Source organism: Clostridium phoceensis, from assembly GCF_001244495.1.
Taxonomy (GTDB): domain Bacteria; phylum Bacillota; class Clostridia; order Oscillospirales; family Oscillospiraceae; genus Lawsonibacter; species Lawsonibacter asaccharolyticus.
This window is the reverse complement of record NZ_LN866274.1, coordinates 2,649,146-2,763,932: the sequence shown is the minus strand read 5'-3', so window position 1 is coordinate 2,763,932 and position 114,787 is coordinate 2,649,146. Positions and strand designations below refer to the sequence as shown.

Annotated in this window: 119 protein-coding genes, 1 tRNA gene and 1 pseudogene (2 of these 121 cut by a window edge); 100 read left to right on the top strand and 21 right to left on the bottom strand. The window is 58.3% G+C overall.

The window, feature by feature from the left end; genetic code table 11:
* Positions 1-200: the 3' portion of an NADH-dependent [FeFe] hydrogenase, group A6 gene (locus BN1969_RS14265; RefSeq protein ID WP_082203611.1), read on the top strand. It extends 1,579 nt beyond the left edge of the window; only the last 200 of its 1,779 coding nucleotides appear in the window; its start codon lies beyond the left edge, outside the window; it ends in the stop codon at positions 198-200.
* A gap of 119 nt (positions 201-319) precedes the next feature.
* On the opposite strand, the gene BN1969_RS14260 is transcribed toward BN1969_RS14265, so the two are convergent.
* Entirely contained in the window at positions 320-1,498 is a 1,179-nt protein-coding gene (locus tag BN1969_RS14260; protein ID WP_050624918.1) for a 2-methylaconitate cis-trans isomerase PrpF family protein, read from the bottom strand.
* 110 nt (positions 1,499-1,608) lie between these two features.
* Between BN1969_RS14260 and BN1969_RS14255 the strand changes: the two genes are divergently transcribed.
* Entirely contained in the window at positions 1,609-2,577 is a 969-nt protein-coding gene (locus BN1969_RS14255) for a LysR family transcriptional regulator (RefSeq protein WP_050624917.1), read from the top strand.
* Here the strand turns inward: BN1969_RS14255 and BN1969_RS14250 are convergent.
* From BN1969_RS14250 to BN1969_RS14225, 6 genes are read right to left on the bottom strand one after another with little or no spacing between them, the layout of a single operon-like run.
* Positions 2,572-3,927: an MmgE/PrpD family protein gene (locus BN1969_RS14250; protein ID WP_050624916.1), complete on the bottom strand. Its 1,356-nt coding sequence runs from the start codon at positions 3,925-3,927 to the stop codon at positions 2,572-2,574. The two genes, BN1969_RS14255 and BN1969_RS14250, sit on opposite strands and share 6 nt — an antisense overlap.
* A gap of 56 nt (positions 3,928-3,983) precedes the next feature.
* Entirely contained in the window at positions 3,984-5,543 is a 1,560-nt protein-coding gene (gene citF / locus BN1969_RS14245; protein WP_050624915.1) for a citrate lyase subunit alpha, read from the bottom strand.
* Complete coding sequence (locus tag BN1969_RS14240) at positions 5,537-6,439, bottom strand: HpcH/HpaI aldolase/citrate lyase family protein (protein ID WP_077138773.1); 903 nt, start codon at positions 6,437-6,439, stop codon at positions 5,537-5,539. Before BN1969_RS14240 ends, citF begins: the two co-directional genes overlap by 7 nt.
* Positions 6,426-6,734 carry a citrate lyase acyl carrier protein gene (gene citD, locus BN1969_RS14235; protein WP_050624914.1) on the bottom strand — a complete coding sequence of 103 codons (309 nt, stop codon included), beginning with the start codon at positions 6,732-6,734 and terminating at the stop codon, positions 6,426-6,428. Before citD ends, BN1969_RS14240 begins: the two co-directional genes overlap by 14 nt.
* A 13-nt stretch (positions 6,735-6,747) precedes the next feature.
* Positions 6,748-7,266, bottom strand: coding sequence for a LeuD/DmdB family oxidoreductase small subunit (locus BN1969_RS14230; RefSeq protein ID WP_050624913.1), 519 nt, complete (start codon positions 7,264-7,266; stop codon positions 6,748-6,750).
* Between the two features lie 13 nt (positions 7,267-7,279).
* Positions 7,280-8,560, bottom strand: a complete 1,281-nt coding sequence (locus tag BN1969_RS14225; protein ID WP_050624912.1) for a 3-isopropylmalate dehydratase large subunit — start codon at positions 8,558-8,560, stop codon at positions 7,280-7,282.
* 361 nt (positions 8,561-8,921) lie between these two features.
* Between BN1969_RS14225 and BN1969_RS14220 the strand changes: the two genes are divergently transcribed.
* Both BN1969_RS14220 and citC read left to right on the top strand, forming a co-directional pair.
* Positions 8,922-9,755, top strand: coding sequence for an amidohydrolase family protein (locus tag BN1969_RS14220; RefSeq protein ID WP_050624911.1), 834 nt, complete (start codon positions 8,922-8,924; stop codon positions 9,753-9,755).
* Between the two features lie 32 nt (positions 9,756-9,787).
* Positions 9,788-10,816 carry a [citrate (pro-3S)-lyase] ligase gene (citC, locus tag BN1969_RS14215; protein WP_050624910.1) on the top strand — a complete coding sequence of 343 codons (1,029 nt, stop codon included), beginning with the start codon at positions 9,788-9,790 and terminating at the stop codon, positions 10,814-10,816.
* A gap of 80 nt (positions 10,817-10,896) precedes the next feature.
* On the opposite strand, the gene BN1969_RS14210 is transcribed toward citC, so the two are convergent.
* The 6 genes from BN1969_RS14210 to BN1969_RS14185 all read right to left on the bottom strand — a co-directional run bounded on the left by BN1969_RS14210 (position 10,897) and on the right by BN1969_RS14185 (position 16,721).
* Positions 10,897-11,703 (bottom strand): alpha/beta fold hydrolase, encoded by an 807-nt coding sequence (locus BN1969_RS14210; RefSeq protein WP_050624909.1) that lies wholly within the window; start codon positions 11,701-11,703, stop codon positions 10,897-10,899.
* Between the two features lie 22 nt (positions 11,704-11,725).
* On the bottom strand, positions 11,726-12,313 hold the full coding sequence (locus BN1969_RS14205) for a nitroreductase family protein (RefSeq protein ID WP_050624908.1): 588 nt from the start codon (positions 12,311-12,313) through the stop codon (positions 11,726-11,728).
* A gap of 72 nt (positions 12,314-12,385) precedes the next feature.
* On the bottom strand, positions 12,386-13,000 hold the full coding sequence (locus BN1969_RS14200) for a fumarate hydratase C-terminal domain-containing protein (protein WP_050624907.1): 615 nt from the start codon (positions 12,998-13,000) through the stop codon (positions 12,386-12,388).
* Positions 12,993-13,892, bottom strand: coding sequence for a fumarate hydratase (locus BN1969_RS14195; protein WP_050624906.1), 900 nt, complete (start codon positions 13,890-13,892; stop codon positions 12,993-12,995). Before BN1969_RS14195 ends, BN1969_RS14200 begins: the two co-directional genes overlap by 8 nt.
* A 40-nt stretch (positions 13,893-13,932) precedes the next feature.
* Complete coding sequence (locus tag BN1969_RS14190; RefSeq protein WP_050624905.1) at positions 13,933-14,988, bottom strand: AbrB family protein; 1,056 nt, start codon at positions 14,986-14,988, stop codon at positions 13,933-13,935.
* Positions 14,989-15,125: 137 nt separating this feature from the next.
* Positions 15,126-16,721: a PucR family transcriptional regulator gene (locus BN1969_RS14185; protein WP_050624904.1), complete on the bottom strand. Its 1,596-nt coding sequence runs from the start codon at positions 16,719-16,721 to the stop codon at positions 15,126-15,128.
* A 334-nt stretch (positions 16,722-17,055) separates the two neighbouring features.
* Here BN1969_RS14185 and BN1969_RS14180 point away from each other — a divergent pair, with 334 nt between their 5' ends.
* From BN1969_RS14180 to BN1969_RS17290, 15 genes are all read left to right on the top strand, one after another.
* Positions 17,056-18,489, top strand: a complete 1,434-nt coding sequence (locus BN1969_RS14180; RefSeq protein ID WP_050624903.1) for a 3-oxoacyl-[acyl-carrier-protein] synthase III C-terminal domain-containing protein — start codon at positions 17,056-17,058, stop codon at positions 18,487-18,489.
* A gap of 1 nt (position 18,490) precedes the next feature.
* Entirely contained in the window at positions 18,491-19,687 is a 1,197-nt protein-coding gene (locus BN1969_RS14175) for an acetyl-CoA acetyltransferase (RefSeq protein WP_050624902.1), read from the top strand.
* Between the two features lie 32 nt (positions 19,688-19,719).
* Positions 19,720-20,904, top strand: a complete 1,185-nt coding sequence (locus BN1969_RS14170) for a CaiB/BaiF CoA transferase family protein (RefSeq protein ID WP_050624901.1) — start codon at positions 19,720-19,722, stop codon at positions 20,902-20,904.
* A 28-nt stretch (positions 20,905-20,932) separates the two neighbouring features.
* Positions 20,933-21,928, top strand: coding sequence for a hydroxyacid dehydrogenase (locus BN1969_RS14165; RefSeq protein WP_050624900.1), 996 nt, complete (start codon positions 20,933-20,935; stop codon positions 21,926-21,928).
* Positions 21,929-21,940: 12 nt separating this feature from the next.
* A complete protein-coding gene (locus BN1969_RS14160; protein WP_050624899.1) occupies positions 21,941-23,140 on the top strand; it encodes an aminotransferase-like domain-containing protein in 1,200 nt (399 codons plus the stop codon).
* Between the two features lie 16 nt (positions 23,141-23,156).
* Complete coding sequence (nhaC, locus tag BN1969_RS14155; RefSeq protein ID WP_050624898.1) at positions 23,157-24,617, top strand: Na+/H+ antiporter NhaC; 1,461 nt, start codon at positions 23,157-23,159, stop codon at positions 24,615-24,617.
* A gap of 144 nt (positions 24,618-24,761) precedes the next feature.
* On the top strand, positions 24,762-25,154 hold the full coding sequence (locus BN1969_RS14150; RefSeq protein WP_050624897.1) for a hypothetical protein: 393 nt from the start codon (positions 24,762-24,764) through the stop codon (positions 25,152-25,154).
* A 17-nt stretch (positions 25,155-25,171) separates the two neighbouring features.
* Positions 25,172-25,990 carry an alpha/beta fold hydrolase gene (locus BN1969_RS14145; RefSeq protein ID WP_050624896.1) on the top strand — a complete coding sequence of 273 codons (819 nt, stop codon included), beginning with the start codon at positions 25,172-25,174 and terminating at the stop codon, positions 25,988-25,990.
* A gap of 24 nt (positions 25,991-26,014) precedes the next feature.
* Positions 26,015-27,058, top strand: a complete 1,044-nt coding sequence (locus tag BN1969_RS14140) for a TAXI family TRAP transporter solute-binding subunit (RefSeq protein ID WP_077138772.1) — start codon at positions 26,015-26,017, stop codon at positions 27,056-27,058.
* Between the two features lie 95 nt (positions 27,059-27,153).
* Positions 27,154-29,067 carry a TRAP transporter permease gene (locus BN1969_RS14135; RefSeq protein ID WP_050624894.1) on the top strand — a complete coding sequence of 638 codons (1,914 nt, stop codon included), beginning with the start codon at positions 27,154-27,156 and terminating at the stop codon, positions 29,065-29,067.
* A gap of 175 nt (positions 29,068-29,242) precedes the next feature.
* Positions 29,243-30,445, top strand: coding sequence for a CaiB/BaiF CoA transferase family protein (locus BN1969_RS14130; protein ID WP_050624893.1), 1,203 nt, complete (start codon positions 29,243-29,245; stop codon positions 30,443-30,445).
* Between the two features lies 1 nt (position 30,446).
* Complete coding sequence (locus tag BN1969_RS14125; RefSeq protein WP_242850348.1) at positions 30,447-31,127, top strand: DUF1847 domain-containing protein; 681 nt, start codon at positions 30,447-30,449, stop codon at positions 31,125-31,127.
* A complete protein-coding gene (locus tag BN1969_RS14120; protein WP_050624892.1) occupies positions 31,124-31,948 on the top strand; it encodes an amidohydrolase family protein in 825 nt (274 codons plus the stop codon). Before BN1969_RS14125 ends, BN1969_RS14120 begins: the two co-directional genes overlap by 4 nt.
* Complete coding sequence (locus BN1969_RS19110; RefSeq protein WP_242850347.1) at positions 31,936-32,496, top strand: MBL fold metallo-hydrolase; 561 nt, start codon at positions 31,936-31,938, stop codon at positions 32,494-32,496. The genes BN1969_RS14120 and BN1969_RS19110 overlap by 13 nt, the downstream gene beginning before the upstream one ends.
* A gap of 699 nt (positions 32,497-33,195) precedes the next feature.
* The gene (locus tag BN1969_RS17290) at positions 33,196-33,381 is read left to right on the top strand and encodes a site-specific integrase (RefSeq protein WP_077138771.1); all 186 of its coding nucleotides are present in this window, start codon (positions 33,196-33,198) and stop codon (positions 33,379-33,381) included.
* A 6-nt stretch (positions 33,382-33,387) separates the two neighbouring features.
* Here BN1969_RS17290 and BN1969_RS14105 read toward each other — a convergent pair.
* A pseudogene (locus BN1969_RS14105) lies at positions 33,388-34,529 on the bottom strand (IS256 family transposase).
* Between the two features lie 219 nt (positions 34,530-34,748).
* Positions 34,749-34,825, bottom strand: a tRNA-Pro gene (locus tag BN1969_RS14100).
* A 114-nt stretch (positions 34,826-34,939) separates the two neighbouring features.
* Here BN1969_RS14100 and BN1969_RS14095 point away from each other — a divergent pair.
* The 11 genes from BN1969_RS14095 (at position 34,940) to abc-f (ending at position 45,476) form a co-directional block, all read left to right on the top strand.
* The gene (locus BN1969_RS14095; RefSeq protein ID WP_050624890.1) at positions 34,940-35,950 is read left to right on the top strand and encodes a M23 family metallopeptidase; all 1,011 of its coding nucleotides are present in this window, start codon (positions 34,940-34,942) and stop codon (positions 35,948-35,950) included.
* On the top strand, positions 35,951-36,571 hold the full coding sequence (locus BN1969_RS14090; RefSeq protein ID WP_077138770.1) for a site-2 protease family protein: 621 nt from the start codon (positions 35,951-35,953) through the stop codon (positions 36,569-36,571).
* Positions 36,572-36,591: 20 nt separating this feature from the next.
* A complete protein-coding gene (locus BN1969_RS14085) occupies positions 36,592-38,436 on the top strand; it encodes a TIGR03960 family B12-binding radical SAM protein (RefSeq protein WP_050624889.1) in 1,845 nt (614 codons plus the stop codon).
* Positions 38,429-39,094, top strand: a complete 666-nt coding sequence (locus tag BN1969_RS14080) for a TIGR03936 family radical SAM-associated protein (RefSeq protein WP_050624888.1) — start codon at positions 38,429-38,431, stop codon at positions 39,092-39,094. Before BN1969_RS14085 ends, BN1969_RS14080 begins: the two co-directional genes overlap by 8 nt.
* Positions 39,095-39,227: 133 nt before the next feature.
* Complete coding sequence (gene yajC / locus BN1969_RS14075; protein ID WP_050624887.1) at positions 39,228-39,500, top strand: preprotein translocase subunit YajC; 273 nt, start codon at positions 39,228-39,230, stop codon at positions 39,498-39,500.
* 115 nt (positions 39,501-39,615) lie between these two features.
* On the top strand, positions 39,616-40,035 hold the full coding sequence (locus tag BN1969_RS14070) for a TIGR04086 family membrane protein (protein WP_050624886.1): 420 nt from the start codon (positions 39,616-39,618) through the stop codon (positions 40,033-40,035).
* Between the two features lie 94 nt (positions 40,036-40,129).
* On the top strand, positions 40,130-40,276 hold the full coding sequence (gene scfA, locus BN1969_RS17285) for a six-cysteine ranthipeptide SCIFF (RefSeq protein ID WP_077138769.1): 147 nt from the start codon (positions 40,130-40,132) through the stop codon (positions 40,274-40,276).
* 97 nt (positions 40,277-40,373) lie between these two features.
* Positions 40,374-41,795: a thioether cross-link-forming SCIFF peptide maturase gene (gene scfB / locus BN1969_RS14065; RefSeq protein WP_050624885.1), complete on the top strand. Its 1,422-nt coding sequence runs from the start codon at positions 40,374-40,376 to the stop codon at positions 41,793-41,795.
* 288 nt (positions 41,796-42,083) lie between these two features.
* On the top strand, positions 42,084-42,707 hold the full coding sequence (locus tag BN1969_RS14060) for a hypothetical protein (protein ID WP_050624884.1): 624 nt from the start codon (positions 42,084-42,086) through the stop codon (positions 42,705-42,707).
* Positions 42,708-42,749: 42 nt separating this feature from the next.
* Positions 42,750-43,631 (top strand): site-specific tyrosine recombinase XerD, encoded by an 882-nt coding sequence (gene xerD, locus BN1969_RS14055; protein ID WP_050624883.1) that lies wholly within the window; start codon positions 42,750-42,752, stop codon positions 43,629-43,631.
* Between the two features lie 324 nt (positions 43,632-43,955).
* Positions 43,956-45,476: a ribosomal protection-like ABC-F family protein gene (abc-f, locus tag BN1969_RS14050; protein ID WP_050624882.1), complete on the top strand. Its 1,521-nt coding sequence runs from the start codon at positions 43,956-43,958 to the stop codon at positions 45,474-45,476.
* 377 nt (positions 45,477-45,853) lie between these two features.
* On the opposite strand, the gene BN1969_RS14040 is transcribed toward abc-f, so the two are convergent.
* Together BN1969_RS14040 and BN1969_RS14035 are read right to left on the bottom strand one after the other, a co-directional pair.
* On the bottom strand, positions 45,854-46,741 hold the full coding sequence (locus tag BN1969_RS14040) for a hypothetical protein (RefSeq protein ID WP_050624880.1): 888 nt from the start codon (positions 46,739-46,741) through the stop codon (positions 45,854-45,856).
* On the bottom strand, positions 46,734-47,237 hold the full coding sequence (locus BN1969_RS14035) for an RNA polymerase sigma factor (RefSeq protein WP_077138844.1): 504 nt from the start codon (positions 47,235-47,237) through the stop codon (positions 46,734-46,736). Before BN1969_RS14035 ends, BN1969_RS14040 begins: the two co-directional genes overlap by 8 nt.
* 263 nt (positions 47,238-47,500) lie before the next feature.
* Between BN1969_RS14035 and ruvC the strand changes: the two genes are divergently transcribed.
* The 42 genes from ruvC (at position 47,501) to ispF (ending at position 83,007) form a co-directional block, all read left to right on the top strand.
* On the top strand, positions 47,501-48,022 hold the full coding sequence (ruvC, locus tag BN1969_RS14030; RefSeq protein ID WP_050624878.1) for a crossover junction endodeoxyribonuclease RuvC: 522 nt from the start codon (positions 47,501-47,503) through the stop codon (positions 48,020-48,022).
* 60 nt (positions 48,023-48,082) lie between these two features.
* The gene (locus tag BN1969_RS14025) at positions 48,083-48,535 is read left to right on the top strand and encodes a hypothetical protein (RefSeq protein ID WP_077138843.1); all 453 of its coding nucleotides are present in this window, start codon (positions 48,083-48,085) and stop codon (positions 48,533-48,535) included.
* A 74-nt stretch (positions 48,536-48,609) separates the two neighbouring features.
* A complete protein-coding gene (ruvA, locus tag BN1969_RS14020) occupies positions 48,610-49,218 on the top strand; it encodes a Holliday junction branch migration protein RuvA (RefSeq protein WP_050624876.1) in 609 nt (202 codons plus the stop codon).
* A 24-nt stretch (positions 49,219-49,242) separates the two neighbouring features.
* Positions 49,243-49,602, top strand: a complete 360-nt coding sequence (locus BN1969_RS14015) for a DUF6054 family protein (RefSeq protein WP_050624875.1) — start codon at positions 49,243-49,245, stop codon at positions 49,600-49,602.
* A 176-nt stretch (positions 49,603-49,778) separates the two neighbouring features.
* Positions 49,779-50,150: a DUF6054 family protein gene (locus BN1969_RS14010; RefSeq protein ID WP_050624874.1), complete on the top strand. Its 372-nt coding sequence runs from the start codon at positions 49,779-49,781 to the stop codon at positions 50,148-50,150.
* Positions 50,151-50,172: 22 nt separating this feature from the next.
* Positions 50,173-50,529 carry a DUF6054 family protein gene (locus BN1969_RS14005; protein ID WP_050624873.1) on the top strand — a complete coding sequence of 119 codons (357 nt, stop codon included), beginning with the start codon at positions 50,173-50,175 and terminating at the stop codon, positions 50,527-50,529.
* Between the two features lie 207 nt (positions 50,530-50,736).
* Positions 50,737-51,810, top strand: coding sequence for a Holliday junction branch migration DNA helicase RuvB (gene ruvB / locus BN1969_RS14000; protein WP_050624872.1), 1,074 nt, complete (start codon positions 50,737-50,739; stop codon positions 51,808-51,810).
* A gap of 20 nt (positions 51,811-51,830) precedes the next feature.
* Positions 51,831-52,208, top strand: coding sequence for an SdpI family protein (locus tag BN1969_RS13995; protein WP_050624871.1), 378 nt, complete (start codon positions 51,831-51,833; stop codon positions 52,206-52,208).
* A 6-nt stretch (positions 52,209-52,214) separates the two neighbouring features.
* Positions 52,215-53,852: a phosphoglucosamine mutase gene (locus BN1969_RS13985; RefSeq protein ID WP_082203607.1), complete on the top strand. Its 1,638-nt coding sequence runs from the start codon at positions 52,215-52,217 to the stop codon at positions 53,850-53,852.
* Positions 53,853-53,984: 132 nt separating this feature from the next.
* Positions 53,985-54,605, top strand: a complete 621-nt coding sequence (locus BN1969_RS13980) for a sigma-70 family RNA polymerase sigma factor (RefSeq protein ID WP_050624870.1) — start codon at positions 53,985-53,987, stop codon at positions 54,603-54,605.
* A gap of 57 nt (positions 54,606-54,662) precedes the next feature.
* Positions 54,663-54,944: a zinc-ribbon domain containing protein gene (locus BN1969_RS13975; RefSeq protein WP_008980609.1), complete on the top strand. Its 282-nt coding sequence runs from the start codon at positions 54,663-54,665 to the stop codon at positions 54,942-54,944.
* 234 nt (positions 54,945-55,178) lie between these two features.
* On the top strand, positions 55,179-55,382 hold the full coding sequence (locus BN1969_RS13970) for a DUF1858 domain-containing protein (RefSeq protein WP_050624869.1): 204 nt from the start codon (positions 55,179-55,181) through the stop codon (positions 55,380-55,382).
* A gap of 72 nt (positions 55,383-55,454) precedes the next feature.
* Positions 55,455-56,051 carry a flavodoxin family protein gene (locus tag BN1969_RS13965; protein ID WP_050624868.1) on the top strand — a complete coding sequence of 199 codons (597 nt, stop codon included), beginning with the start codon at positions 55,455-55,457 and terminating at the stop codon, positions 56,049-56,051.
* A 2-nt stretch (positions 56,052-56,053) separates the two neighbouring features.
* A complete protein-coding gene (locus tag BN1969_RS13960; protein WP_050624867.1) occupies positions 56,054-56,770 on the top strand; it encodes a class I SAM-dependent methyltransferase in 717 nt (238 codons plus the stop codon).
* The gene (locus BN1969_RS13955; RefSeq protein WP_050624866.1) at positions 56,755-57,555 is read left to right on the top strand and encodes a Nif3-like dinuclear metal center hexameric protein; all 801 of its coding nucleotides are present in this window, start codon (positions 56,755-56,757) and stop codon (positions 57,553-57,555) included. Before BN1969_RS13960 ends, BN1969_RS13955 begins: the two co-directional genes overlap by 16 nt.
* Positions 57,556-57,705: 150 nt before the next feature.
* Positions 57,706-58,047, top strand: a complete 342-nt coding sequence (gene rplS, locus BN1969_RS13950; protein WP_050624865.1) for a 50S ribosomal protein L19 — start codon at positions 57,706-57,708, stop codon at positions 58,045-58,047.
* 103 nt (positions 58,048-58,150) lie between these two features.
* Positions 58,151-59,035 carry a ribosome biogenesis GTPase YlqF gene (ylqF, locus tag BN1969_RS13945; RefSeq protein ID WP_050624864.1) on the top strand — a complete coding sequence of 295 codons (885 nt, stop codon included), beginning with the start codon at positions 58,151-58,153 and terminating at the stop codon, positions 59,033-59,035.
* A 26-nt stretch (positions 59,036-59,061) separates the two neighbouring features.
* The gene (locus BN1969_RS13940) at positions 59,062-59,667 is read left to right on the top strand and encodes a ribonuclease HII (protein WP_050625490.1); all 606 of its coding nucleotides are present in this window, start codon (positions 59,062-59,064) and stop codon (positions 59,665-59,667) included.
* On the top strand, positions 59,664-60,032 hold the full coding sequence (locus BN1969_RS13935) for a YraN family protein (RefSeq protein WP_050624863.1): 369 nt from the start codon (positions 59,664-59,666) through the stop codon (positions 60,030-60,032). The genes BN1969_RS13940 and BN1969_RS13935 overlap by 4 nt, the downstream gene beginning before the upstream one ends.
* A 202-nt stretch (positions 60,033-60,234) precedes the next feature.
* Positions 60,235-61,719 carry a threonine synthase gene (gene thrC / locus BN1969_RS13930; RefSeq protein ID WP_050624862.1) on the top strand — a complete coding sequence of 495 codons (1,485 nt, stop codon included), beginning with the start codon at positions 60,235-60,237 and terminating at the stop codon, positions 61,717-61,719.
* A 3-nt stretch (positions 61,720-61,722) separates the two neighbouring features.
* A complete protein-coding gene (locus BN1969_RS13925) occupies positions 61,723-62,409 on the top strand; it encodes a metallophosphoesterase (protein ID WP_050624861.1) in 687 nt (228 codons plus the stop codon).
* A gap of 121 nt (positions 62,410-62,530) precedes the next feature.
* On the top strand, positions 62,531-63,961 hold the full coding sequence (tig, locus tag BN1969_RS13920; protein ID WP_050624860.1) for a trigger factor: 1,431 nt from the start codon (positions 62,531-62,533) through the stop codon (positions 63,959-63,961).
* A gap of 88 nt (positions 63,962-64,049) precedes the next feature.
* Entirely contained in the window at positions 64,050-64,631 is a 582-nt protein-coding gene (clpP, locus tag BN1969_RS13915) for an ATP-dependent Clp endopeptidase proteolytic subunit ClpP (RefSeq protein WP_050624859.1), read from the top strand.
* A gap of 75 nt (positions 64,632-64,706) precedes the next feature.
* On the top strand, positions 64,707-66,023 hold the full coding sequence (gene clpX / locus BN1969_RS13910; RefSeq protein ID WP_050624858.1) for an ATP-dependent Clp protease ATP-binding subunit ClpX: 1,317 nt from the start codon (positions 64,707-64,709) through the stop codon (positions 66,021-66,023).
* A gap of 99 nt (positions 66,024-66,122) precedes the next feature.
* Positions 66,123-68,537, top strand: coding sequence for an endopeptidase La (lon, locus tag BN1969_RS13905; RefSeq protein WP_082203606.1), 2,415 nt, complete (start codon positions 66,123-66,125; stop codon positions 68,535-68,537).
* Positions 68,538-68,551: 14 nt separating this feature from the next.
* Entirely contained in the window at positions 68,552-69,139 is a 588-nt protein-coding gene (gene yihA / locus BN1969_RS13900; protein WP_050624857.1) for a ribosome biogenesis GTP-binding protein YihA/YsxC, read from the top strand.
* An 89-nt stretch (positions 69,140-69,228) separates the two neighbouring features.
* Positions 69,229-70,041, top strand: a complete 813-nt coding sequence (locus BN1969_RS13895) for an alpha/beta fold hydrolase (protein ID WP_050624856.1) — start codon at positions 69,229-69,231, stop codon at positions 70,039-70,041.
* Positions 70,042-70,288: 247 nt separating this feature from the next.
* The gene (locus BN1969_RS13890) at positions 70,289-70,975 is read left to right on the top strand and encodes a site-2 protease family protein (RefSeq protein ID WP_082203605.1); all 687 of its coding nucleotides are present in this window, start codon (positions 70,289-70,291) and stop codon (positions 70,973-70,975) included.
* A 20-nt stretch (positions 70,976-70,995) separates the two neighbouring features.
* Entirely contained in the window at positions 70,996-71,802 is an 807-nt protein-coding gene (locus BN1969_RS13885) for a segregation and condensation protein A (RefSeq protein WP_050624855.1), read from the top strand.
* An 18-nt stretch (positions 71,803-71,820) separates the two neighbouring features.
* Entirely contained in the window at positions 71,821-72,456 is a 636-nt protein-coding gene (scpB, locus tag BN1969_RS13880) for an SMC-Scp complex subunit ScpB (protein ID WP_050624854.1), read from the top strand.
* On the top strand, positions 72,453-73,061 hold the full coding sequence (locus tag BN1969_RS13875) for a DUF2953 domain-containing protein (RefSeq protein WP_050624853.1): 609 nt from the start codon (positions 72,453-72,455) through the stop codon (positions 73,059-73,061). Before scpB ends, BN1969_RS13875 begins: the two co-directional genes overlap by 4 nt.
* Before the next feature lie 2 nt (positions 73,062-73,063).
* The gene (gene ytfJ, locus BN1969_RS13870; RefSeq protein ID WP_050624852.1) at positions 73,064-73,489 is read left to right on the top strand and encodes a GerW family sporulation protein; all 426 of its coding nucleotides are present in this window, start codon (positions 73,064-73,066) and stop codon (positions 73,487-73,489) included.
* 98 nt (positions 73,490-73,587) lie between these two features.
* Positions 73,588-74,688: a D-alanyl-D-alanine carboxypeptidase family protein gene (locus BN1969_RS13865; protein WP_082203604.1), complete on the top strand. Its 1,101-nt coding sequence runs from the start codon at positions 73,588-73,590 to the stop codon at positions 74,686-74,688.
* Between the two features lie 22 nt (positions 74,689-74,710).
* Positions 74,711-75,424 carry a pseudouridine synthase gene (locus tag BN1969_RS13860; RefSeq protein WP_050624851.1) on the top strand — a complete coding sequence of 238 codons (714 nt, stop codon included), beginning with the start codon at positions 74,711-74,713 and terminating at the stop codon, positions 75,422-75,424.
* Between the two features lie 149 nt (positions 75,425-75,573).
* Positions 75,574-76,437 (top strand): MurR/RpiR family transcriptional regulator, encoded by an 864-nt coding sequence (locus BN1969_RS13855; protein WP_050624850.1) that lies wholly within the window; start codon positions 75,574-75,576, stop codon positions 76,435-76,437.
* 3 nt (positions 76,438-76,440) lie between these two features.
* Positions 76,441-77,754: a BaiN/RdsA family NAD(P)/FAD-dependent oxidoreductase gene (locus BN1969_RS13850; protein WP_050624849.1), complete on the top strand. Its 1,314-nt coding sequence runs from the start codon at positions 76,441-76,443 to the stop codon at positions 77,752-77,754.
* 3 nt (positions 77,755-77,757) lie between these two features.
* The gene (gene cmk, locus BN1969_RS13845) at positions 77,758-78,435 is read left to right on the top strand and encodes a (d)CMP kinase (RefSeq protein WP_050624848.1); all 678 of its coding nucleotides are present in this window, start codon (positions 77,758-77,760) and stop codon (positions 78,433-78,435) included.
* Positions 78,432-79,031 (top strand): lysophospholipid acyltransferase family protein, encoded by a 600-nt coding sequence (locus tag BN1969_RS13840; RefSeq protein ID WP_050624847.1) that lies wholly within the window; start codon positions 78,432-78,434, stop codon positions 79,029-79,031. The genes cmk and BN1969_RS13840 overlap by 4 nt, the downstream gene beginning before the upstream one ends.
* Positions 79,028-80,974: a bifunctional 4-hydroxy-3-methylbut-2-enyl diphosphate reductase/30S ribosomal protein S1 gene (locus BN1969_RS13835; protein WP_050624846.1), complete on the top strand. Its 1,947-nt coding sequence runs from the start codon at positions 79,028-79,030 to the stop codon at positions 80,972-80,974. The genes BN1969_RS13840 and BN1969_RS13835 overlap by 4 nt, the downstream gene beginning before the upstream one ends.
* Positions 80,975-81,248: 274 nt before the next feature.
* Complete coding sequence (locus BN1969_RS13830) at positions 81,249-81,725, top strand: CarD family transcriptional regulator (RefSeq protein WP_050624845.1); 477 nt, start codon at positions 81,249-81,251, stop codon at positions 81,723-81,725.
* Positions 81,726-81,795: 70 nt separating this feature from the next.
* Positions 81,796-82,527, top strand: a complete 732-nt coding sequence (gene ispD, locus BN1969_RS18690; RefSeq protein ID WP_050625488.1) for a 2-C-methyl-D-erythritol 4-phosphate cytidylyltransferase — start codon at positions 81,796-81,798, stop codon at positions 82,525-82,527.
* Positions 82,528-82,530: 3 nt separating this feature from the next.
* Entirely contained in the window at positions 82,531-83,007 is a 477-nt protein-coding gene (gene ispF, locus BN1969_RS18685; RefSeq protein WP_050624844.1) for a 2-C-methyl-D-erythritol 2,4-cyclodiphosphate synthase, read from the top strand.
* A 73-nt stretch (positions 83,008-83,080) separates the two neighbouring features.
* Here the strand turns inward: ispF and BN1969_RS13815 are convergent, their stop codons facing one another.
* Positions 83,081-84,259, bottom strand: coding sequence for a Gfo/Idh/MocA family protein (locus tag BN1969_RS13815; RefSeq protein ID WP_082203603.1), 1,179 nt, complete (start codon positions 84,257-84,259; stop codon positions 83,081-83,083).
* 253 nt (positions 84,260-84,512) lie between these two features.
* Between BN1969_RS13815 and BN1969_RS13810 the strand changes: the two genes are divergently transcribed.
* From BN1969_RS13810 to BN1969_RS13680, 27 genes are all read left to right on the top strand, one after another.
* Positions 84,513-84,767, top strand: a complete 255-nt coding sequence (locus BN1969_RS13810) for a putative Se/S carrier protein (protein ID WP_050624842.1) — start codon at positions 84,513-84,515, stop codon at positions 84,765-84,767.
* Positions 84,764-85,894: an aminotransferase class V-fold PLP-dependent enzyme gene (locus BN1969_RS13805; protein ID WP_050624841.1), complete on the top strand. Its 1,131-nt coding sequence runs from the start codon at positions 84,764-84,766 to the stop codon at positions 85,892-85,894. Before BN1969_RS13810 ends, BN1969_RS13805 begins: the two co-directional genes overlap by 4 nt.
* A 261-nt stretch (positions 85,895-86,155) precedes the next feature.
* Positions 86,156-87,028, top strand: coding sequence for a diadenylate cyclase CdaA (cdaA, locus tag BN1969_RS13800; protein ID WP_050624840.1), 873 nt, complete (start codon positions 86,156-86,158; stop codon positions 87,026-87,028).
* The gene (locus tag BN1969_RS13795) at positions 87,025-88,254 is read left to right on the top strand and encodes a CdaR family protein (protein WP_050624839.1); all 1,230 of its coding nucleotides are present in this window, start codon (positions 87,025-87,027) and stop codon (positions 88,252-88,254) included. The genes cdaA and BN1969_RS13795 overlap by 4 nt, the downstream gene beginning before the upstream one ends.
* A gap of 42 nt (positions 88,255-88,296) precedes the next feature.
* A complete protein-coding gene (locus BN1969_RS13790) occupies positions 88,297-88,722 on the top strand; it encodes a SoxR reducing system RseC family protein (RefSeq protein ID WP_050624838.1) in 426 nt (141 codons plus the stop codon).
* A gap of 10 nt (positions 88,723-88,732) precedes the next feature.
* Positions 88,733-89,605 (top strand): DUF5685 family protein, encoded by an 873-nt coding sequence (locus BN1969_RS13785; RefSeq protein WP_050624837.1) that lies wholly within the window; start codon positions 88,733-88,735, stop codon positions 89,603-89,605.
* On the top strand, positions 89,602-90,222 hold the full coding sequence (locus BN1969_RS13780; RefSeq protein WP_050624836.1) for a J domain-containing protein: 621 nt from the start codon (positions 89,602-89,604) through the stop codon (positions 90,220-90,222). The genes BN1969_RS13785 and BN1969_RS13780 overlap by 4 nt, the downstream gene beginning before the upstream one ends.
* A 1-nt stretch (position 90,223) precedes the next feature.
* Entirely contained in the window at positions 90,224-90,748 is a 525-nt protein-coding gene (locus BN1969_RS13775; protein ID WP_050624835.1) for a hypothetical protein, read from the top strand.
* Between the two features lie 28 nt (positions 90,749-90,776).
* Positions 90,777-91,655 carry a YicC/YloC family endoribonuclease gene (locus BN1969_RS13770; RefSeq protein ID WP_050624834.1) on the top strand — a complete coding sequence of 293 codons (879 nt, stop codon included), beginning with the start codon at positions 90,777-90,779 and terminating at the stop codon, positions 91,653-91,655.
* Positions 91,656-91,668: 13 nt separating this feature from the next.
* Entirely contained in the window at positions 91,669-91,935 is a 267-nt protein-coding gene (gene remA, locus BN1969_RS13765) for an extracellular matrix/biofilm regulator RemA (protein ID WP_050624833.1), read from the top strand.
* On the top strand, positions 91,932-92,549 hold the full coding sequence (gmk, locus tag BN1969_RS13760) for a guanylate kinase (protein ID WP_050624832.1): 618 nt from the start codon (positions 91,932-91,934) through the stop codon (positions 92,547-92,549). The genes remA and gmk overlap by 4 nt, the downstream gene beginning before the upstream one ends.
* Positions 92,546-92,740 carry a DNA-directed RNA polymerase subunit omega gene (gene rpoZ, locus BN1969_RS13755; protein ID WP_050624831.1) on the top strand — a complete coding sequence of 65 codons (195 nt, stop codon included), beginning with the start codon at positions 92,546-92,548 and terminating at the stop codon, positions 92,738-92,740. The genes gmk and rpoZ overlap by 4 nt, the downstream gene beginning before the upstream one ends.
* Positions 92,741-92,784: 44 nt before the next feature.
* The gene (gene priA, locus BN1969_RS13750; protein ID WP_242850346.1) at positions 92,785-95,283 is read left to right on the top strand and encodes a replication restart helicase PriA; all 2,499 of its coding nucleotides are present in this window, start codon (positions 92,785-92,787) and stop codon (positions 95,281-95,283) included.
* Between the two features lie 22 nt (positions 95,284-95,305).
* On the top strand, positions 95,306-95,797 hold the full coding sequence (gene def / locus BN1969_RS13745; RefSeq protein ID WP_050624830.1) for a peptide deformylase: 492 nt from the start codon (positions 95,306-95,308) through the stop codon (positions 95,795-95,797).
* The gene (fmt, locus tag BN1969_RS13740; RefSeq protein WP_050624829.1) at positions 95,794-96,723 is read left to right on the top strand and encodes a methionyl-tRNA formyltransferase; all 930 of its coding nucleotides are present in this window, start codon (positions 95,794-95,796) and stop codon (positions 96,721-96,723) included. The genes def and fmt overlap by 4 nt, the downstream gene beginning before the upstream one ends.
* A gap of 30 nt (positions 96,724-96,753) precedes the next feature.
* Positions 96,754-98,094 carry a 16S rRNA (cytosine(967)-C(5))-methyltransferase RsmB gene (gene rsmB / locus BN1969_RS13735; RefSeq protein WP_050624828.1) on the top strand — a complete coding sequence of 447 codons (1,341 nt, stop codon included), beginning with the start codon at positions 96,754-96,756 and terminating at the stop codon, positions 98,092-98,094.
* Positions 98,091-99,152, top strand: coding sequence for a dual-specificity RNA methyltransferase RlmN (gene rlmN, locus BN1969_RS13730; RefSeq protein WP_050624827.1), 1,062 nt, complete (start codon positions 98,091-98,093; stop codon positions 99,150-99,152). The genes rsmB and rlmN overlap by 4 nt, the downstream gene beginning before the upstream one ends.
* Positions 99,149-99,871, top strand: a complete 723-nt coding sequence (locus BN1969_RS13725) for a Stp1/IreP family PP2C-type Ser/Thr phosphatase (RefSeq protein WP_050624826.1) — start codon at positions 99,149-99,151, stop codon at positions 99,869-99,871. The genes rlmN and BN1969_RS13725 overlap by 4 nt, the downstream gene beginning before the upstream one ends.
* 24 nt (positions 99,872-99,895) lie before the next feature.
* Positions 99,896-101,911 (top strand): Stk1 family PASTA domain-containing Ser/Thr kinase, encoded by a 2,016-nt coding sequence (pknB, locus tag BN1969_RS13720; RefSeq protein ID WP_050624825.1) that lies wholly within the window; start codon positions 99,896-99,898, stop codon positions 101,909-101,911.
* Between the two features lies 1 nt (position 101,912).
* Positions 101,913-102,791 (top strand): ribosome small subunit-dependent GTPase A, encoded by an 879-nt coding sequence (gene rsgA, locus BN1969_RS13715; protein WP_050624824.1) that lies wholly within the window; start codon positions 101,913-101,915, stop codon positions 102,789-102,791.
* Between the two features lie 310 nt (positions 102,792-103,101).
* Entirely contained in the window at positions 103,102-104,622 is a 1,521-nt protein-coding gene (locus BN1969_RS13710; protein WP_050624823.1) for a DUF3794 and LysM peptidoglycan-binding domain-containing protein, read from the top strand.
* 158 nt (positions 104,623-104,780) lie between these two features.
* Positions 104,781-106,259, top strand: coding sequence for a stage IV sporulation protein A (spoIVA, locus tag BN1969_RS13705; RefSeq protein WP_050624822.1), 1,479 nt, complete (start codon positions 104,781-104,783; stop codon positions 106,257-106,259).
* Between the two features lie 195 nt (positions 106,260-106,454).
* The gene (locus BN1969_RS13700) at positions 106,455-107,177 is read left to right on the top strand and encodes an N-acetylmuramoyl-L-alanine amidase (protein WP_050624821.1); all 723 of its coding nucleotides are present in this window, start codon (positions 106,455-106,457) and stop codon (positions 107,175-107,177) included.
* Positions 107,178-107,186: 9 nt separating this feature from the next.
* Positions 107,187-108,557 carry a DNA repair protein RadA gene (gene radA / locus BN1969_RS13695; RefSeq protein WP_050624820.1) on the top strand — a complete coding sequence of 457 codons (1,371 nt, stop codon included), beginning with the start codon at positions 107,187-107,189 and terminating at the stop codon, positions 108,555-108,557.
* 497 nt (positions 108,558-109,054) lie between these two features.
* Entirely contained in the window at positions 109,055-110,077 is a 1,023-nt protein-coding gene (locus BN1969_RS13690; protein WP_050624819.1) for a tyrosine recombinase XerC, read from the top strand.
* Entirely contained in the window at positions 110,074-110,472 is a 399-nt protein-coding gene (locus BN1969_RS13685; protein WP_050624818.1) for an MmcQ/YjbR family DNA-binding protein, read from the top strand. The genes BN1969_RS13690 and BN1969_RS13685 overlap by 4 nt, the downstream gene beginning before the upstream one ends.
* Positions 110,473-110,475: 3 nt before the next feature.
* A complete protein-coding gene (locus BN1969_RS13680) occupies positions 110,476-110,841 on the top strand; it encodes an SdpI family protein (protein ID WP_050624817.1) in 366 nt (121 codons plus the stop codon).
* A gap of 39 nt (positions 110,842-110,880) precedes the next feature.
* On the opposite strand, the gene BN1969_RS13675 is transcribed toward BN1969_RS13680, so the two are convergent.
* Positions 110,881-111,384 carry an amidase domain-containing protein gene (locus BN1969_RS13675; RefSeq protein WP_147577112.1) on the bottom strand — a complete coding sequence of 168 codons (504 nt, stop codon included), beginning with the start codon at positions 111,382-111,384 and terminating at the stop codon, positions 110,881-110,883.
* Between the two features lie 172 nt (positions 111,385-111,556).
* Positions 111,557-112,522 (bottom strand): class II fructose-1,6-bisphosphate aldolase, encoded by a 966-nt coding sequence (fba, locus tag BN1969_RS13670; protein WP_050624815.1) that lies wholly within the window; start codon positions 112,520-112,522, stop codon positions 111,557-111,559.
* 154 nt (positions 112,523-112,676) lie between these two features.
* On the opposite strand from fba, the gene BN1969_RS13665 reads away from it, so the two are divergent.
* A complete protein-coding gene (locus BN1969_RS13665) occupies positions 112,677-113,918 on the top strand; it encodes a 6-phosphofructokinase (RefSeq protein ID WP_050624814.1) in 1,242 nt (413 codons plus the stop codon).
* A 64-nt stretch (positions 113,919-113,982) separates the two neighbouring features.
* On the opposite strand, the gene BN1969_RS13660 is transcribed toward BN1969_RS13665, so the two are convergent.
* Positions 113,983-114,787 carry the 3' portion of an alpha/beta hydrolase gene (locus BN1969_RS13660; protein WP_050624813.1) on the bottom strand. The gene runs 131 nt beyond the window's last position, so 805 of the gene's 936 nt are visible here — the last part of the coding sequence; its start codon lies beyond the right edge, outside the window; it ends in the stop codon at positions 113,983-113,985.

Genomic DNA, 114,787 nt, shown 5'->3' with positions numbered 1-114,787 from the left:
CGGAGGTACGAAACTTTTGGAACCTGAAAGCATTGCGGGCCAAAGCACTGTACGATGAGGATGAGGCGACGGTGCTGAGGAAGAGCCATGAAAATCCATTGGTTCAGCGCGTGTATGAGGAATTTCTGGGACAGCCGGGTAGTGAAAAAGCCCACCATATTCTGCATACCAGTTACGTGGAACGGGATTATGAATATTAATCCTGCCCGGGCAGTTCAGAAGCGCAGCCGAAAGTCTTGAAACAGCGGACCAGGCGGCAGCCGGTACTATACCGGCCGCCGCCTTTTGATACTGGATAGAAGTGCAATAACACGGCCCATCAGACCCGGACGTACACATAGCCTTCCATAATGCGGCGAGCAGTGCGGTCTAAATTGCCGCTGAGAACGGTATGGGTGCCGTCTTCATTTTCCTTCAGGTCAGCGTAGGCGTCCATGATGCCCCACGGGTGGCCGATGCGAATGTGGGGTGCGCGGTTGGAGGGGATCTTGCCGTTGCCGCAAATGATTTCGTTGACAATGGTACCGGGAGTATTGGCAGCGGTAACGGTGCAGATGGCGCCGGTTCCCATGTAAGCGTCGATCATCTTCATGTTGACGGAGAAAAGGCGTCCCACAATGTCGATATCTTCTGCATGGATTTCCGTTCCATTGCCTGCAGTATAGTTGACGGGCTTGGTGGCAAAAGCGATCTTAGGCAAGGTTTGACTGTTCTTTTTAGCATCTTCCAAATCCTTGGCGAAGCCGAGGATAATCGCGCCGGTTCCCCGAATGATTTCCAACTTGCGGCAGATCTCCTGACAGTCAGGCAGAGCATTGAATTGGGCAGGGGTTTCTGTGCCGGTCACGCCAAAGTCCTTAGGGTGAACAAAGATGACAGGGTTGGCGGCGTCCACAAAGCTGTACTCATATTCCTTGCCGTCAATTTCAATGGTGTCCTTTACGTTCCCGGTGGGCAGCAGTTTGCCGGAGGCGGCACCCTGGGGGCCGACAAACTTCAGGGTCACTTTCGCGCCGGTTCCGGGTACGCCGTCAATGGCAAAATCGCCCTCCGTCATGGCGCGCCCGTCTTTGACAGGAACTTGGGCAATAATTTCCTTTTGCGTATTCGTGTTAAAAATGTGTACCTCCGTGATAGGCTCCACAGCCTCTACCAGGCCTTCGTCGATAGCAAAGGGACCTACGGCAGAGGAAATGTTGCCGCAGTTCATGGTCTTGCCCACGATGGGAGCGGCGATATCCACCTGGCCAAAGTCATAGTCTACATCAATGCCGGGGCGGGAACTTTTCTTGATGATGGCGACCTTGCTGGTGGAGGTATTGGCGCCGCCCATGCCGTCAATCTGGCGGCGGTCAGGAGAACCAAAGGCGCTCAGAATTACCTTATCGCGCTGCTCCACATCCTGAGGAAGGTCTTTGTCATGGAAAAACACGGCCTTGGACGTGCCGCCTCGCATATAGACGCAGGGAATTTTCACATTGGGTTTGTATTCAGACATGGTTGTGTTCCTCCTTATGGTTTACTGAGTAAAACAGGGATGACAATATTATGCGCACTGTGCTACAATAAAGAATAACGCTATCACGGCCGGAAAAAGGAGTGAGAATTGTGCTGCAAAATTACGAATATTTTCTTATGTTGGCGGAAACCAAAAACATATCTAAGGCGGCGGAAAAACTATATGTTTCCCACCAGTGCCTCAGTCGGTATTTGAAAAATCTGGAAGACGAGTGCGGGCTGATGCTCTTTCAGCGAAAGCCCACACTTGAACTGACCTACGCAGGAACCGTCCTGGCAGACTCTATGCGGGAGATTCAGCGGATTGAGCAGGATACCCGTCGTAAATTAACAGATCTGAAAGACGGTTCCACCGGAGAGGTTCGGCTTGGTGTGACAGAGGGGAGGCTGAGAATTTTCCTGCCCGGGCTGATCAAAGCCTATCAGGAGATGTTTCCCGGCGTTATGTTGCGGGCAGTCAGCGCGCCGACCAAGGAGCTACTGGAGCTGCTGGTAGACAATAAGCTGGATTTGGTACTCGGAAGCCCCACCGACCGCGTGATTCACAATCTTGAGTATCTTACCATCATGGAAGAAGATCTCTATTTGGTCGTGTCGGATTCGCTGCTCCAGCAATATTTTCCAGATTCCTATCCGGAATGCAAAGAGAAGTTTTTCAAAGGCGCAGATATTCGCCTTTTTCAAAACGTTCCATTTTGTGCCGCTACCAAGGGATATAATTCCCGCAGTATCATAGATGAGTTCTTGCAGACGACCAATACCACCATCCGTATCATCTATGAAGCAAACCAACCCGACCTGCTCCACCTTATGACGGCCCACGACTATGCGGCGTCGTTTTCTTTGTCCATGTACCTGCCTCATATTCATTCCCTGAATCAGTCCTTGGCTGAAGGACATAAACTCAATGTATTTCCCATAAAGGGGCTGAGCAGAAAGAATCCGATTTTTTTGATCTATCGGAAAGGAACCTATCTGCCCAACTATACCAAGGCACTGATCGGCCTGATCCAACGGCAATGCACCGCTTACCAGGAACCGCTGGACCAGCTTTTATAGTAAGAGCTGTGTCAAAGCGGCTATATCGTCCTGCTGATCCAGGCAGCGGAACTGCTGGACCAGAGACTTGGAGCGGTCGGCGGAAAGCATGGCAGCGGCGTTTGCCAGGAATTTGGCCTCCAGTTCGGCCCAGCCCACAGGATTATTGGGAGATCCCTTCAGATCGTAAAGTTCCTTTTCGTAGGTACGGCCGTCGTTCAGGATGATTTCCACTTTGGCCCCGCGCTGTTGGGGGAATTTTGCCTGCACCGAGGGGTCTACTGCACAGGTGACCCGTTCTGCAAGGGCAAGGTAATCGGGATTCGTGTAGCTGGGGGCGGTTAAGTGGCCAACACCAAAACAATGGTCCATCAGTGCCACTGCACTTCCATAAGCAAGGCTGAATTTGGCTTGGCCAGAATTCTGAGGCGCCTTGATGATACCGGTCAGATCGTAAGCCACCTGATGGGTTCCAATCCAGATATGCTCCACTTGCTCCGGGGTGATTTGGTGCTCCTGCGCCAAATCCAGCACGGCCTCAATACCCGGCTGAGCATGGCGACAGGAGGGGTACATTTTGTTATAAGTATTTGCGATGGAGTAAACAACACCCAAGTCTCGAATCACATCGTCCGCATCAACCTGCTCAGATTGCGTGTGGAACAGGCCATCCTTTCCTTCCAATGCACTCAGGCAGCCCTCCATATTCTGGGCAGCCAGGAAGGCGGCCATGATACCGCTGTATGCTGCGTTGCCTACTTGTACACATTTGGAGCGCTGGCCTGAGCAGGTTGCCTCCATGGTTCCACTGGCCAGCATACCGGCCTGTCCCAGGCCGTTGGCGAGCTGTTTTTCATTCAAGCCCATGAGCTTTCCGGCTACTGCCATCGCGCCGAAGACATCACAGTTACTGGAGGGATGGAAACCTTTGTTGATCTGCTTTGGATTCATATGGGATGCGATGCGGTATACCACCTCATACCCCAGCACAACAGCGACCAGGATCTCCCGGCCGGAGCGCTTAAATTCCTGGCCGAGGACAAGGGCAGTCGGAACAACCACCGCGCCGGCATGGCAACCGGCATTCTTATGCCCGTCATCCAGCTCCACTGCGTGGGCGAAGGTAGCGTTGATCATGGCTGCGTGGGCAGGGGAGTAGATGGCGTTTCCACCCAGAACCGAACAATGGCCCGTGCCCAAGGCTGCGATTGCCTGGCGGAAGGACTGGGCATATTCCCAGTTGCAGCAGCCCGCGATGGCAGCGCCTACGGTATCCATAATGCGCTCTTTGGCTTGTACAATCACGTCTTGAGGCAAATCCTCATAGTTGGTATGGGCAATAAAAGAAGCAAAATGTTCCGTCAAATACATATTTTGTCCCTCTTTTAATTGCGAGACTCCCTTGGGAGTCTCGCAGTATGTTATCATTAGCGCTTTATCTGGCGGATGACATCAATTACCGTGCCATCCCGGTACTCTACTATGCAGGTGATTCGGTCGGTTGTCTCAATCGCCTTCGGCTCGCCGGTCATGGAAGTGGAAAGTTCGTGAAGCTGTTGAATGGAGACGAGTTTGAGATTGGTTTTTTCCAGATCCTCTTTCAGCTCCTGATAGTTTCTGTGCTTGGGATTCAGCGCTATGCCGGCCTCGGTCACAACTGCCGCAACAGTTTCGCCGGGGGTGCAGAGGGTAAAGACCCGCTTGACGATGGAGGGGGTACGACCACGGATAATGGGCAGTGTAACAATGGAGATCGCTGCGCCGCCGGCTACATCAGGGCCGCCGCCCAGGCCACCCATCATTTCTCCGGAAGAGCCAGTGAGGATATTGACATTGAAGTCGGTGTCCACTTCCAGTGCACCCAGTACGCCGAAGTCCTCCCGATTTAAAAATCCGCCCTTACTGTATGCGTTGGCGTAGTCCGCATTGTCGATTTCTACCACGTCTTGGCGGTCATAGATGGCTCTTGCAGCCACCGCGTCAAAGGACTGGCTGCATTCGACTACGCGGACAAGTCCCTCATCATACATATCGATGATGGCCGCGGGAATTCCGCCCAGGGCAAAGCTGGCCTTAACGCCTCGCTCACGCATGCGGTCAGCCAGGTATTTGGTAGTAGCGATAGAAATGGCACCTGCCCCTGTCTGGAAAGAGAAGCCGTCCTTAAAACGGCGAGAGGCGGCAATCAGATCCACGGTCCGCTCTGCAATGAGCAGATCCCGAGGATTTTTGGTCAGCCGGGCAGCGCCGGCACCGATTTTTACTGGATCGCCGATGGAATCAACCTGCACCACATAGTCAACATACTGCTGAGAAATGCTGACCGGGCAGCAGGGATACTCCACTAAGTTGTCGGTAATAACGATCGTACAAGCTGCGCTTTGCGCGTCAATAAAGGCGTACCCCAGAGAGCCGCAGGCATTGGGGCCGATTTGCCCGGTACAGTTGCCATAGTCGTCGGCGGCAGAGGCTCCGATAAAAGCAACATCGATTTGCAGCTCTCCGGCCTCAATGGCTCTGGGCCTTGCACCATGGGTGCGAAGGATCACCGGGTTTTCCATCTCGCCGGCCAGAACAGCATCGCCCAGCTGTCCACGGATTCCGCTGGCCTCAATGCGATCAATGGTACCGTCTTTTACAAAATCTGCAATAGAGGGATTTTTAATGTTGACCACGGCGCTGGGCGCAAAGCGAAGACCTTTGATTCCCAGTTCGCGAATTGCAGTTAAGACCTGACCAATGACCTGGTCACCCTCCCGGAAGCAGTGGTGGAAGGAGATGGTCATCCCGTCCGTTAATCCGGATGCGGTGATAGCTTCCTTTAGACTTCCTAAAAGCTTTGTAGAGCCGGGAATACGGTGACCGGCTGTGCGGTGGGTGATGACCGTGCCTTCCTTCGCGGGGGTGCTGTATGGGCCGGTATAAGGCTTGACCACATAATCCCCGATTTTTTCCGGCAGCTCACGCCCCAGACTGTTGATTAACATGATGTGACACCCCCTGTCTTAATACCGGCGGCTTTGGCCTTTGCCAGCACAGCGCGTGCGCGCAGTTCCATGGGTTTATCCACCATGCCGCCGTCCAAAACACAGACGCCGGTATGATTTCTGGCTGCCTCTTCCAGTGCCTCCAGAACTCTTTGTGCATTGCGGATTTCTTTGGCTGTGGGAGTGAAGCAAGCGTTTACAGTGTCGATTTGCCGGGGATGCACACAGGTTTTTCCGTCAAAGCCGAGGGTTCGTGTCATCTCAAGATCGCGCTTGAGTCCTTCTTCATCGTTAAGGTCGGAAAAGACTGCATCTTGTGCGGAGATTCCCGCAGCGCGGCAGGCCATCAGCACGGCATTGCGGGCATAGAAAATTTCCCAGCCCGGTTTGGTGCGCTGGGCGTTCATGCTGGCGGTAAAGTCTTCGGCGCCCAGAGCCATTGCGACGACCCGAGGGCTTGCAGAGGCGATTTCCTGCGCATTCATGACACCCAGATAGGATTCGATGTTGCACCAGATTTTAATGCTCCCTTCGGGCAGACCGGCCTTTTTCTCGATGGCGGTAACTTTCTCATCCACTCGTTTTACTTCGCTGGCATATTCCACTTTTGGAATACGGATGGCATCAGGCTGAGCCCGCACAGCAGCTTCCAGGTCCTCGTCCAACTCCTTGGAATATAATCCGTTCACACGGATCAGGATATACTTTCCTTTGGGGCGCTGTTCCTTCACCGCGTGGTATACCAGCAATCTGGCGGCATCTTTCTCTCCCACGGAGACAGAATCTTCAAGGTCATAGACCAGGCAGTCTTCGTTATAAAATCCGGCCTGAATCATTTTAACAGGGCTGGTTCCTCCAACATACATGGAGGTCCGCATTAACTCATTGTCCGACATTGGGATCCTCCTTTCCCCAGTTAAACGGGCTGTCTGTCGCCCGGCAGACAGCACATTCCATTCTGGCACGGATGGCAAAGTCCAGAGCGCCCTTGTCATTGATCTCTACTATGGCGTCTATAATTGCAAATTCCTCCAGGACGGACCGGACAGTAGCCTCAATGGCATCTCCAAACAGCGCCTTTACGTCGCTTTTCAGGTCGATTTGAATTCCCTGACCGGGGTTTGGCCGGAGCATAATCTGTACATCGCTGGATTCCAGAGTCCCGGCGACGGCCGGTTTTTTCAGTTCCATATCCTTGCCCTCCTTACGGCTGAGTATGGGCCTTCATATATTGGAAAAGGCCTCCGGCCTGCATGATGTCATGTTCCAGATCGCTGACCGCATCGCCGTGGAAGTTCTCCCCGGTAGCGGTATCTACGATTTCACCGGTGGATAAATCCACTTCCAGGGTGTCACCGTTTTTGATTTTGCCCTCTTCAATGGCCTGGGCAATTCCCTTGACAAAGAGTACCGGGTAACCGTTGTTGATTGCATTGCGGTAATAGATGCGGGAACAGGTTTCTGCCAGCACACAGGGGACACCGGCATATTGCAGGCAGTAAACTGCGTGCTCACGGCTGGAGCCGCACCCAAAGTTTTTTCCAGCTACCACAAAGTCTCCGGGCTTTACTTCCTTGGCGAAGTGTTCCATACCGGGATAATATTCAAAGGCATACTGCGGCATCTGCTTGGGATCAGTCTCTGCAAGGTATTTGTTGTGGTAGATAAGGTCGGTGTCTACATCATTTCCAAAGACCCAGGCCCGTCCAATCTGCTTGCTCATTTGCTGCACCTCCTTAGTTCAAATAGTCTCTGGGATCGGTGATCTGTCCGTTGACTGCGGTTGCCATGGCGGACATGGGGGAGAGCAGATAAGTGTGGCTGCCTTTTCCCACTTTGCCGATGAAGTTTCGGTTGTTTGTTGCCACGCCTACATCTCCGGAAGGTAGCGCGCCGTAGTGCTCTGCGGTACAAAGTGCACAGGTTGGGTTCGTGAAGACGATGCCGGCTTTTAAGAAGTCAAATACCAGCCCCTCATGAATACACTGCATTTGTACTTCGGTGGTGCTGGGGGTGATGATAACGCGGGTATCGAGATTTACTTTCCCACCCATGGCCATCAGCACATCATGGGCGGCCTTGATATCTTCATAGCGGCCGTTGGAACAGGAACCAATATGCACCTGATCTACATGGACACCGGCAACTTCCCGTACCGGCTTTACATTGTCAGGGGCATCAGGGCAGGAGGCCATAGGCTCCAGCGTGCTGACATCGTATTCCAACACCTTGCAATATTCCGCATTTTTGTCAGCGGAGAGCATCTTTACTCGCTCCAGGACTTCTTCGCCTGCGCGCTCCACCAGCCAATCCAGCACGGCACCATTTGGCATAATCAGGGGGACTTTGCCGCTCATTTCTGTAATCATGGAGCAAAGGGTGATACGTTCGGCCAGCGAGGCCTTTTCAATTGTTTCGCCGACAAATTCCACGGCCAGGTAATCCATGCCGCCGGCCCCCAAGTCGCCTACGATTTTTGTGAGCAGGTCCCGCATACACACCCCCTTGGGGAAGGAGCCTTTTACAATGATTTTCATGGTTTCGGGTACCCGGAACCAGCTAATACCCTTGATGTATGCCGCTGCCACATCAGAGTTACCGACACCGGTGGCAAACGCACCCACTGCCCCCAGTAGATTCATGTGGCTGTCGGTGCCTAAGATCACATTGCCGGGCTTGACCAGACCGGCCTCCAGCATGACATGCTGGCCGATGCCGTGATTGATATCAAACAGGTAAGAAATGCCCTGACGCTTTGCAAACTCCCGGATGATCTTTTGGTTGTTCGATACTTTTTCAGAGTGAGAGGGGGCCTGAAGGTCAAACGTAAAGGCGACCTTATCCGGGTCCCATACCTTGGCATCCCGGCCCATTTCCTGTTCAAATTGCAGCACACAATTTGCTCCGCCGAAATCACGGGCTGAGGCCAGATCTACCTTGCACCAGACCCGGTCACCCACCTGAACACTCCGCCCGGCGGCCCGTTCCATGATTTTCATAATACAAGTTTTACCCAACGAGATACACTCCTTTCAAATGGAGAGAGGTCGATAGCTTCTACTCACAAGGACTATGATATACTGCAAGAATGAGGTGCCCATTGGGTAGAGACCGTCGCACTGTCCCGCTTTCTTCATCTTAATGTTACACGGCACTTGTGCCACAGAAAAGCACATTTTTTTTGTTGCGCTGCATATTTAAGTTGCATATGTCCTTTGCGTTTTTCTTCAAATATTGGTTGGATAATTTCCTATTTAATTGGATTTGCAAGGATGTTTCTTTGTGGTACCGTAAATATGGAATTTTGTAGTTGTGCTACAGCTGTGCTTGCAAAATGCGGTGAAAAAATCTTTATAAAAACCAAGGAGGAGATATGCAATGAGCACCCCGACGAATCAGCTGTCCTTTACCATGCCCCCAAATGCCTGTAACGCGCATCTACACATTATTGACCCTGCTTTTCCCAATGATGGACATGCAGCGGCCCAGATAGGGACAGTTGACGCCTATCGCCAGTTGGCTCGGGATCTGAACCTGCCCCGCGCTGTGTTTGTACAGGCTAAGCCCTTTGCATTGGATAATACCTGCCTATTGGATGCGATTGCTCGTTTCGGCAAGGAAAATGCCCGCGGTATTGCGGTTGTGGATCATACGGTGACCAATCGGGAACTGGAGATTCTCCATGAAGGGGGAGTAAGAGGCCTTCGGTTCAGTGTGTGGAACCCAAACAATGCGGTTATCACAATGGAGGACTGCCTGCCTTTGAGCCAGCGTATCAAAGAGTTCGGCTGGAATATCCAGCTGCATATGAGCGCCGCTCAGATTGCGTCTTACGCAGATTTAATTTCAAGTCTGGAGTGTAAGGTAGTGATTGATCATATGGGGCGGCTGGATCCCAGGCTGGGGACGTCTGATCCCGCTTACCAGGTGATTTGCCGGATGATTGACCGCGGCAATACATGGATCAAATTATCCGGTCCTTATTTGAATACCTGTCAGGGGGAACCCTGGGACGATGCCACCAGAACTGCCCAGGTCATTGTGCAGTTTGCCCCCCAGCGTGTGGTGTGGGGCAGTGATTTTCCCCATGTGACGGAGAAGAAAAAGCCTGAGGAGCTTACGCTTGTGGAGATGATTCCACTTTGGCTACCAACAGAGCAGGCCAGAAAGCTGGTCATGAGTGAAAATCCCCAGAAGCTGTATGGTTTTTAAAAAATTCTATTTGCGGCAAGGAGGCGCTTATAATGATAGAGGGATATCGAATTGCACCGATACCGCTGCACTTTCCCGAGGAACGAGAGCAGTTGAGGGCATTTCTTGCGCGCCACCAGCTGCGTTATGAATCTGACATTCAAAGCGCGTTTGGCATTTATAATGAAGAGGATGTGTTGGTAGGGTGCGGGTGTGCAGCCGGATATTTGATGAAATGCTTTGCTGTGGAGCCCGATTTGCGGGGGCAGAATGCGCTTGGACTTCTGGTTTCCTATTTGATGCAGGAGCGCTTTTCTGCAGGATATTATGATCTGTTCGTCATTACCCGTGCACATAACGAAGAACTGTTTTCCCAGTGTTCCTTATTTCCAGTGGTTCGTACCGGTGAATTGGTTCTGCTGGAAAACCGAAAGGATGGGCCAGAGAGATTTGCCTCTGAGTTTTGGAAAGACGGAGATGAGGAAAAACAGGTTGGCGCGATCGTTATGAACTGCAATCCCTTTACGATGGGGCATCTTGCGCTGGTAGAGTATGCGGTCCAGCATTGTGATGTGCTGCACCTGTTTGTTGTGGAAGAGGACCGCTCGGAGTTTCCCACCCGGGTCCGGTTGAAGCTGGTACAGGAGGGAACCAAACACCTGGATAATGTCAGGGTTCATCTCAGCGGGCCATATATGATTTCAGCCGCTACGTTTCCTACTTACTTTTTAAAGAAGGGGGAAGATGCCGCCGCGCTGCAAACAGAATTAGATATTGCCCTTTTTACCCAGCGTATTGCGCCGGAATTAAACATCAAGCGCCGTTTTGCAGGAGCGGAACCACTGGATGCAACCACTGCACGTTATAACCGCGCCATGAGGGAGCTTCTTCCCACGCATGGGATAGAGTTTTGTGAAATCCCGAGGGTGGAGCAAGACGGCACAGTGATCAGTGCCTCGCGAGTGCGGAAGCTGCTCAAGGAGAAGGGCGTATGCGATGAGGTAATTGCTATGGTAGCGCCGCCCACCACAGCTTATCTGAAAAGAGAATTCCTTGGCGGGAATAAGGCGACACTGACTTAAATACAAAAATATGCAAGAATGCGGTGAGAATGAAACCTCACCGCATTCTTGCATATTGGAGAAAAGAAGAAATGGTTGAATTATAGAAGCACGCCGGAAGACCAGTGTCGCAAGATGATTTCAGAGAGAAGTTCTGGGTGAGAGCGTGCAATGTAGGGGGTGCCCACCGGGGCTGGAATGGCCTCTACCACGCCGTTGGCAATATACGCTTTGGCCGTTTCCACCAGAGCCTCAGGATTGCGAAAGCAACCATAAGAGAGGGTAAGTGTGGGGACGGACAGCCGGGGAAGCATTTCTATGAGAGGGGTATCTTCAAACAAAGCCCAATGCAATGTCTCACCCAGAATTCCAGATGAGTGTAAACAGCGGCACCTGGCATCACAGATATCTGCATTCTCCCCATATTTAAAGCACCGTGACCAGAGCTCTAAAAGATGGCTTCCATCTTCTTTGGGCGTAACTACAGAGTATTCCGGTAGATTTCGTTTCTGAGCATATTGAACGGGATCGGGGGCGTAAAGAGGGTGGGCTAGAATCAAACCGGCAATATGTTCAGGGTGATTAACACCCAGGTGAACGATCATATTGGCAGTGGCTAGATTTCCATAGAGGATAGCTTTTTGAATCCCCAGCTGCTCCATAAAAGAGAGAACGGTATTTGCGTGATCGGATAAGGTATAGTACCGTGGAGGCGCATCTGAGCTTCCAAATCCAAGCAGATCCGGCGCATAGACATAAAATCCAGATTGGGCCAGCTTCTCACCCACAAGCTCAAATTCATCACTGGAACTTCCGGACATATGCAGAAAAATGATCACATTGGAGCCGGTCCCGGAAAAGCGATAATGCATCTGGCCTTCAGGAATATCCGTGTATGCACGTTTCAAACTGATACCCCCCGTATCACATTTACTCAGAAATAATGGTCACCCGTCCATCCTTACGAGGCGCCGTTGCGGGCTTTGGGCCGGCAGGGTGTCCAAGTACGATGCTGCCGCAGATTTCCTCGTCTTGTCCGATTCCGTACGGCTGCAGGAAATTGCGGAGGACAGGATTTTCACTCAGCCAATGTAACTGGTTGACCCAACAGGCGCCCAAACCAAGCGCGGAAGCGGCAACCTGCATGTTTTGCAGTGCACTGGCACTGTCTGCCATACCGTTAGGCCAGCCCAAAGGAGCACCTGCAATGATCACCACAGGCGCATGGAAGGAAAAATCGTAGCTATCCGGACGATTATGTGCATTGCGGATCGCGATATTCTGATATAGCCCCTCCTGAGGGGTCATCTTCAGAAATTCGCCTCGAACCAGAGCGGTGAGCTGATCTAAAAGGTCGCGTCGAGCAAGTGCGGTCAGATGGACCACCTGATGATTTCCTCCATTGGCTGCATAAAGTCCGCATTGAATGATTTGATTTAAATCGTCGGGCGATACCGGCTCGTCAGTGTATTTCCGAATACTGCGGCGGCTCAAAATAGCATCGATGATCTGATTCATGGGAATATCTCCTTTCGCTAGATGAAAGCGGGGGAGATGTACAAGGTACTGTTCCCCTAAAACATGAAGATGTTACTCCTTGATGCCAAGCGTTTGGTAAATAGCGGGGCGATTTTTTTGGGCATTATCGATACATTGCGCATAAACACTGTTCCCATTGGCATCCATTGCAACGAACAACGGACCAAATTCGTTCAGTTCAAACTTGAGGCGCTGGTTATCCACGGGCATAAGTTCTGGCCAATAGTCATCGACCAACTTGGCCGCGGGGGTATAAACAGCAGAGCATCCTCCCACAATGGCCAGGTATACACAGCCATATTGCTTCATGGCATCCAGAGTGGCCTGGTCCATACCGCCTTTTCCAATCACGGCGCGAATGCCGGTGGCAGCGATAAAGGGAGGCGTCTGCTGGTTGAATTTTGAACTGGTCGTAGCACCCAGAGCGCGCATATCATATCTGCCGTCCTCAGTTCGGCGCCAAATTGTACCGGTGTTATAAATCACACCGCCATTTAAATTCATAGGAATTTCCTGGCCTTGCTCCATCCAATCAAGGATCAGCGTGTAGTGATCGGCGTAGAGCATGGAATAGGCCTCGCCGGAGAGGTAGACCACATCGTCTAATTCCAGACTGCGAATCTCCTCTTCCGAGAGGGGGGTATGCATGTGGACCGTCTTAGACATGGGAATCCTCCTTTCGCATTTGCTTCACCGTGCCGTCTTTGTAGATACGGCAGACCGCTTTGCGTCCAGGCCAGCAGTTGATGTTGACTGCCACCGGCATCCACGGGCGGTGAGTGCCGGAATACTCTATGTTGACAGCCAACGCGGTAGTATCGCCGCCCATTCCCATGGGGCCAATCTGGCTCATATTCAGTGCGGCACGCAGCTCTTCCTCTAATTGTGCAATATCTGCCTCAGGATGGCGCTGATCGATGGGACGTGCAGTGGCTTCTGTAGCCAAACGGGCAACTTCTTCCAGAGGACCACCGATTCCCACGCCTACAATTAAAGGAGGACAGGGATTGGAACCAGCCCGTAGGACAGAATCCACCACAAATTTTTTCACGCCTTCAATTCCTACATGGGGCGGAAAGATCTGCAGTGTGGACCAGGTGCCACAGCCTGCACCCTTGGGCATGGCTTTGATTTCCATATAATCAATGCTGTTGTCCAGCTCCACATGGATCAGAGGAACATTAGCGGCAGTATTATCGCCGCGATCTTTCCGAGTCAGAGGATGTACGACCATGGGCCGCATAGGGAATTCCTTTTTGGTCAGGTCCCTCAAGGCACCGTCAAACTCAGCGCGGATATCTCCAGTAAAGGGAAAGCTGAGGGAGGTTTTAACAAAGAAGGTTGGAACCCCCGTATCCTGACAAATGACGATGCGATTTTCCTTGGCCTTCTTTGCGTTCTCAATCAGGATGTCGAGATACTGCTGTCCACGGGGATTGGTTTCTTCTGCTCGTGCTTTGACCAGCGCATTCAAAACATCAGGCTGCACTTCGGTCAGTGCTCTGATCCAAACTTCTTTGATTGCAGAGCGCAAAACTTCCGGCTGGATGGACTCCATGTTTGCGATAACCTCCAAAATGTAAATTTTCACCTTAAAGCTAAGATAGACTTACCAAAAATTTAATTACAAACGGCATAACACTGAACAATCCAATATAGCGTACAAGCTGTAGGACTCCCACTCTTGGAGCGTCGCCGCCCAAATCTGTAGCGATGAGCGCCATATCCGATACGCCGGCGGGAATGGAACCAAACAAGCTGGTAGAAAGATCCAGCCGGCAAACTTTGTGCAGGAGGAAAGCACAGAAATAATTACAGATGGTTGTACAAATTAAAACGAGGATAACAGGTTTGATCAGTGTTCCCATATTCAGTACATCTTCAATGGTAACATTGATGCCCACCAAGATACCAGTCAGGCACTGGGCGCCCAATTTCAGATACCTAGGCAGATAGGCAGTGCCGCGGGTGATATTCTGTCCGGCTACGGCGAATACGGCGAAGGTAAGAGCGCCGCTGGGAATGCCGCTGAACTTTCCGACAATGCCAAACACTTCAGCCAGACACAGGGTGATCAACATGTTCTTCGTGGTGCGAAGTTCCGGGGGCTTGGTTTCCAGCTTTCGCGCCATTGCACGTTGACGCTCCAGTTCTTCTTTGTCGTGGCTAAAGTATTCACACAGACGAAAAGCGGCTTGGGGAAGAATGATGATAGCAAAGAGCGTTCGGATGGTGTGAACGACCGTCGTCTGAGTGGAGTTGGCACCTAAGTCAGAGCTGACGACAGCAATATCACTGAGACCGGCAGGCATAGCGGAGACCAAAGCAGTAGCCAGGTCCAGCTGTGTCACTTTGAAAAGCATGAGTCCCACCAGGATGGAATAAAGCACCATGGTGAAAAACATCAGAATACCCGCGGCCAATGTCCGCCGCAATTCAGCCAGGTCATTCCGGGTGACACGCTGGCCAATAAATGCACCGGCAACGGCTTGAAGCACGGTTTTCATAAAGCCTGGGAAGGTTCCGACGCCGGTAATGATATTTAACGCGGCACTGAAGATAATAGCGCCGATCAGTGCGCCTGCGGGAATCCGCAATTTATAAAAGAGATAAGACCCTGCGGCGGCCACAAGAATCGTTAAAAGTAAATTCATAGCACCTCAGACCATTTTGAAATCAGGTTTGTTGTTTATAACATTATCATAACTTGCGTAATTTTTCATCCAATGTGCACATTAAAAAAAACGGCACTTTTCCTGCTTTTATAGGAAAGTGCCGTAAAAATCATATTTTAAGAAGTAGAACTACTGTTCACCTTATATAAAAGATAGGCAATATATAGTGTGAGACGGTCCCGCGTATTGAAATAGCTGTAACCCGTCAGCTGCTCGATCTTCTGAAGGCGATAGCGAAGTGTACTGATGTGGAGGTGGAGCTGATTGGCAATTTGCTCCATTTTTTCGTTGGCAAAACTGGATTCCAGGGTTCGCATCAAGTCCGTACCGCTGTATTTATCATGATCCAAAATCGGATTGATGATCCGGGTATAGAAAATGTTGGATTCCACGCTGTCCCGGCCATAGGAAATCAATCCTAAATCATAGTAATTGCTATAAAGATAAACGTGCCCATTTATATCAAGATTGCGCCCGAATTGCACGGCCTTTTTCGCCTGTGCGTAGCAGTCTGACATTTTGGACAGATTGCAAACGGGAGCGCTGCACCCAAGATCGAAATGTTCATGCTCTGCATTAGCCAAAGAGGATTGACATTCCGTCAAGGCAGAAAGAATACGTTCATCATTCATTTCACAATCATACGAGATGAGCACGATATATTCACTTCCGCGCTTAAAAGAAATCACGGAGGGGAAATGATTGGCAAAAACACGCTGAATACTGTCTACGGTATAAAACCAGCTTCTTATTTGTGCTTCCACAGGTCTGGATAAGAGGAGCAGAAGAAAGAATTTACGGGGGAGAAAATTGAGAAGCTCAAGCCGCTCTGCCGCAATTCTGTGATCTGCTTTATCGGAGAACAGGATATCGTCCAGTGTAGCTGAGACAAGTCCCCGTCGGGCCTGACGCTCGAGATTCTGCTCCAAAAACTTGATACTGATTCCGCTGACAATAGCTTGAGCCAACGGGATCACGACGTCCAGAGATTGCTCAAAGACAACAATGCACAGTGCGGCAGACATTTCGTTGTTGACCATGCACGGGAAAATGAAAATGTTGTTTTCCTGAAAATAAGAATCCCGCTGCTTATCGGGCTGAACAAAAAATGCTTTAATGGCGCGATAAACGGAGTCGGTATCAAAATCTGTAGAGAGAGAGGAGGTCTCGGCGAATTTCTTCCCGGTGGGGTCAAAGCAGCAGCAATAGCAGTCCAGATGCTGACACAGTATATCAAGTAAATCTTGGATGGAACGATTATGCATAATGGCGCGAATCAGAGACTGATTTACCGTATTGATCTGACGCAGAGTGTGGCGCTGATTTCCGGTAATCAGAGAAAGCGTTTCACTTAAAATTTCACGGAAGTAGGCATGGGGAGAAATAGACAATAAAACAACGTGGTATTGCTCTGCGATAGCAATGGTAGAAGGATCGATTTCGTTTACAAATCTGCCCAGCTTGATGCCGATGGCAGAAATACCAGCCTGACATAGTCCGCGGATAAAACAGTTTGTTTCTTCCAAAGAGTTGTGGTAATTGGAAAGCGTTGTCAGAACAAAAATTTTATCACCTAAATTGGAAAAGTTAATGGAGGAGGCCTCTGCGACCGTCACATATTGAACTTCGTTTGTATATCCACTGCCACAAATAACAGTTGAATATTCTTTCATAATTGGCAACTGTAAAAGCATATCCATTGTGATACTCATGAGGTACTTCTCCTTTCTGAACGAATGCGATAGAAGTCTTAAAGATGACTTCAATCACAAGATGACATTATATGACAAAGTTTTTATCATTATAACATATATTTCTGTTAAGATACAATATAAATTCAGAAAGCAGAAGGGGCTTAGAGGCCTTGGGGAGGAGGAGAAATTATTCAGTTGTAGAAAAATAGGAAAGTGCAAGAGAAATTTCAAAAGAGTGTAGGATGACGGATAAGAGAAAATGAGCTATTTTAGTATTGTAAAGCGATAATACAAGTGACTGATTTGTATGAATTGACAAAAATGTCATGGAACATAGAAAGGAGAACCGAAGGTGAAAAAGGGTATTAAGTCTGTGGGAGCGTATCTTCCCTACAACTATCTTACCAGAATGGCGCTTGGAAAGGCCTGGGGAGGAAAAGGAGGCAAGGGCGAAAAGAGTATTGCCGATGTGGATGAAGATAGCATCACCATGGCAGTAGAGGCGGCTATGGGCTGCTTCCGGTTTATCAGCCGTGAGGATATTCATGCACTTTATTTTGCAACTACGACCGGTCCTTATGCGGAAAAGGCTCAAAGCACATTGGTAAGTGTAGCCTGTGATTTATCTGACGATACCTTTACCTCTGACTTTACCGCTACCACCCGTGCTGGTACCAACGCTCTAAAGAGTGCTCTGGATGGTGCGGTAGCCAACGAGGGGCAGAACTACCTGGTGACAGCGGCCGATACGAGAAACGGCTATCCCAAGTCCGCTCAGGAGAGTGGCTTTGGAGACGGCGCTGCAGCTGTGGTAGTAGGTACCGGAGATGATTTGATTGCAGAAGTCAATCATTTCACCAGTGTCAGTGAGGAGATTAACGATTACTGGCGTAATGAAGGCGAGAAATATACCCGTCACGCAGAAGGCCGTTTCTGTGATACTGCTGGCTACCTGCAGGAAATGAACCTTGTACTCCGGAAGTTCCAGCAGGAGACTGGGACCAAAGCCTCGGAGTATGACAAGGTTGTCCTGGTAGCCCAGAATGCTAAGCTGCAAAACAAGATTGCTTCCAAGTTCGGAATTGAGCCTGAGAAGATGGTGGACACGCTGCTGCTGAATGCGGGAGATACTGGTGTTGCACAAGCTCTGCTGGGTCTGGTCCATGCTCTGGAGTATGCCAGTGCGGGTGAGAAAATCCTGGTAGTGGACTATGGCAATGGAGCCAGCGCATTTTCTCTGACGGTAACAGAGAATATTTCCAAGCTGGCCGGCAAAGCACAGATTCAGCGCTATCTGGAGACCAGAGCGGAGCTGGATTCCTATGCTAGATTCTTGTCCTGGAGGGAGATTGCCGGTGCTGAGCCCGGCGGCGCCTTTAAGCTGCCCGCTTCTACCTCTCAGACCTGGCGTGAGCAGAATATCAATCTGCGGCTGCATGGCAGCAAGTGTAAGAAGTGCGGTGCGACTCTCTATCCCATTGCTCGGGTGTGTGATGCCTGCGGAAGTCTGGATGAGTATGAGGAGGTTCGCCTCTCCGATCACATCAGCAAGCTATATACCTATTCCATTGACAAGTACGCCGGCCGCAGCGACGCTCCACTGATTGTCCAGGCTGTGGCAGAAGACCCCAACGGCTGCCACGTCTATACCATCATGACCAATGTGAAGCCAGGGGACGTACAGGTTGGAATGGATCTGGAATATACATTTCGAAAGATGCACGAACTGGGCAACTTCCCCAACTACTTCTGGAAGCTGCGCCCGCTGAGAAGGGAGAGTCTATAATATGTATTTTAAAGATGGATTTCGTGATGAGGTAGCCATTATTGGCATGGGATGTTCCAAGTTCGGCGAACGTTGGGACACCGGTCTGGAGGACCTGATCATTGAGGCAGCCTTTGAGGCTTTTGCCGATGCTGGTATCGGCCCTAAGGATGTGCAGGTGGCCTATTTTGCCAATACTGCCGCACCCAATAACTGCTCCGGTACCCCGGTAGCCGACGCTTTGAAGATGCACGGTATTCCCATTACCCGAAATGAAAACTGGTGTACCGCTGGCCATATCGCCCTGATCAATGCAGTCCTGGCTGTTAAGAGCGGCATGTGCGACATCGCCATGGCCATTGGCGCGGAAAAGCTGAAAGATAAGGGCGCAGGCGGCCTGGGTGTTGGCCGTGGATTGAATCCCGTGCGTGAGACTCGCCGCGATGCTCCCGGCTCCTTCGCACTGATTGCTGAGGCCTACTTTAAGAAATACGGTCTGACTTATGAGCAGGGCAAGACTATGTTGGCCAAGATTGACGTGAAGAACCACTTTAATGGTTCGCTCAGTCCCAAGGCTCACTTCCACAATGTGATCACCATGGAACAGGTGATGAATGCGCCTCTGATTGCTTCCCCGCTGGGCCTGTACGACTGCTGCGGCACCAGCGATGGTGCTGCATGTGCTATTGTGACTCGAGCCGATCTGGCCAAAAAGTTCCGGGATGATCCCATCTATGTAAAGGGCTTTGGCTGCTCCACGGATATGATCACGCCTCACTACCGTTGCCGTGATTTTGACTGGACAAGCTTTGAGGCACTGCGAAATTGTGCCAAGATGGCCTACGATATGGCCGGAATTAAGAATCCCCGTCAGGAACTGGACCTAGCAGAGGTCCATGACTGCTTCTCTATCACAGAAATGTGTATCTATGAAGATTTTGGTTTCTGCGAGCGGGGTACCGCTTACCAGAATGTTATGGACGGCTTCTTTGAGCGGGATGGCGGCCTGCCTGTCAATGTGGACGGCGGCTTGAAGTGCTTTGGGCACCCGGTAGGTGCCAGCGGCATCCGCATGACTTATGAGATTTATAAGCAGCTGCAGTACAAAGTCGATAATCCCGCCCGTCAGCTCAAGGATGTACATCGTGGCTTGTCCCAGACCTTCGGTGGCCCGCCTCAGATTGCGGCCTGTATGATTCTGGGCAATGAAAAAGGATAAAAATTGACCGCAGGAAAGGAGAAGTATCGATAATGGCAGGAGTACTGGAAGGTATCCGCGTATTAGACATGGGCCGCGTGTTGGCTGGGCCCTCTGCCGCTGCGCTGTTTGGTGATATGGGGGCAGAGGTGATCAAGCTGGAGCAGCCTGGGCGCGGCGACGACAGCCGTGGCTTTGCCCCCATGAAAAATGGCGTCAGCTGCTACTATAAAAATTTTAACCGCAGCAAAAAAGGAATCACTTTGGATCTGAAAAAGGGTAAAGAAACATTTTTGGAACTTGTGAAACAGGTGGATGTTCTCATTGAAAATTTCCGCCCTGGTACGATGGAAAAGCTGGGACTTGGTTATGAAGAACTGAAGAAGGTAAATCCTGGCCTGATCTATGGCTGTATCTCCGGCTTTGGTTCCACCGGCCCGTATAAGAACCGTGCGGGATATGATACTATGTCTCAGGCGTGGAGCGGCGTTATGAGTATCACTGGCTGGCCCGAAGACGATCCTGTGCGGTGCGGTGCCTCCTTTGGCGATGTGATAGGCGGTCTGCACCTGGTAATCGGTATCCTGGCGGCTCTTCGGCACCGGGAGCGCACCGGACATGGCCAGATGATTGATGTATCTCTGACGGATGGTTGTGTCGTTGCGGCTGCCAGTATGTTCGAGGTTTATCTGGCCACCGGTAAGGTGCCTACCAAAAACGGCAACCGTTACACTTCTTCCGCTCCTGGCGGAGGTTACCACACCAAAGATGGTTACTGTGTAATCAACGGCAGTGCCCCTAAGTTCTGGGGAATGCTGGTAGAGATTATTGGCCATCCTGAGCTGCTCCATGATCCCCGCTTTGAGACAAACGCACTTCGCGTCAAAAATCGTGAGGAGCTGGATCCCATTGTGGAGGCATGGACTTTGGAGCACACCACGCAGGAGGTTATTGACATTCTTCTTCCCAAGGGATTTGCCTGTGCACCGATTTTGAAGCTGGACCAGGTGGTGGCCAACGAGCAGATCGGCGGCGCGCGGAATATGTTCCCCGAAGTTGACGACCCTGAGGTTGGACCTACCCGCTTTGTAAACTCAGCCATTAAGATGCAGGAGGGAGGACCTGAGATCCGCTGCCCGGCTCCCACTCTGGGACAGCACAACGAGGAGGTTTATGAAAAGATTCTGGGGTATTCTCAGGAGAAAATTGCTCAGATGAAGGCAGAGGGCATTATTTAAATCGTGAGAAAGAGGTGCGTTGATCCATATGTCTGGAACAGTAAAGTTCAGAGTCTTGGTAACCAACAAGATCAGTCAGTGCGGCATTGATTATATGCAGGAGCACGGATTTGAACTTGTGTGGTCCAGGTCCAATTTGGTGCAGGATGTCAAAGAACTGATTGGAAGTTGCGATGGTATCATCGCACGCATGACCCCAGTCAAAAAAGAACTGATTGAGGCGGCTCCAAATCTTAAGATTATTGGCATGCATGGTGTCGGTTTGGATGGGATTGATGTAGAACTGGCAACCCAAAAGGGAATTGCAGTGACCTATGCTCCGGGAGCCAATGGGGTATCTGTGGCGGAGCATGCGATGTCCATGATTCTAAATCTTTCTAAAAAAAGTATGCAGGCAGATCATGCTTTGCGCATTGATAATCGGTTTCAGGATCGTGACCGCTTCGTTGGCCATGACGTCAACGGTAAGGTACTGGGTATTGTTGGTTTGGGACGCATTGGACGTCAGTTAGCGAAAATGGCGTCCTGCGGATTTGATATGCAGGTGATCGCTTACGATCCCTATGTTTCGGCCGAGGTCATGGGTCAGGTGGGCAACGGCGTGAAAAAAATGGAAAGTGTGGAAAAGCTGATGAGTCAGGCGGACTTTGTCTCCTTCCATACCCAGATGACGCCTGAAATGGTCGGATTTGTCAACTATGAGCGTCTGAAATGTATGAAGCCGACGGCTTATTTGATTAATGAAATGAGAGGCGCACTGGTGAACGAGGCTGACCTATACCGTGCACTGGAAGAGGGAGTGATTGCCGGTGCCGCGCTGGATGTTTTTGGAACCGAGCCCACACCGCCTGATTATCCTCTGCTGAAAGCTCCCAACTTGATTGCAACGCCGCACATTGGTGCGTCGACGTATGAAAGCATGGATCGTACCATCATGTCACTGGCAATGGATTTTGATCGTTTTGTCAACGGTGATGAGCTGTGCTATTTGGCAAACCCGGGTTATCAGAATAACAAACGTTAAAAGGAGCTCAATATGTTTGATAGTGAATTGCTGTTTTCCGGTGCGTTTAAAAATCTGAAAGGGAACATCATTCGGGAATTGTATAAGTATACGACTCAGCCGGGTTTTATCTCCTTTGCAGGAGGCAATCCCTCTCCACAGACATTTCCCAATGAGATTTTGGCTGACCTTTCTGCGGAAGTGCTGCGTAATAACGGGGTATCTTGTCTTCAGTATGGCGTGAGCAATGGTCAGATGCCGTTGCGTCAGTATGTGGCTGAGACTATGACAGCAGAGCAGGTTCCTACTGCAGTTGAAAATGTTGTCATCACCAGCGGTTCTCAGCAGACATTGGATTTGCTGGCAAAGGCAGTGATTAATCCGGGAGACCGGATTCTGGTAGAGAGCCCTACCTATGTGGCAGCACTGAAAATTTTCAGTATTTACGGGGCTGAGGTAGTTGCGGTTGAGTCCGATGACGAAGGCATTATTCCCCAGGCACTAAAGGAAGAGCTGGAAAAAGGGCCTGTCAAGCTTATTTACCTGATCCCAAACTTCCAGAATCCTACAGGTATCACGCTATCCCTTGAACGCCGCAAGGAAATTATGGACATTGTGCAACATTATAATGTCATCGTAATTGAGGACGATCCCTATGGAAAGTTGCGTTACAGTGGAGAAGCGGTTCCCCATTTGAAGACTATGGATCCTCAGGGTCAAGTTGTTTATATGGGGTCTTTTTCCAAAATCATTGCGCCTGGTCTGCGCGTGGCTTATGCGGTGTGTGACGAGAAAATCGCGCAGAAGTTGGTGTTGGGCAAGCAGAACAACGATATGCACACGCCTAGCCTGACCCAGTTGATTGTGTATGAGTACTGCAAACGCGGCTATCTGGAACCCCATATTCAGGAGTGCTGTAAGCTTTACACCCAAAAACGCGATACCATGCTGAATATGCTGGATAAATATTTCCCAAAAGAGATGCACTGGATTAAGCCTGATGGTGGACTGTTCCTCTGGTCCAAGCTACCCGAGGGATATTCGGCCATGAAGCTGCTGGATTATGCACTGCCTGCCAAGGTGGCGTATGTGCCGGGTGATAGCTTCTTTGCGGATGAATCCGGCATCAACACAATGCGTCTGAATTTCTCAACTGCGACAGAAGAGGATATGGAAAAGGGTCTTAAACTACTCGGCGAACAGATTGAGAATTATTTAAGAGATAGCAAGTAAGAAGGGAGAAAGAAACATGTCAGAGAAGGGGAATACAACAAGAGAGATTAAAAAACCGAGCTTTGGCTTTGCCTTAATTACAGTTCTGCTTCTGGTATTTCTGATCATTATGGGTACCAAGGGTATCGAAGTAATTGGACTGCACGGATTAAACGTTGACCTGCGGCTGATGTTCTTTATTGCATGGCTTCCTGCAATTGGCGTAAGTTGGTATCTGGGACACAGCTACAAGGATATTGAGAAATCGATCGTTGATACCATCCGTGCGGGAATTCAACCTGCTGTAATCCTGCTGGTAGTCGGTGGTATGACTTCTGCCTGGATTGTCTCGGGCACTGTCCCCACTCTGATTTACTACGGTCTGAAAATCGTAAATCCCCATGCGTTTCTTCCCATTGTTCTGGTGATCAGCTCTGTTACATCTCTGTTTACCGGAACCTCCTGGGGCACTATTGGTACAGTCGGTCTGGCCATGGTTGGCATTGGTATGGGTATGGACATGAATATCGGATTGGTCATTGGTGCAGTGGTCAGTGGTGCCTATTTCGGTGATAAGATGTCTCCCATTTCTGATACCACAGTTATGACCTCTGCTCTGGCTGGTATCCCTGTGATGAAGCATATTCGACACATGCTTTGGACGGTTGTCCCTGGCTATGCTTTAACATTTGTTCTGTTTTTGATTCTTGGAATCCAGAATGCCAATGCGACCATTGACTATACAACCATCAATGAGACTATGGCGACGATGGAGGGAAGCTTCAAGCTTGGGATTGTTCCCATCCTGCCCATGCTGCTCCTGTTCTATCTGCTGGCGACCGGAAAGCCCTCCATTCCTTCCATTCTGACGGCTGGCCTGTTTGGTGTGCTCGTGGCAATCTTCTACCAGGGTGCCGGTGCAGGCGAAGCGCTGAACATTATGTATAGCGGCTATGTCAGCGAGAGCGGCAATGACTTTGTGGATACAATCCTGAGCCGCGGCGGCTTTACCAGCATGCGTGACTTTACAAATGTTATGCTGGGTTCGTTCGGATTTGCTGGGATTTTGAAGGGTGCTGGCATTCTTGATGCGGTTATTCAGCCCATTTGTGCGAAAGTGAAGACTACCTTTGGCGCGACAGTGGCATGCTTGGTTGTTGAGGCATGTGCACTGGCAACCGGATCTACCCAGAGCTTTGCCAATGTTATGACTGGTACACTGGTTTCCCCCATTTACAAGCACCTGCGCCTGAAGCCCGAGAATATGTCTCGTGCAATGGAAGACTTTGGTACACAGGGCGCCATTCTGATTCCCTGGGGCGTCAATGCGCTTTATGTGGCAGGTATGTATGGTGTGGCTCCTATGGTCTTTATTCCTTTCTGCTTCCTGAATATCCTGGTTCCCGTTATTTCGCTGATCTACAGCTTGACTGGGTTCTCCATGACAAAGTACAAGGAAGACGAGGAAATTCCCGAGGATGCCTACCCCATGGCATAAATCACAAACAGGCAGGGGAACAGATCTGTTCCCCTGCCTATTGAAGGTATTTTCATACGGGCAGAATCACTACATCAGCGCTTGCAGATTGTATGGCGCGGATTGCGTTATTGTTATTAGTAGAATAAAGCGGAGGAATCGAATATGACAGATTTGGAACGCCTTGAGAAGTTTAAACATCTTAAGGAAATGATTAATGGCCCCGAAGCAGAGAAATTTAAAAATTATTGGGACGGACGCTTTTTTACCGGAGATATGACCTTTATCTTCGATAAAACTCCATACAATATGTATTTCTACAAGGGGACCATGATTGACGTTCAGATTGGACAGCCTGCAAACGGATACTATGTAGGAATCAAGGGAACACAGGCCCAGTGGGATGAGTTCTTTGACCACCGCAATTTCCAGTTGTCCATATCCGTAAAGCATTGTGAGCATCCCTTTGAACAGCTGGGCAGTGCACTGGCGAACAGACAGAACAACACCATTGTTGCACAGGTCATGCGTCTGACCGCCAAGGCAATCTGCGACTGAGAAAGGAGTGATATAATATGGCAATTACTGGTGGATATATTACCGTAAATGGGATCAAGACATATTACGAGACCAATAATGGTCCACATAACCCAAAGGGGACCATTGTGGCACTGCACACAGCGGGCAGAGATTGCCGGCAGTACCATGGCATGATGGACCTGTGGGAGGACCAATACAATGTAGTTGCATTTGATATGCCTGCCCATGGTAAGTCTTGGCCCCTGCCTGGCAATGTAGGCATCACAGACTATAAGGAATATGGAAAGTTTGTCTGGGACTTTATTCAGACGATGAACATTACCGATCCCATTGTGATTGGCTGTTCTGTGGCCGGCAACATGGTCTACTATATTGCCGAGCACTACCCGGTGAAGGCAATGGTATCCATGCAGGGCTCTACCTATATCAAGGCTATGGGCAGCTCCTACGGCGCAACGGTGGATCTGCTGGATAATCCTTATGTGAGTTGCCAGCATTCACACTGGGATTTCTCCGAGAGTTTGATTGGCAGTAAGTGTCCGCCCGAAGCCCACGAATTTATTATGTGGGGGGTGTGCCAGGAGTGTGGGCGCACCAAGAAGGCTGACTTGTCCATCTACAATAATTATGACGTCACGGACGATCTGAATAAGATCACATGTCCTTGTCTCCTCATTCGCGGCGAAGAGGACTGGAATGTACCTGAGCATTATTACCATACCGCTATGGAGGGATTGGTAAACGCGAAAAAAGTTCAGTTTGTACCGGTTCCCGGGCATGGCCACTTTATCGCGGTGGAAGCGCCTGAAGTGATTTGCAAATTAATCGATGAATTTTTGATGGATTGTCAATGATTCAACAAATGAGGGGGTAGTTTTATGAAAATGCTACGCAGATTTTTAGCATTGGCCGTAAGTATGGCTCTGGCCGCTAGTTTAGTAGCCTGCGGTTCCGGCAGCGGGACCGAATCCGGTGGTAGCACAGCTGGCAGCACACCCTCTTCTGGAGAAAAACGTGCGCTTTGTATGGGGACAGGGTCCTCCAGCGGTGCCTGGTACATTATTGGCGGCGGCATTTCCAACGCAGTGAACCTGAATTCCAGCCAGTTTACGATTACAAATGAAGCTTCTTCCGGTGGTGGTGAGAACCTGCGTAACCTCCAGGAGGGTAACGTGGATATCGTAATGCTCAATTGCGATATGGGTTACTTCTACTATACCTCGACTGACTCCTATGAGGGGGCTGGCAGTGATACTCTGCGCAGCATGATTGCCATGCCTTCTTCTCCCATGCACATTGTAGTGAAAGCCGGTTCCGGCATTGACAGCCTGGATGATCTGAAGGGCAAGAGCATTGCCGTCGGTACTGCGGGTAGCGGCTATGAATCGTTTGCCAGCAAAGTGATTGCCTGTGCCGGCATGTCTTATGATGATATGAAGGTGCAGATGATCAATCCATCCCAGATGCCTGAAGCCATGCAGAACGGCCAGATTGATGCCTTCTTCTATCCGGTTCAGGCACCTGGCAGCGCCATTACTGAGTTGGCTCTGAGCACAGATATTGAGCTGATGAACTTAAGCGAAGAGTTTATTGATAAGTTTATGAGCGAGTATGTAGGCTATATTGAGTATACAATTCCTGCCGGTACTTATAATGGCCAGGATGCGGATATTTCCACTTTGGCGACTGGCCAGTTCATTGCCACGGATCGGGACAACTTTACTGAAGACGAAATGTATGCCCTGATGTGTGACATTTTTGACAACCGTGAGGAGTGGGTGGTGTCTCACAACACTTGTGCCGAGATTACCGAGACCAACATCGGCAGTCTGATTGTTCCTCTGCATGTGGGTGCAGTGAAGTTTTATACCGAGCGAGGCGTGGAAATTCCAGAAGAACTGATTCCTGCTGAGGCACAGTAAGCGGTGCCTCAGAGCAATTAGTGATTCTTGATTATGATACAGAGGGAGCTTATGTAAGCTCCTTCTGTATCTATCACAAAGAAAGGAGATTTTGCATGCCGTCGGGATGTATCATTGACTCTGCTGCATATAAACGTATTGCTACGATTATAGCAATCATAATGGCTGTATTCCAAATCATTGTGGCTGGGTATGGTTTTATCGTGACCAATATGAGGTGCGCGATCCATCTTACCTTTGCCATTACACTGGTAGGAATGTATAAGCCTGTTCGCTTTAAAAGTAATATTCTAACGGATACATATAATATTGCATTTACTTTATTATCAATCGTATGCGGCATTTTCCTAACCTATGAGACGAGAGCTGATTATGCTTTGACCTATACGCTAAATGGTCCGAGCCAAATGGATGTGATTGTCGGTACCATTCTTATTGTTATGATTCTGCTGTGCGCGAGACGGACAACGGGCAATGCGCTTCCGATTATATGTGCCATTTTTATACTCTATGCAATTTTTGGCCATCATCTTCCTGGATTGCTTACGCACAAGGAGTACACCTGGCGCAGTATCGTTGACGTTGTGATTTTTACAAGCGAAGGCTTGTTTGGACAGCCGCTCAGCACGTCGTCTTCTTATGTGGCTTCCTTTGTGATTTTTGGCGCTTTTCTGTCTGCAACGGGTGCCGGGCAGTGGTTTATCGATATGGCATATTCCCTGACGGGGAAATTTAGAAGCGGACCAGCAATGACAGCTGTGGTATCCTCTGCGGCTATGGGAACCATTTCCGGTACGGGCGTGGCGAATGTAGTAACGACAGGCGCCTTTACAATTCCCCTGATGAAGTCCTGTGGCTACTCATCCAAGCTGGCTGGTGCGGTGGAGGCTACGGCCTCAACCGGCGGACAGATCATGCCGCCTGTTATGGGAGCCGGTGCATTTATCCTCGCGGAAATGATTGGCATTTCCTATGCTGAAGTTTCTGTGGCAGCTATTATGCCGGCGCTGATTTACTTTTTGGCCGTTGCGTTCCAGGTAGATTTTGAAGCGGGCAAATTGGGCATGAAAGGCCTGCCTGAAGACAAGCTTTTGCCCAGGATGAAAACCTTGAAAGAGGGATGGCTCTTCCTGATCCCAATCGCAGTTCTGATTTGGGCTTTGTGTATCATGGGCTATTCGGCCAACTATTCCTCTTTATATGCCATTGCAGTTATCTTACTGATTGGATTCCTCTTTCTTCCCAAAGGAAAAAAATTAAATGTTCAAAAGGTATTTGAGGCGCTGGAAGGAAGTGCCAAGGACATGCTGCCTGTTGCTATGGCTTGTTCTGTGGCCGGACTTATGATTGGCGTACTGACCAAGACTGGCCTGGGCTTGAAGTTCACCTCCATCTTGCTGAGCGTTTCCGGCGGGGCTAAGCTGCCTACCATGGTTCTGACGATGGTATGCTGCATTATTCTCGGCATGGGCTTGCCCACGACTGCGGCGTTCATCATCACCTCGACTCTGTGTGCACCTGCACTGATCCAGCTTGGTATTACTCCAATGGGTGCATATATGTTTGCCTTCTACTTTGCCTGCCTGTCTGCTATCACACCTCCTGTGGCGCTGGCCGCTTTCGCTGCGGCCGGACTTTCTGGTGCTAAGCCAATGGAAACCGGATTCTGTGCAACGCGGCTTGGTTTGGCCGGATTTTTGATTCCGTATTTCTTCTGCTTTACTCCGGCCATGCTTATGCAGGGAAGTCCCTTTGAAATTATTCGTGTCTGCGTGACCTCTGTAATCGGAATTTACTTCCTGTCTGGCGGCCTGGAAGGCTTTATGTATCGGAATTTGAATGTTATTGAGCGTATTATTCTCATCGTGGCGGCCTTGCTTTTGGTTGAAGGCGGTGGCTTGACCGACTTGATCGGTATCATCATAGGTGGTTTCATTGTTTTTATTCAACTGCGGTATATGAAAAAAGGCGACAAGGAACAAGCGAAAACCGAGGCGAAGAACCTATAAGTAAACTAGCATATTGCCGTTTGAGTTGAAAAATAATCACTCAAACGGCAATATGCTGATGCGTACGTTATTTCAGGCAGAGCATTTGTACGGAGCTACAACCATAAAGCGGCCTGAACGTAAAGCATGGTATTCAGTGGATATCATTACAATATGAGAAAAGGAAGTAGATTCTATGGAACGCAAAAAAGGTTCTGCTCTGGCGGGATTAAAGGTGTTAGATTTAGGGCGAGTCATCGCCGGTCCTTTGGCCGCTTCTATGTTGGCAGATATGGGAGCTGATGTCATCAAGGTGGAAACACCCAAAACCGGTGATCTTGCCCGGAACATGCTGCCGAAAAAGGACGGAATCAGTACATACTTTGTGGTGTTCAACCGAGGCCAAAAAGGTGTTACATTAAATCTAAAAAGCGAAGAGGGGAGAGAAATCCTTCTAAACATGGTACGGGATGCAGACGTGCTGATCGAAAATTTCCGGCCAGGCGTTATGAAACGACTGGGGCTTTCTTACGAGGATGTGTCAGCGGTGAATCCCGGAATTATTTATGCCTCTGTGTCCGGATATGGACAGGAGGGAGAATATTCCGGGCGAGCCTGCTTTGACCCTGTGGCACAGGCCATGAGTGGTTTGATGAGTGTTACAGGATCTGTTGACGGGGAATGTGTTCGCTGTGGAGCCTCGATTGCCGATGTGCTGGCAGCACAGAATACGGTGATTTGTATTCTGGCAGCGTTGGAATATAGAAGAGTTTCCGGCAAAGGGCAGAGAATTGACATTGCATTGCTGGATTCGTGCATTACGGCGCTGTCGAGCATCAACCAGATCTATTTTACCAACAATAAAATTCCCAAAAATTTGGGCAATTTCTTTGAGGCCAGCGCCCCAGGAAATACGTACCCCACTAAGAGCGGGGAAATGGTCATGATCAGTGCGGGACAAGCCAATGCATGGCCCAAATTTGCACATATTTTGGGCCATGACGAATGGGTGGAATGGCCTGAATTTAAAAATGTGGAGGACCGAGTTCGTAACCGTAAGCTGTTGGATCCTCTCATTGCGCAGGAGACTGTCCGATTTGACAAGGAGGAACTACTGAATCAGCTGGCGCAGGCCAAGATTGCTGCGGCGCCGGTACAGAATGTGGCGCAGGTGGCCAATGACCCATATTTCCGGGATGAGCGGGAGATGTATACCGAAGTGGAACATCCTCAGCTAGGCGCAGTACGAATCACCAATGCTGCTCTGAAAATGTCTGAAACGAATCCTTATGTGCGCGGATGCGCTCCCCTGTTGGGAGAGCACAACAAGGAAATCTACAGTGCTATGGGATATACACCGGAGCAGCTGCGTGAGTGGGAAGAAAAAGGCGTGATTTAAATTGGAACTGGAAAAGAAGTTATTTCTGCCTTCTTGTGCAGACTGCGGTATGAAGGGGTGTAGGGGGCAAGAAAATCATTATCCCCCTTTTTGCCCTACCAAGGGCGTTTCAGAGTCCCTAAAAGGTGAGACAGTGAGCTGCCTTCAGGGAGAAGACCAGCGTGTGGCTATGGCCTCTGCACTGGTGGAATATGAGGGCTATGGAGCCTGGTGCAGAATCGAAGATACGATTGCATTTGCCCGGCGGATGGATGTAACGCGGATTGGTGTGGCCACTTGTTTGGGGTTGTTGCAAGAGGCGAAGCTTCTCACCCAGGTGCTCCGGGCCAGGGGCTTTGAAGTATATACGGTTTCCTGTAAGGTTGGAGCAGTGAAAAAGACGGAACTGGGCCTGCCGGAGTGCTGTGATATCTGTGGGATGAACATTTGCAATCCGGTTTTGCAGGCCAAGCTGCTGAATCAGCACCAGACTCAGCTGAACATTGTATTTGGTCTGTGCGTGGGACATGACAGCCTTTTTTATAAGTATTCTGACGCGATTTGCACTACTTTAGTGGCCAAAGATCGTGTGACAGGACACAATCCCGTGGTTCCTCTCTATCAGCTGCAATCTTACTACAAGCGTTTGATGGAGGAACCTGTTCCGGTTCGCCGAGTTTCTCAAAAGGAGGAATCGGTTTGATCGACGCGCATGTTCATTGTTTTCCTGGCAATCTGGCACCCCGTGCACTGTCGAAAACAAATATGTACGGGACATATGAAACAGATGGAACAATTGAAGGGCAACTTCGTCTGGCGAAACGATATGCCATCGAAAAAATCATGGTTTTGAACATCGCCAACAAACCTGAACAGCAGGAGCATGTTAATCAATATGCCATATCGATCAACGGGCTGGAAGATAAGGTGGTTTCCCTGGGGTCAGTTCATCCCTTTGCACCCAATGCGGTGGAGACCGTAGAGTGGTTGTATGAGCAGGGAATCAGAGGAATAAAATTTCAGCCGATTCGGCAGAAATTTTATATGGATGATCCGATTTGCCGCCCAATTTTTCGCAAGATTGGAGAGCTTGGAATGCTGACGGTCATTCATGGTGGACGGTCCATCCGCACCGAGCATTTCCATGTCCTTCCTAAAGCGATTGGCCGTTGCATCGATGAATTTCAAGGTGCACCTGTGATTTGCTCTCACATGGCAGGAATGTTTTGCGCCGAGGACGAAATCAAAGAACTTGCCGCTATGCCTGTTTATACTGATACGGCACTGTGTGCCCGGCATCTGGATCAAAAAAAGTTTGATTGGGTGGCAGAGCAGTTTGGCGCAGATCGTATTTTATTTGGTACAGATATGCCCTGGGCGAATATGGAAAAAGAAATGTCCTATATTCAGAAATCGTTCTTCGGGGCAGGAGACCAGGAAAAAATTTTTCGTGGGAACGCGCTTGCCTTGTTCGAGCGCTGTGGGATGATACCGCATCTGTCCATATCAAATTGTTTGGACTGAGAGGAGTCTTTATAAAAATTACATGGTTAGGACATTCGTGTTTTAAGATTGAATCCAAAGGATACCAGATCATCCTAGATCCCTATCAGGATGGCAGCGTACCTGGTTATCGTCCAATTGCTGAGCAGGCCGATCAGGTGTTGTGTAGCCATGAGCACCGGGACCATAACGGCAAGGAGGCAGTTACTCTGCGCCAGGGTATGAATTCCCCGTTTACAGTAAGAACCATCGACACATGGCATGACGATCAGCAGGGAACCCTGCGTGGAAGCAATCTGATTCATATTTTGGATGACGGCCAGTTTACCGTTGCTCATTTGGGAGATTTAGGCTGCGAATTGATGCAGTCACAGATCGAGGAACTAGAAGGCCTTGATGCACTATTGATTCCCGTCGGTGGATACTATACGATTGATGCCGTCCAGGCCCGGGCTGTTGTAGAAAAGCTGCGGCCGAATATAACGGTTCCAATGCACTATCCGGCGAGAACTTTGGCTATGATGTGCTGGAGACAGTCGATGCCTTTGTTACAGTGGAGAATCCTGTAGTGCGCTACGGCAGATCTTGGATGAACTTGGATAAGAATTCCAGTTCTTATATTGCGCTTCTCGAGCCGCAAAATAAGCCGGTGTAGTTTGAAATTCCGGAAGTAAATGGAAAGAAACACATGCCGGGGCGTAAAGCAAAGCCGCCGTTGGAAGCCGTCTGGATTCCAATTTCAATATATAGTATATAGATTTCCCAATCTTTTCTTAGCGGGAAATCAGAACCCACGGCATAGAAAACCAACAGGAAAGGTGCTCCTTGTGAAAAGGGGCACCCTTCCTGTGATAAAGCCAGAAAACCGTCTGTAGTATTTGGCAGTCGCCTGTGAAATCAAAATTGTAAAATTTGCTTCTTACAACATAAAGCAAGAAAAATTCGCTATTTTTATACGAAAACAGCTGATTTTTAGCCTGAGTAGCGGAACTTGTAGCCGATGCCCTATGAATCCGAAGGACTCTGTGAAATTTTCTCTGCTTTTTGTGGTTGCTTTTTAGCGTTTCATATCCAATCCGCTCTTTCTCAGAACTCTTTGAACATAGTGTTTCCATGGTGATCAGAGGCGGTGTGTGGTAGGTTCTGTGGTCAGAAACGCTCCCCATTCTTTGGCAGACCATTTCTATGTGTTTTGCGACGCCATGGGTTGACACCTGTCGCCCAGCACCGCGTACTACAACTTCAAGCGCATCGCCAATGATATCGGTGTGCCTGACACACGGCTTCATGACCTGAGCCACAGCTACGCAGTGGCTTTCTTGGAGGCTGGGGACGATATCAAGACCGTCCAGAGCAACCTGGGACATCACACAGCATCCTTTACCCTGGATGTCTACGGCCATGTGGGTAGTGTCAAGAGTTTTTCGCAAATTGGTTTGCAGCCTTTGGGATGAATGAAGTCAGCCAGCAATGGAGGTGTCCTCAAGGGTCGCCTCCAGGTGCTTCATGTTCATGTACTTCTTATTGCCCCACTGGGTGCCGGCCACATGGCGCAGCCTGGCACAGACCAGCATGAGAGCAGAATGGCCGTCCGGGAAACTGCCTACCACACGAGTGCGGCGGCGGATCTCACGGTTCAGCCTCTCAATAACATTGTTGGTACGGATGCGAGTCCAGTGCTCGCTGGGAAAGTCACAATAGGTAAGCGTTTCCTCAATACCATCTTCCAACTTCTTGGCAGCCTCTTTCAGCTTCATGGAGTGCAGTTCCTCCTCTACCGCCTTAGCCTTTTCTCGGGCAGCTTTCTTGCTCTCTTGTGCGTGGATCGCCTTGAGCATCTTAGCAACCAGCTTCACCTTTGAGTGAGGCGTGACAGAGAATACATTTCGGTAAAAGTGTACAGTACACCGCTGGTATTTTGCTTCAGAAAACACTTCGCCTACAGCCTCCAGCATACCAAGATACTTGTCGCCAACAATGAGTTTCACTCTATCCAGACCACGGCCACTTAGCTATTGGAAGAAACTGACCCAGCTGGACTTGTCTTCTTTCATCCCCTCAGCGGCGCCCAGAACCTCACGGTATCCGTCCTCATTGACTACAATCACCACCAGAATGGCCACATTTTCAAACTCTCCGCCCCAGTTGCGGCACAGGTAGATCCCATCCACATAGACGTACGGATACCGCTCACCTTGCAAAGGACGGTTCCGACAATCCTCGATATGGACATACGCTTTCTTTTTCAATTCACTGATGGTAGAGGGAGAGACTTTGCTACCCCACAGGGCCTCAGTAATGTTTTCTATGTGGCGGCCAGATACATTTCAATAAGAGCCTCTTCCACACTACTCTCCCGCCGGCGGTATCGCTCAATGATGGCGGTCTCAAAGGAGATCTCCTTGAGCTTGGGTACTTTGAGGGTGACATCCCCGGAAGTGGTGGTGAGGTTGCGGTTATAGTGACCGCTACGGTAGCCCCGGCGCTGCTCGTTACGCTCGTACCGGGCAGCCTGGGTCAGCTTCTCCGCCTCAGCCTCCAGCAGCTCATTAAGGGTTTCCTCTACACTGCCGCGTACCAACTCCTTGAGCTGACCCTTGATAACTTCTTCGTTTAGCTGTACAACTTCTCAGACATGGTTTGCTGTCTCCTTTCAGAATGGTGTGTCGCGACTTCATTCTACCAGAGGTATGCAAACCATGTCTCTTTTTGTTTTTGCGAAACTTATTCTACCTGACCCGAAAAGGGAAACAAAAAGGGAAAATGAAGGCTGAAAACAACAAAGGAGCCTTGAAACCCAACAGTTTCAAGGCTCCTGAGGTGGTCGGAGTGCCGGGATTCGAACCCGGGGCCTCTTGGACCCGAACCAAGCGCGATACCAAACTTCGCCACACCCCGATGCAGTTAGCTTATCTATTATATTTTCTTTTCTAAGATCTGTCAAGAGGAATATAGCATCTTTTCTCGGAATAGATTGGGGGTATCCATCAAACAGGACAGGGAGGGGCATCTATGTACAGCCAGTCCACACAGGCAGCGCGTCGGAGGAGACCGGCCGCGCAGGGGAGGCGCACAGGGAAACAGGAGGAGAGTGGCAGGAGGGAGCGTGTCCGGCTGGTCCAGCTGCTGGCGTGTCTGGCACTGTTCCTCACCGTGTTCATCGGAAAGGGAGTCTTTCCCCAGCGGCTGGACCAGCTGGGGGAGGATATCCTGGCGCTGATCGGCTCCAACACTGATTTCCGGGCGGCGTTTTCCGACCTGGGTGAGTCACTGGCGGAGCAGGACTCCGTGCTGGGAGACATCGGGGAGTTCTGCATCCAGGTGTTCGGGTCCGGGCAGGACTCCGGCGGAGAGGCATCTCCCGCCCTGGCTGGTGGGGTGGAGGAGGAGAGCCGCTTCCTTAACAGCCGGCCGGACATGGCGGAGCTCACCGCCCACTATCTGCGGCTGGACCGGGTGCCCGACAGCTGGCTGCCGGGGGAGCAGGCGGAGGGAGAGGCAGCCCAGCAGACACCGCAGGCCCAGACGGCAGCGCCTGCGGTGGGAACGGTGCTGCTGAAAGCCAATTATAACGGCCCGGAGCTGCCAGCCAACTATACTATGGACCAGATATCCCTGGGGGACCTGAAGACCGTGACCCCGGTGTTCGGCCCCCTCTGGTCCACCTACGGCTACCGGGACCACCCCATTGACGGAGAATACAGATTTCACAACGGAGTGGATATCGGCGCCTATCAGGGGGACCCCATTCTGGCATTCGCCGCAGGCACGGTGGAGTATGTGGGGGAGAACGACGACCACGGACTGTATTTCCAAATCGACCACGGCAACGGCATCAAATCATTTTACGCACATTGCAGCAGGATCTGTGTGACCACGGGACAGACCGTGTCCGCGGGGGAGAAGGTGGCAGAGGTGGGGTCCACAGGGAACTCCACTGGTCCCCACCTGCACCTGGAGCTGAAATACGCGGGGACCCATCTGGACCCGGCATACTATATCGACTACAAGCAGGCCGTCTGAGTGGGGCGGGGGAGGATCACGGTCACGCCCGGATTCCTGTTCCTGATGGCCTGGTGCAACTATGCGGACCAGCAGGGGCTCCTGCTCCCGGCCCTGGCAGGGTGCGCGCTCCACGAGCTTGGCCACCTGGCGGCCATCTGGGGGCTGGGCGGATCGGTGCGGCGCCTGCGGCTGACGGCTGTGGGGGCGGAGATCCAGCTGGAGCGGCCCATGTCCTATCCGGGGGAGCTGGCAGCGGCGCTGGCGGGCCCGGCGGCCAACCTGGCGGCGGCCTGGCTGTGCTGCCGGGCAGAGGGCGGGGCCCTCTTCGCCGGGCTGAATCTGGCGCTGGGCTGCTTCAATCTGCTTCCAGTGGGCAGGCTGGACGGGGGACGGGCGCTGCACTGTCTGCTGTCCATGTCCATCGGGCCGGCTGCGGAGGAGGCGGAGGCGGTCCTGGACCGGGTCCTCATCGCCTTTTTGCTGGCGCTGGGCGTGCTCCTGATCGGCTGGGGAGGCAGTTTTACCCTCCTCCTGGTGGCACTCTGGCTGCTGGCAAAAGAAAAAGAGGGGAAAAAGGGAAGAAATAGGTCTTGTCAAGGGCTTCAGAAACGGGTAAAATGGTTCCTGCACTCGAAATGAGAGTTACCTGGAGGGACGTCATGAACCGGACACTGGAGCGTATTCTGCCAAAAGTACAAAAGCCCGCCCGTTACACTGGCGGAGAATATAATGCGGTGGTGAAGGATCGGGCCCAGGTGGACACCCGGTATGCCCTCTGCTTTCCAGACACCTATGAGATCGGTATGTCCAACCTGGGGATGCGTATCCTGTATGGGGCCATGAACCAGGTTGAGGGCCTGTGGTGCGAGCGGGCTTTTGCTCCCTGGGGAGACATGGAGGAGGAGATGCGCCGGGAGGGCATCCAGCTGTACGGCCTGGAGAGCGGCGATCCTCTGTGCGACTTTGACATTATCGGATTCTCGCTGGGCTACGAGATGGCCTACACCAATGTGCTGAACATGCTGGATCTGGCGGGCCTGCCTCTGCGCTCGGAGGAGCGGCGGGACCTGGCCCCGCTGGTGGTGGCGGGGGGGACCTGCGCCTATAACCCGGAACCCCTGGCCCCCTTTGTGGACTTCTTCGTGCTGGGGGAGGGGGAGGAGGTCACCCTGGAGTACATCGCCCTCTACCGCCGGGCCCGGGACGAGGACTGGACCAAGGAGGAGCTGCTCCGGGAGGCGGCCCGCATCCCGGGCATCTATGTGCCCTCCTTCTACGAGCCGGTCTACCGCCCCGACGGAACACTGGAGGAGATGCGCATCCGGGAGGGCTCCGGCGCGCCGGAGCTGGTGCGCAAGCGGGTGGTGGAGGACATGAACAAGTCCTATTTCCCGGTGAAGACCATCATCCCCTCTACAGAGATCGTCCACGACCGGGTGATGCTGGAACTGTTCCGGGGCTGTATCCGGGGCTGCCGGTTCTGTCAGGCCGGATACGTGTACCGCCCGGTGCGCAGCCGGGACCCCAAACAGCTCGCAGAGTATGGAAAGGCGGCCTGTGAGGACTCCGGCTATCAGGAGATGACCCTGTCTTCTTTGTCCTCCACCGACTATCCCTGCCTGCTGGAGCTGTGCGATGACCTGCTGGACTACTGCGCCCCCCGGGACATCGGGCTCTCACTGCCCTCCCTGCGGGCGGACACCTTCTCCATGAATCTGATGGAGCGGCTCCAGCGGGTGAGGAAGGGAGGCCTCACCTTCGCGCCGGAGGCGGGGACCCAGCGGCTGCGGGACGCCATCAACAAGAACCTGCGGGAGGAGGACCTGCTCCAATCCTGCCGCACCGCTTTCGCCGGCGGGTGGAGCGGCGTGAAGCTCTACTTCATGCTGGGCCTGCCCACCGAGACTGATGAGGATGTACTGGGGATCGCGGATCTGGCCCGCAAGGTCTATTTCGCCTGGCGGGAGTACACTCCCAACCCCAAGCGGGGGGTGCGGATCACGGTGTCCACCTCCTGGTTCGTGCCCAAGCCCCACACGGCCTTCCAGTGGGAGGCCCAGATCCCCGTGGAGGAGTACCAGCGGCGGGTGGGCCTGCTGCGGGACGCCCTGAAGCGGGACAAGTCCATCACCTACAACTGGCACGACCCCCAGACCAGTTATCTGGAGGCTATCTTCTCCCGGGGGGACCGCCGCCTGGCCGACGTGTTGGAGTGGGCCTGGCAGCATGGGGCCAAGTTCGACTCCTGGAGCGAGTATTTCGACTACCAGCGGTGGATGGATGCCCTGGAGGCATGCGGGCTGGATGGGGACTTCTACGCCCACCGGGAGCGGCCGCGCAGCGAGGTGTTTCCCTGGTGCCGCATCGACCCCATGGTGACCCCCGCTTTCCTGTGGCATGAGCGGGAGCTGTGCTACCAGTCCCAGACAACCCCGGACTGCCGCACCCGTTGTTCCGGCTGCGGGGCCAACCGTCTGCTGAAAGGAGGGGTGTGCAATGGCTGACCGCCTGCTCTTCTCCAAGACTGGGAGAGCCAAGTACATCTCCCATCTGGACCTGATGCGCACCTTCCAGCGGGCCTTTTTCCGCTCCGGCATCCAGATCAGGCACACGGAGGGCTTCAATCCCCACCCCTTCGTCTCCATCGCGCTGCCCCTGTCAGTGGGCTACTCCAGCCAGTGCGAGATCCTGGAGTTCGGGCTGGTGGGGGGCGCATCCTATGAGGAGGTGCCGGCGCGGCTCACTGCCGCCATGCCGGAGGGCATCGTGATCCATAGCTGCTATCCGGCCCAGCGGCCGGTGAAGGAGCTGTCTCGGGTCAACTACATCATCAATATGGAGTACGAGGAGGGGCGGCCTTTGGAGGCAGAGACCGCCCTGAGCCGCCTGCTGGGGCAGGAGAGCCTGGTGGTGCGGAAGAAGTCGAAGAAGGCCAAGGCCGGCTTCACCGAGGTGGACCTGATCCCTCTGATCTACAGCTGGAACCTGGAGGTGCAGCGGGACACCATGACCCTGGATGCGGTGCTGGCGGCCCAGAACCCGGGACTGAATCCAGAACTGATCCGGGCGGCTTTTTGCGAGACTTACCCAGATCTCCAGCCGGATTTCGTCACCTTCCACCGCCGCGCGGTGCTGGACGGGGAGGGAAAGGAGTTCCGCTGACCGGCGTGTAAAACCAGGTTTGAGAAAATTTGCAAAAAAGGCTTGTCAACCGAAGGGGAAACAGGTATAATGACAAAGACGCCTTTTGGCAGCACTACCGAATTTTTGGAGGGAATCTACCTTGGATAGTGGGATGTACAGCATTGTTTTGTTAGTCCTGATGTTTGCGCTGCTCTACTTCTTTATGATCCGCCCGGAGAACAAGCGGAAGAAGCAGGCGCAGGCCATGCGGGACTCTCTGACCGTTGGGGACGAGATCACCACCATCGGCGGCATCATCGGCACCATCTGTGCTGTGAAGGAGAACACCATCGTTATCGAGACCGGTGCCGACCGTGTGCGGATCGAATTCACCAAGTGGGCCGTGTCCACCAAGGGGGCCCAGACTTCCGAGACCACGAAGTAAAGGACTCCGTGCCGTGCTTCCGGGCTGCTGTGCCCTGGGGCAGAAATGACAGGCATGACAAGCACCCTTCCCGCATAAGATTCCATACCTGGAACTTGCGGGGAGGGTGTTTTTTGTGAAAACGAAAGGAAAGCGGGAAGAGGCGGAGAGCCCCTGGCTGGGGACCATGTGCGGGATGCTGAAGGGGGGCGCACTGGCGTTTCTGACGGCGGTGGCCATCCTGTTCCTGTGTGCGCTGGCGGTGTCCAACCGCTGGCTGGGGCAGGGGATGATGGACAGCGCAGTGATGGCGGCCTGTGCCCTGGGGGCTCTCGCCGGCGGCCTGCTGGCCGTCCGTCAGGGCCGGGGCAGGAGCCTGCTGATGGGCTTCGGGGCAGGTCTGATCCTGTTCCTGCTGCTGCTCACTGCCGGTTTCCTGTTCTATGAGTCAGCGGATCTGCGCAACGGCGGGCTGGGACTGCTGCTCTCCTGCGGCTGCGGCGGTGCCCTGGCGGGCGTACTGGGGGGAAAACCAAAGAAAAAACGCAGAAGATGATTGAAATCCCGGCCTGTGTATGGTATAATCCTACCATACATATTGGCGGGGCCATGCTCCGCCCTATGACAGCATATTAGGGAGGAAGATTCCGATGAAGCACATCCAGACTCTGAACGGAGCCACTTTGAAGAACAGCGCAGCCCACGGCGGCTGCGGCGAGTGCCAGACCTCTTGCCAGTCCGCCTGCAAGACTTCCTGCACGGTCGCCAATCAGAAGTGCGAGAACGACAACAAGTAAGGACAACATCCTGACCGGAAAGGGGCGGGCGTCAGCCTGCCCTTTTTTCGCGGCTGAAATCGGCCGCCAATCTTTGCAAATTCGGAGGAATATCATTATGGTACACACATTTTCCGCGCTGGGCCGGAACTTGGCGGTGGATGTGAACAGCGGGGCGGTCCATGTGCTGGACAGGCTGTGCTGTGACCTGCTTTCTCTGGTGGAGGGCCCCATGGGAGATGCCTGTCCCCAGGATCTGAAGGACCGCCTCTCTCAGTACGACGCCAGGGAACTGGACGAGGCCTGGACGGAGCTGCTGGAGCTCCAGCGGGCGGGGCTGCTCTTCTCAGATGACGACTACATCGACCCGGCTGCCGCCATGGCCCTGCCCAAGGCGGCGGTGGTGAAGGCACTGTGTCTGCATGTCTCCCACGACTGCAACCTGCGCTGCCGCTACTGCTTTGCCTCTACTGGCGACTTCGGTACCGGACACCGCATGACCATGGACTTTGATACCGCCAAGCGGGCCATCGACTGGGTGGTGGAGAAGTCGGGCAAGCGGCGGAACATTGAGGTGGACTTTTTCGGCGGGGAACCGCTGATGGCGCTGGACACCGTCAAGCGGACGGTAGAGTACGCCCGCTCCCTGGAGGAAAAGCACGACAAGTGTTTCCGCTTTACGATCACAACCAACGGTGTCCTGCTGGACCAGGACACCATCGACTACATCAACCGGGAGATGTCTAACGTGGTGCTCTCCCTGGACGGCCGGCGGGAGGTCAACGACCACATGCGCCCCACTGTCAACGGGAAGGGGAGCTATGACGTGATCGTCCCCAAGTTCCAGCAGCTGGTCTCTCAGCGGGGGACCAAGGACTACTATGTGCGGGGCACCTTCACCCGGGAGAACCTGGACTTTGCCGACGACGTGGAGCACCTGGCTTCCCTGGGCTTCCGCCATGTTTCGGTGGAACCGGCCAGCGGACCGCTGGACGACCCCTTCGCCATCAAGGAGGGAGACCTGCCCGCAGTGGAGGCGGAATACGAGAAGCTGGCCCGGCAGCTGCAGGGAAGGAAGGACGTGAACTTCTTCCACTTCAATGTGGATCTGGCTCAGGGGCCCTGCGTCATCAAGCGGCTGCGGGGCTGCGGGGCGGGCTGTGAGTATGTGGCCATCACTCCTGATGGGGACATCTATCCCTGTCACCAGTTTGTGGGCAGGGAGGAGTACCGGATGGGCAATGTCCGCTCCGGGGACTTCGATATGGACATCTCCGGGAAGTTTGCGGAGCTGAACATCTACACCCGGGAGGACTGCCGGAACTGTTGGGCCCGCTTCTATTGCAGCGGCGGCTGCTCCGCCTCCAACCTGCTTGTCAACGGCGACATAAAAAAGCCCAATGCGGTAGCCTGCGAAATGGAGCGTAAGCGGCTGGAGTGCGCCATCGCCCTGCGTGCCATTGCGGCCGGGATGGGAGAGACGAAGAATACAGAATGTAATAATACGGACTGTAGTCTGTGCGGCTCCTGCGCAGAATAGCAGGAAACACAACATCTGCGGGGTCTGACGGTACAAAATCACTATATTTAGAAAGAAGGCGGGCCAGCAGACGCTGGCCCGCCTTCTTTGGTCAACAAAGTTTACATAATCATGTTGACATAAAGTATTGACGGAAATGACGAATTTTCACAAATCCTTCAAAACCCCTTGCGGAAACGGGCGCCGAGCGGTATATTAAGGATAAATTCAGATTCGGTAGGGGGATCCAAGGGTTCCCCGCTTCTATTTTTTTATCCCGCCTCATAGGCTGACACTGAGGTGAGCGCCATGGGGAGACAGGGAAAGATCATGCTGGATGTGCCGTCTGGGACGTTGGCCGCGATGGCGGTGCTGGGTATGGCGTTCCTGCTGGGGGGCGGCGCGGGCTGCCTGCTGGGCGGCATGGTGAATGGTGCGGGCGGCAGCGCCCTGTCCGACTATCTCCAGACCTATCTGACGCTGGCCCAGGACGGGACTGAGGGAGCCCCGGGCTTTTGGGCGGTGCTGTGGGAGCAGATGCGTTTTCCCCTGGCGGCCCTGCTGATGGGATTCACGGCGTTGGGGGTGATCGGACTGCCAGTGCTGTTTGCCGTGCGGGGCTTTTTATTTTCTTTTTCCGTGGCCTGCTTCTGCCGCTTGTTCGGCGGGGCGGGGCTGATCCCGGCGCTGTTCTTGTTCGGGCTGCCGGCGCTGCTGTGGGCGCCAGCCCTCTTCGTGCTGGGGGCCCGGGGGATGCTGGGGGCCTACGGCCTTCTGCGGCGGGTGACGGGGGACAGCCGCTATCCCCTCAGCTATGACACCGCCTATGGGGTCCGCTGCGCGCTATGCGGCGGGGCAGTCATGCTGTGTGTGATCTTGGAGCTGAGCATCGTTCCGGTGCTGGTGGGGGCTTCGGCCCGCTTTGTGCTGTGACTTGCGGGAGGGCCCGCAATCTGGAATCAGGGAGTTTTGTGTGTGTCGAATCTGTTGGAGGACTATGAGAGCTATCTGACAACTGAAAAGAAGGCCTCGGCCAACACGGTGAGCTCCTATCTGCGGGACGTGCATCAGTTTGCCCAGGAGATGGAGGAACGGGACGTCCCGCTCGACGAGGTGCTGCCCCGGGACGTGGAGGACTATATCCGGGGCCTGACCCGGCGGGGCAAATCCGCTGCCACGGTGACCCGGTCCGTGGCATCCATCAAGTCCTTCTACAACTGCCTGCTGTCAAGGGGACTGGTGGAGAGCAACCCAGCCCGAAACGTGACTGCGGCGAAGGTGGAGCGCAAGCTGCCCCAGATCCTCACCAGCCGGGAGGTGGAGCTCTTTCTGGAGCAGCCAGACTGCAGTGACCTGAAGGGGTACCGGGACCGGGCCATGCTGGAGCTGCTCTACGCCACGGGTATCCGGGTGTCGGAGCTGATCGAGCTGGACGTGGACGACCTGAACCTCTACGCCGGGGTGCTTCACTGTGCCAGCAAGGGGAAGGAGCGGGTCATCCCCCTTTACCCCGCCGCCATCCGGGCGCTGGAGGAGTATCTGCGCAACGTCCGCCCGCAGCTCATCAACGAGCCGGACGAGACGGCGCTGTTCGTCAACATGAGCGGGGACCGGATGAGCCGCCAGGGCTTCTGGAAGCTGATCAAATACTACCAGGAGAAGGCCGGCATCCAGAAGGACATCACGCCCCACACCCTGCGCCACTCCTTCGCCGCCCACCTGCTGGAGAACGGGGCGGACCTGCGCTCCATCCAGGAGATGATGGGGCACGCGGACATCTCCTCCACTCAGATCTACTCCCGGATGCTGAACCACAAGCTGAAGGACGTCTATCAGAAGGCCCACCCCAGAGCATGAGCCAGGCCGGATGCAGTTCGTCCTGGTTTTTGCTTGACAGGGCGGCTCCGCTGTGCTACACTGCATGGGAATCTAGAAGAAATGGAGGCGGGAAAATGCGCAATGCCGCTTGCTGAACCGCATGATGGAAGAGAGAGGGGCCTGAAAAGCCCCGGTTCTGTCATGCCTGAGCAAGAGGGTGTTGTCTTCCCGCTCCGGCTGTTCGTATGGAGCTGCCCCAGGGGGGCGGCTGTGGATCGTCTGCCAAAGCCGTGAGAAGGTGCGCCTTCTTGCGGCTTTTTTCATATGCCCCGCCGGCGGCGGGGCGGAAAGGGAGGCAGAACAGTGTCTTTGATCCAAATCGAACATTTGTATTTTACCTATGACGGCGGCAGCGAGCCGGTCTTTGAGGACCTGGACCTACAGCTGGACACAGACTGGAAGCTGGGGCTGGTGGGCCGAAATGGCAGGGGGAAGACCACCCTGCTGCGCCTTCTGGAGGGCGGGCTGGAGCACCGGGGGCAGATCCGCACGGGCCTGGCCTGCCGCCGGTTCCCCTGCGCCGTCCGGGAGACGGAGGTCCCGGTGTCCCAGGTGCTGCGGGATATCTCACCGGAGGCGGAGGAGTGGCAGCTGGTCCGGGAGCTGTCCCTGCTGGGGCTGGATGAGGAGGTGCTGGAGCGCACCTTCTCCACCCTGAGCGGAGGGGAGCAGACCCGGGTGCTCCTGTCCGCCCTGTTTCTGGACGAGGGGAGCTGGCCCATGCTGGACGAGCCCACCGACCACCTGGACGAGGAGGGGCGGGAGCTGCTTGCCCAATATCTCAGCCACAGCCGCCGGGGCTTCCTGCTTGTCTCCCACGACCGGGCGTTTCTGGACCGGTGCGTGGACCATGTGCTGGCCCTGAACCGGACGGGGCCGGAGCTGGTGAAGGGAAATTTCTCCGTGTGGTACCAGGAGAAGCAGGACCGGGACCGGCGGGAGCAGGCCCAGAACCAGCAGCTGAAGGGGGAGATCCGTCGACTGGAGCAGGCGGCCCGCCGGACCTCTGCCTGGTCCGACCAGGTGGAAAAGACCAAATACGCCAGCAAAAATTCCGGACTGCGCCCCGACCGGGGCTATGTGGGCCACAAGTCGGCCAAGATGATGAAGAGGGCCAAGAGCCTGGAGAGCCGGCAGGAGTCTGCCATCCGGGAGAAGGCGGCTCTGCTCCACGACGTGGAGCGGGCCGAGCCCCTGAAGCTGGCCCCCCGGGCGTTCCACAGTGCCCGCCTGCTGGAGCTGGACCGCATCTCCATCGACTACGGAGACGGGCCTGTGTGCGGCGAGGTCAGCTTCTCCCTGAGCCAGGGGGAGCGGCTGTGCCTGGAGGGGAGGAATGGGAGCGGCAAGACCAGCCTGCTCCGGCTGATCCTGGGGGAGGAAGTGCCCCACACGGGGACCGTGCGGCGGGCCGCTGGCCTGGAGATCTCCTATGTCTCCCAAAAGGTGGACCATCTGCAGGGAGCCCTTCGGGACTTCCCAGCGGAGGAGGGGATAGACGCCACCCAGTTTATGACCATCCTGCGCAAACTGGACTTCCCCAGGGCGGCCTTTGAGGGAGAAATGGGTGCGTACAGCGCGGGCCAGAAGAAGAAGGTCCTGCTGGCGGCCAGCCTGTGCCGCAGCGCCCACCTGTATGTCTGGGATGAGCCGCTGAATTTTGTGGACCTGTTCTCCCGTATCCAGATGGAGGAGCTGCTGCTGGAGTACCGGCCCACCCTGCTGTTCGTGGAGCACGACGAGGCGTTCCGGGAGCGGGTGGCCACCCGGCGGGTGTCCCTGCCTGAGCGCGGGCTGGAAAAAACAGACAAAGATATGAAATAAGATTTGCAGTTTTTCCATCTCCTGCACGTATAGAGGCAGGAGAAGACTTGGCAGCCACGGGAGAGGGGGGAGTCAGGGCAAAAGGCAGGAATGAGTGTGGAAAGACTGTTGCCTCAGATGCTGATGTCCATAGCCGCCATCCTGGTTGGGATCCTGCTGGTCCTCATGGGGCTGCTGCGCATAGGGAGGTCGATCAAGTTCCACCATCACCATCGGATTTTCCTCCAGCGTTGTCGTGACCATCGACAGAGGCCAGCTGGAGGAATTCTTCCGCCGATCCGGCTGGGCCCGGTGGCCGATATCTGCATAACAGAGGGGCTCCCCGGCAGTGCCGGGGAGCCCTGACGATGTGGGAAAGTGGGCGGTCCAGAGCGCAGTTAGCGGGAGGCCCGGGGGCAGGCGGTGCCGGTGCCTGACTCCGCAGAGGCTGGAGCGGCCGCCTGGACATAGACGGCGTCGTCCCTGGGGTCCAGCACGGCCAGTGCAGACAGGGCCTCATCGTCGGCCCTGGTGAGGGACAGGACCAGACGGTTGTTCTCCTCGTCCAGGGCGCAGGAGGACAGCACCGCCTTCACTGAGGGCTGGGCACAGATCTGCTCCTGGAGCTTGGTGAGGGAGGCGAGGGAGTAGCGGGCCCTGGCAAAGGACACCCCGCCCCCGGCCCAGTCCCGGACCTGACTGCGCAGGGCCTGTGTGTCGCAGCCCTGGACCAGCAGGACCACCACATCTCCCGCGCTGTCCAGATAGCCGCCGCCGTACCAGTCCGGGTAGGTGCCGTTGCCGTATTCCCGTTGGATCTCCCGAGTCAGGCGCTCCAGGAGCAGGGCGCCCTCTCCTGCGTCGGCATCGGAAGAGGTCTCTCCCTCCGCACTGGGCAGCTGCTGGGCAGGGAAGCCGCCGTCCTGGGCGGAGGCGGGAAGCCGGCTGAGGTCGTACGGCTCCCCCTCCTCTGCGGGGAGGGTGTCCGGTCCAAGTCCGCTCTCGCTGATGATGAGGCCGGGGCGGGGGGCTGCCTCCTGGGTACTGGCGTCCTGTCCCTGCCCCGCCGCTTCCTCCACCGTCACATAGCTGTGGAGGGGCGGAAAGAGGAGGGCGTGTCCCAGCGGCAGGGCGGCCGCCAGAAGGAGGCAGGCGGCCAGCACCCAGTACCGGCACCGGTGGACGGGGCGGCGGACAGGCCGGGAGAGCCCCTCCTCCAGCGCGGCCCGGGCCGCCGGGCTGGGGATGAGCTGTTCCTTCATCTGAGAAAAGATGGGGTCATTCATGAAAATAGTCTCCTTTCAGCAGCTCCCGCAGGTGCTCCCGCCCCCGGGACAGGCGCATCCGCACCGCGCCTGGGCGGAGGGAGAGGAGCCGCGCGATCTCCTGGGTGGACAGTTCTTCAAAGTAGAACAGGTAGAGGGGGACCCTCAGCCCGTCTGGCAGAGAGGAGAGGGCGGACCAGAGCCCGGTCTGTTCCGGGGTCTGGAACTGCACCGGCGCATCCGCACGCTCCGAGAGGGGGACCACACGCCTCCGCCAGGGGGAGGCGGTCACCCGGCGGCTGAAATTGAGAGTAGTGCGCAGGAGCCAGGCCCTGCGGTGCTCCTCCTCCCGGAAATGTTTGCCGCACTGGAAATAGGCCAGAAATACCTCCTGAAACACGTCGTCCGCATCCGCCCGGCTGCCGGTCCGAGCCAGTGCGAAGCCGTACACCATTTTTTCGTACCGCTCCAGGATGGAGGTGAATCCCTCCTCCGGGCTCAGCGGTTGCTCTGCCATATCACGACCTCCCTTCGCATAATACTCCATTTTGCAGGGGGAAATGTCACGGTGGAAGCAGACTTTTTTCTCCAGAGCCCCCATCCCATTTTCCGTTGTACCATACACCCGCCGGGAAAGCAAGGGAGTGCCTCTTCCCATGCCTCCCGACAGCCGCCCAGTGTGCCGCGGTATCGAAAGAGAGAGGGAAAGTGAAAACAGTCTTTCCATTTGGAGAAAAACATGATACACTTACTTCGTATGTATGGAAGCGGGAGGGGCCCATGATCGTTTTAGGCATCGACCCGGGCGTGGCCACCATCGGATTCGGGGTGGTGCGTGCGGAGCGTCAGAAAAACACGCTGGTCCAATACGGCGTCATCACCACCCCGCCGGGCATCCCCCTGTCCAGCCGCCTGCTCCAGATCTCTGACGACATGGAAGAGCTCATTCGCACCTTCCACCCGGACGAGATGGCGGTGGAGGAGCTGTTCTTCACCAAAAACATCACCACCGGCATCGCGGTGGCCCACGGCCGGGGGGTCATCCTCCTCTCGGCGGAGCGGCTGGGGGTCCCCGTCTTTGAGTACACCCCCATGCAGGTGAAGCAGGCTGTGGCGGGCTACGGCGGGGCGGACAAGCGGCAGGTCATGCTGATGACCCAGCGCCTGCTGAACATGAAGCAGGTTCCCCGGCCCGACGACGCCGCCGATGCCCTGGCCCTGGCCATCTGCCACGGCCGTGCCGCCACCAGCCTCCTGAACACCGAACGGGTCTTTGACCCCATGAAATACGACACACGATGAAAGAACAGCGGATCAGGAGATAGGACCAGGGGGACTTGACTCCCGGAAAGGATGGGACCCATGCCTGTCATCGTAAAGCAGCACGCCCCAGACCTGCCCTACAGCCTCCACGACGCCTATATTCTGGAGGTGCGGCTGGAGGGGGATACCCTGCGGCTGGTCACCCAGTACGGCTATGTGGAGACAACAGAGCCCTTCGACCAGGTGCAGGGGGATGTGGAGATCGCTGGGGTAGACTGGGACAGCTCCCACGCCTATGTAATGGAGTACCGCGGCGTCCTCTGCGGAAACCGAGGGCCCTTTACCGGCCGGAAAATGGCGGTGGAGGATTTTTTGAAGACATACCCTCAGGGGACGCTGGACATTATGGACGAGACCTACGGGTACCGCCAGGTGAAGCTGGACGGCTTTCTCAACCTGACCGGCCGCTGCCTGGAGTTTCGGCTGGAGCTCTATTATAGCGGAGAATTCCGATACCTGCTCAAGGAGCCGGCGCCTGGAGCGGCTGTCTGAACTGTGTCCGGCGGAGCTGGATACCGCATCCATATCTCATAACTCCTATCTGATCTAATGTGAGGTCCTATCTTATGTTTTATTATCTCAGTGGAACCGTGACCCATATCGAGCCCTATCTGGCTGTCATCGACTGCGGCGGAGTGGGCTATGCCTGCCGCACCACCAGCTATACCCTGTCCGCCCTGAAGAAGGGGGATAAGGGAAAACTCTTTACACATCTCAACGTGCGGGAGGATGCCATGGAGCTCTACGGCTTCGCCACCCAGGAGGAGCTGAACCTGTTCCAGCAGCTCATTTCTGTCTCCGGCGTGGGCCCCAAGGCCGCCCTGTCCATCCTGTCGGCCAGCACCCCGGCCAACCTTGCTCTGTCTATCATTACCGGGGATGAGAAGGCCCTCACCTGCGCCCAGGGCATCGGCAAGAAGATCGCCCAGCGGGTCATCTTGGAGCTGAAAGATAAGCTGGCCAAGGGCCAGACCATCAACGGGGCGGGGGAGACCTATGGAGGCACCGGGGTCACCGTCATCCCGGAGAACAAGCTGTCTGAGGCCTCCGCCGCCTTGGCGGTGCTGGGTTACTCCCAGGGGGAGATCAACCTGGCGCTCAAGGGGATCGACTTGGACGCCCTTACCCTGGAAGAGGTCATTAAGCAGGCGCTGAAGAAGATGATGAAGGGGTAAAGTTCCGACTGGAGGTGCAGGGAAATGGCCAAGTTTGAATGTGTGTTTCCAAGCGGCTATTCCTTTAACGATATCCTGCAGTATTTCCATACCCATCTCACCAAAAACCACGGGGAATGCACGGGGAGCAGCGACTATTCCTCTGAACGTGCCCGGGTTGCCGTCCGGGTGTATGAGCGATACAGTCTGATGGGGGACAACTATCTAAGCCTGACGCTCACCCTGGTCAATGACGGCGGGGATACCTTCGCATCCGCTATCTCCGCCGCCGGGCGTGGGGGCGGTCTGGGGATCTCCATTCACTGGGGTGAGGACAAATTTTTGGAGATTTTTTCCGACGGCGCAAACATGTTCCAGGGGATGAGGGTCCTGGAGAAAGGCTGAAGGGTGCCGGGACGCGGCGGCCAAATATGAAAAACACTTCTGCGGCGATTTTAGACAGGTTTTGACCCTGATCGACCGGGCAGTGATGGACGGCGGCTCCTCTGCCGCGCTGGAGACCGCAGTGGCATGAGCTGCGGCGAGGCCCGCCCCGTGGGCGGCCGGGACAGGAGGGGACGATGAAGAAGCTGGAGCGGAACATACCGGGGGTCTACGACTTTGATGAGGTGCTGGACTATCTGCACCGGGGGATCATGGACATGCGGACCAATGTGGTGTGGAACCTGATCCAAATGCAGGATACGGTGACCCTGGCGGGCCAGTGGGACGGCCGGCGGGATGGCGTCCGCTGCGCCTTCCGGGTGTATGAGAAATATATTTATACTCATTCAAGAGGTTACCGCCTTACCCTGACCATGATGCTGGCGGGCCGGAACGGCAGGCTGTTTTTGTCCGTTGTCCCAGGCGCGTCCCACCAGTATGCTGATATAGCCGGAGTGGATGAGACGATGGACTGGATCAGGACACTGGCGGACCAGCTCACCGGCTGAGTCCGCCGAAGGAGGGGACACGATGGCAACGCTGGAGCGTGAGTTTTCCGCCCGCTGGGGCGTGGACGAGGTCTTCCGTTATTTCCGGGACGGGATCCTGGCGGGGAGCCAGTCTGTTACCGACGGGGGAGGGAGTGTCTATGAGACAGAGGGGGCGCGCTTTATTGTCCGGGTGTTTGAGCGGTTCAGCCTGACAGACCGGGATCTGGTCTCGCTGAGCCTGCTGCTGGCCGACCTGGGGGACGGCAGGATCCGGCTCACAGGGATCACCGCCGGCTGCGGCAGGCTGGAGAAGCTATGGACCTATGGCGAGGAGGCCTTTTTGAAGAAGCTGACGAAGCTGGCAGACGGGTTCGATGCCGCCCACCCACAACAGTAGGGGAGAGGGCGCCCTCTGCTGGCGGCCGCTGGCACCTTGCTAGAGGTCATCAGCGCCGAGCCGCCTAAGATCTTTTTCGACGGCTTCGGCATGGAGCTCCCGGAGGGGACCTATCGGGAATATCCCAAATGCGACCTGCTGTACGACCTGCCCTGACCGGTGGGGCGCGTGCGGCCGGGATCGGACCAATGAACAGGAAGTGGACCTATGGCCATTGATTTTTCCAACACAGAATTTGAAGCGGAGGGGCTGGAGGAGCCCCTGGTGACCACCTCCCTCACCCGGGAGGACGAGGGAGAGTACTCCCTGCGGCCCAAGACCCTGCGGGAGTACATCGGCCAGGAGAAGGCCAAGGGCAACCTGGAGGTGTTCATTCAGGCGGCCAAGATGCGCCATGAGCCCCTGGACCATGTGCTGCTCCACGGCCCCCCTGGACTGGGCAAGACTACCCTCAGCGGCATCATCGCCAATGAGATGGGGGTGAACGTGCGCATCACCTCCGGCCCAGCCATCGAGAAGGCGGGGGACCTGGCCGCCCTGCTTACCAACCTGAACGAGAACGACATCCTCTTTGTAGACGAGATCCACCGCCTGAACCGGGCGGTGGAGGAGGTGCTCTACCCTGCCATGGAGGACTACGCCATCGACATCATCATCGGCAAGGGGCCCTCAGCTAACTCCATCCGCCTGGACCTGCCCAGGTTCACCCTCATCGGGGCCACTACCCGGGCCGGACAGCTGTCCGCCCCCCTGCGGGACCGATTCGGTGTGACGCTGCGGCTGGAGCTTTACAGTCCGGAGGAGCTGGCCCTGATCGTCACCCGTTCCGCCGGCATCCTGGAGGTGCCCATCGAGCCGGAGGGAGCCATGGAGATCGCACGCCGCTCCCGGGGGACGCCCCGCATCGCCAACCGGATGCTCCGCCGGGTGCGGGACTTCGCCCAGGTGCGGGCTGGGGGCGTCATCACCCGGAACGTGGCAGACCAGGCCCTTACCGCCCTGGAGATCGATCCCCTGGGGCTGGACTCCATCGACCACCGGATGCTTCGGAGCATCATCGAAAATTACCGGGGCGGCCCGGTGGGGCTGGAGACCCTGGCGGCCACCATCAACGAGGAGGCGGTCACCCTGGAGGACGTGTATGAGCCCTACCTGATGCAGCTGGGCTTCCTCACCAGGACCCCCCGGGGCCGCTGCGTCACTCCCAAGGCCTATCAGCACCTGGGGCTGCCGATGCCCGGGGGCGCGGGCGGCGGCGGACTGGACCAGCTGAGCTTCTAAATCGGAAAGGGGAGAGGACCATGGGCTTTTGGCTTTTCTGCACCGCCTCGTCCCTGCTGATCCCGCTGGTGATGCTGTTTTTTGGCCGGCGTTTTTTGACAAAGCCGCCCAAGAGCATCAACTCCCTCTACGGTTACCGCACCGCACGATCCATGAAAAATCAGCAGACCTGGGACTTTGCCCACCGGGTGTGCGGGAAGCTCTGGTCTCGGGCGGGGGCTGTCATGCTTCCTCTGAGCCTGCTGGCTATGCTGCCTGCCCTGGGGCGGGGCACAGAGGAGACCGGGATGTGGTGTATTCCGGTGACAGGGGTGCAGCTGGCAGTGCTTGTGGGCAGCATGTTCCCTGTGGAGCGGGCATTGAAGGAAAACTTTGATCAATTCGGAAGAAAGAGGTAATCATATATGGGTAAACTATTCGGAACTGACGGCATCCGGGGCGTGGTCAACGCCGGTCTGGACGCGGACCTGGCCTATAAGGTGGGCCTGGCGGCGGCGGAGGTGCTGGCCAAGGGCAAGCAGCCGGGGGAGAAGCCCCTGGTCACCATCGGCAAGGATACCCGCATCTCCGGCGACCTGCTGAAGGGCTCCCTCATCGCGGGGCTGTGCACCGCGGGGGCCGACGTGCTGGACCTGGGCACCCTGCCCACCCCCGGCGTGGCCTGGGTGACGGTGGACGAGGGGGCGGATGCGGGCATCGTCATCTCCGCCAGTCACAACCCCTTCGAGCACAATGGCATCAAGATCTTCAACGGCCAGGGCTTCAAGCTGTCCGACGAGCTGGAGGAGAAGATCGAGGAGATCGTCCTCTTCGGCCACAACGACGTGCCCCGAAAGACCCACGGGGAGATCGGCAAAGTGAGTTATGTGGCCCCCAAGGCGTCAGAGGACTACATCGACCACCTGGANGACCTGGGCACCCTGCCCACCCCCGGCGTGGCCTGGGTGACGGTGGACGAGGGGGCGGATGCGGGCATCGTCATCTCCGCCAGTCACAACCCCTTCGAGCACAATGGCATCAAGATCTTCAACGGCCAGGGCTTCAAGCTGTCCGACGAGCTGGAGGAGAAGATCGAGGAGATCGTCCTCTTCGGCCACACCGACGTGCCCCGAAAGACCCACGGGGAGATCGGCAAAGTGAGTTATGTGGCCCCCAAGGCGTCAGAGGACTACATCGACCACCTGGAGTCCACCATCGACTCCCCCCTGGGCGGCCTGCGCATCCTGGTGGACTGTGCCAATGGTGCCGCCTCCGCCACCGCCGCCCGCCTGTTCGACCGCTTCTCCAAGCTGCGCACCGACGTCATCAACGCCGACCCGGACGGGGTCAACATCAACGAAAAGTGCGGTTCCACCCACATGGACGCCTTGGCCGCCATGGTAAGGGCTGGGGGCTATGACATCGGTATCGCCTTTGACGGCGACGCAGACCGCTGCCTGGCAGTGGATGAGCGGGGGGAGCTGATCGACGGCGACCAGATCATGGCGGCATGCGGTCTGGACATGAAGCGGAAGGGGAAGCTGCCAGGAAACGCGGTGGTGGCCACCGTCATGTCCAATCTGGGGCTGCATCTGTTCGCCAAAGAGCACGGGATGGACCTGGAGTGCACCTCCGTGGGCGACCGCAACGTGCTGGAGCGTATGCTGGAGAAGGGCTATGCCATTGGAGGAGAGCAGTCGGGACACATGATCTTCCTAGAGCACGCCACCACCGGAGACGGGCAGCTCACCGCCCTCCAGGTGCTCGCTCTGCTGAAGGAGAGCGGGAAACGGGCCTCTGAGGTGTTCGGGATCTGCCAGCGGTATCCCCAGGTGCTCATCAACATCCCGGTCGCCGACAACGACAGGAAAAAGGCCGTTATGGCCAGCCAGGCCCTGGCCGATGCCGTGGCTGCGGAGGAGGAGAAGCTGGCCGGCGAGGGCCGGGTGCTGGTGCGCCCCTCGGGCACTGAGGCCCTGATGCGGGTCATGGTGGAGGCCAGAGATCAGGATACGGCCCAGGCGGCGGCGCAGCGGCTGGCGGACCAGATCGCCGCCCTGTGACAGAAAACTGGAAGGTGTGGAAGTTCGTGACAAGGGGCAGTTTTCCTGCTCTGTGAGACTTTCACAAATCGATTCAAAATTTTTCTTGACAAATCCGTCGGTTTTGTTTATTATGTATAGGAGCCATAGTATATGGATTTGGTGCAGTCCCAAACACAGTCTTACTCGGATGAATCGCTCTGCCGTCTGGCCGCCTCCGGCGACCCGCTGGCAGAGACCGAGCTGGTCGGCCGCTATACACGTCTGGTGCGAGTGTGTGCCCGCCCGCTTTTTCTGGCAGGCGGCGACAGCGAGGATCTGATCCAGGAGGGGATGCTAGGACTGCTGGCCGCCATCCGCGGCTTCCAGAGCGGCAAGGAGACCTCCTTCCGCACCTATGCGGAGATTTGTGTCCGCAGCAGGCTCTATGCCGCCGTCCGGGCGGCGCAGCGGGATAAACACTTTCCCCTGAACCATAGCGTCTCATTCGAAACCCCTCTTTTTGACGGAACCAGCGCACACCTGTTCTCCAGCGAAGAGAGCCCGGAAGATGTTGTCATCGGCAGGGAAGAACTGAGAGAGCGCCTAGACGCTCTGAAGGGACAATTATCCGGTTTCGAGGCAGAAATCCTATCCTACTATCTGGGCGGTCTCTCCTGCGCCGAGATCGCCAGCCAGGTCGGGCGCTCCACTAAGTCAGTGGACAACGCCGTTCAGCGGATCAGGCGAAAGGTGGCGCAGCAACTTTCTTCCGGCGATCTCAGCAAGAGCTGATCGCAAATATTACACCACCCATGAAAAATGGGGAACGAGTCAAAGAGAGGGAAAACCATGTACGAAGACAAGATCCTGGTATGCAAAGAGTGCGGCAATGAGTTCACCTTTACCGCCGGTGAGCAGGAGTTCTACGCGGAGCGCGGCTTCCAGAACGAGCCCCAGCGCTGCAAGGCCTGCCGTGACGCCCGCAAGAACGCGGCCCGTGGCCCCCGTGAGTACTTCACTGCCACCTGCGCTGCCTGCGGCGGCGAGGCTCGGGTCCCCTTTGAGCCCAAGTCCGACCGTCCTGTTTACTGCAGCGAGTGCTTCGCCAAGATGCGCGAGCAGCAGGGCTGATTTCATCCAGGAAAAAAGGGCGCCCACCGGGCGCCCTTTTTCTCTTTTCCACCCTTTCTCAGATGTTGAGGAGCGGGAAGGAGGTCCCGGGGCTGAGAAGATAGGGGGGCCGTCCTCTTTCTCAGGGAAAGAGACCACATCTGGAGAAAGCAGAAAACATAAAATTCTCCATTGCAAAAATCCTGTCGATAGGATATACTATTCTTATTCCAAAGAAAACGGAGGAATTCTGCTATGACCATCACCAAGGACACCATCATCGGTGATATCCTCAACATTGCGCCTCAGACCGCCCCCCTCTTCATGGGGATCGGCATGCACTGCCTGGGCTGCCCTGCCTCCCGCGGGGAGACCGTGGAGCAGGCCTGCATGGTCCACGGGGTGGACGTGGATGATCTGCTCCAGCAGGTCAACGCCATGATCGCCGCCGAAAACTGAGCTGCTGAAAAAGCGGGGCGGAGCAATCCGCCCCGCTTTTTTATTCATTAAACAACAGGGGAGGAAACAGCGTTGAAATATACGGTTTTGATGGGGAGCCCCCGGAAGAACGGCAATACCGCCGCTCTGCTGCGGGCATTTATGGAGGAGAACCGGGACATGGGGATCGAGCAGGATATGATCTGGCTCTATGACCGGACCATTTTGCCCTGCCTGTCCTGCAAGCAGTGCCAGAGCACGCCCTGGGGGACCTTTGGCTGCCCCCAGGAGGACGACATGCAGGCCATCTTTGATTCCGTCCAGACCAGTGAAGTACTTATCCTTGCAAGCCCTATCTATTCCTGGTACTGCACTCCGCCTATGAAGGCGGTGATGGACCGGCTGATCTATGCACCCAACAAGTATTATGGGCCGGAGGGCCGTCAGCCCGCCCTTTGGAAGCTGAAGCAGGTGGCTGCTATCGCCAGCTGCGGCTATCACCCCGACCGGGGCGCGGACCTGTGGGACGAGGGGCTGAAGCGCTGGTGCAAGCACGGGGAGATGGACTATCTCGGCATGCTGTGCCGCCGGGACTTCGGGCCCCAGGAGCCCTTTATGAATGAAGAGCGGGATGAGGCAGCCCGGGACTTTGCCCACGCCCTTTACCTGACGGTCAGCCTGTCCCTGTGACTATGGAGAAGCGGGCGGAGCTGAGCCCCCGGCTCCAGGGGGTGGCGGAGATGATCCCGGAGGGGGCCCGGCTGGCTGATGTGGGGACGGATCACGCCTATCTCCCGGCATGGCTGCTCCAGAACGGACGCATCCCCAGCGCCATCGCCTCAGATGTGCGGGAGGGGCCCCTCTCCAGGGCCCGGGCCACCGCCCGGGCCTGCGGCTGCTTTGAGCGGATGTCCTTCCGCCTGTGCGACGGCCTCGCTGGGATCGCTCCGGAGGAGGTGGACACTCTGGTCATCGCCGGGATGGGTGGGGAGACTATCACTAATATCTTGGAAGCGGCGCCATGGGTAAAGGAAAAAGACTTTCCAATTATTCTCCAGCCCATGAGCACCCAGGCGGAGCTGCGGGGTTGGCTGTGGCGCAATGGATTTCTATGCCTACGGGAGAAAACGGTTTTGGAAGGGGAAACCCTTTACAGTATAATTTTGGCGAGACAGGGAGGCGCGGTCCCCATGACGCCCGCCGAGGAGTGGGCGGGGCGCCAGTACCCGGGGATGGAGGACCCGCTCCGGGGCCTGCTGCTGGACCACTTGCTGGGGCGGGTGAGGCGCGCCCTGGATGGGATGGCCCGCTCCCGGGCGCCGGCGGAGGCGCGCCGCAGGGAGCTGGAGCAGGTCCTGGAGGGCCTGATGGAGATGCGGAAGGAGTGGGATGCATGGCAGCAACGATAATAGACGTCTACCGGGCTCTGGACCAGTGGGCCCCCTTCGACACCCAGATGGACTTTGACAATGCGGGCTTCCTGGTGGGCCGGGGAGAGCGGGAGGTCCGGAGGGGCCTGGTGTCTCTGGACATCACGGAGGCGGTGGCGGCGGAGGCCGGCCGCTGGGGGGCGGAGCTGATCGTCTCCCACCACCCGGTGATCTTTCATCCGGTAAAGGCCCTTACCGACCAGACCAGCACCGGGCGGACCCTGCTCCTGCTGGCGGAACAGGGTATCGGGGCGGTGTGCGCCCACACCAATCTGGACGCCGCCCAGGGGGGCGTCAATGACTGTCTGGCCCGGGCCCTGGAGCTGGACGGTGTGGAACTGCTCTGCCGGGACGGGACTGACGGACAGGGGCGGCCCTACGGCATCGGCCGGGTTGGGACGGCCCCTCAGGCCGGCTGTTCCGCCGCTGAATTTGCCGCCTTTATCAAGGAAAAGCTCTCCGCCTGCAGCATCCGTTTCGTGGAGACGGGCCGGCCGGTGCGCCGGGTGGCGGTGGGGGGCGGCGCCTGCGCCTCCATGCTCTCCGACGCCCTGGCGGCGGGGTGTGACACTTTCGTCACTGCCGACGTGAAGTACGACCAATACCTGGAAGCAAAGGCCCTGGGCATCAATCTGATGGACGCGGGCCATTTTGCCACAGAGGATGTAGTGTGCCCAGCGCTGGTGCAGTTCCTCTCCCGGCACTTCCCGAAGGTGGAGGTCCGGCGGACGGAGAGCCACCGGGAGGCTTATGATTCGGTGTGAGAAAGGCGAAAAACAGGGAAATTCTACTTGCATTTTGAAAAATACTGTGGTATAATCCTTTGGTCTGATAACGGGCGGTCCTCTGCGGCGCCCCAGCGACAGCGGGGCAGACGGCCGGCAAGAACGCCTATATAAACAGGAGGAATCATTATGGATCTCATGCAGGCTTTTACTCAGAAGCACCTGAAGGCTGAGCCCCCCGTCGTAGAGGTGGGCGACACCGTGCGGGTGCACATCAAGGTCAAGGAAGGCAACCGCGAGCGTATCCAGGTCTTTGAGGGCACCGTCATCGCCAAGAAGCACGGCGGTCTGGAGGAGACCTTCACCGTCCGCCGCGTGTCCTACGGCGTCGGTGTGGAGAAGGTGTTCCCCGTCCACGCTCCCTCCATTGAGAAGATCGAGACCGTCCGCCACGGTAAGGTCCGCCGCGCCAAGCTGTACTACCTGCGCGACCGCGTGGGCAAGTCCGCCAAGATCAAGGAAGCCCTGTAATCCAACATAAAAAGGGAGCGGTACTGGTACCGCTCCCTTTTTATACCATGGCGGCGGGGAGAGCGGAGCACGCCCTCCGCCGTAGGGAAGGAGAAGACGAGAGTTGAATATTCAGTGGTATCCGGGACATATGACCAAGACCCGACGGCAGATCGAGGCGGACCTGAAGCATGTGGACATCGTGGCGGAGATCATCGACGCCCGCATCCCCATCTCCAGCCGGAACCCGGACATCGATGCCATCTGCGCCGATAAGCCCCGGCTGATCGTGCTGAACCGGGCAGATCAGGCCGACCCGGCCCAGAACCGGGCCTGGGGCGAGTATTTCCGGAAAAAAGGATATGCGGTGCTGGAGACTGATGCCAAGACCGGCCGGGGTGTAAACCAGTTCTCCTCTGTGACCCAGGAAGTGCTGAAGGAGCAGATCTCAAAATGGAGGGAGAAGGGCCAGGTAGGCCGTCCGGTGCGGGCCATGGTGGTGGGAGTCCCCAACGTGGGAAAGTCCACCTTTATCAATAAGGTGGCCCGGAAGAAGTCGGCTAAGGCGGGGGACCGCCCCGGCGTTACCCGGGGCAAGCAGTGGGTCAACGTGGACAGTGCCCTGGATCTGCTGGACACACCGGGCATCCTATGGCCGAAATTTGAGGACCCGCACACTGGCATGGTACTTGCCTTTACAGGCGCTGTCAAAGACGAAATCATGGATGTGGAGACCCTGGGCTGTCATCTGATGGCCTATCTTGGGGAGCACTATCCCCAGGTCCTGACCCAGAGTTACAAGCTGCCGGAAGTTCCTGCCCGCCAGGAGGAGGAAAACGACATCGCCTACGGCTACCGGCTGCTGGAGGCCGGCGCGGCAAAGCGGGGGATGCGCATCTCCGGCGGCGAGTTGGACACGGAGCGGATGGCTCGGGTCCTGCTGGATGAATACAGGGCCGGGAAGCTGGGACGCTTTACACTAGAGACACCAGAAGGAACGTCTATATGAGCAGCCTGGAGAAAAGGAAGGAAGGCATGGGACCGGGAGAGTATGAACAGAAAGCAGTGGAGGCCGGCTTTGTCCGGGTCTGCGGCTGTGACGAGGCGGGGGCCGGACCTCTGGCCGGACCGGTGTACGCCGCGGCGGTGATCCTGGCCCAGGGCGCGGACATCCCCGGCCTGAATGACTCCAAGAAGCTGACAGAAAAAAAACGGGAGGCGCTCTTTCCACTCATCCAACAGAGTGCGCTGGCCTGGTCGGTAGCCCGGGTGGAGGCTGAGGAGATCGACCGGACCGATATCCTCAGCGCGCGGATCAGGGCCATGCAGCTGGCCATAGAAGGGCTCTCCCTCCGCCCGGATTTTGCCCTGATCGACGGAAACCGGGACCACGGGCGCTCTGCCGCCATTACCGTTCCCCACTGGTGCGTGGTGAAAGGGGACAGCATCTCGCCCTCCATCGCCGCCGCCTCCATTCTGGCCAAGGTGAGCCGGGACCGCTTCATGCTGGAGATGGCGGAGCGCTATCCACAATACGGGTTCGAGCGGCACAAGGGGTACGGGACCCGACTGCACTATGAGATGCTGCGCCGGTACGGCCCCAGTCCCATCCACCGCCGCACCTTTTTAAAAGACCTGTGAGCGGGGGAGAGAGCAGGCTGCTGGGCCGGTGGGGAGAGGCTCTGGCGGCGGAGGAGCTGCGCCGGCGCGGGTGCCGCCTGGTGGAGGCCGGCTGGCGCTGCCGGTTTGGCGAGGTGGACCTGATCGCGGAGGAGGGGCCTTTCCTCTGCTTTGTGGAGGTCAAGCTGCGGAAGGACGGACGGGTGGCCCAGGCGCGGGAGTTCGTGGACCGGAGGAAGCAGGAGAAGCTGCGGACCACGGCCCAGCTCTATCTGGCGGAGCATCCCACGCAGCTCCAGCCCAGGTTCGACGTGGTGGAGATCTACGCGCCCCAGGGGCTGGCGACCCGGGCCCCGGAGATCTATGTCATCCCTGACGCTTTTTGACGTCCCCCTGCCCCGATCCGGAAAATGGGCGGGGCCCGGGGGGAGAAAATCGGGGAGAAGGGGAGACTGCCCCTCTTTTTTGCGACAAACGCTTGACCGGAGAGAAAAGAACTGGCATAATAAAGCATTAGATTGAATAGCGGGGCGAGGCGGCCCTGTGGTCTTGATGATCGAGATTTGACTGGATAAAGGACTGAGAGAAATGCAGTACATCAGCACACGAGATAAGAACACCACATATCTGGCATCTCAGGCCATCGCCCAAGGGCTGGCCCCGGACGGCGGCCTGATGACCCCGGCGTATCTGCCCAAGCTGCCGGGCAAGTCCCTGTCTGACCTGAAGGAGATGTCCTATCAGCAGCGGGCGGTCTATATCATGAAGCTGTTTCTGGACGAGTTCTCCGTCAAGGAGCTGACGGAGTTCGCTGCGGCGGCCTACGGGCCGGAAAAATTCGACACTCCCGCCGTGGCCCCGGTCCGCGCCCTGGATGACGGAACCTTCTGCTTGGAGCTGTGGCACGGCCCCACCTGTGCTTTCAAGGACATGGCCCTTCAGATGCTGCCCCATCTGCTCACAGCCTCTCTGGTGAAGACGGAGGAGGAGAAGACGGTGTGCATCCTGGTGGCTACCTCCGGGGACACTGGGAAGGGGGCGCTGGAGGGCTTCCGGGATGTGGACCGCACCCGCATCCTGGTCTTCTACCCCAAGGACGGTGTCTCCGCCATCCAGGAGCTTCAGATGGTCACCCAGGAGGGGAAGAATGTGGGCGTCTGCTCGGTCTTCGGCAACTTTGACGATGCCCAGACCGGAGTCAAGAAGCTCTTTTCCGACGAGGCGCTCCGCCAGGAGCTGGCCCGCCGGGGGTACTTCCTCTCCTCCGCCAACTCCATCAACTGGGGCCGGGTGCTGCCCCAGATCGTTTATTATATCTCCGCCTACTGCGACCTGCTGCGGGACGAGAAGATCCAGCCAGACCAGGCGGTGAACGTCTGCGTCCCCACAGGAAACTTCGGCAACATCCTGGCCGCCTACTACGCCAGGGAGATGGGGGTCCCAATCGACAGGCTGATCTGCGCCTCCAACAGCAACAATGTGCTCACTGACTTCATCCGCACCGGCCGCTATGACCGCAACCGCGCCTTCCACAACACCATCTCTCCCTCCATGGACATCCTGATCTCCAGCAACCTGGAGCGGCTCCTGCTGGCGCTGACCCAGGATGACGAGCAGGTGAAGGACTACATGGCCCAGCTGTCCGCCACCGGGACCTATCAGGTCAGCGACCGGGTGAGGGAGAAGCTGCAGAAGCGGTTCGCTGGCTATTTCTGCGACGACGCGGAGACCAAGGCCGTGATCGGCCGCATCTATCAGAAGTACGACTACCTCATCGACCCCCACACCGCCGTGGCCTTCGACGCCCTGGAGCAGTACCGGAGCGAGACGGGGGACCAGACCCCCTGCATCGTGGTCTCCACCGCCAGTCCCTTCAAGTTCTGCGACAGCGTCCTCAGCGCCCTGGGCGAGGAGGAGAAGCAGAACGGGCTGGAGCTGCTGGACGAGCTGAGCGAAAAGACCGGGATGCCCGCCCCCAAGCCGCTGGCATCCCTCCGGGACAAGGAGATCCGCTTCACACAGACCGTGGAAAAGGACCACATGGTGGACGCGGTGCTGGGGATGCTGGAGTAAGCGATGGCCCTGTACGCCATTGGAGATACCCACCTGTCCCTCAGCTCCGACAAGCCCATGGATGTCTTCGGCGGCGGATGGACGGGATATGTGGAGAAGCTGCGGGAGGGACTGTCCGTGCTGGAGCCCGGGGACACCGTGGTGCTCTGCGGGGATCTGTCCTGGGGCATGAGCCTGGAGGAGGCGAGGCGGGACTTTGCTTTCCTCAGTTCCTTCCCAGGGCGGAAGCTGCTTTTGAAGGGGAACCATGACTACTGGTGGACCACCGCAGCCAAAATGGACCGCTTTTTCCAGGAAAATGGGTTTTCTTCCTTTCAACTGCTCCACAACAACAGCCATCTCTATGGAGACATCGCCCTGTGCGGCACCCGGGGCTGGTTCTACGAGGAGGAACGAGGCGGGCACAGTGCCAAGATCTTCAACCGGGAGCTGATCCGGCTGGAGGTATCACTGAAGGCGGCGGGGGAGCGGGAGAAATACTGCTTCCTGCACTATCCGCCCCTGTATCAGGGGTACCGGTGCCAGGAGATCCTGGATCTGCTCCATCGGTACGGCGTGACCCGCTGCTTTTACGGGCACCTCCACGGGGGGAGCCACCGCCTGGCAGCGGTGGGAGAGCAGGACGGCATCCAGTTCCGGCTGGTCTCCGCGGATTATCTGCGGTTTCAACCAGAAAAAATCTGCGATTGAGCGGAAAAATCAAAAATATCTCTGGTCAAACAGAGCCACATCTGTTAGAATATCCAGGCGAAAGTAAAAAGGCGGGCTGTTCCCAACAGGGGACCAGGCGCCTACAGGAGGAAAAGGAAACATGAAGGTCACCAACGTGGAAAAGAAAGAAAAGAGCACCGTGGAGCTGACCATCCAGGTGGAAGCTCAGGAGTTTGAAGACGCCGTTCAGAAGGCTTATCTGAAGAACCGCGCCCATATCAGCGTGCCCGGCTTCCGGAAGGGCAAGGCCCCCCGCAAGATCATTGAGGGGATGTACGGCTCCGGCGTGTTTTATGAGGATGCCATCAATATCGTCTACCCCGGCGCCTATGAGGAAGCTGTGAAGGAGCAGGGCCTGGACGATGTGGGTTACCCCCAGACAGAGGTAGTGGAGGTCGGCAAGGAGGGCTTTACTTTCAAGGCCCTGGTCTCCGTCCGTCCCGAGGTGAAGCTGGGCCAGTACAAGGGCCTCACCGCCCCCAAGGCTGAGCCGGCCGTCACTGATGAAGACATTGAGAACGAGCTCAAGCCCTACATCACCCGCGCCACCCGCCTGGTCAGCGTGGACCGGGAAGCCCAGAACGGGGACACCGCCGTCATCGACTTTGAGGGCTTTGACAACGGCGTGGCCTTCGAAGGCGGTAAGGGAGAAAATTACAGCCTGGAGCTGGGCTCTGGTTCCTTTGTCCCCGGCTTCGAGGAGCAGATCGTGGGATTGAAAGCCGGCGACGAGAAGGAGCTGAACATCACCTTCCCCGAGGACTATGTGCCTGACCTGGCCGGAAAGGCCGTGATCTTCAAGGTAAAGGTCAAGGAGGTCAAGGAGCACCAGGCCCCCGTGGTGGACGACGAGTTCGCCAAGGACGTGTCCGAGTTCGAGACGCTGGAAGAATTCAAGAAGAGCCTGGGCGACAAGCTGCTGGACAGCAAAACCAAGTCCGCCCAGCAGGAGTATGAGAACGCTGTTATCGAGCAGCTGGTGGGCAATATGGAGGCTGACATCCCCGATGCCATGGTGGAGGTCCAGCTGGACAAGCTGATGGAGGACTTCTCCATGCGCCTGTCCAACCAGGGCATGAAGATGGAGGACTACCTGGCGATGATGGGCGCCACCCCCGAGTCCATGCGCGCCTCTGCCCGCCCCACCGCTCAGCGTCAGGTGGAGGTGGACCTGGCTCTCACCGCTGTGGCCGACGCCGAGAGCATCACCATCTCCGACGAGGAGCTGGAGGAAGAGCTGAAGAAGATCGCCGGGGAGTACAAGCTGGAGCTGGATGAGGTGAAGAGAGCCATCCCCGTGGAGGATATGAAGCGGGATCTGCGCCTGAGAAAGGCCTCTGAGCTGGTGATGGCCGAGGCCAAGGTGGGGGAGGCCCCCAAGAAGGAAGAGGCCGAGGAGAAGCCCAAGAAGACTACCCGCAAGAAGAAGGCTGAGAGCGCCGAGGGCGAGGAGGCCGCCGCCGAGGAGAAGCCCAAGAAGACCACCCGCAAGAAGAAGGCCGAGGAGGCTGAGGAGCCCAAGGCGGAGTAATTTCCAAGGTTTTTGTGTCCGGAGGTATGCGCTCCGGGCGGGCGGGCATACTATTGGTATCACTGCCCAAGTCAAAGGAGATCATTCTATGAGTTTAGTTCCTTATGTAGTCGAGCAGACCAACCGGGGGGAGCGTTCCTACGACATCTTCTCCCGACTGCTCAATGACCGGATCATCATGCTCTCCGAGGAGGTCAACGACACCACCGCCTCTCTGGTGGTGGCCCAGCTGCTGTATCTGGAGGCCCAGGACCCGGACAAGGAGATCCAGTTCTACATCAACAGCCCCGGCGGATCGGTGACAGCCGGTATGGCCATCTATGACACCATGCAGTATATCAAGTGCGACGTGTCCACCATCTGCATCGGACTGGCCGCCTCCATGGGGGCGTTCCTGCTGTCCTCCGGGACCAAGGGCAAGCGGCTGGCCCTGCCCAACGCCGAGATCATGATCCACCAGCCTTCTGCTGGGACCCAGGGGCAGATCACCGACATGGCGATCCACCTGAAGCGGCTGGAAGTGGTCAAGAAGCGGATGAACCGCATCCTGTCGGAGAACACCGGCAAGGCCATCGAGGTGGTCACCGCCGACTGTGAGCGGGACAACTTCATGACCGCCCAGGAGGCCGTGGAGTACGGCCTGATCGACAAGGTCATCGAACACCGTTAAAGGAAACAGGGGAGTGGGAACAGGCTTCTGTTCCCACTCCGATTCCTATCTGAACGCACAACAATGAGGTGCATTATGGCAAGAAACGACGAAAAAAAGTCCATCCGCTGCTCCTTCTGCGGCAAGCATCAGGACCAGGTCCGGCGGCTGATCGCCGGCCCGGGCGCCTATATCTGCAACGAGTGTGTCCAGCTGTGCATGGGCATCCTCAGCGACGATGTGGACCTGCCAGAGGAGGGCTACGCTGGAGAGATCCCTGACGAGATCCCTACGCCCCGGGAGATCCATCAGGTCCTGGACCAGTATATCATCGGCCAGGATCAGGCCAAGGTGGCCCTGTCAGTGGCGGTGTACAACCACTACAAGCGCATCTATTTTGGAGGCGCGGAGGATGTGGAGCTCCAGAAGAGCAACATCCTGCTCATGGGCCCCACCGGCTGCGGCAAGACCCTGTTTGCCCAAACCCTGGCCCGAATCCTGAAGGTGCCCTTCGCCATTGCCGACGCCACCACTCTGACCGAGGCGGGCTATGTGGGCGACGACGTGGAGAACATCCTGCTTCGTCTGGTGCAGGCCGCCGACTACGACGTGGAGCTGGCGGAGCGGGGCATCATCTATATCGACGAGATGGATAAGATCGCCCGGAAGAGCGAGAACACCTCCATTACCCGGGACGTTTCCGGTGAGGGCGTGCAGCAGGCCCTGCTGAAGATCCTGGAGGGCACGGTGGCCAATGTTCCGCCCCAGGGCGGACGGAAGCACCCCCACCAGGAGTTCATCCAGGTGGACACCAAGAACATCCTGTTCATCTGCGGCGGCGCCTTCGACGGCATCGACAAGATCATCGAGAACCGCCTGGATAAGCGCAGCATGGGCTTCGGCGCCCAGCTTCAGAGCAAGAAGGAGCGCAATGTGGGCGAATTCCTGAAGGAGATCCAGCCCCAGGACCTGCTGAAATTCGGCATCATCCCGGAGCTGGTGGGCCGCCTGCCCGTCATCACTACCCTCCAGTCACTGGACCGGGAGCAGATGATTCAGATCCTCACTGAGCCCAAAAACGCCTTGGTGAAGCAGTATCAGAAGTTGCTGGACTATGACGAGGTGGTGCTGGAGTTCAGCCGGGAGGCCCTGGAGGCGGTGGCCGACCGGGCGGTGGCCCGTGGCATCGGAGCCCGGGGCCTGCGGGCTGTGCTGGAGGAGGTCATGACCAAGATCATGTACAGCGTCCCCTCTGACCCCACCATCGTCAAGGTGACAATCACGGCTTCCTGCGTGACGGACGGGGCCGACCCGGAGATCGTCCGGGACCCGGAGCGCCGCCAGCGCCCCCGTCTAGGCAAGGCGTCCCTGCGGGCCGAGCGCGGCGGTGCGGTGGGCACCAACGCCGGCTGAATCCCATTTGAATGACCATTGCTGCAATGTCCCGCGGAAGCCTATCCTGTGCGGGCCTCCCGGGACTTGCTTTTTATTCCCAGAGAGGAAGTGACGAACATGGACCATGATCCTGTTGCCAGAATCCAGACTCTCCCGGCCATCGCGCTGCGGGGGCTGACTGTGTTTCCCAATGTACTGATCCACTTCGACGTGGGCCGCGCGGCCTCCATCAAGGCGATGGAGGCCGCCATGGCTGCCGGAGAGCCGGTGTTCCTGGTGGGCCAGAAGGACATGACGGTGGAGCGCCCCGAACGGGATGACCTGTACACAGTGGGCACCCTGTCCAACGTGCGACAGATCCTCCGCATGCCCGGGGACAACGTGCGTGTGATGGTGGAGGGCATCTCCCGGGCCCGCCTGAGGGACGTGACCCAGAGGGAGCCCTATTTGATGGCGGAGATAGAAGCCATCCCGGAGGAGAAGGCGGGCAGGGCCTCGGCCAAGACCGAGGCCCTGATGCGCAGCACCTATGAGATGTTCCAAAATTACACGGAGCTCGCCCCCAAGATCTCCCCGGACCTGCTCATCAATGTGCTGGCCAGCGACGACCCAGGCTATATCGCGGACTATATCGCCCAGAACATCGCCATGCGCAACAGTGACAAGCAGGCCATCCTGGAGGAGCTCCGGCCGGTGCGCCGCCTGGAGCGTATGTACCGCCTGCTGTGCCGGGAGGTGGAGGTGCTCTCCCTTGACATGGAGATCCAGAGCCGGGCCCGGGAGCAGATGTCGGAGAACCAGCGGGACTACTATCTCCGGGAGCAGATGAAGGCCATCCAGGCCGAGCTGGGTGAGAGCGAGAACGGGGACAGCGAGACGGCGGACTATCGGAAAAAGATTGCTGAGGCCCAGCTGCCGGAGCCGGTGCGGGAGAAGCTGGAGAAGGAACTCAACCGCCTGTCCAAGCAGCCCTTCGGCTCCTCAGAGGCCACCGTGATCCGCAACTATCTGGATGTATGCCTGGAGCTGCCCTGGGGCAAAAAGACCCGGGAACGGGTCAGCGTGGAGGCTGCCCGCAAGGTGCTGGACAAGGACCACTATGGGCTGGAGAAGGTGAAGGAGCGCATCCTGGAGTTCCTGGCTGTCAAGCAGCTGGCCCCTGAGCTGAAGGGGCAGGTGATCTGCCTGGTGGGCCCGCCCGGTGTGGGAAAGACCTCCATTGCCATGTCCATGGCCCGGGCCATGAATCGTAAGCTGGCCCGCATCTCTCTGGGCGGCATCAGCGACGAGGCGGAGATCCGGGGCCACCGCAAGACCTATGTGGGGGCCATGCCGGGCCGTATCATCAACGCCATCAGCCAGTCTGGGAGCAGCAACCCCCTGCTCCTGCTGGACGAGATCGACAAGCTGGGCTATGACCACCGGGGTGACCCGGCCTCGGCCCTGCTGGAGGTGCTGGACGGAGAGCAGAACGCCTCCTTCCGGGACCACTTCCTGGAGGTGCCCTTCGACCTGTCCGATGTGCTGTTCGTGACCACTGCCAATACCACGGAGACCATCCCACGGCCCCTGCTGGACCGGATGGAGGTCATCGAGCTGAACAGCTATACCGACGAGGAGAAACTTCAGATCGCTAAGCGCCACCTACTGCCCAAGGAGCTCAAGCGCCACGGGCTGGCCCGGACCCAGCTGAAGGTGTCTGATGGCGCCATCCGGGAGATGGTGGCCTCTTACACCCGGGAGTCGGGGGTGCGGGTGCTGGAGCGCAAGATGGCCACCCTGTGCCGGAAGGCCGCCATGAAGCTGGTGGAGGGAGCATGCAAGTCTGTTTCCATTACAGAGCGGGACCTGGAGGAATATTTGGGAGCGCCCCGCTTCCACCCGGAGCGGGAGGCACTCGCCCAGCGGGTGGGCGTAGTTAATGGCCTGGCCTGGACCTCTGTGGGCGGTGAGCTGCTGGAGGTGGAGGTCAACGTGGTCCCCGGCAGCGGCAAGGTGGAGCTCACCGGCAACCTGGGCGACGTGATGAAGGAGTCGGCCCACGCAGCCCTCAGCTTTATCCGCAGCCGGGCCTCTCAGCTGGGCATTGACGGAGATTTCTACAAGAACAGGGACATCCATGTCCACTTCCCCGAAGGGGCGGTCCCAAAGGACGGCCCTTCCGCGGGCATCGCCATCACCACGGCCATGGTGTCCGCTTTGACAGATACACCGGTAAAGCCGGGACTGGCCATGACCGGCGAAGTAACGCTGAGAGGCCGGGTGCTGGCCATCGGCGGACTGCGGGAAAAAACTATGGCGGCCCTGCGCAACGGCATCAAGACCGTGATCGTTCCGGCGGAGAATGAGAAGGACCTGGAGGAGATCGACCAGACGGTCCGCGCCGCCCTCCATTTTATCCTTGTGGAGCAGGTGGACCAGGTGCTGGCTGCAGCGCTGTCTCTGTCCGGCACCGCCTGTGAGCGGGACACCGAGCAGGGGGGACCCTTCCCTGCAGGAAAGGGCAGGACGTCCATCGGCCTGAAGCAGTAAGAGGGGGAGAGACCATGGCCATCAACTTCCAACAGGCGGAGTTCATCCGCTCCGCCACCGCCCCCAAGGATTTTCCCAGAGACGGGCTCCCCCAGGTGGCTTTTGCCGGACGCTCCAATGTGGGGAAGTCCTCGGTTATTAACCGGCTGCTGGGGCGCAAAAACTTTGCCCGGGTGGGGGCGGCCCCGGGCAAGACCGTCCATATCAACTACTTTCTGATCGATAAGACCTTTTATCTGGTGGATCTGCCCGGCTATGGCTACGCCAAGGTCTCCAAGGCAGAGCGGGACCGGTGGGGCCGCCTGATGGAGGACTACTTCGCGGACCGGGAGCTGATGACCTTCGGCGCCATGATCGTGGACGCCCGTCACAAGCCCACCGCCGATGACTGCACCATGGCCCAGTGGTACCGGGACGCCGGCTGCCCTTTTGTGGTTGTGGCCAACAAGCTGGATAAGCTGAAAAAAAGAGAGATCGAGTCCAATCTTCTGACAATTCGAGAGACGCTGGAGTTGGATGAGTCTGTAAAGTTAATTCCCTTTTCTGCTGAGAAGGGCGAAGGAAAACAGGAGCTTCTGGATTTGATCCTATCGAAATTGTGAGGAAGCACGGCCCCTCTGCGCCCATGCGGGCACGGAGGGGCCGTGTGCGTGTTCCCGCTGCGGCGGGGAGAAAAGGGAGGGAAACGGAGATGTTGGAGCGGAGCTATCAGACGAGACAGGGGACCATCCGATACTGGGTGAGCGCGCCCGGCCCTCGCGGGACCGCGCTGGTCTTTCTGCCGGGCCTGACGGCGGATCATCGGCTGTTCCAGATGCAGTTCTCCTTTTTTGCATCCCGCCGGCCCCTGCTGGTGTGGGACGCACCGGGCCACGGGGCCTCCCGCCCATTTGCCCTGGATTTCTCCCTGATGGAACAGGCAGAGTGGCTCCACGGGATCTTGGTTCGGGAGAGGATGGGAGGGCCTGTATTGATCGGTCAGTCCATGGGAGGGTATCTGGCGCAGTGCTTTATGGAGCGATTCCCCGGACAGGCCCGGGGATTTATCTCCATTGATTCCGCCCCGCTTCAACGGAGGTATGTCACGGCGGCAGAGCTCTGGGCACTGCGGCGCTGCGAGCTGCTCTACCGCTGTTACCCCTGGAGCATACTGCGGAAAGCCGGAGCCAGAGGGTGCGCGGAGACAGCCCAGGGGCAGACGCTGATGAAGGAGATGATGGACTGTTACAGCAAAAGGGAATTCAGCGCCCTGGCGGGGCACGGGTTTCGGGCTCTGGCGGAGGCGATGGCGGCTGATCTGCCGTACAAAGTGGACTGTCCCGCCCTTCTGCTGTGCGGGGAACGGGACCGGGCGGGACTGACGAGACGGTATAACCGCCGCTGGTCGGAAGAGACCGGCATCCCCCTGGTGTGGCTCCAGAGCGCGGGGCACAACTCCAACACGGACGTGCCGGATCAGGTCAACTCCATCATCCAGGGCTTCCTCAGGGAACATGGACTTTGAAACGTGTCGGCGGGGACCTGGCCCGGTGGGGAGGCAGAGGCCGCCCTTCTACGGCAGATCCCAGTCATCCTCAAAAGGAAAAATCTTACCCTCCGGCTTTCTGTAAATTTCCGAAGTTCTCTCTACGCAGCATTTTTTGAAAAAGAGCTGCCTGATTCGCCGTCTTGTATTTTCTTTGAGAATCTGGTATGATAAACAAGTATTTATTTGTCCATGGGTGCCCCATGGACAGGGAAGGGAGGCCGCCATGGGGTCGCTGAATGGTTTTCTGGAGCATATGGACTGGTTTCAACTGTTTCTGCTGCTGATCGGTGCGGTGGCCTGCCTGTTCTGCATCACCTTCCACGAGCTGGCCCACGGGTTCGCGGCCTACCAGCTGGGGGACCCCACCGCCAAGGTGAACGGCCGTCTGACGCTGAACCCGATCTCTCATATCGACTGGATCGGCCTGATGCTGCTGCTCACTGTGCGGGTGGGCTGGGCCAAGCCGGTGCCAGTGGATATGCGGAACTTCCGCCACCCAAAGCGGGACATGGCCATCACCGCCCTGGCCGGCCCTGCGGCCAACTTCCTTCTGGCCACGGCTGCCCTGGGGGTGGCCTCCCTGATCTATCACTTCGCGCCTCAGGGGACGGTGGCGGCCTATGCCATCTATTTCTTCCTGTATATGGCGGTGCTCAGTGTAGGGCTGGGGATCTTTAACCTGGTCCCTATCCCACCGCTGGACGGTTCCAAGATCCTGTTCGCCCTGCTGCCCGACCGGATCTACTACCAATACCTGCGCTATGAGCGGTTTTTTATCCTGGCTGTGGTGCTGCTGGCCTGGATGGGGGTGTTCAGCGTGCCCCTGAGCTTCTGCATGGAGGGCATCGTCCGCGGCCTGTGCGCGGTGACCGCCTTCCCGTTCCAGCTGGCGCAGTACTATTTCTTCTGAGAGGCATTGGGGGGAACGCTTTGGACAGTCCGATCTACCACCTGGAAGGGGTGGTCAAGGCCAAAACAGAGGACATGGAGGACTTTGTCGGCCCCCTGGACCTGATCCTTCACCTGCTGAGCAAAAACAAGATGGAGATCAAGGACATTCAGATCTCTCTGATTCTGGACCAGTATCTGGCCTGGATGGCCGCCCGCAAGGAGATGGACCTGGAGGTAGCCAGCGAGTTTGTCACCATGGCCTCCCAGCTGGTCTATATCAAGACGAGGATGCTCCTCTCCATCCACGACGAGGAGGCCCTGAGCGAGATGGAGCAGCTCATTGCCAGCCTGGAGGAGCACCAGCGCAATGAGAACTATCTGAAAATCAAGGAGATCACCCCCCTGCTGGACCGGCGGTACAGCTATGGGAGAGACTTCATCACCAAAGTGCCGGAGACCATTCAGCCGGACAGGACCTACCGCTATGTCCACGACAGGGAGGACCTGAAAAAGGCTATTCTGTCTGTCTTGTCCAGGGCGGACCACCAGCTGCCGCCCCCAGTGGCGGCTTTTCAAGGCATCGTGGGGCGGGAGCCATACCCTGTGTCGGAAAAGGCAGGGGAGATCATCCGCCGGCTGCTCCGGACCGGGGTCACCCGGTTCCGCGCCCTGTTCCAGGGTAACCGCAGCCGCTCCGAGGTGGTGGCCACCTTCCTGGCGGTGCTGGAGCTGTGCAAGGCCCACCGCCTGCGGCTGGCCGGGACGGAGGAGGACTGTACCATCACCTCCACCCAGGGGGAGCAGGGGGACCATTTAGAGGTCACAGCGGATTCCTTTGAATTTTAACAGGATGGGAGAAGAGGCATGGAACTGAAGGAGCTGGAGGCCGCGCTGGAGGGGGTCCTGTTCGCCGCCGGGGAGCCGGTGGGGGTGGAGCGCCTGTGTCTGGGGCTGGAGGTGGATCGGGCCACCATAGACGCAGTGGCCCAGCGGCTGATGGACCGGTACAGCTATGAGCGGCGGGGTATCCGCCTGGTGCGGCTGGATACCAGCTACCAGCTGTGCTCTGCTCCGGAATTCGCTCCCTATATCCGCAAGACTTTGGAGAATCGGAAGCCGGCGCGGCTGTCCCAGCCTGCGCTGGAGGTGCTGGCGGTGATCGCCTACTACCAGCCGGTGACCCGGGCCTATGTGGACCAGATCCGGGGGGTGGACAGCGCCTATACGGTGGGACTGCTGCTGGAGCGGGAGCTCATTGAGGAGTGCGGTCGGCTGGCCGTTCCCGGGCGGCCCATCCTGTACCGCACAACGAAAAATTTCCTGCGCTCCTTTGGGCTGTCCAGCCTGGAAGAGCTGCCTGAGCTGCCGGATGCCTCCCAGGAGAGCGGACAGCTGACCCTGGAGCTGGAGGCGGCGGTAGCCCGTTTGAGGGCGGAGGAGAGTGGGCAGACTGTCCAAGAGGACGGGGCAGCTCACCCGGCCCAGGAGGAGACGGAATGAGGGGGTGGATCGTTCTGGCGGCGGTCCTGCTGCTGTTGTTCCTGCTGGGGCAGCTGCGGCTGGGCGCGGTGGGGGAGTATGGTCCCGGAGGCGCCGGAGCCTGGTTCCGGGCGGGGCCTGTCCGCATCCGCCTCTACCCAAGGAGGCGCTCAGGGCCTTCGAAAAAGGAGAAGGCGCCCAAGCCCGGGAAGGAGCACCCTGCGGGGGAGGCATGCGGCGGCGGACTTTTGGAGCTGATGAAGGAGCTGCTGCCCCTGGCCTTGGAGGCGGCGGGCTGTTTCCGCCGCAGGCTGCGGGTGGATCAGCTGGAGCTGAAGCTCACCATCGGCGCGGCGGACCCAGGAGACGCAGCTATCCGATATGGACAGGCCAACGCCCTGCTGGGAAGCATCTGGCAGCCCCTGACAGAGGCGTTCCATGTGGAGGAGGGCCGGGCTCGGGTGGAGGTGGACTTCACCGCGGCGGCCCCGGTGCTGACGGGGCAGGTGTCCCTGTCCCTGAAGCTGTATCAGCTCCTGTGGCTGGGGCTGCACTTCGGCCTGCGGGCCCTGAGTACCTATGTGAACCATCGAAATCGGCATAAACAGCAGAGAGAGGCGGTTTGAATATGGAAAAACAGCATCCCATCAATGAAATGATGAGCACTACAATGGAGAAGATCCGCAGCATGATGGACGCCAACACCATCATTGGCGACCCCATCCAGACCGGGGAGGTCACCCTGATCCCGGTCTCCAGGCTGTCCTTTGGATTTGCCAGCGGCGGGAGCGACTTTGTGACCAAAAATCAGAAACCCGGGGCTGAGAACACCTTTGGCGGGGGCAGCGGCGCCAGCGCGAAGATGGAGCCGGTGGCCTTCCTCATCATCAAGGGGGACAGCGTCAAGCTGCTCCCGGTCGATCCACCTCCCGCCACCACGGTGGACCGGGTCATCGAGGTGGTGCCTGAGGTGGTGGAAAAGGTCACCGATTTCCTGGAAAAGCAGAAAAAAGCAGACGAGCCCCCGGAGGGAACGGACCACTTTGTGGTGTGACCGCACTGATCTGACAGAATTTGCCGGATCCGGCAGGGAGAGAAAACCGGCGGCCCGGAAAATACTAAGGTCACTTTGTTTGATGGAAGGTGACCATATTGAAACGACTGCTGGCGGCAGCGCTGGCCGCTGGATCTCTGCTCTGCCAGGTGCCCACTGCCCAGGCGGTGGGCACCTCCGCGTCCTCTGCCATCCTGATGGAGGCAGAGAGCGGCCGGGTGCTCTATGAACAAAACGCCCACGAGGAACGGCTCATCGCCAGTATCACCAAGCTGATGACCGCCCTGGTGGCGCTGGAGTCCGGCCACGACCTGGAGGAGACCGTCACAGTGGGGGAGGCCTGCACCCGGGCAGAGGGTTCCTCCCTCTATCTGCGCCCAGGGGAGGAGATCTCGCTGAAGGGGCTGCTCTACGGGGTGATGCTGCGCTCCGGGAACGACGCAGCGCTGGCAGTGGCGGAGCACTGCGGGGGCAGCGTGGAGGAGTTCGTTGGACGGATGAATGAAAAGGCGGCCCAGTTGGGGATGATGAACAGCCATTTCGCCAACCCCAACGGGTTGAACGCGGAGGGGCATTACTCCTCTGCCTACGACATGGCCCTGCTGGCCCGGGCCTGCCTGGAGAACGAGGCACTGGCGGAGATCGCCGCCACCAAGAGCGCCACTGTGGACGGCCGGGTGCTGACTAACCACAACAAGCTGCTGTGGCAGTACGAGGGCTGCATCGGCCTGAAAACGGGCTATACAGAAAAGGCGGGGCGGACCCTGGTGTCCGCGGCCCGGCGGGGCGGGATGACGCTGATCGCGGTGACCCTCAACGACCCGGATGACTGGCGGGACCATACCGCCCTGCTGGACTACGGATTTTCCACCTATGCCGCGGTGACGCTGACAGAGGAGGGAAAGGCCGTGGCACGGCGGCCCGTGTCCGGCAGCCTGGTCCCCTTTGTGGAGATCCAGGCGGCAGAGACGGTGCGGATCCCGGTGTGTGAAGAGGACAAAATCGACTGGGAACTCCAGTGGGACCAGGAGGCGCTGGAGGCTCCTCTCCGGGCCGGCGGCAGTGCGGGCCGGATGATCTGCCGGGTGAACGGCGAGGAGGCGGCCTGCGTGCCTCTGGTGTTCGCCCAGGATGTGGAACGTACGCTCCAGCCTCCTGGTGGAATCTGGACTCGGCTTATGGAGCTTTGGAACAGATAAAGAAAGAGAGGGGGGAGTCAGCATGGAGGAGCGCCTGCAAAAGCTGCTGTCAGCCTGCGGGCTGGCCTCCCGCCGAACGGTGGAGCAGTGGATCGAGGCGGGGCGGGTCACCGTCAATGGGACGAAGGCACGGCTGGGGGACAAGGCGGACCTGGACCGGGACCGCATCGAGGTGGATGGCCGGCCGGTCCGGCCCGGCGGAGACCGGCTGTATCTGATGCTGAACAAGCCTCGAGGGTATGTGACCACCCTGTCTGACGAGAAGGGGAGAAAGACGGTGGCGGAGCTGGTCTCCGGATGCGGACGGAGAGTGTGGCCGGTGGGGCGGCTGGACTTGGACTCCGAGGGGCTGCTCCTGCTGACCGACGACGGGGAACTGACCCAGAAGCTGCTCCACCCCAGTCATCAGGTGGAAAAAGAATATCTGGTGTGGGTCACTGGGGACGTGAGCCGGGGGCTGCCGGTGCTGTCCGGCCCCATGGATCTGGACGGCGTGCCGCTGTCCCCGGCCAAGGTGCGGCGGGGGAGGACCAGCGGAGGAGTGACCCAGCTATCCATCACCATCTGTCAGGGGAAAAACCGGCAGGTCCGGCGCATGTGCGGTCAGGCGGGTCTGAAGGTGCTGCGCCTGAAACGGGTCCGGGAGGGAGGGCTCTGCCTGGACCGGACCCTGGGGCCCGGAAAGTGGCGGAGACTGGAGCAGAGCGAGGTGGCCGCCCTGCTGCAAAAGCCCTGATTTTTTGCCCCGTACCGGATAGAACATAAATTTTTTGCAAGATAAAGTTTTTATCCTGCAAAAATGGCTTGCTTTTTTCCGGGAAACAAGGTATCATAAGGAGCTGAAACAGCTGGTTTCCTCAAAGAGAAAAGCAGGAGTTGACCGAGATGAATCGAGACATTTTGACTGTGATCCAGGAAAATATGAGCACCTTCTCCAAAGGGCAGAAGCGGATCGCCAACTATATCCTGGAATCTTATGACAAGGCGGCCTTTATGACCGCCAGCCGCCTGGGCAAGACCGTCAGCGTCAGCGAGTCCACCGTGGTCCGTTTTGCGGCGGAGCTGGGCTATGATGGCTATCCCAGCATGCAGCGTTCCCTGCAAAAAATGATCCGGAACCGCCTGACCTCCGTCCAGCGCATCGAGGTTTCCAATGACCGGATCGGAGATCAGGATCTGCTCTCCAGCGTCCTCCAGTCGGACATCGAAAAGATCCGCCTCACCCTGGAGGAGGTGGATCGCCAGAGCTTTGACCGCGCGGTGGACGCCATCGTCTCCGCACGGAAGATCTACATCATGGGTGTGCGGTCCTCCGCCTCCCTGGCCACCTTCCTCAGCTTCTATTTCAATCTGATTTTCGACAATGTGATCTCTGTGGCGGCCAACACCGCCAGCGAGGTCTTTGAGACCATGCTCCGGGTGGGGGCGGAGGACGTGGTCATCGGCGTGAGCTTTCCGCGGTACTCCAGCCGCACCGTCCAGGCCATGAACTTCGCCCGGGACCGGGGCGCCACCACCATTGCCATCACGGACAGCGAGGCCTCGCCCCTGGCCCCCATCTCCAACTACACACTGAAGGCCCGCAGCGATATGGCCTCCTTCGTGGACTCCCTGGTGGCCCCACTCAGCCTGGTCAACGCCCTGCTGGTGGCGGTGAGCCGGAAGAAAAATGACGACCTGGCCCATACCTTCCAGACCCTGGAGGACATCTGGGATGAGTACGGGGTCTATGAGAAGGTGCAGGACTGAACGATGGCCGATGAACTGATCGTGGTCGGCGGCGGGGCCGCCGGCATGATGGCCGCCATTTCCGCTGCGGAGACGGGAGCGGCCGTCCGGCTGCTGGAGCGCAACCCCAAGGTAGGGCGCAAGCTGTACATCACCGGCAAGGGCCGGTGCAACGTGACCAACCACTGTCCGCCGGAGGAGGTGCTGGCCAGCACGCCCCGGAACGGCCGGTTCCTCTACGGGGCCGTGACCCGTACGCCGCCGGCGTGGGTGGAGGACTTTTTCACCGGCCTGGGGGTCCCGCTGAAGGTAGAGCGGGGCAACCGGGTCTTTCCGGTGTCGGACCGGGCGGCGGATGTCATCGACGCCCTGTTTTTTCGTATGAAAAAGCTGAATATCCCGGTGACGCAGGCCCGGGCCTCCCAGATCTGTCTGGAGGAGGGACGGGTGTCCGGGGTGGAGACCGATTGCGGCTTCTTTCCCTGCCGGGCTGCGGTCCTGGCCACTGGCGGCTGCTCCTATCCGGCCACCGGCTCTACCGGCGACGGATATGAGATGGCCCGGGCCTTGGGCCATACTGTGGTCTCGCCCGTTCCATCCCTGGTCCCCTTGGAGGCAGAGGAGGACTTCTGCGGAAAAATGCAGGGCCTGGCGCTGAAAAATGTGTCCCTCCGGGTCAAGAACCAGAAGGGGAAGGTGGTCTATCAGGAGCAAGGGGAGCTGCTGTTCACCCATTTTGGCCTCTCCGGTCCCCTGGTGCTCAGCGCCAGCGCCCATATGCGGGACTTTGCCAGGGAGCAGTACACCTGTGTCATCGACCTGAAGCCGGCTCTGGAGGAACAGAAGTTGGACGCCCGGCTGGTCCGGGAGCTCTCGGAGCAGGCCAACCGGGACTTTCAGAACGTCCTGGGCAGTTTAGTGCCCAGGCTGATGGTGCCCACCGTCATCGCCCTCACCGGCATCCCCGGGGACCGAAAGGCCCACGACATGACCAAGGGGGAGCGCCGCCGCCTGCTGGAGGTCCTGAAGGGCCTTGTGATCCATATCCGGGGTCCCCGGCCCATTGCGGAGGCCATCATCACCTCCGGCGGGGTGAAGGTGGGGGAGATCGACCCCAAGACCATGGGGTCGAAAAAGGTGCCCGGCCTGTTCTTCGCCGGGGAGCTGATCGACGTGGATGCCTATACAGGGGGCTTCAACCTCCAGATCGCCTGGGCCACCGGCCGGGCGGCAGGGGAAAGCGCCGCCCGGACCTGCCTGGGGCAGGACCTGGGGGAGCAGGGGCCTGAGTACCGTCGGACCGGAGCGGAGAATCAATCAAATTTTGGAGCGAAATAAGAAATGCAGGAAAAAAGCGTTGCCATCGACGGCCCCGCCGGGGCCGGAAAGAGCACCCTGGCCCGGGCCCTGGCCCGGGAGCTGGGGTATTTGTATGTAGACACGGGGGCCATCTACCGCACGGTGGCCCTGCGGGCCTGGGAGGCAGGGGCGGACCCATCCGACCCGGAGCAGATCGCCCCTCTGCTGAAGGGGCTGGACCTGCGCATGGATTATGGGGCAGATGGTGTACAGCGGATGTACTTGTCTGGACGTGACGTGACAGAGGCTATCCGGGTCCACCAGATCTCCGGACTGGCCTCCCAGGTGGCTGCCCTGCCCCCGGTGCGGGACTTCCTGCTGGACTTTCAGCGCCGTCAGGCCATGGAGCACGACGTGGTCATGGACGGCCGGGACATCGGGACGGTGGTGCTCCCTCACGCCGGGGCAAAGGTCTTCCTTACCGCCGCGCCGGAGGCCCGGGCCCGCCGCCGCCTGCTGGAACTGAAGCAGCGGGGACAGGAGGCGGAGCTGGAGACCGTTCTCCGGGACATCGTCCAGCGGGATGAACAGGACCGGAACCGGGCGGTGGCCCCTCTCCGTCAGGCGGAGGACGCTGTGCTGTTGGATACCACGGAGCTGGGACTGGAGGAGAGCCTGAAGGCCCTGATCTCCCTGGTGAAAGGGAGGCTGGCTCAATGAGTACAGAACAGTTCTACCGATTCCTCTATCTCGTCGTCTGGCCCTTTTTCAATCTGTTCCATCCGGTACGCACCGTGGGGCGGGAGCACATCCCAGAGGGGGCGGCGGTGATCTGCCCCAACCATACCGCCCTCAGCGACCCGTTTTTTGTGGCTTTCGCCTTTCAGAAAAAGAACCCTCTGCGGGTGATGGCCAAGATCCAGCTGATGCGGGTGCCCGTGATCGGCTGGCTGCTGGGCAAGGCGGGCATCTTCGGAGTGGACCGGGGCCATGCGGACATGCACGCGGCCAAGACGGCTCTGCGCTGCCTGAAAGAGGGGCACAAGCTGCTCATCTTCCCCGAGGGGACCCGCGTGGAGGAGGGGGAGAACGTGGACGCCAAGGCGGGAGCGGCCATGTTTGCCACCCGGACGGGGGTGCCCATCGTCCCCATGTACATCCCGGCGCAGAAGCACTGGTTCCGCCCTACCACTGTGGTGATCGGCGAGCCTTACTATCCCCAGATCCAGGGGCGGCGGGCCACGGCGGAGGAAAATCAGGAGATCGCCCGTGAGATCATGCGGCGCATCCACGCACTGGGGGGACTTCCCCAGTGAAGATAAGGATCGCAAATTCGGCCGGCTTCTGCTACGGCGTGCGCCGGGCGGTGGAGCTGGCGGAGGGGGCCGCCCGGTCCGGCGAGCCCTGTGTGATGCTGGGTCCCATCATCCACAACCAGGACATGATGGACCATCTGGCCCGCCATGGCCTGCGGGCGGTGGTCAGGCCGGAGGAGGTCCCGGAGGGGAGCGAGGTCATCATCCGCTCCCATGGGGAGAGCCGCGCTGTCCACGAGGGCCTGCATGCCCGGGGCGTCCGCATCCTGGACGCCACCTGTCCCAATGTTACCCGTATCCATCAGATCGTGGCCCGGGCTGAGGAGCAGGGGAGGCAGCCCATCATCATCGGAACCCGGGACCACCCGGAGGTGCTGGCCATTGCGGGCTGGTGCTGCCGCCCGGTGGTCCTGTCTGGAGCGGAGGAGCTGGAAAACTGGCTGGCGGAGGACCCGTCCCGACGCCAAATGCCACTCACTTTTGTGTCCCAGACCACGGCCATCCGCAGGGTTTGGGATTCCTGCGTGAAAAAAGCAAAAAAAGAGTGTACAAACGCAGAATTTTTTGATACAATATGTGGAGCGACATCAAAACGCCAGGAAGAGGCCGTCCAGCTGGCCGCCCAGTGCGGCGCGATGGTGGTCATCGGCGACCGCCAGAGCTCCAATACCAGGAAGCTGGCGGAGCTCTGCCGGGAAGTCTGTCCATCTGTCCAGCTGATCGAGCGGGCAGATGACCTGGAGTTGTCTCCTCTGCGGGGGACAGAGACTGTCGGTATCACTGCGGGCGCATCCACGCCTGCGTGGATAATAAAGGAGGTCTGTGACAAAATGAGCGACGAAATCATGGAGATCGAGGAATCCTTCGCTGACATGCTGGAGAGATCGATCAAAACTTTGAATACGGGGGATAAGGTAACTGGCGTTATCACTGGGATCACGCCGACTGAGATCTATGTGGATCTGGGCACCAAGCACGCCGGCTACATTCCCGTATCCGAGCTGACTGATGACCCCACCGCAAAGGTGGAAGATCTGGTCAAGGTAGGGGACGAGATCGAGACCTTTGTGGTCCGCGTCAACGACCAGGAGGGTGTTGTCACCCTGTCCAAGAAGCGCCTTGACGTGGTCAAGGGCTGGGAGGACGTGGAGGCCGCCCAGGAAGAGCAGACTGTCATGGAGGGCGTCGTCACCGAGGACAACAAGGGCGGCGTTGTGGTGTCCGTAAAGGGCGTGCGGGTCTTCGTTCCCGCCTCCCAGACCGGCCTGCCCCGGGAGACTCCCATGTCCGAGCTGCTGAAGAAGAAGGTCCGCCTGGTCATCACCGAGGTGAACCGTGCCCGTCACCGCGTGGTGGGCTCCATCGCCAAGGTGCAGCGCGCCGAGCGCGCCGCCGCCGCAGAGAAGGTCTGGGCCGAGATCGAGGACGGCAAGCACTACACCGGCGTGGTGAAGTCCCTGACTTCCTACGGCGCTTTCGTGGACATCGGCGGCGTGGACGGCATGGTCCACATCTCCGAGCTGTCTTGGAGCCGCATCAAGCACCCCTCCGAGGTGGTCTCGGTGGGCGACACCGTGGATGTGTATGTGATCTCCGCCGACAAGGAGAAGAAGAAGATCTCCCTGGGCATGAAGGACCACAGCCAGGACCCCTGGACCGTGTTCACTTCTCAGTACCAGGTGGGCGACGTAGCCAATGTCCGCGTCGTTAAGCTGATGACCTTCGGCGCCTTTGCCGAGATCGTCCCCGGTGTGGACGGCCTGATCCACATTTCTCAGATCGCTGACCACCGCATCGAGAAGCCCGGCGACGTGCTGGCTGAGGGAGAAAAGGTGGACGTGAAGATCACCGACATCGACATGGAGAACAAGAAGGTCTCCCTGTCCATTCGTGCACTGCTGGAAGAGCCCGAGGCTGAGGAGGACGCTCCTGCCGAGGAGTGATTCAGCCCTAATCCTATTTTACCATGAAAAACAGCTCCCTCTGCCACGGCAGAGGGAGTTGTTTTTCTGATCCGGTCCTGTAGGGCACTGCTCCAGGGTCCCTGACCGGGGGGAGGCCATATGGACCAGAAAGCCGCTCATCCGGGGGATAAAAAGCAGCCGAATGGAGGTATTATGGTGGATTTTTCATAAAATTTACTTGCAAGAGAGGGAATAGATTGGTATAATAAGACTGGAAAATCAGAAATTCTGGTCTATTTTGGAGGTGAGACTGTTGTTTCAGGTAGGGGATAAGATCGTCCATCCCATGCACGGAGCAGGTATCGTAGAGAGTATCGTCCAAAAGAAGGTAAACGGTGTAATGCGGGATTACTATGTGTTGAAGCTCCCGGTGCGTGCGATGGTGGTCATGATCCCCACAGACAACAGTGAAGAGATTGGAGTGCGCCCCATCGTGGACCGGGAGCAGGCCGACCAGGTGCTGGCGGCCATCCCCGGCATAGAGGTGGACATGACCCAGAACTGGAACCGACGGTACCGGGAAAATCTGGAGCGCCTGAAGAGCGGGAACCTGCTGGAGGTGGCCCGGGTGGTGAAGGGGCTGATGCTCCGGGAGCTGGAACGGGGGCTTTCCACTGGGGAGCGGAAGATGCTCCACTCGGCTAAGGAGATTCTGATCTCAGAGATCGTACTGTCCCAGAGCTGTACCTATGAGGATGTGGAAGCGCGCATAAATACGGCGCTGAACTAATATGCTGGGAGAGAAGCGCGGGCAAAAAGGGACCGGATGGTCCCTTTTTGCAGGCAGGAAGGTGAACCGATTGGCAGGAATTTGGAAACGATTGGCCCAGAGAAAGGGCAGAGGGGTGCCCATCTGCTCGGTGGTGATCCCAGCGGCAGGGTCCTCCTCCCGGATGGAGGGGATCGACAAGATTCTGGAGCCCCTGGGAGAACTCCCGGTGCTGGTGCGCACCCTTCAGGTGTTCCAGAGCTGCGATCTGGTCCATGAGGTGATTGTGGTCACCCGGGAGGATCTGATCGTTCCCGTGAGCCAGCTGTGCAGGGATTTTATGCTGGATAAGGTGACCAAGGTGATGGTAGGAGGAGCCGAGCGGGTTCTCTCCGTCCGGATCGGGGTGCAGGAGGCCCGCCGGGACGCGGCGCTGATCGCCATCCATGACGGGGCGCGGCCGCTGCTGAGCCGGGAGGTGCTGGAGGAAGTGCTGAAAAAGGCTGCGGTTACCGGGGCGGCGGCGCCGGCCATTCCCATGGTGGATACCATCAAGCGGGCAGAGCGGGGCGTTGTGGTGGAGACGATGGACCGCTCCAGCCTGTGGGCGGTCCAGACGCCCCAGGTCTTTGAGGCGTCCCTGATCCGGGCGGCCCTTGAAAAGGCGGTGGCGGACGGGGAGACTCTCACAGATGACTGCGCCGCTGTGGAGCGGATCGGGATGAAGGTCTCCCTCACTCGGGGAGACAGGGAGAACATCAAGCTGACCACCCCCTTCGACCTGATGGTGGGGGAGGCGATCATCCGGCAGAGGGAGGGATAGTGAGTGACACGGATCGGACAGGGATACGATGTGCACCGCCTGGCAGAGGGCCGGAAGCTGATCCTGGGGGGAGTGGAGATCCCCTATGAGCGGGGGCTCCTGGGCCATTCGGACGCGGACGTCCTCACCCACGCAGTGATGGACGCCCTGTTGGGCGCGGCGGCACTGGGAGACATCGGTTGCCACTTTCCGGACAGCGACCCGGCCTACGCCGGAGCGGACAGTCTAGCCCTGCTGGACCAGGTGATGCAGCTGCTCCATGCGGAGGGATGGCAGGTAGAAAATGTGGATGCCACAATCCTGGCCCAGCGGCCTAAATTAGCGCCCTATCTGGGTGGTATGGCGGATCATCTGGCCGCTCATATGGGAGTGGAGCTGGGACAGGTGAATGTCAAAGCGACCACAGAGGAGGGGCTTGGCTTCACTGGAAGTGGAGAGGGGATGGCTGCCCATGCGGTCTGCCTGCTGACAAAAGAATAACGGAAAATGGAGCGCGGGCACCGGAATTTCCGGTGCCCGCGCTCTGTGAAGAGAATAGCAAGGAGGTGTAGGATCAGAAATCGATGCGGCGGCCTTCCTCGGCGGACTGATAGGCGGCGTACATGATCTTGGTGGTCTCGTAAGCCAGAGCAAAATCAGAGGAGGGCGTCTTATCGTAGGCAATGGTTTCCATGAAGTCCTGGAGCTCACCCATGTAGCCGCGAATGATCTCATCGGAGACGAAAGCCTTGTTCCAGCCCAGCTTGGCGGGCAGCATCTCGGAGATGTACACATCATCCAAGCCTTCTTCATCCAGGAAATAGGTGTTCAGGATGTCAGTGGGGGTGATGTTGCACATCAGGGAGCTGTCGTTGCTGTAAACCTCGATGTAGTTCTTGGTGCCGCCCAGTACGGTGTCACTGGCGATGGTCAGGCACTTGGTCCCGTCGGAGAAGGTAACGGTGACGGCGGCGTAGTCCTCCACGTCCTCGGGACGGGCGGCGATGTGGCGGTGCTCATGCTCGCTGAGGCAGGCAGTGGTGACGCCCACGTCGGCGGAGACACTCTTGACAGTAATGGTCTCGCCCCGGGCCAGGGCCTCCTGCTGCTTCAGCCACAGCATGCCAGTGAGGGGATGGGTACCGGTGCGGACCAGGATGCCGCCGCCAGTCTTGTTCCACTTGCCAGCCACAGGGGAGCTGGAGCCTTTCAGGCTCTCCTCACCCTTCATGAACAGCACCTTGCTCTTCTTGGCGCGGATGATCTCAGCGGCCTTCTGGACCGGAGTGGCATAGACGAAGTTCTCGGCGTACAGGAACTTCTTGTCGGTAGAGTCCACCACTTCCTTCAGCTCATCCATGATGGCCATGACCTCTCGATACATCTTGGCCTTCTCGGTCCTGCCCACATTCTCCTCGCCGGGCTTGCCGAAATAGCCGGTGAGAGGCTTCTCACAGATGACATGCTTGCCGGCCTTCAGGGCCTTGATGGCCATGGAGCAGTGGAGGAAAGGAGGGGTGACGATGTCGATGACATCGATCTCCGGGTCTGCCAGCATATCGTCAAAGTTAGTGATGGCCTGCTCATAGCCATAGCGCTCCTTGACCTGATTGGCCAGATCCAGGTTCAGGTCACAGACGGTCTTGAGGCGGATGGGCACTCCACTGACCTTTTCATAGCCGTTGCCGTGGAGATGCGCGGCATAGCCGGCTCCGATGGTGCCGATGACCACGGGTTTTACCTGCTTGTTCATAGAAAGTTCCTCCTTCATGATTTGTGAAAGGCTCACGGGCTTTTCAGATTTGATAGACTCAATATAGGGGAAATCACACAAAAAGTCAAATGATGCTTTTTCATTCAAAATTGAAAAAATTTAATGCAGGGCAGGCGCATCCAGACCGCAGTATCCGGCAGCCCGCTGCCAGCATACATTGTATTGAGAGGGTATCCCCTCCCGGCCGCGCCGTCGGCTGCGGCCACCCGTACTCCAGGAAAGGAACTATGCCATGCTCTATTATTTAATCGTGTGCCGATCCCTGACTTACGCACAGCGGACCGCCTCCGCCCTGGAGCGGGCAGGGATCACGGCTCATATCATGCGCTCCCCTAAAAGCATCGCGGGGGAGGGGTGCAGTCATTCCGTGAAGGTCTCTCAGCGGAATCTGCCCGATGCGTTAAGAATACTGCACCGAACAGAGCTGGACCCCCGCCGGGTCTATATCACGGCGGGAGACGGCAGCTACAAGGAGGTGCAGCTGTGATCTATCTGGACAGCGCGGCCACCTCTCTGCAAAAGCCGCCTGCGGTCGCCCGCGCCTGCTCCTACGCCATCTCACATTATGCCAGTCCGGGCCGAGGTGGTCACAAGCCGGCCATGGACGCAGCAGCAGCGGCCTTTGCCTGCCGGGAGGCGGCAGCCCGCCTGTTCCAGGTCCCCAAGCCGGAACAGGTGGTCTTTACCAACAATGCCACCCACGGCCTGAATATCGCCATAAAGGCCCTGGTTCGTCCGGGAGGGACAGTGGTCATCTCCGGATATGAGCACAACGCGGTCACCCGGCCGCTCCACGCCATCCCGGATGTGACGGTCCGGGTGGCGGCCGGACAACTGTTCCGGCCGGAGGAGACCGTGGAGGCATTCCGAAAGGCCCTGACCCCGGAGGTGACTGCGGCTGTATTCACCCATGTATCCAATGTGTTTGGAATGATCCTCCCCATCCAGGAGCTGGCCCGGCTTTGCCGGGAACGGGGGGTCCCCTTCATCCTGGACGCGTCCCAGTCAGCGGGCTGCCTCCCGGTCCATCTGGAGGAACTGGGGGCAGCCTTCATCGCCATGCCGGGCCACAAGGGGCTGTACGGCCCCCAGGGGACCGGTCTTCTGCTCTGCGGACAGACCCCGCCGCCTCTGCTGGAGGGGGGCACGGGAAGTGAATCCATCCGGCAGGAGATGCCGGACTTCCTGCCCGACCGTCTGGAGGCGGGGACCCACAACATCGCCGGGATCGCCGGGCTGCTGGAGGGACTGCGCTTCGTGGAAAAGCAGGGGGTACAGTCCATCGGCAGCCATGAGCGGGCCCTGACCGTCCAGATGGGGGAGGCTCTCGCCCAACTCCCGGGGGTGGAGGTGTTTCGGAGCAAAGACCCCAGCCAGCAGGCCGGAGTACTCTCCTTCCGGGTATCGGGGATGGACTGTGAGGAGCTGGGGGAGGCGCTGGGCCGCCGGGACATCGCCCTGCGTTCCGGGCTCCACTGCGCCCCGCTGGCCCACCGGACAGCTGGGACACTGGAGACCGGGACCGTGCGGGCCAGCGTCTCCGCCTTCAACGTCCCCCAGGAGATCCCACGCTTCGTCCGAGAGCTGAGGCAGATCCTCAGCGAAAAGCCGTAAGACCTTACAAGGCGTCAAATGCCAGAGATCTTGAAGAGAGATCCCTGGCATTTTTTCTGTCCGGCTCCTGCCGGAACGGCCGGAGCCCAGGGCAGGCCCTGCCCTGCAGCCTATCCGGCGTCAGGGGTGACGGGAGACATATTCATGAAATTTTCATTCTTTCCTTCTCGTTTCATGTTGCCAACTTCCGCGGAATATCGTATAATTATCAAATAGGTAATTGGGCAGACCCATGCGGGCCTTTTGAAAAGAGGAGATTCCATGAGCGAACTCATACAGAGGATGCCGGCAGTCGTTCAGACCATTCGCCTGTCCGACCTGGTGGATATCGCGATCCTGTCTATCGTCATATACAAACTACTCTGGATGGTGCGGAAGACCAGCTCTGGGCGGGTGCTCCGGGGGATTATGATCGTGGTGGTGGCCATCTGGGCCTCTGCCGAGTTCAACTTATACGCCACCAGCTTCGTGCTCAACCGGGTAGTGGAGTACGCCATTCTGGTGCTGGTCATCCTGTTTCAGCCGGAGATCCGCCGCTTTCTGGAGCGGGTAGGCAGCAGCAGGATGAGCAAGGTCTTCGTCCAGCCCCCAGAGGCCGCCCACGACATCGACAGCGCCATCTCCCAGACTGTGGAGGCCTATACCTCCCTGTCCAAGGACAAGGTGGGGGCGCTGATGGTCTTTGAGCGGGCCAACCTGTTGGACGAGGTCATCAAAACCGGCACGGCGCTGGACTGTGCCGTCTCCAGCGAACTGCTGAAGAACCTGTTCTGGAACAAGGCGCCACTCCATGACGGGGCGGTCATCGTCCGTAACGGCCGCATCGTGGGGGCTGGCTGCATGCTGCCCCTCTCAGGCAACACCAACCTCAGCCGTGACCTGGGGATGCGCCACCGGGCAGGCATCGGCATGAGCGAGCACTCTGACGCGGTGGTAGCCATCGTCTCGGAGGAGACCGGTTCCATCTCGGTGGCGGTGGGCGGCATGCTCAAGCGCCACCTGGCCCCTGAGACCCTGGACCGCCTGTTGCGCAATGAACTGAAGACGGACGAGGATGACGGGGAGAAGAAGAGCGACCTCTTCCCCCTGGTCGCCGCCCTGTTCAACCGAGGGAAAAAGGAGGGGACAGAATGATCCAGCGTATCCAGAACAGCAAGTGGGTCTTTGTCCTGATCTCCGTCTTTTTGGCCGTGATCTTCTGGATGTACGTCCGCAACGACCTGGACCCCCCGGGGAGCCGGACGATCTACAACGTACCGGTGACCCTGACGGGAGAGACTATCCTGGAGAGTCAGGGGCTCACTATCACTGCGGTCTCTGACACGGCGGTGGACCTGAAGATCACCGCCCCTATCAGTATCCTGAACAAGCTGAGCAACCGCAATCTCAGCGTGACCGTGAACGTGTCCCAGTGTACCGAGGGGGAGCAGATCCTCCAGTATGACGTGAACTGGCCCCGGGACGTGAGCACAGCGGAGATCACCAAGGAGTCTCAGGAGCCTGCCGCTATCACCGTTATGGTGGCACGGCTGTACTCCAAGACCTTTGAGATCCAGCCCGTGCTGAAGGCCAGTATCGCCCCGGGCTACCAGGCGGGCCAGATCACCATCAGTCCAGAGACCGTGACCATCAGTGGCTCGGAGGAGGCGGTCTCCAGGGTGGCGAAGGTGGAGGCGGTGCTGGAGGGCGAAGAGCTCAACACCCGCTTCTCCGGCAATGTTCCTCTCGTTCTGCTGGACGCAGAGGGGAACGAGCTGACGGATCTGGAGATCAACATGGACACAGATACCACCTATGTGACCATGCCGGTCTATGTGGTGAAGGAAGTTAAGCTGACCGTAGACTACACGCCGGGCGGCGGTGCCACCGGCGAGGATGTGACCTCGGCCATCATCTTCCCGGACTCTATCACCATCGCCGGCTCAGAGGAGGACGTGTCCAAGGTAGAGGAGATCTCGCTGGGCAGTATCGACCTGTCCAAAGTGGTGGGGACCAACAGCTTCACCCTACCCATCGAGCTGGACTCCAGCCTGGAGAACGTCAGTGGCATCACAGAGGCCGTCGTCACGGTGACCATATCCGGCCTGTCCACCCGTACCTTCAACGTGACCAACATCGATTATGACAATGCACCGGAGGGCTATCATGTGGAGGTGGCTACCGAGTCCTGCTCTGTGGTGGTGCGAGGCAGCGAGGAGCGCCTGGAGGACATCTCTGCCAGCCAGCTGCGCATCGTGGCAGACCTGTCCAATGTGATGACGGTGGGCTCCGTCTCCGTCCCAGCCAGAGTGTATCTGGACTATAACAGTGAGGTAGGCGTCATTGGAGAGTACTCTGTTGTGGTCAACATCAGCAGATAGTAAAAACGGTTTTTGAGGCAAAACTTTGGAGGCAGCAGCATCATGAGTCAAAATGCCATTGTAAAAAAAGTGGTCCATCCCGGTGTGGTGGAGGTGTCCCTTATGCGCCAAATGGAGTGCGGCCTGAGCTGTTCCAGCTGCGAGGGCTGCCCCCAGCGCCCCAAGGAGGAGATCCTGGCCCTGGCCTCTGATCCGCAGGGGGGGGCCAAGCCGGGGGACTGGGTGGAGGTGGAGCCCGCCTCCGGCAGCGCCATCGGCTTCGCCCTTCTGGTCTTTTTCCTCCCCTGCGTCTTTCTTCTGGGGGGATACCTCATCGGCAGACTTCTGGGTCTGGGAGACGGGGGTTCCATCGGAATGGCAGCCGCGGGGCTGGTCCTGGGCTTCGTTCCGGCGGTCCTGATCAACCGGACCATCACCCGGCGGAAGACCCCGGAATTCACCGTGCTGGGGTATCTTCACAGCGTGTGAGGAGAGCCCTGTGTTTGGATATGTCCGGCCTGTCCGGGAGGAACTGAAGTGTAAAGATTTTGACCTTTATCGTGCCACATACTGTGGGCTCTGCCGGGAACTGCGGCGGAAATACGGCCTGCTGGCACCCATGTTCCTCAATTTTGATTTCACCTTTCTGGCCCTGCTGCTCTGGCCGGCAGAACAGCGGTTCGTCCCCTGCCGCGGCAGGTGCCACGCCAATCCGCTGGCCAGAAAGGAGATGTGTCCCGCTGATCCGGCCCTGGAGGCGGCGGCGGACGAGAGCATCATCCTAACCTACTGGAAGCTGCGGGATTCTGCTCGGGACGACGGCCCCTTCAGCGGCCTGCCAGCCAGAGGGCTGGCCCTGCTCCTAGCTCCCGCCTACCGAAAGGCGGCGGTCTGCCGGCCGGAATTTGACCGGACAGTCCGTTCCTGCCTGGAGGAGCTGACAGGGCTGGAGGCAGAAAACTGCCCCTCAATCGACCGGACGGCCGACACCTTCGCCCGCATCCTCCAGGCAGCCGCGCCCCCCTCTGAGGACCGGAGCCGGGATCGGGCGCTGGAGCAGCTCCTCTACCACTTGGGGCGGTGGATCTATCTCATCGACGCCCGGGACGATCTGGAGGAGGACCGCGCCTCCGGCTGCTATAACCCTGTCCGCGCCCGATATGGGGAGGGAGGGGACGACCAGGCGCTGGCCCTGACTCTGGAGCACTCCCTAAATTTGGCCCGCTCCGCGTTCTGCGTACCGGACTTTGGCTGCCGAACCCCTGTGCTGGAGAATATCCTCTATTTGGGGCTCCCCATGATCCAGCAGGCCGTCTTTGATGGCAGCTGGTCCCGTCTGAAAAAAGAAAAGATTTGGAGAAAACCTACATGAACGATCCGTACAGTGTTTTGGGGGTCAGCCCCAATGCCAGCGATGAAGAGATCAAAAAGGCCTATCGTGAGCTCGCCCGGAAGTACCATCCGGACAATTATCAGAACAATCCCCTGGCCGATCTGGCTGAGGAGAAGATGAAAGAGATCAACGAGGCCTATGAGACCATCACCAAGCAGCGCAGCGGAGGTGGGGGCTCTTATCAACGTCCGTCCGGCGGATACGGCGGGCAGAGCTATGGCGGCGGATACCAATACAGTCATCAACAGAGCGGCTCCGCCAACCCTACCTACGCCCGCATCCGGAACCTGATCAACAGCGGAGATCTGGGGACGGCGGAGCGCCTGCTCAACGAGGTGCCCCAGAAAAACGGGGAGTGGTATTTCCTTTCCGGCAGCATCGCCTACCGGAAGGGCTGGCTGGATGAGGCGATGCAGAACTACTCCCTGGCCTGCCAGATGGACCCAGGGAACATGGAGTACCGCCAGGCCCTGGCCATGATGCAGCAGGGGGGACAGGCATACCGCCCCTACGGATACAGCGGAGGGATGGACGGTCTGGACTGCTGCACCAGCCTGCTGTGCCTGAACTGCCTGTGCGGAGGGGGGCACTGCTGAGATGGCCTCTTTTCACACCACCAGCCGCCGCACCGCGGTTGCCGGGGTCCTGGCAGCTGGGAGCCTGGCCGTGCTCTGGCTGGCCTGTATGGTTCCGTCAGGGCGCATCGGCCTGACCGGCGCGGCCGGTCTGTTTCCGGTGGCCGCGGTGCTGGCCGCCGGACGGGCGGCGGGCTATCTGTGCTGGGCCGCATCCGCCCTGCTGGGGCTGTTCCTGCTGCCGGACAAGGGGGTCGCTCTGCTCTACCTGATCTTCTTGGGGCTCTACCCGGTAGTCAAAAACAACATCGAGGGCCTGCGGCGCCTGCCCCTGGAGTGGCTGTGCAAGCTGGCCTGCTTCAACGCGGCCCTGTCTCTCTTCTGGTTCGCGCTGCGGGCGCTGTTCCTGCCCGATCCCCCTGTGTGGCTGGGGGAGAGGACCTGGCTGCTCTATCTGGCAGGGAATCTGATCTTCGTCCTCTATGACGTGGGCCTGTCCCGCCTGATCGCGCTGGTGATGGCCCGGATGCCGGGGCGCCGCCGCTGAAATCAAAATAAGGAAGTGAACCGCACCAATGGTGAAAAGCATGACCGGCTACGGCCGGGCGGAGCAGAGCCTGAACGGGCGTACCATCACGGTGGAGCTCCGTTCCGTCAATAACCGATATCTGGATTGCTCTATCCGCATTCCCAGGCTCTATCTGTTTGCGGAGGATGGGCTGAAGTCTCAGGTCCAGAGTTCCATTTCCAGGGGAAAGGTGGATGTCTTCGTCACAATAGACAGCGCAGGCGCCGCCGGCGTGAAGGTCTCCATCAATCGGCCGGTGGCGGACGGATACTGCGCTGCCCTGCGGGAGTTGGCCCAGAGCTATGGGCTGTCCGATGACATCTCCGTCTCCCTGCTCTCCCGATTTCCCGATGTGCTGCTGGTGGAGAAGGAAGAGGAGGATGCGGAGCAGGTCTCCCAGGACATCAGTGCCGTCATGGAACAGGCGCTGTCCGACTTTGACCGGATGCGCAGCCGGGAGGGCCAGAAGCTATCTGATGACATCCTGACCCGGGCGGACACCATTGAACGCCTGGTCACCCTGGTGGAGGAGAGATCCCCCCAGACCGTGGAGGAATACCGGGCTCGTCTGGAGGCTAAAATGAATGAGGTGCTGGCCAACACCCAGCTGGACCCGGCCCGCATCCTCACAGAAGCGGCCATCTTTGCTGACAAGGTGGCGGTGGACGAGGAGACGGTGCGCCTGCGCAGCCACCTGGGGCAGCTGCGGCACATGCTGGCTCAGGGCGGAGCCACCGGGCGCAAGCTGGACTTTCTGATCCAGGAGTTCAACCGGGAGGCCAACACCATCGGCTCGAAGTGCAGCGACATCGAGATCGCCCGCTATGTGGTGGATATCAAGGCTGAAATCGAGAAGATCCGGGAGCAGGTCCAGAACATCGAATGAGGGGGCGGGACATTTGAAGCTCATCAACATCGGATTTGGCAATATGATCTCCGCCGGCCGGCTGGTGGCTATCGTGTCGCCGGATTCGGCCCCCATCAAGCGCATGGTGCAGGAGGCCCGGGACCGGGGCACGCTCATCGATGCCACCTATGGCCGCCGGACCCGGTCGGTGCTCATCATGGACAACGACCATCTGGTTCTCTCAGCGCTTCAGCCGGACACTGTGGCCAGCCGTCTGGAGAGCCGGGAGGCCCCTGAAGCAGAGGAGGATGAGGAATGACCAAAAAGAAAGAGAAGGGACAGCTCATCGTTTTGTCCGGTCCATCCGGTGTGGGTAAGAGCACCGTGATCGCAGAGCTTTTGGGCCAGCGGAAGGGGATCTATTTCTCTGTGTCCTACACCACCCGCCAGCCCCGGGTGGGAGAGGCAGACGGGATCAACTACAACTTCGTCTCCCGGACGGAGTTCGAGAGGATGATCGCGGACCAGGAGCTGCTGGAATACGCGGAATATGTGAACAACTACTACGGCACCTCCCTGAAGATGATCCAGGAAAAACTGAACGCCGGCATCGACGTTCTGCTGGACATCGAGGTGCAGGGGGCGGCAAAGGTTCGGGCCCGATGCCCTGAAGCCGTCTTTATCTTTATCATCCCGCCCTCCTTTGAGGAACTCTCCCGCCGTCTCCACAACCGGAACACGGACAACGAGAACGTGATCGCCGGCCGGCTGGAGAAGGCGAAGATAGAGTTCCGGGAGATCCCGACCTACGACTATCTGGTGATCAACGACAAGGTCTCTAACGCAGTGGAGGAAATCGAGGCCATCCTGGTGGCCAATGAGTGCCGGGTGGACAACCGCAGAAACATTTTGAAAGGGGAATTTTCGTTATGATGCTTTATCCTGCTATGAGAGATCTGCTGGCTAAGGTGCCCAGCCGCTATCAGCTGGTCAATGTGGTGGCCTGCCGCGCCCGGCAGATTGCCAGCGAGGCGGAGACCGCCGGCGTCCCTCTGGACGACAAACCGGTGAGCATTGCCATCCGCGAAGTAGCGGAGGGTCAGCTGGACGTGTCTGAATCGTAAGCAGGCGGCGAGGAGCAAGCGGAGGGAGGCTTCCCACGCTTGCTTTGCCTTGTACGGAAGAGGAGGGGATCGGTATCGGGAGAGTGGTGGCCAAGGTGGCGGTATCCAAAGCGATCTACGCCATCGACAAGCCCTATGACTATCTGGTCCCTCCGGAGCTGGAGGGACAGGTACTGCCCGGGATGCGGGTGGCCGTCCCTTTCGGGAGCGGAAACCGTGGGTCGGATGGCATCGTGCTCTCCCTGGAACGGCAGGAGGAGAACACACCCACACTGAAGCCGGTGCTGTCCTGCCTGGACGACGCTCCCGTCCTGGATGAAAAGGGGATCCAGCTGGCCCTGTGGATGCGGGAGCGGTACTTCTGCACTGTCAGCGACGCGGTGAAGGCCATGCTCCCGGCGGGGATGTACTTTGCCCTGCGGGACAGCGTGACCTTAGTCCCCGGGCTGGAGCCGGAACAGATCTGGGATCTGCTCTCGGACGCTCCAGCTGCCGCCAGGCTGGCGGAGATGCTCTGCTGCTGGGGGGGGAGCGGGGACGTGACCCAGATCCACACCGCCTTTGGCGCCAAGGACCCCACCCCCGCCATCCGGGTCCTTCTGGACCGGAAGATCGCGGTACTGGAGACCAGCGCCCAGCGGGCGGTGGGGGACAAGACAGAGCGGCTGGCCGTGCTGAATATGCCGGCAGAGGAGGCCATGGAGCTGGTCACCTCCAGACGGAAGCGAGCCCCCCTGCGCTACGCGGTGACGGAGCTCCTCTGCACTCTGGGGGCGGCCTCCACCAAGGAGCTTTGCTATTTTACCGGCGCCTCTCCCGCCACGCTGCGATCTCTGGAAAAGAGCGGCATCCTCACCCTGGAGAAGCATGAGGTGCTCCGGAGGGTCCGGGTAGAGGACGTGGAGCCCGCCGGACCGGTGGAATTAAATCAGGAGCAGGAGGCGGCCTTCCGCGGCCTGGACCGGTTCTGCCTCCGGGGGGAGGCGGGCGCCGCCCTGCTGTACGGCGTCACCGGCAGCGGAAAGACCCAAATCTATATCCGCCTGATCCAGGAGGTGCTGGCCAGGGGGCAGACCGCCATGGTACTGGTCCCGGAGATCTCCCTGACGCCCCAGCTGCTGCGGGTGTTCGCCTCCCACTTTGGGGAGCTGGTGGCGGTGCTCCACAGCTCCCTGCGCAGCGGAGAGCGGTACGACGAGTGGAAGCGGGTCCGTTCCGGCGCGGCCCGGGTGGTGCTGGGCACCCGTTCCGCTGTTTTTGCCCCTCTGGACCACATCGGGCTGATCGTGCTGGACGAGGAGCAGGAGAGCAGCTATAAATCAGAGAACGCCCCCCGCTACCATGCCAGGGACGTGGCAAAATACCGCTGTGTCCAGCATAGAGCGGTGCTCCTTCTGGGCTCAGCCACCCCGGCGGTGGAGTCCATGTACCAGGCCAGGGAGGGGCGCTACCGTCTGTTTACCCTGAGCCAACGCTTCAACCAACAGGCCATGCCGCAGGTCCGCATTGTGGATATGAAGCGGGAGCTGCGGGCGGGGAACTGCACCGCCATCAGTGCGGAGCTGCGCCGGGAGCTGGCCTGCAACCTGGAACGCGGGGAGCAGAGCATCCTGTTCCTGAACCGCCGGGGCAGCAGCCGCATGGTCTCCTGCGGGGAATGCGGACAGGTCCCGGAGTGCCCACGATGCTCGGTGCGGCTGACCTACCACTCCGCCAACGGAAGGCTGATGTGCCATTACTGCGGCTATTCTGAGCCCCTTCCTCCTGCGTGTCCTTCCTGCGGCGGCAGGCTGAACTTTATCGGTGTGGGGACCCAGCGGGTCCAGGAGGAACTGGAGGCACTGTTTCCCGGGATCGAGATCCTCCGCATGGATGCGGATACCATCTCCGCCGCCCACCCCCACGAGGAGCTTCTATCCCGATTTCAGAAACAGCGCGTCCCCATCCTGGTTGGGACCCAGATGGTGGCCAAAGGGCTGGACTTTGACAATGTGACCCTGGTGGGGGTGGTGGACGCAGATCTGTCCCTCTATGCCGCCGACTTCCGCGCCGGGGAGCGCACCTTCTCTCTGATCACCCAAGTGGTGGGCCGGGCCGGCCGCGGGGAGAAGCGGGGGAGAGCGGTGATCCAGACCTACACCCCGGACAACGACGTCATCCGTTTCGCCGCCGGCCAGGACTATGACAGCTTCTATGAGCAGGAAATCCAGCTGCGCCGCCTGCGGGACGAGCCGCCCTTTCGGGACATCCTGGTGCTGACCGCCTCCGGCCCCAACGAGGCGGGGGTGCTCCGGGTGTGCACCCGGCTGAGGCAGTTTTTGGAGAGAGAGCTCCCCAAACTGCCCGATCAGTCCTTCCGCCTGCTGGGTCCCGCGCCGGCAGTCATCGCCAGAGTCAACAACCGGTATCGATACCGCCTCACACTGGTCGGACAGGACAGCCGCCCTCTCCGTTCCCTGATCGCCGCCCTCCTCCGGGCGGTGCGGCAGGACCGGGAGAGCCGGGGGACTTCTGTATTTGCCGACCTGAATCCCATGGATTGATTATGCAAAGGAGAAATGTTTCATGGCGCTTCGAGAGATCATCAAAAAGGGGGACCCTGTCCTCGAGAAACACTGCCATCCGGTCACACGCTTCGATCAAAAGCTGTGGGATCTGCTGGACGACATGCGGGAGACCCTGGCCCAGGCCAACGGGCTGGGCCTGGCCGCGCCCCAGGTGGGCATCCTGCGCAGAGCGGTCCTGGTGGTCAACGACCAGGAGGAGATGCTGGAGCTGATCAACCCTGAGATCATTGCCAGCGAGGGGGAGGAGGACGGCCTGGAGGGCTGCCTCTCCGTGCCCGGTTACTGGGGCTATGTGAAGCGTCCCGCATGGGTGAAGGTCCGGGCCCACGACCGGAACGGAAATGAGTTTGAGACTGAGGGGACAGGCATGACCGCCCGGTGCTTTTGCCACGAGCTGGCCCACCTGGACGGACAGCTCTACACGGATCTGGCCGACCGGATCTACACCACCGAGGAGCTGGACGCCATGCTGGAGGAGCAGGGGAAATGACGATTCTCTTTATGGGCACCCCGGATTTCGCTGTCCCGTCCCTAGAGGTGCTGATTGCCGCAGGACACACCATCTGCGGCGTATTCACCCAGCCGGACCGGCCGAAAAACAGGGGAATGAAGCTCCAGGCACCACCTGTAAAGCGGATAGCCCTTGCACATGATATTCCTGTTTTCCAGCCTGTTACTCTCAAGGACGGCACTGCCCTGGAGGAGATCCGCCAGATGTCCCCTGAGCTGATCGTAGTGGCGGCCTACGGCCGTCTCCTGCCCCGGAAAATTTTGGAGCTGCCGGCCAAGGGGTGCATCAATGTGCACTCCTCCCTGCTCCCCAAGTACCGGGGGGCTGCCCCCATCAATTGGGCGGTGCTCAACGGGGAGGAGGAGACCGGGGTCACCATCATGTATATGGCCCAGGAGCTGGACGCGGGGGACATCATCGCCCAGGCGTCCACCCCGATCGATCCCGAAGAGACGGTGGAGTCGGTTCATGATCGGCTGGCCGGGCTGGGCGCCCGGCTGCTGGTCCAGACAGTGTCCCGGCTGGAGGCCGGAACGGCGGAGCGTACCCCCCAGGACGGGGAACGGGCCACCTATGCGCCCATGCTTTCCCGGGAGCTCTCTCCCATTGATTGGACCCGCCCGGCCCGTGAGATCCACGACCAGATCCGGGGGCTGATCCCCTGGCCTGCCTCCAGCACCGACCTGCTGGGTGCTGGTGTGGTGAAGGTGTTTGGCGGTCGAGAGACCGGGGAGTCCACCAGCCGGCGGCCCGGCACCATCCTTTCTGCCGACAAACGGGGCATCCGGGTCGCCTGTGGAGATGGAAAGGTGCTCTGCTTGACAGAGCTTCAGGCGCCTGGAAGTCGACGGATGTCTGCGGCAGACTATTTGAGAGGACACCCTGTTTCGGCGGAAGAGGATTGAGACCCATTCAGAAGCGGGAGGTGAAGCCCTGTGGATGCCCGAGAAACGGCGCTCCTCACCCTGAACGCCTGTGAGAGACAGGGGGGATGGTCGGACGGCGCCCTAAAAAAGCAGATATCGGCGGCCGGATTGGACAGCCGGGACGCGGCGCTGGCCACCCAGCTGTGCGCCGGTGTTTTGCAGAACCAGATGCTCCTGGACTTCTATCTGGCCCATTTCTCCAATATCCCCCTCAAGCGGATGGAGGGGCGGGTGGTCCAGGCCCTGCGCCTGGGGGCCTACCAGATGCTCTTTCTGGACAGGATCCCCCACAGCGCAGCGGTCAACCGGTCCGTAGAGCTGACCCGGGCCTACTGCAAGAACCCCCGGGCGGCGGGGATGGTCAACGGCATCCTCCGCAGTCTGGAGAGGAGCCTGGAGCGTCTGCCCACCATCCCCCAGCGGGACCCGGTGGAGTACCTGTCCATCCTGTACAGCCATCCGGCGTGGATGGTGCGGGAATTCCTGCTGACTCTGGGGAACGACGGCGCTGCGGCCCTGCTGCGGGCCAACAACGCGCAGCCTGCCACGGCGGCCCAGGTGAACACCCTGAAGATCAACGCCCGGGAGCTGCGCCTGCGCCTGGAGGAGCGAGGGGTCCGGGCAGAGGAACACCCCTGGCTGACAGACTGTATCCTCCTGTCTGGGACCGGGAATCTGGAGGAGCTGCCGGAGTTTCAGGCGGGTCTCTTCTACATCCAGGACCCAGCTTCCCGGCTGGCGGTGGCGGCAGCAGGCCCTGCCGCGGGGATGCGGGTGCTGGATGCCTGCGCGGCGCCTGGCGGCAAGTCCTTTGCCGCAGCTATCGCCATGGGGGGCAGGGGAACGGTGTGCTCCTGCGACCTGCACCCCCACAAGAAAAAGCTGATCGCCAACGGCGCGGCCCGTCTGGGCCTGGACTGCGTCACGCCTATGACGGCGGATGCCTGCGTCCACCGCCCGGAGTGGGAGGGTGCCTTTGATCTGGTGCTTGTGGACGCCCCCTGTTCCGGTCTGGGCGTCATTCGGAAGAAGCCGGACATCCGCTACAAGGACCCGGAGCCCCTGGCAGCCCTTCCCAGCGTACAGCGCCGAATCCTGGAGAACGTCTCCTCCTATGTGCGGCCCGGTGGGACACTGCTCTACTCCACCTGCACGCTGCTGCGGCGGGAAAATGAGGATGTGGTGTCCGCCTTCCTGGAGGCGCACCCCCAGTTTGGACCCGAGCCCTTCCAGCTGCCTGGCGTCCCCGGAGCGGAGGGGAGCAGCTGGATGCTGACGCTGTGGCCCCACATACAGGGGACGGACGGCTTCTTTATCAGCCGCATGAAAAAGAGGGAGGAAGCCCTTTGATCGATCTCAAATCCATGACGCCGGAGGAGCTGGCCGCCTGGTTCCGGGAGCAGGGGGAACCCGCCTTCCGGGCCAAGCAGGTGTTTCAGTGGCTCTATCGAGGTGCCGTCTCCTTTGACGAAATGACCGACCTCCCCAAGGTCCTGCGGCAGAAGCTGGAGGAGCACTGTTTTCTTACAGCTCCCCAGGTGGCCAGAAAGCAGGTCTCTGCCCAGGATGGCACCATCAAATACCTGTGGAGGCTGTCAGACGGAAACTGCATCGAGACGGTTTTGATGCGGTATAAGCATGGGAATACTGTGTGTATCTCCTGTCAGGTGGGCTGCCGGATGGGCTGTGCTTTCTGCGCTTCCACCCTGGGAGGCAAGGTGCGGGACCTTACGCCGGCAGAGATGGTGGACCAGGTCCTCTTCACCCAGTTGGACAGCGGGGAGCCGGTCTCCAACATCGTGCTGATGGGGATCGGGGAGCCCCTGGACAATATGGATACGGTGCTGAAGTTCCTGACACTGGTCAACCAGCCAAATGGTCTGAACATCGGCATGCGCCACATCTCCCTGTCTACCTGCGGGCTGGCGGATCAAATTGACAAACTGGCCCAACATAGGTTACAATTAACACTATCGGTCTCCCTCCACGCGCCGGACGATGAGACCCGCTCCCGTCTGATGCCGGTGAACCGGAGCGTGGGCGTGGAAAAGCTGATGGCAGCCTGCCGGCGGTATTTCCAGACCACTGGACGGCGCATCTCCTACGAATATGCAATGATCGACGGGGTCAACGACTCTGACTGGCAGGCTGATCTCCTGGCTCGGCTGCTGAAGGGGACACCCGGCCATGTCAACCTGATCCCGCTCAATGATGTGGAGGAGAGTCCACTGAAGCCCAGCCGCAGGGTGGCCGCTTTTCAGCGGCGCCTGGAGGGGCACGGCGTGACCGTTACGGTGCGCCGCAAGCTGGGAGGCGATATCGACGCCTCCTGCGGCCAGCTGCGCCGAAAGGCCATGGCTCAGACACTCGGCCGGAATGACGGCAGGAAAGAGGCAGATATTCCATGAATGTATGGGGGATCACCCACCGGGGAATGGTACGAGAGCAGAACCAGGATGCGTTTGCCTGCCGGACCCTGCCGGACGGCCGGATCATTGCGCTGGTCTGCGACGGCATGGGCGGCGCCCGGGCGGGCAACATCGCCAGCACCATGGCGGTGGAGCTCTTTATGGAGGAATTCCTTTCACGAAAGGAGGACGAGTCTGACCGGGTCCGGATGGAGCGGGCGGCATCCCGCGCCAATGACGAGGTCTTCCACCGCTCTAATGTGGACATGGAGTGCTCCGGGATGGGCACCACCCTGGTGGCAGCCCTGGCGGGGCCCCACGAGACAGTTATCCTCAACGAAGGGGACAGCCGGGCCTATCACGTCACCCCAGAAGGCATCACCCGGGTCACCAGGGACCACTCGCTGGTGGAAGATCTGGTGGAACGAGGGGATCTGACCCGAGATCAGGCCAGAGTCCATCCTCATAAGAATCTCATCACCCGCGCCTTGGGGGCGGAGTCCCATCTTCGGGCGGACTGTTTCTATCTTCAGGCCCTGCCCGGCCACTACCTGCTGCTGTGCAGCGACGGCTTGAGCAATGTAGTGACCGACCAGGAGTTGCTCTATGAGGTGATCCACGGCGGGGAGGCGGTCACCTGCTGTGAGAGGCTGCTGGATATCGCCCTGAAACGGGGCGCGCCGGACAACGTGACGGCGGTCCTGATTCAGTACGAATAACAGCGACAAAGGAGGCGATTTACCATGGATCAATACATAGGTAAATTACTCGATAATCGATATGAGATCCTGGAGATCATCGGCACCGGGGGCATGGCCCGGGTGTACAAGGCACGCTGTCACCGGCTCAACCGGCTGGTGGCCATCAAGATCCTTCGGGAAGATCTGGCCCAGGACGCGGAGTTCCGCCGCCGCTTCCACGACGAGTCCCAGGCCGTAGCCATGCTTTCCCACCCAAACATCGTGGCCGTTTATGACGTCAGCCGCTCCTCCGACCTGGAATACATCGTGATGGAACTGATCGACGGCATCACCCTGAAGCAGTATATGCAGAAAAAGGGGAACAAGCTGAACTGGCGGGAGGCACTCCACTTTATCACCCAGATCGTCAAGGCATTGGGGCACGCCCACAGCCGGGGCATCATCCACCGGGACATCAAGCCCCACAACATCATGGTGCTGCGGGACGGCAGCGTGAAGGTGGCCGACTTCGGGATCGCACGGGTGGCTTCAGGCGGGCACAGCACCCTGACTCAGGAGGCGCTGGGCTCCGTCCATTATATCTCCCCCGAGCAGGCCAGAGGGAGCCATATTGACGCCCGCTCCGACCTGTACTCTGCGGGGGTGGTGCTCTATGAGATGATAACTGGCCGCCTGCCCTTTGAGGGGGACACTCCGGTCTCCGTGGCCATCCAGCACATCAATTCCATCCCACTCTCCCCCCGTGAGCTGGACCCTACCATCCCAGAGGCTCTGGAGGCCATCACCATGAAGGCCATGGCTCCCAACCCGGACAACCGATATCCCTCCGCAGACGCGATGCTGGCCGACTTGGAAGAGTTCCGTAAGAACCCCAGCATCAACTTTGACTACGACGTGAGCGAGTTCGTGCCCGAGGAGCCGGAAGAGAGCGCCATGACTCAGATCCGCACGCCCCATACGCCGGTGCGCAGCCGTGTGCCGGAGCCTGAACCCCGCAGGCGCCGCTACGAGGAGCCGGAGGAGGAAGAGGAGGAGCCGGAGAACCGTCCCAGGCGCCGGGACCGTCGGCGGGGAGGGACAAACTGGCCCATCATCGCGGCCATCGTTGTCATCCTGGCCTTTGTGGCGGGACTGTTCTACTTCATGTATCAGTTCTTCATCTCCTCCATCCTGATGCCCTCGCCGGACTATACCATCCCCAAGCTGACGGGCTACACCTATGAGGAGGTCCTTCAGGACCCGGAGCTGAGACAGGAGTTCAACATCGTCGTTGGCCAGACGGTGGAAAGCGAGGAGGCTGCGGGGACGATCCTCAGGCAGGACCCTGCTGCCGGGAGCACCGTGAAGTCCAACAACGCAGAGATCACGGTGACGGTGAGCGGTGGACCCGAGGTGATCCAGATGATCGATGTCACCAACCAGGAATATCTGAAGGCCCTGGCCACCCTGCGGGACATGGGGCTGAGCGTGGAGGCCCCCGAATATCAGTTCGATGATGAGGTGCCCGCCAACTATATCATCTCCTATACCCCTGCGGAGGGGACCGAACTCAAGGCGGGGGACAGCGTCCATCTGGTGGTCAGTAAGGGGCCTGAGGCGTCCAAGGTCACGCTGATCTCTTTCGCGGACATGGCCCAGAGCGACGCGGAGAGCCGGATCCGTCTGATGAACCTGGAGGTGGGTGAGATAGAGCATGTCTCCAGTGAAACAGTACCGGAGGGAAAGGTAGTGGAACAGTGGCCGGAGGCTGGTACAGAGGTGGAAGAGGGGAGCAAGGTCAACCTTACCGTCAGTACAGGGCCTGAGAACCCGGACATTCCTCAGACATCAACCAAGACACTCACCATCAACCTGCCGGTGGTGGATGAGACGGACCCTGTCCAGTCCATCAATGTGATGGTCACCAGCGACGACGGAAAGGAAGTTTATAACCGGGATGTAAACCCTCTTATGGAAGTGGCTGTGTCAGTACCGGTCAGTGGGACAGGGAAAGTGACATACAACGTCTATTTCAATGGGAGATTGGACCACGGCGTCACGGTCAACTTTGACGAGTGATATGGCAGAAGGAATGATTTTAAAAGCCCTCAGCGGCTTCTACTATGTGGACGACGGGACTCAGCTGTTCGCCTGCCGGGGGCGGGGGAAGTTCCGCCATGAGAAGGTGACCCCTCTGGTGGGTGACCGGGTGCTGTTTACCCCGCTGGAACACGGGAGCGGCTCGCTGGACGGGATTCTCCCCAGAAAGAATGAGTTCCAGCGCCCGGCGGTGGCCAACGTGGACCAACTGGTCATCATCGTGTCCCAGGCGGTCCCTGCCACCGATCCCTTCCTCATTGACCGCGTGATCTCCATCGCGGAGCGCCGGGGATGTGACAGCGTCATCTGCGTCAACAAGTGGGACTTGGTGCCGGGGGAGGACCTGTACCAGATCTATACCTCCGCTGGCTTCACCACCCTGAAGGTGAGCGCGGAGACCGGCGAGGGGATCGAAGAGCTGCGGCAGGTCATTTCTGGAAAGGTGTCTGCCTTCACAGGAAATTCCGGCGTCGGTAAGTCCAGCATCCTAAATGCACTGGAGCCTGGGATCGCCCTGCAGACAGGGGAGATCAGCGAAAAGCTGGGGCGGGGTCGGCACACCACCCGCCATGTGGAGCTCTACCGGCTGAGCGGCGGGGCTCTGGTGGCCGACACCCCGGGGTTCTCCTCCTTTGATACGGACCGCATGGAGCTTTGCCGCAAGGAGGAGTTGGAGGGCTGCTTCCGGGAGTTTGCCCCTTACCTGGGAAAATGCCAGTTTACCGGCTGCTCCCATGTGAAGGAGAAGGGCTGCGCGGTGCTGAAGGCGGTGGAGGCCGGAGCGATCCAGCCCAGCCGCCACGCCAGCTATATACGCCTGTACGACCAGGCCAAGCAGATCCCGGACTGGGCGCGATAAAATTTTATCAGTGGAACAGTGACACATCGCCTCCCCGTGCATAGACTGGATTAGCCGGAAAACGGCCAGTCTATGCGGAGGGGAGGCTTTCTTATGGGCATCGTCGTGGTACGTTCTCCCAGATGTCTGCGGGGTCTGCTGCGGAAGCTGTTTGGCCTGAAGTGATCCCGGGGCCCAGGGGGCACTGAGTCCTTTTCTGAGGGTGGCATATTTGTCCCTGCCTGTACATATAGTGGTCCCAAAGCGGAATGGCTGACCCGGCGCGGCGGCCCAGGCCGCGCCGACTCGATTTGTAAGGGAGAGGACGATTATGGAGCTTGAGCTCAAACGAGATGCGATCCACTGCTTTGAGACCGTAGCAGACGTCACCATCTGTCAGGAGGAGACCCAGGAGGCTATCGTTCCGGATGCCTGTCCGGACATTCTGCGCATCGTTGAGGTATGCGGTCAGGCGTGCCTCACAGGAAAACAGGCCCGGGAGGGAATGGCCACCGTCTCCGGCATGGTGCGCGCCTCGGTGCTGTATCTGCCGGAGACGGGGGGATGTCTGCGCCATATGGAGCTCAGCGTCCCCTTCACCTGCCAGGTCGAGGCCCCCGGCCTGACCTCCCAGGGGACCATTTTGGCCGATCCCCGCCTGCGGTGGGCGGAGGCCCGGGTGCTGAATCCCAGAAAGATCCTGCTCCGGGTGGACCTGGCTGTGGAGATCAGGGCCTGCCAGCCCTGTGAGCGCACCATATGCCAAGGGGTAGAGGCGGCGGAGGAACATGGTATCCGCCAGCTCCAGGAGGAGCAGACCACCGATCAGATCGTAGCCGTGCAGGAAAAACCCTTTACATTTACAGATGGTGTGGACTTGGGGCTATCAGAGGGTGGTGAGCTGCTCAGCCTCCGGGGAGAGCCATCCTGTGAGGAGAGCCGTCTCATTGGCAGCAAGCTGATCTTCAAGGGCAGTGTGGAGCTCCACGCCCTCCTGCGGGACGCGGACGGGACCCTTCGGACAGCCAGGGAGTCCATGCCCTTTTCTCAGATCATCGAAGTTCCTGGGGCCGGAGAGGACGCGGAATGTGAGGTGCGGGTCGTCCTTACCGATCTGAATGCCCCCGCCATTGGGACAACGGTGGGCTCCGCCGAGGTGACGCTGGAGCTCCTGGCCCAGGCGGTGGTGAGGAGCCAGCGGCCGGTCACCATGCTCCAGGATATTTACAGCACCGGATGGATGCTGGAGGTCCAGACCGAGGAACACACCATGCGCCAGGTGGTGGATCAGTCCATTCGGCCCCAGAGCGTCCGTGAGATCCTGGAGACCACCACCCTGGTACGAAACGCCATAGACGGGTGGCTGTCCCTGGGGGAGATCCGGCAGAGCCGGGAGGGCGACCAGATGATCCTTTCGGCAGAGGTACTCATCACGGCCCTGTATCTGGATGACGGGGAGGAGCTTCAGTCTATCCAGCGCACCGTCCAGACGGACTGCAGGCTGGACTGCCCGGTCCAGGCGGTGTGTCAGTGCTGGTGTACCGCCCCAGGCGAACTGGCCGTGGTGCCGGCGGCCGGCGGACTGGAGGTGCGCTTCACTCTGGAATTCCACTGCCTCTGTCTGGCGGAGCGCAGGCAGGCCGCTATCTCCTCCGCGCGTCTGGGGGAGGAACGGGCCAAGCCGGACGGGACACAGCCCTCTGTGGTGCTGCGTATGGCCGCTCCGGGAGAGCGGCTGTGGGACATCGCGAAAGCGTACGGTACTACCACGGAGGAGATCACCCAAGCCAATGAGCTGGAGGAGGGCTGCCTGCCCACGGGCAGGATGCTCCTGATCCCCCGGGTACGCTGATCTCATCGGCAAGGAGCCGGACCGGGCCTGTCGGCCTGCGGTCCGGCTCCTTTTTCAAACAAAGGCTGGAAAAGCTATGCGGCAAGGTCATATTCCACAGCTTATCCCCATACACTGTAAGGAAATCACCGGCTTGCTCGGCCGAAGGAGGAATTTCAGTGGAAGATCGCAAAATCTACGAGGATATCGCGCTTCGGACCGAGGGCGATATCTATATCGGCGTCGTGGGGCCGGTCCGGACCGGAAAATCCACATTTATCAAGCGGTTCATGGAGACGCTGGTCATCCCCAACATTGAAAATGTGTACCGCCGGGAGCGGGCCAGGGATGAACTGCCCCAGAGCGGCTCCGGGCGTACCATCATGACGGCGGAGCCCAAATTTGTCCCGGAGGAAGCGGTAGCTGTCACAATGGAGGGGGGCGCCGCCTTCCAGGTCCGGCTCATCGACTGCGTGGGCTACATGGTGGAGGGAGCGGTGGGACATCTGGAAGGAGAGACCCAGCGGATGGTGACCACCCCGTGGTTCGATCACGAGATCCCCATGTCGGAGGCGGCGGAGATCGGCACCCGGAAGGTCATTGCGGAACATTCCACCATCGGCATCGTCATCACCACGGACGGGACCATCACCGAGATCCCCCGGGAGGACTATCTGGAGGCGGAGGACCGGGTCATCACGGAACTGAAGGAGCTGGGGAAGCCCTTTCTGGTCCTCCTCAACTCCGCCTATCCCAACTCGGAGCGGGCCCAGGCCATCCAAGCGGACATCAGCCAGCGGTACGGGGTGGCCTGCCGGGCACTCAACTGCCTGGAGCTGAGCGAGGGGGACATCAACACCGTCCTGAAGGATGTGCTCTACGAGTTCCCGGTGAAGGAGCTGGACCTGTTCCTGCCCCCCTGGGTGGACGCCCTGGCTCAGGACCACCCCATCAAGTCCGCCCTGTACACCGCCATCCGGGAGGGGGCCTCCGACCTGTACCGCATCCGGGACGTGGAGCAGACGGTCCGCTCCATCAAGGAGTGCGAGGAGGTGAGCGACGCCCGGGTGACCTCCATCGACCTAGGCACCGGGCTGGCCGCTGCGGTACTGGACCTGCCCAGGGCCCTGTTCTACCACACTCTGTCCCAGCAGTCCGGCTTCCAGATCCAGGACGACGGAGATCTGGTCTCTCTGCTGACCCAGCTGGCTGGAGTCAAGGCAGCATATGACAAGGTGGCAGATGCTCTGAAGGAGGTGGAGGAGACCGGCTACGGCATCGTGGTGCCCTCCATCGATTCCCTGGTGCTGGAGGAGCCGGAGATCGTCCGGCAGGGGGGACGCTACGGCGTCCGACTCAAGGCCAGCGCCCCCTCCATCCATATGATCCGCGCGGATATTGAGACCGAAGTTGCCCCTATCGTGGGTACGGAGAAGCAGAGCGAGGAGATGGTCCACTATCTGCTCCAGGAATTTGAGGGGGACACCTCCAAGATCTGGCAGTCCAACATTTTTGGGAAATCCTTCTACGAGCTGGTGGGGGAGGACCTGAACACCAAGGTCAAGCGGATGCCGGAGGACGCCCGGGAAAAGCTCCGGGAGACCCTCCAGCGCATCATCAACGAGGGCTCCGGCGGACTGATCTGCATCATCCTGTAACAAATAAGAGGGCAGGGCGCTCCAATCGCGCCCCGCCCTCTAATATTATGTCAACTGGGAGAAAACTGCTTCATAGTCCTTTCCAAAATACTGCAGCTAATGTGAGCATGAGCCTTTGCCTTTTGGACCTATCTGCGGTATAATAACATGAAAGCGGCCTCCCGGCCATAGGATGGACGGGAGGTGTATGCCAATATGAAACATGTCATTTCGGTCCTGTGCGTCCTGGCAGTACTGCTGTGTATGGCCCCCTTCGTGTCTCCGAACGGAGAGGGAGAGGCTGTCTCCGCCGCTGCCCGCACGGAGACAGGCCCCTTCATCGTGGATGCCGGCCACGGAGGAGAGGACGGCGGTGCGGTCTCGGCAGACGGCACCCAGGAGAGCGGCATCAACCTGGCCATAGCCCTTCGGCTGGAGGACATCCTGGCTTTCTGCGGTGCCGCCCCCGTCATGCTGCGCCGGGAGGATATCTCCCTGCACGACCCGGAGGCCGGTTCCCTGAAGGAGAAGAAGTCCTCGGACCTGCGCAACCGGACCCGGGCCGTCCAGGATCTGTCCGGCGCCACCCTGATCAGTGTCCACCAAAACAGCTACCCGGAGAGCCGCTACGACGGTGCACAGGTGTTCTACGCACCCACAGAGGGCTCCCAGGCACTGGCCGAATACACCCAGGAGATCCTGCGCCAAACGCTGGACCCGGACAACGGCAGGCAGGCCAAGCAGATCCCAGACACAGTATATCTGATGAATCACATTGACAACCGGGCGATTTTGGTGGAGTGCGGCTTCCTCAGCAATCCACAGGAGGCCGCCAGGCTCCGAGACCCGGTCTATCAGACCAAGATCGCCGCAGCCCTGGCCAGCGCCTGCCTGACCTTTCAGGGGGAGCGGATCACGGCCCATACCACAGAGATTTGAGGATGAGATATGAAGGCCAAGACGGTATTTTATTGTACGGAATGTGGAAATGAGACGCCCAAGTGGCAGGGGAGATGTCCGGCCTGCGGGGCCTGGAATACGGTGGTGGAGCGGCCCGCAGAACAGATCCCCAGGAAGGGAGGGCCCGCCCGGGGGACATCCGGTATCGGCGTCCCTCTCAGCCGTCCTAAGTCCATGGAAGAGGTGGAGGTCACCGATGAGCTGCGCTTCCGCACCGGGATGGGAGAGCTGGACCGGGTGCTGGGCGGCGGAGCGGTGCGCGGTTCATTGGTGCTGGTGGGCGGCGCACCAGGCATTGGAAAATCCACCCTGATGCTCCAGATCTGCGACAACCTGTGCCGGTTCGCCAAGGTCCTGTATGTATCCGGTGAGGAGTCAGAGCGGCAGATCAAGCTGCGGGCCCAGCGGCTGAACGTGGCCGGCGAGGAGCTCTATCTCCTGTCGGAAACAAACCTGGAACACGTACTGGACGCAGTCCACAGCCTCCAGCCCGATGTGCTCATCGTGGACTCCATTCAGACCCTCTATCACGGGGATATCAGCTCGGGGCCGGGAAGCATCTCCCAGGTGAAGGAGTGTACCATGTCCCTGATGCAGCTGGCGAAAGGGGAGGGGATCACCGTCTTTGTCATCGGCCACGTGAACAAGGAGGGATCTATCGCCGGCCCTAAGGTGCTGGAGCATATGGTGGACTGCGTTCTCTATTTTGAGGGAGAGCGGCAGATGGCCTACCGCATCCTCCGGGCGGCGAAAAATCGCTTTGGCGCCACCAATGAGATTGGCGTCTTTGAGATGGCAGACGCGGGACTGACGGAAGTGCCCAACCCGTCGGAGGCCCTGCTGGCCGGGCGGCCCACCGACGCCCCCGGGACCTGCGTCACCTGCGTGATGGAGGGGGTGCGGCCAGTGCTGGCGGAGGTACAGGCGCTGGTGGTGCCCTCCAGCCTGGGCAATCCCCGCCGGGTGAGCAACGGGGTGGACTACAACCGGGCCATGCTGCTGCTGGCGGTGCTGGAAAAGCGCGGCGGACTGATGCTCAGCGGCTGCGATGCCTATGTGAACGTGATCGGCGGCCTCTCACTGGAGGAGCCCGCCGCTGATCTGGCCGCTATGATCGCTTTTGCCTCCAGCTTCCGGGACAGGCCTGTTCCCAGCGACCTGGCTGCCATCGGAGAGATCGGCCTGACCGGCGAGCTGCGGGCGGTGAGTGCCCTGGGACAGCGGCTCAGTGAGGTGCGGCGCCTGGGATTTACCAAATGCCTGATTCCGAAACGGGTCCAGGGAAAGCTGTCTGTTCCGGAGGGCCTGGACGTGATTCGGGTGGCCAACATCCGGGAAGCACTGGCCGCCATTTTGTAAGCGGGGAACAAAGTTGACACAGCCGCTCCCGCCGGTACTCCCGCAGGATGCCGCCCGGGCCAGAGAGCAGTAGCCGTCCTGTTGGTAGACGCAGGGGTCGGTGCAGACGATCAGGCTCAAAAGATCACACCTTTTTCTTTTTGTTTGGCTGAAATGCGGGCCATGATATCATGGTCATCAGTGTGCCCAGATGAGAGATATCTATGCGAAAAGACCGCATCAGGAAGCTAGAGTCTTTCTGATGCGGTCTTTTCGTGCGCATGATTTATGCGATGGCCGACCGGCTCTTGCAGGCGTCCCTGGAGGCCAAGGCGGCAAAAGCCGGCCGCAGGGCTTGCGACCGCTCCGCCGGTGTGGTATGATGCAGGGGAAGCACTGCGAAGGGAGGTACTGCGGGAAGACTCTCAGGTCAACAAAATAAAAATTTTGTTGACCTGAGAGGAGGAGCAATAGGAGAAAACCGTGTTTTCACCCATCCCAGGCCCGCAGGCTGCGATTTGGACTACCGCTCAGAATCACCACCCATCCTTCGGGATTTTCTGGTCTATCATGAGACCATCCAGGGCCACTCCCCAAAAACCGTGGACGAATACTTTCTGGATCTGCGCAGCTTTTTCCGCTATCTCAAGCTGGAAAAACGGCTCGTCCCCAAGGATACGCCCATGGAATCGATCCCCATCGATGATGTGGACATCCAACTCATCCGCTCCGTCACTCTGACCGACGTCTACGCCTATATGAGCTATCTCAGCCGAGACCGCGCGGCCCATCCGAACAGCCCAGACACCAGCTATGGATTGTCTGCGTCCTCCCGGGCACGCAAGGTGGCGACCATCCGCTCATTTTATAAGTACCTCACCAACAAGGCCAAGCTGCTGACTGAGAACCCTATGCAAGATCTGGATTCCCCCCGCCTCAAGAAGTCACTGCCCCGTTACCTGGATCTGGAAGAGAGCGTGGAATTGCTGGAGTCGGTAGACGGAGCTAACTCTGTGCGGGATTACTGCATCCTGACCCTGTTTTTGAACTGCGGCCTGCGGATCTCAGAGCTGGTCGGCCTGAACGTGACCGATGTCCGGGGCGATCAGCTCAGAGTCCTGGGCAAGGGCAACAAGGAACGGGTCCTCTTTCTCAACGAAGCCTGTCAGCAGGCTCTCCAGGATTGGCTGACAGAGCGGAACATGCTGGCACTGATCGATAAGGAGGCCCTCTTCATCACCCATCAGAATCGCCGGCGCATCTCCCGCGCTGCGGTGCACAAGCTGGTGAAAAAGCATCTGGCCGCCTCCGGGCTGGACAGCACCCAGTATTCCGCCCATAAGCTGCGCCACACTGCCGCTACTCTGATGCTTCAAAACGGCGTAGACGTGCGCACTTTGCAGGAGGTCCTGGGCCACGACCACCTGAACACGACCCAGATATACACCCACGTGGACAGCGATGATCTGCGCACCGCAGCCCGTGCCAATCCTCTGGGGATGGTAAAGAAGAAAAAAAGGGGAAGTGAGGACGAGACATGAACCGATATTCCTGGCTGGAGGGCTATCTGCTGTCCATGCCCGGTGCCGTCACCGACTACAAATTGGAATGGCAGTGGCAGCGTTATTTGGTAGGCGGGCGGATGTTTGCAGCCGTCTGCACCCCAGGACCGGAACACGCCGCCCATGCTGGGCGGACTATGGTGATCCTGAAGTGCGATCCCAGGCTGGCCGAGGCATTTCGCGAGCAGTACCCGGAGGTAGTGCCCGGTTTTTACAGCGATAAGCGGAATTGGAACTCGGTCTATTTGGACGGGGCTCTCCCGGACGACGTGCTGCGGGACTTTTGCGGCATGTCCTATGAACTGGTATTCCAGAAGCTGACCAAGCGGGCCCAAAGAGAGATCATGGAACAGGAAGAAAAAAGGAGTTCGTGACCCATGTATTATGTACTGTTCGTCTTTGCCATGCTCACGCCGGTCCTGATGGCGGTGGTGGGGCTGATTTGGCGCATCCATCCCCCCAAGCGGGACGGTGGCTTTCTAGCCTACCGCACCGCCCTCTCCAGCAAAACCGAGGAGACCTGGGCCTTCGCCCACCGGCACATCTCTAAGCTCTGGCTGCGCATCGGACTCCTTCTCAGCATCCTGTCCGCAGTGCTTATGGTTGTGTTCCGGGAGAGTGCCTCCTCCTTTGTACTGTGGCTGATCGGCGGACAGATGGTATTTCTGTGTATCTCCGCATTTCTGGTGGATGCCCTGCTGAAAAACACCTTTGATGAAAATGGCCTCCCCATAGAGCGTTAAAGCGATAGACCTCCCAAAACCAATTGGGAGGTCTATCACTTATCTGGGGCGGACCCCCAGAATATGGATGCCCCGCAGGGCTTGATATGGGTAGGTGCTCAACGGCCGGAAGTCGGCGTCCTGGCTGTGGGCGGCCACCAGAATGGTGTCGGGAAAGGCCGGCTGCCGGATCTCCACCACGATAGGATCATGGGCAAAGACGCCGCCGGCAAAGCTGAGCTGGATAAAATCCCCCGGCTCCAGTTCACCCAGTCCGGCTTCCGTGCCAAAGGGCCCCGGCCTGCTGTCCTTTCGGGTCAAAAAGTTATAAAAGTAGGGCACGCCGCTCCAGGACGGAGATTTCTGATTTCCGCTGATGTAGTACCATCCGAAGGTAGGCGTATGGTCCATCACGCCGCTCCCAGCATAAAGGCATTGGGATGCGAAGTTGGTGCAGTCTCCCCCCAGTTCAGAGAAATCGTAGTACGCCGGATTCCGATCATACGCCCACCGGTGGGCATAGTGCACCGCCGCCCCGCGGTCATAGGGCAGGATATCGTGCAAAGGACCTCTCCCCTCTCCTGCCCCCATTCTATGCAGAAAACGGTCCCGGGTTCATCTCACCTGAAAGTTCTGTCTCCTTCTTCTCACCATGGGCCTACGGGGCGGCTTTGGCGAACTAGGTATGAAAAAAGGGAGCGCCGAAGCGCTCCCTTTTCAAAAGGCAGAAGTTCGATCAGGCCTTGCCGTCGCAGCCCAGCACGTTGATCAGCTTATGCTTGACCAGCTGCTTGATGTTCTCACGGGCGGGCTTCAGATACTGCCGGGGGTCAAAGTCGGCGGGATGCTCGGCAAAATACTTGCGGATGGTGCCGGTCATGGCCAGACGCAGATCGGAGTCGATATTGATCTTGCACACGGCGCCCCGTGCGGCCTGACGCAGCTGATCCTCGGGGATGCCCACAGCGTCAGGCATCTTGCCGCCATTCTCGTTGATCATCTTCACAAACTCCTGAGGCACGGAGGAGGAGCCGTGGAGCACGATGGGGAACCCAGGCAGGCGCCTGACGATCTCATCCAGGATGTCGAAGCGCAGCGGAGGGGGAACCAGCTCCCCCTTCTCATTGCGGGTGCACTGAGCGGCAGTGAACTTGTAAGCGCCGTGGCTGGTGCCGATGGCGATGGCCAGGGAATCACAGCCGGTGCGGGAGACGAACTCCTCCACCTCTTCAGGACGGGTGTAGTGGGAGTCTTCGGCAGACACATTGACCTCGTCCTCCACGCCTGCCAGAGCGCCCAGCTCGGCCTCCACCACTACGCCGTGGTCGTGGGCATACTCCACCACCTTCTTGGTGATCTCGATGTTCTCCTCAAAGGGCTTGGAGGAGGCATCGATCATCACGGAGGTGAAACCGCCGTCCACGCAGGACTTGCACAGCTCGAAGCTGTCGCCGTGGTCCAGGTGCAGGCAGATAGGCAGGCCGGTCTCAGCGATGGCGGCCTCTACCAGCTTGATCAGATAGGTATGGTTAGCATAGGCCCGAGCGCCCTTGGAGACCTGGAGGATCAGGGGGGCGTTGACCTCTTTGGCCGCCTCGGTGATCCCCTGGACGATCTCCATGTTGTTGACATTGAACGCGCCGATAGCGTATCCGCCGTCATAGGCCTTTTTGAACATTTCAGTGGTCGTTACCAGTGGCATAATGACCATCTCCTTCTTCAAATTTACATGTTATATTGTACCATTTCCAATTGCGAAATACAATAGGACATGGTATGATTTACTTTGGAATTTTCAATCAAGAAATGTGCAGTTTTCCAATCCCGCTGCAAGATTTTTGAAGGAGGCAACCAACATGAATCAACTGACTGGAGCCTGTATCATCGGCCAGTCCGGCGGCCCCACCGCCGTCATCAACGCCAGTGCCCAGGGCGTCATCCAGACCGCCCTGAAGACTCCCTGCATCACTCAGGTGCTGGGCGCCGCCCACGGCATCAAGGGTGTGCTGGAGGACAAGCTGTACGACATGGCTCAGGAGGACCCCGCTGAGCTGGACCTGATGAAATACACCCCCTCCTCTGCCCTGGGCTCCTGCCGCTACAAGCTGGCGGATCCCGACGTAGATGATACCGATTACCAGCGTATCCTGGAGATCTTCAAGAAGTACAATGTCCGCTATTTCTTCTACAACGGCGGCAACGACTCCATGGACACCTGCAACAAGATCTCCAAGTATATGCAGAAAGTGGGCTATGAGTGCCGCATCATGGGTGTTCCAAAGACCATCGACAATGACCTGAACGGCACCGACCACTGCCCCGGCTTTGCCTCCGCGGCCAAGTATATCGCCACCTCCTGCGCCGAGGTGTGGCAGGACGCCCACGTGTATGACACCGGCATGGTCACCATCATCGAGATCATGGGCCGCCACGCCGGCTGGCTGGCCGGCTCCGCCGCCCTGGCCTCCCTCACCGGCTGCGGTCCCGACCTGGTCTATCTGCCCGAGACCGATTTTGACATGGACCGGTTCCTCTCCGATGTGAAGGCCGTCTACGATAAGACCGGCAAGTGCATGGTAGCCGTGTCCGAGGGCATCCACTACGCCGACGGCACCTTCGTCTCCGAGGCTAAGACCTCCGCTACTGACGGCTTCGGACACGCCCAGCTGGGCGGTCTGGCCTCCATGCTGGCCGAGACCGTGAAGCAGAAGCTGGGGGCCAAGGTCCGCGGCATCGAGCTCTCCCTGCTCCAGCGCTGCGGGTCCCATCTGGCCTCCAAGACCGATGTGGAGGAGGCATATCTGGCTGGCCAGGCTGCGGTGGAGGCCGCCGCTGAGGGCTTTACTGACAAGATGGTGGCTTTCCAGTGCACTCGGGATGGCAGCTATGCATGCAAGACCGTCCTGGAGCCCCTGGATATCGTGGCCAACTTTGAGAAGAAGGTCCCCCGCGCGTGGATCAACGAGGCCGGGAACGGTGTGACTCAAGAGTTCATCGACTATGTGCTGCCCCTGATCCAGGGAGAGACCGATGCCCCCAAGGAGAACGCCCTCCCCCGTTTTGCCCGCCTGAAAAAGGTGCTGACCACCAGCCTGTAATAGGTTTCCAGTAAAGAAGCCCTGCATGGCAATGCCATGCAGGGCTTCTTTCTATCCCGCTGAATCAGGCCATATGCCGCGCCAGAAAGGCGTCCACCGCGGGCCAGTACAGCTTCGGCGCCACGGCGGCGGACTCCGCGTGAGCGGCACCGGGGACGGCCAGCTTCTCCTTCTCGCAGGAGGCGGCCTGATACAGCTCCTCCAGCATCCAGAAAGGAACAAAGGTGTCCTCCTCTCCATGGATGAAGAGCGTGGGGGTGACAGAGCGCTCCACCTGTCTCAGGGCACTGGCCTCTGTGATGCTGTAGCCGGCCCGGATACGGCAGACCAAATCCGCAGCGTTGAGAACGGGGAAGGGCGGCAGGCCGAACAGCTCCTTCAGCTGGCCAGAAAATTCATCCCAGACAGAGGTATAACCGCAGTCCTCGATCACACACCGGACCTGGACAGGCAGATCCGCCTCACCGGAGGCCATCATCACGGTGGCAGCGCCCATAGAGACGCCGTAAAGCACGATCTCCGCCTCCGGGTCCTCCGCGATCAGCTGTTGACACCACCGGACCACATCCCGGCGCTCCGGCCACCCCATCCCGATGTAGTCTCCCTCGCTCTCTCCGTGCCCTCTGGCGTCGGGGAGCAGCACCGTGTAGCCCAAATCAAACAGATGTTTGCCATAGGAGGCCATGCCGGTGGCGTTGTTTTGATAGCCATGGCAGAGGACAGCGTAGCGGTGATGGACGCTTCCGTCCACCCGGTAGGCGTGGAGCTCCAGGCCGTCATCACTGATGAGGGACACGTCACGGCTGTCCTTCAGCAGCCAGCGGGTGTACTCGCTGTCCACGATCCCGGCGGCGGAGCCGAAGCCGCCC

Excerpts from the sequence above, each read along its gene's own strand:
- BN1969_RS14260 (WP_050624918.1), bottom strand. The coding sequence starts at position 1,498 with ATGTCTGAATACAAACCCAATGTGAAAATTCCCTGCGTCTATATGCGA.
- BN1969_RS14250 (WP_050624916.1), bottom strand. The coding sequence starts at position 3,927 with ATGTATTTGACGGAACATTTTGCTTCTTTTATTGCCCATACCAACTAT.
- citF (WP_050624915.1), bottom strand. The coding sequence starts at position 5,543 with ATGTTAATCAACAGTCTGGGGCGTGAGCTGCCGGAAAAAATCGGGGAT.
- BN1969_RS14240 (WP_077138773.1), bottom strand. The coding sequence starts at position 6,439 with ATGTCGGACAATGAGTTAATGCGGACCTCCATGTATGTTGGAGGAACC.
- citD (WP_050624914.1), bottom strand. The coding sequence starts at position 6,734 with ATGGAACTGAAAAAACCGGCCGTCGCCGGGACTCTGGAATCCAGCGAT.
- BN1969_RS14230 (WP_050624913.1), bottom strand. The coding sequence starts at position 7,266 with ATGAGCAAGCAGATTGGACGGGCCTGGGTCTTTGGAAATGATGTAGAC.
- BN1969_RS14220 (WP_050624911.1), top strand. The coding sequence starts at position 8,922 with ATGAGCACCCCGACGAATCAGCTGTCCTTTACCATGCCCCCAAATGCC.
- citC (WP_050624910.1), top strand. The coding sequence starts at position 9,788 with ATGATAGAGGGATATCGAATTGCACCGATACCGCTGCACTTTCCCGAG.
- BN1969_RS14205 (WP_050624908.1), bottom strand. The coding sequence starts at position 12,313 with ATGAATCAGATCATCGATGCTATTTTGAGCCGCCGCAGTATTCGGAAA.
- BN1969_RS14200 (WP_050624907.1), bottom strand. The coding sequence starts at position 13,000 with ATGTCTAAGACGGTCCACATGCATACCCCCCTCTCGGAAGAGGAGATT.
- BN1969_RS14195 (WP_050624906.1), bottom strand. The coding sequence starts at position 13,892 with ATGGAGTCCATCCAGCCGGAAGTTTTGCGCTCTGCAATCAAAGAAGTT.
- BN1969_RS14190 (WP_050624905.1), bottom strand. The coding sequence starts at position 14,988 with ATGAATTTACTTTTAACGATTCTTGTGGCCGCCGCAGGGTCTTATCTC.
- BN1969_RS14185 (WP_050624904.1), bottom strand. The coding sequence starts at position 16,721 with ATGAGTATCACAATGGATATGCTTTTACAGTTGCCAATTATGAAAGAA.
- BN1969_RS14175 (WP_050624902.1), top strand. The coding sequence starts at position 18,491 with ATGTATTTTAAAGATGGATTTCGTGATGAGGTAGCCATTATTGGCATG.
- BN1969_RS14170 (WP_050624901.1), top strand. The coding sequence starts at position 19,720 with ATGGCAGGAGTACTGGAAGGTATCCGCGTATTAGACATGGGCCGCGTG.
- BN1969_RS14165 (WP_050624900.1), top strand. The coding sequence starts at position 20,933 with ATGTCTGGAACAGTAAAGTTCAGAGTCTTGGTAACCAACAAGATCAGT.
- BN1969_RS14160 (WP_050624899.1), top strand. The coding sequence starts at position 21,941 with ATGTTTGATAGTGAATTGCTGTTTTCCGGTGCGTTTAAAAATCTGAAA.
- nhaC (WP_050624898.1), top strand. The coding sequence starts at position 23,157 with ATGTCAGAGAAGGGGAATACAACAAGAGAGATTAAAAAACCGAGCTTT.
- BN1969_RS14150 (WP_050624897.1), top strand. The coding sequence starts at position 24,762 with ATGACAGATTTGGAACGCCTTGAGAAGTTTAAACATCTTAAGGAAATG.
- BN1969_RS14145 (WP_050624896.1), top strand. The coding sequence starts at position 25,172 with ATGGCAATTACTGGTGGATATATTACCGTAAATGGGATCAAGACATAT.
- BN1969_RS14140 (WP_077138772.1), top strand. The coding sequence starts at position 26,015 with ATGAAAATGCTACGCAGATTTTTAGCATTGGCCGTAAGTATGGCTCTG.
- BN1969_RS14135 (WP_050624894.1), top strand. The coding sequence starts at position 27,154 with ATGCCGTCGGGATGTATCATTGACTCTGCTGCATATAAACGTATTGCT.
- BN1969_RS14130 (WP_050624893.1), top strand. The coding sequence starts at position 29,243 with ATGGAACGCAAAAAAGGTTCTGCTCTGGCGGGATTAAAGGTGTTAGAT.
- BN1969_RS14095 (WP_050624890.1), top strand. The coding sequence starts at position 34,940 with ATGTACAGCCAGTCCACACAGGCAGCGCGTCGGAGGAGACCGGCCGCG.
- BN1969_RS14085 (WP_050624889.1), top strand. The coding sequence starts at position 36,592 with ATGAACCGGACACTGGAGCGTATTCTGCCAAAAGTACAAAAGCCCGCC.
- BN1969_RS14080 (WP_050624888.1), top strand. The coding sequence starts at position 38,429 with ATGGCTGACCGCCTGCTCTTCTCCAAGACTGGGAGAGCCAAGTACATC.
- yajC (WP_050624887.1), top strand. The coding sequence starts at position 39,228 with ATGTACAGCATTGTTTTGTTAGTCCTGATGTTTGCGCTGCTCTACTTC.
- scfA (WP_077138769.1), top strand. The coding sequence starts at position 40,130 with ATGAAGCACATCCAGACTCTGAACGGAGCCACTTTGAAGAACAGCGCA.
- scfB (WP_050624885.1), top strand. The coding sequence starts at position 40,374 with ATGGTACACACATTTTCCGCGCTGGGCCGGAACTTGGCGGTGGATGTG.
- BN1969_RS14060 (WP_050624884.1), top strand. The coding sequence starts at position 42,084 with ATGGGGAGACAGGGAAAGATCATGCTGGATGTGCCGTCTGGGACGTTG.
- BN1969_RS14040 (WP_050624880.1), bottom strand. The coding sequence starts at position 46,741 with ATGAATGACCCCATCTTTTCTCAGATGAAGGAACAGCTCATCCCCAGC.
- BN1969_RS14035 (WP_077138844.1), bottom strand. The coding sequence starts at position 47,237 with ATGGCAGAGCAACCGCTGAGCCCGGAGGAGGGATTCACCTCCATCCTG.
- ruvC (WP_050624878.1), top strand. The coding sequence starts at position 47,501 with ATGATCGTTTTAGGCATCGACCCGGGCGTGGCCACCATCGGATTCGGG.
- BN1969_RS14025 (WP_077138843.1), top strand. The coding sequence starts at position 48,083 with ATGCCTGTCATCGTAAAGCAGCACGCCCCAGACCTGCCCTACAGCCTC.
- ruvA (WP_050624876.1), top strand. The coding sequence starts at position 48,610 with ATGTTTTATTATCTCAGTGGAACCGTGACCCATATCGAGCCCTATCTG.
- BN1969_RS14015 (WP_050624875.1), top strand. The coding sequence starts at position 49,243 with ATGGCCAAGTTTGAATGTGTGTTTCCAAGCGGCTATTCCTTTAACGAT.
- BN1969_RS14010 (WP_050624874.1), top strand. The coding sequence starts at position 49,779 with ATGAAGAAGCTGGAGCGGAACATACCGGGGGTCTACGACTTTGATGAG.
- BN1969_RS14005 (WP_050624873.1), top strand. The coding sequence starts at position 50,173 with ATGGCAACGCTGGAGCGTGAGTTTTCCGCCCGCTGGGGCGTGGACGAG.
- ruvB (WP_050624872.1), top strand. The coding sequence starts at position 50,737 with ATGGCCATTGATTTTTCCAACACAGAATTTGAAGCGGAGGGGCTGGAG.
- BN1969_RS13995 (WP_050624871.1), top strand. The coding sequence starts at position 51,831 with ATGGGCTTTTGGCTTTTCTGCACCGCCTCGTCCCTGCTGATCCCGCTG.
- BN1969_RS13980 (WP_050624870.1), top strand. The coding sequence starts at position 53,985 with ATGGATTTGGTGCAGTCCCAAACACAGTCTTACTCGGATGAATCGCTC.
- BN1969_RS13975 (WP_008980609.1), top strand. The coding sequence starts at position 54,663 with ATGTACGAAGACAAGATCCTGGTATGCAAAGAGTGCGGCAATGAGTTC.
- BN1969_RS13970 (WP_050624869.1), top strand. The coding sequence starts at position 55,179 with ATGACCATCACCAAGGACACCATCATCGGTGATATCCTCAACATTGCG.
- BN1969_RS13960 (WP_050624867.1), top strand. The coding sequence starts at position 56,054 with ATGGAGAAGCGGGCGGAGCTGAGCCCCCGGCTCCAGGGGGTGGCGGAG.
- BN1969_RS13955 (WP_050624866.1), top strand. The coding sequence starts at position 56,755 with ATGGCAGCAACGATAATAGACGTCTACCGGGCTCTGGACCAGTGGGCC.
- rplS (WP_050624865.1), top strand. The coding sequence starts at position 57,706 with ATGGATCTCATGCAGGCTTTTACTCAGAAGCACCTGAAGGCTGAGCCC.
- BN1969_RS13940 (WP_050625490.1), top strand. The coding sequence starts at position 59,062 with ATGGGACCGGGAGAGTATGAACAGAAAGCAGTGGAGGCCGGCTTTGTC.
- thrC (WP_050624862.1), top strand. The coding sequence starts at position 60,235 with ATGCAGTACATCAGCACACGAGATAAGAACACCACATATCTGGCATCT.
- BN1969_RS13925 (WP_050624861.1), top strand. The coding sequence starts at position 61,723 with ATGGCCCTGTACGCCATTGGAGATACCCACCTGTCCCTCAGCTCCGAC.
- tig (WP_050624860.1), top strand. The coding sequence starts at position 62,531 with ATGAAGGTCACCAACGTGGAAAAGAAAGAAAAGAGCACCGTGGAGCTG.
- clpP (WP_050624859.1), top strand. The coding sequence starts at position 64,050 with ATGAGTTTAGTTCCTTATGTAGTCGAGCAGACCAACCGGGGGGAGCGT.
- clpX (WP_050624858.1), top strand. The coding sequence starts at position 64,707 with ATGGCAAGAAACGACGAAAAAAAGTCCATCCGCTGCTCCTTCTGCGGC.
- lon (WP_082203606.1), top strand. The coding sequence starts at position 66,123 with ATGGACCATGATCCTGTTGCCAGAATCCAGACTCTCCCGGCCATCGCG.
- yihA (WP_050624857.1), top strand. The coding sequence starts at position 68,552 with ATGGCCATCAACTTCCAACAGGCGGAGTTCATCCGCTCCGCCACCGCC.
- BN1969_RS13895 (WP_050624856.1), top strand. The coding sequence starts at position 69,229 with ATGTTGGAGCGGAGCTATCAGACGAGACAGGGGACCATCCGATACTGG.
- BN1969_RS13890 (WP_082203605.1), top strand. The coding sequence starts at position 70,289 with ATGGGGTCGCTGAATGGTTTTCTGGAGCATATGGACTGGTTTCAACTG.
- scpB (WP_050624854.1), top strand. The coding sequence starts at position 71,821 with ATGGAACTGAAGGAGCTGGAGGCCGCGCTGGAGGGGGTCCTGTTCGCC.
- BN1969_RS13875 (WP_050624853.1), top strand. The coding sequence starts at position 72,453 with ATGAGGGGGTGGATCGTTCTGGCGGCGGTCCTGCTGCTGTTGTTCCTG.
- ytfJ (WP_050624852.1), top strand. The coding sequence starts at position 73,064 with ATGGAAAAACAGCATCCCATCAATGAAATGATGAGCACTACAATGGAG.
- BN1969_RS13860 (WP_050624851.1), top strand. The coding sequence starts at position 74,711 with ATGGAGGAGCGCCTGCAAAAGCTGCTGTCAGCCTGCGGGCTGGCCTCC.
- BN1969_RS13855 (WP_050624850.1), top strand. The coding sequence starts at position 75,574 with ATGAATCGAGACATTTTGACTGTGATCCAGGAAAATATGAGCACCTTC.
- BN1969_RS13850 (WP_050624849.1), top strand. The coding sequence starts at position 76,441 with ATGGCCGATGAACTGATCGTGGTCGGCGGCGGGGCCGCCGGCATGATG.
- cmk (WP_050624848.1), top strand. The coding sequence starts at position 77,758 with ATGCAGGAAAAAAGCGTTGCCATCGACGGCCCCGCCGGGGCCGGAAAG.
- BN1969_RS13840 (WP_050624847.1), top strand. The coding sequence starts at position 78,432 with ATGAGTACAGAACAGTTCTACCGATTCCTCTATCTCGTCGTCTGGCCC.
- BN1969_RS13815 (WP_082203603.1), bottom strand. The coding sequence starts at position 84,259 with ATGAACAAGCAGGTAAAACCCGTGGTCATCGGCACCATCGGAGCCGGC.
- BN1969_RS13810 (WP_050624842.1), top strand. The coding sequence starts at position 84,513 with ATGCTCTATTATTTAATCGTGTGCCGATCCCTGACTTACGCACAGCGG.
- cdaA (WP_050624840.1), top strand. The coding sequence starts at position 86,156 with ATGAGCGAACTCATACAGAGGATGCCGGCAGTCGTTCAGACCATTCGC.
- BN1969_RS13795 (WP_050624839.1), top strand. The coding sequence starts at position 87,025 with ATGATCCAGCGTATCCAGAACAGCAAGTGGGTCTTTGTCCTGATCTCC.
- BN1969_RS13790 (WP_050624838.1), top strand. The coding sequence starts at position 88,297 with ATGAGTCAAAATGCCATTGTAAAAAAAGTGGTCCATCCCGGTGTGGTG.
- BN1969_RS13780 (WP_050624836.1), top strand. The coding sequence starts at position 89,602 with ATGAACGATCCGTACAGTGTTTTGGGGGTCAGCCCCAATGCCAGCGAT.
- BN1969_RS13775 (WP_050624835.1), top strand. The coding sequence starts at position 90,224 with ATGGCCTCTTTTCACACCACCAGCCGCCGCACCGCGGTTGCCGGGGTC.
- BN1969_RS13770 (WP_050624834.1), top strand. The coding sequence starts at position 90,777 with ATGGTGAAAAGCATGACCGGCTACGGCCGGGCGGAGCAGAGCCTGAAC.
- gmk (WP_050624832.1), top strand. The coding sequence starts at position 91,932 with ATGACCAAAAAGAAAGAGAAGGGACAGCTCATCGTTTTGTCCGGTCCA.
- rpoZ (WP_050624831.1), top strand. The coding sequence starts at position 92,546 with ATGATGCTTTATCCTGCTATGAGAGATCTGCTGGCTAAGGTGCCCAGC.
- def (WP_050624830.1), top strand. The coding sequence starts at position 95,306 with ATGGCGCTTCGAGAGATCATCAAAAAGGGGGACCCTGTCCTCGAGAAA.
- fmt (WP_050624829.1), top strand. The coding sequence starts at position 95,794 with ATGACGATTCTCTTTATGGGCACCCCGGATTTCGCTGTCCCGTCCCTA.
- BN1969_RS13725 (WP_050624826.1), top strand. The coding sequence starts at position 99,149 with ATGAATGTATGGGGGATCACCCACCGGGGAATGGTACGAGAGCAGAAC.
- pknB (WP_050624825.1), top strand. The coding sequence starts at position 99,896 with ATGGATCAATACATAGGTAAATTACTCGATAATCGATATGAGATCCTG.
- rsgA (WP_050624824.1), top strand. The coding sequence starts at position 101,913 with ATGGCAGAAGGAATGATTTTAAAAGCCCTCAGCGGCTTCTACTATGTG.
- BN1969_RS13710 (WP_050624823.1), top strand. The coding sequence starts at position 103,102 with ATGGAGCTTGAGCTCAAACGAGATGCGATCCACTGCTTTGAGACCGTA.
- BN1969_RS13700 (WP_050624821.1), top strand. The coding sequence starts at position 106,455 with ATGAAACATGTCATTTCGGTCCTGTGCGTCCTGGCAGTACTGCTGTGT.
- radA (WP_050624820.1), top strand. The coding sequence starts at position 107,187 with ATGAAGGCCAAGACGGTATTTTATTGTACGGAATGTGGAAATGAGACG.
- BN1969_RS13685 (WP_050624818.1), top strand. The coding sequence starts at position 110,074 with ATGAACCGATATTCCTGGCTGGAGGGCTATCTGCTGTCCATGCCCGGT.
- BN1969_RS13680 (WP_050624817.1), top strand. The coding sequence starts at position 110,476 with ATGTATTATGTACTGTTCGTCTTTGCCATGCTCACGCCGGTCCTGATG.
- fba (WP_050624815.1), bottom strand. The coding sequence starts at position 112,522 with ATGCCACTGGTAACGACCACTGAAATGTTCAAAAAGGCCTATGACGGC.
- BN1969_RS13665 (WP_050624814.1), top strand. The coding sequence starts at position 112,677 with ATGAATCAACTGACTGGAGCCTGTATCATCGGCCAGTCCGGCGGCCCC.